106 protein-coding genes and 1 pseudogene (1 of these 107 only partly in view) are annotated in these 111924 nt (G+C 71.5%); 32 read left to right on the plus strand and 75 right to left on the minus strand.

Annotated features, from left to right (window positions below):
- Nucleotides 1-916: AfsR/SARP family transcriptional regulator (locus O3X23_RS28415; RefSeq protein ID WP_269274440.1), on the minus strand; the 916-nt coding region annotated here is incomplete at its 3' end.
- Nucleotides 917-1230: 314 nt separating this feature from the next.
- Nucleotides 1231-2199 carry an NADP-dependent oxidoreductase gene (locus tag O3X23_RS28420; RefSeq protein ID WP_269274441.1) on the minus strand — a complete coding sequence of 323 codons (969 nt, stop codon included), beginning with the start codon at nt 2197-2199 and terminating at the stop codon, nt 1231-1233.
- 200 nt (nt 2200-2399) lie between these two features.
- Here O3X23_RS28420 and O3X23_RS28425 point away from each other — a divergent pair, with 200 nt between their 5' ends.
- A complete protein-coding gene (locus tag O3X23_RS28425) occupies nt 2400-2780 on the plus strand; it encodes a winged helix-turn-helix transcriptional regulator (RefSeq protein ID WP_269274442.1) in 381 nt (126 codons plus the stop codon).
- Here the strand turns inward: O3X23_RS28425 and O3X23_RS28430 are convergent.
- Entirely contained in the window at nt 2749-6018 is a 3270-nt protein-coding gene (locus O3X23_RS28430) for a BTAD domain-containing putative transcriptional regulator (RefSeq protein WP_269274443.1), read from the minus strand. The two genes, O3X23_RS28425 and O3X23_RS28430, sit on opposite strands and share 32 nt — an antisense overlap.
- Before the next feature lie 140 nt (nt 6019-6158).
- Here O3X23_RS28430 and O3X23_RS28435 point away from each other — a divergent pair, with 140 nt between their 5' ends.
- Nucleotides 6159-6923 (plus strand): SDR family oxidoreductase, encoded by a 765-nt coding sequence (locus O3X23_RS28435; protein WP_269274444.1) that lies wholly within the window; start codon nt 6159-6161, stop codon nt 6921-6923.
- A gap of 154 nt (nt 6924-7077) precedes the next feature.
- Nucleotides 7078-7398 (plus strand): hypothetical protein, encoded by a 321-nt coding sequence (locus O3X23_RS28440; protein ID WP_269274445.1) that lies wholly within the window; start codon nt 7078-7080, stop codon nt 7396-7398.
- Nucleotides 7399-7540: 142 nt separating this feature from the next.
- On the opposite strand, the gene O3X23_RS28445 is transcribed toward O3X23_RS28440, so the two are convergent.
- Nucleotides 7541-8191 carry a chain length determinant protein gene (locus O3X23_RS28445; protein WP_269274446.1) on the minus strand — a complete coding sequence of 217 codons (651 nt, stop codon included), beginning with the start codon at nt 8189-8191 and terminating at the stop codon, nt 7541-7543.
- Between the two features lie 64 nt (nt 8192-8255).
- Nucleotides 8256-8801: a class I SAM-dependent methyltransferase gene (locus tag O3X23_RS28450; protein WP_269274447.1), complete on the minus strand. Its 546-nt coding sequence runs from the start codon at nt 8799-8801 to the stop codon at nt 8256-8258.
- A 561-nt stretch (nt 8802-9362) separates the two neighbouring features.
- Here O3X23_RS28450 and O3X23_RS28455 point away from each other — a divergent pair.
- The gene (locus tag O3X23_RS28455; RefSeq protein ID WP_269274448.1) at nt 9363-10556 is read left to right on the plus strand and encodes a hypothetical protein; all 1194 of its coding nucleotides are present in this window, start codon (nt 9363-9365) and stop codon (nt 10554-10556) included.
- A 130-nt stretch (nt 10557-10686) separates the two neighbouring features.
- Here O3X23_RS28455 and O3X23_RS28460 read toward each other — a convergent pair whose 3' ends face one another.
- A complete protein-coding gene (locus tag O3X23_RS28460; protein ID WP_269274449.1) occupies nt 10687-13068 on the minus strand; it encodes a phosphoketolase family protein in 2382 nt (793 codons plus the stop codon).
- 392 nt (nt 13069-13460) lie between these two features.
- On the opposite strand from O3X23_RS28460, the gene O3X23_RS28465 reads away from it, so the two are divergent.
- On the plus strand, nt 13461-14954 hold the full coding sequence (locus O3X23_RS28465; protein WP_269274450.1) for an AEC family transporter: 1494 nt from the start codon (nt 13461-13463) through the stop codon (nt 14952-14954).
- A 44-nt stretch (nt 14955-14998) separates the two neighbouring features.
- Complete coding sequence (locus O3X23_RS28470) at nt 14999-15613, plus strand: DUF4291 domain-containing protein (protein ID WP_269274451.1); 615 nt, start codon at nt 14999-15001, stop codon at nt 15611-15613.
- Nucleotides 15614-15760: 147 nt separating this feature from the next.
- On the opposite strand, the gene O3X23_RS28475 is transcribed toward O3X23_RS28470, so the two are convergent.
- From O3X23_RS28475 to O3X23_RS28485, 3 genes are read right to left on the minus strand one after another with little or no spacing between them, the layout of a single operon-like run.
- A complete protein-coding gene (locus O3X23_RS28475) occupies nt 15761-16291 on the minus strand; it encodes a SixA phosphatase family protein (protein ID WP_269274452.1) in 531 nt (176 codons plus the stop codon).
- Nucleotides 16288-17001, minus strand: a complete 714-nt coding sequence (locus tag O3X23_RS28480; RefSeq protein WP_269274453.1) for a hypothetical protein — start codon at nt 16999-17001, stop codon at nt 16288-16290. The genes O3X23_RS28475 and O3X23_RS28480 overlap by 4 nt, the downstream gene beginning before the upstream one ends.
- 50 nt (nt 17002-17051) lie before the next feature.
- On the minus strand, nt 17052-17396 hold the full coding sequence (locus O3X23_RS28485) for a MerR family transcriptional regulator (protein WP_269274454.1): 345 nt from the start codon (nt 17394-17396) through the stop codon (nt 17052-17054).
- A gap of 253 nt (nt 17397-17649) precedes the next feature.
- On the opposite strand from O3X23_RS28485, the gene O3X23_RS28490 reads away from it, so the two are divergent.
- Nucleotides 17650-18081, plus strand: coding sequence for an STAS domain-containing protein (locus tag O3X23_RS28490; protein WP_269274455.1), 432 nt, complete (start codon nt 17650-17652; stop codon nt 18079-18081).
- A gap of 86 nt (nt 18082-18167) precedes the next feature.
- Here the strand turns inward: O3X23_RS28490 and O3X23_RS28495 are convergent, their stop codons facing one another.
- From O3X23_RS28495 to O3X23_RS28505, 3 genes are all read right to left on the minus strand, one after another.
- Nucleotides 18168-19703 (minus strand): DEAD/DEAH box helicase, encoded by a 1536-nt coding sequence (locus O3X23_RS28495; RefSeq protein WP_269274456.1) that lies wholly within the window; start codon nt 19701-19703, stop codon nt 18168-18170.
- Nucleotides 19704-19986: 283 nt separating this feature from the next.
- A complete protein-coding gene (locus O3X23_RS28500; protein ID WP_037915390.1) occupies nt 19987-20190 on the minus strand; it encodes a cold-shock protein in 204 nt (67 codons plus the stop codon).
- Nucleotides 20191-20451: 261 nt separating this feature from the next.
- Nucleotides 20452-21924: an MFS transporter gene (locus tag O3X23_RS28505; RefSeq protein ID WP_443048000.1), complete on the minus strand. Its 1473-nt coding sequence runs from the start codon at nt 21922-21924 to the stop codon at nt 20452-20454.
- 385 nt (nt 21925-22309) lie between these two features.
- Between O3X23_RS28505 and O3X23_RS28510 the strand changes: the two genes are divergently transcribed.
- The 3 genes from O3X23_RS28510 (at nt 22310) to O3X23_RS28520 (ending at nt 24032) form a co-directional block, all read left to right on the plus strand.
- Nucleotides 22310-22441, plus strand: coding sequence for a hypothetical protein (locus tag O3X23_RS28510; RefSeq protein ID WP_269274457.1), 132 nt, complete (start codon nt 22310-22312; stop codon nt 22439-22441).
- Nucleotides 22442-22764: 323 nt separating this feature from the next.
- Entirely contained in the window at nt 22765-23613 is an 849-nt protein-coding gene (locus O3X23_RS28515) for an MEDS domain-containing protein (protein WP_269274458.1), read from the plus strand.
- Complete coding sequence (locus tag O3X23_RS28520) at nt 23607-24032, plus strand: ATP-binding protein (protein ID WP_269274459.1); 426 nt, start codon at nt 23607-23609, stop codon at nt 24030-24032. Before O3X23_RS28515 ends, O3X23_RS28520 begins: the two co-directional genes overlap by 7 nt.
- Nucleotides 24033-24071: 39 nt before the next feature.
- Here the strand turns inward: O3X23_RS28520 and O3X23_RS28525 are convergent, their stop codons facing one another.
- The 3 genes from O3X23_RS28525 to O3X23_RS28535 all read right to left on the minus strand — a co-directional run bounded on the left by O3X23_RS28525 (nt 24072) and on the right by O3X23_RS28535 (nt 27644).
- Complete coding sequence (locus O3X23_RS28525; RefSeq protein WP_269274460.1) at nt 24072-25562, minus strand: UDP-N-acetylmuramoyl-L-alanyl-D-glutamate--2,6-diaminopimelate ligase; 1491 nt, start codon at nt 25560-25562, stop codon at nt 24072-24074.
- Between the two features lie 577 nt (nt 25563-26139).
- Nucleotides 26140-26682 carry a GNAT family N-acetyltransferase gene (locus O3X23_RS28530; protein WP_269274461.1) on the minus strand — a complete coding sequence of 181 codons (543 nt, stop codon included), beginning with the start codon at nt 26680-26682 and terminating at the stop codon, nt 26140-26142.
- Between the two features lie 29 nt (nt 26683-26711).
- On the minus strand, nt 26712-27644 hold the full coding sequence (locus O3X23_RS28535) for an AraC family transcriptional regulator (protein ID WP_269274462.1): 933 nt from the start codon (nt 27642-27644) through the stop codon (nt 26712-26714).
- Nucleotides 27645-27737: 93 nt separating this feature from the next.
- Between O3X23_RS28535 and O3X23_RS28540 the strand changes: the two genes are divergently transcribed.
- On the plus strand, nt 27738-28292 hold the full coding sequence (locus tag O3X23_RS28540) for an anthrone oxygenase family protein (protein ID WP_443048001.1): 555 nt from the start codon (nt 27738-27740) through the stop codon (nt 28290-28292).
- Between the two features lie 64 nt (nt 28293-28356).
- Here O3X23_RS28540 and O3X23_RS28545 read toward each other — a convergent pair whose 3' ends face one another.
- From O3X23_RS28545 to O3X23_RS28555, 3 genes are all read right to left on the minus strand, one after another.
- Nucleotides 28357-30009 (minus strand): glycosyl hydrolase family 8, encoded by a 1653-nt coding sequence (locus O3X23_RS28545; protein WP_269274463.1) that lies wholly within the window; start codon nt 30007-30009, stop codon nt 28357-28359.
- Between the two features lie 98 nt (nt 30010-30107).
- Nucleotides 30108-31910 (minus strand): discoidin domain-containing protein, encoded by a 1803-nt coding sequence (locus tag O3X23_RS28550; RefSeq protein WP_269274464.1) that lies wholly within the window; start codon nt 31908-31910, stop codon nt 30108-30110.
- 4 nt (nt 31911-31914) lie between these two features.
- Entirely contained in the window at nt 31915-33150 is a 1236-nt protein-coding gene (locus O3X23_RS28555; protein ID WP_269274465.1) for a glycoside hydrolase family 88/105 protein, read from the minus strand.
- Between the two features lie 337 nt (nt 33151-33487).
- Here O3X23_RS28555 and O3X23_RS28560 point away from each other — a divergent pair, with 337 nt between their 5' ends.
- Entirely contained in the window at nt 33488-34288 is an 801-nt protein-coding gene (locus O3X23_RS28560) for a VOC family protein (protein ID WP_269274466.1), read from the plus strand.
- A 143-nt stretch (nt 34289-34431) separates the two neighbouring features.
- Here O3X23_RS28560 and O3X23_RS28565 read toward each other — a convergent pair whose 3' ends face one another.
- The 4 genes from O3X23_RS28565 to O3X23_RS28580 all read right to left on the minus strand — a co-directional run bounded on the left by O3X23_RS28565 (nt 34432) and on the right by O3X23_RS28580 (nt 37088).
- Nucleotides 34432-35637, minus strand: coding sequence for a thiolase family protein (locus O3X23_RS28565; protein ID WP_269274591.1), 1206 nt, complete (start codon nt 35635-35637; stop codon nt 34432-34434).
- Between the two features lie 193 nt (nt 35638-35830).
- Nucleotides 35831-36202, minus strand: coding sequence for a hypothetical protein (locus O3X23_RS28570; RefSeq protein WP_269274467.1), 372 nt, complete (start codon nt 36200-36202; stop codon nt 35831-35833).
- The gene (locus O3X23_RS28575; protein ID WP_269274468.1) at nt 36199-36414 is read right to left on the minus strand and encodes a ribbon-helix-helix protein, CopG family; all 216 of its coding nucleotides are present in this window, start codon (nt 36412-36414) and stop codon (nt 36199-36201) included. The genes O3X23_RS28570 and O3X23_RS28575 overlap by 4 nt, the downstream gene beginning before the upstream one ends.
- A gap of 44 nt (nt 36415-36458) precedes the next feature.
- Nucleotides 36459-37088, minus strand: a complete 630-nt coding sequence (locus tag O3X23_RS28580) for a hypothetical protein (protein WP_269274469.1) — start codon at nt 37086-37088, stop codon at nt 36459-36461.
- A gap of 159 nt (nt 37089-37247) precedes the next feature.
- Between O3X23_RS28580 and O3X23_RS28585 the strand changes: the two genes are divergently transcribed.
- On the plus strand, nt 37248-37499 hold the full coding sequence (locus O3X23_RS28585) for a DUF2277 domain-containing protein (protein ID WP_269274470.1): 252 nt from the start codon (nt 37248-37250) through the stop codon (nt 37497-37499).
- 13 nt (nt 37500-37512) lie between these two features.
- On the opposite strand, the gene O3X23_RS28590 is transcribed toward O3X23_RS28585, so the two are convergent.
- A complete protein-coding gene (locus O3X23_RS28590; protein ID WP_269274471.1) occupies nt 37513-37683 on the minus strand; it encodes a hypothetical protein in 171 nt (56 codons plus the stop codon).
- A 74-nt stretch (nt 37684-37757) separates the two neighbouring features.
- Nucleotides 37758-38057, minus strand: coding sequence for an NPCBM/NEW2 domain-containing protein (locus O3X23_RS28595; RefSeq protein ID WP_269274472.1), 300 nt, complete (start codon nt 38055-38057; stop codon nt 37758-37760).
- Nucleotides 38058-39593: 1536 nt separating this feature from the next.
- Between O3X23_RS28595 and O3X23_RS28600 the strand changes: the two genes are divergently transcribed.
- Nucleotides 39594-40166: a hypothetical protein gene (locus tag O3X23_RS28600; protein WP_269274473.1), complete on the plus strand. Its 573-nt coding sequence runs from the start codon at nt 39594-39596 to the stop codon at nt 40164-40166.
- A gap of 177 nt (nt 40167-40343) precedes the next feature.
- Here the strand turns inward: O3X23_RS28600 and O3X23_RS28605 are convergent, their stop codons facing one another.
- The 6 genes from O3X23_RS28605 to O3X23_RS28630 form a co-directional block, all read right to left on the minus strand.
- Nucleotides 40344-40613: an ATP-binding protein gene (locus tag O3X23_RS28605; RefSeq protein ID WP_269274474.1), complete on the minus strand. Its 270-nt coding sequence runs from the start codon at nt 40611-40613 to the stop codon at nt 40344-40346.
- Nucleotides 40591-41172: a 3'-5' exonuclease gene (locus O3X23_RS28610; protein WP_269274475.1), complete on the minus strand. Its 582-nt coding sequence runs from the start codon at nt 41170-41172 to the stop codon at nt 40591-40593. Before O3X23_RS28610 ends, O3X23_RS28605 begins: the two co-directional genes overlap by 23 nt.
- Nucleotides 41165-42277 carry a radical SAM protein gene (locus O3X23_RS28615; protein WP_269274476.1) on the minus strand — a complete coding sequence of 371 codons (1113 nt, stop codon included), beginning with the start codon at nt 42275-42277 and terminating at the stop codon, nt 41165-41167. Before O3X23_RS28615 ends, O3X23_RS28610 begins: the two co-directional genes overlap by 8 nt.
- 182 nt (nt 42278-42459) lie before the next feature.
- Nucleotides 42460-43377, minus strand: coding sequence for a helix-turn-helix domain-containing protein (locus O3X23_RS28620; RefSeq protein WP_331283959.1), 918 nt, complete (start codon nt 43375-43377; stop codon nt 42460-42462).
- Nucleotides 43310-43846, minus strand: coding sequence for a DUF6879 family protein (locus tag O3X23_RS28625; protein ID WP_331283961.1), 537 nt, complete (start codon nt 43844-43846; stop codon nt 43310-43312). Before O3X23_RS28625 ends, O3X23_RS28620 begins: the two co-directional genes overlap by 68 nt.
- Nucleotides 43843-44079, minus strand: a complete 237-nt coding sequence (locus tag O3X23_RS28630) for a hypothetical protein (protein WP_269274479.1) — start codon at nt 44077-44079, stop codon at nt 43843-43845. Before O3X23_RS28630 ends, O3X23_RS28625 begins: the two co-directional genes overlap by 4 nt.
- Before the next feature lie 271 nt (nt 44080-44350).
- Between O3X23_RS28630 and O3X23_RS28635 the strand changes: the two genes are divergently transcribed.
- Nucleotides 44351-44530 (plus strand): VOC family protein, encoded by a 180-nt coding sequence (locus O3X23_RS28635; protein WP_269274480.1) that lies wholly within the window; start codon nt 44351-44353, stop codon nt 44528-44530.
- 100 nt (nt 44531-44630) lie between these two features.
- On the opposite strand, the gene surE is transcribed toward O3X23_RS28635, so the two are convergent.
- From surE to O3X23_RS28715, 16 genes and pseudogenes are all read right to left on the minus strand, one after another.
- A complete protein-coding gene (gene surE / locus O3X23_RS28640; protein WP_269274481.1) occupies nt 44631-45689 on the minus strand; it encodes a 5'/3'-nucleotidase SurE in 1059 nt (352 codons plus the stop codon).
- Nucleotides 45686-47020 carry an MFS transporter gene (locus O3X23_RS28645; protein WP_269274482.1) on the minus strand — a complete coding sequence of 445 codons (1335 nt, stop codon included), beginning with the start codon at nt 47018-47020 and terminating at the stop codon, nt 45686-45688. Before O3X23_RS28645 ends, surE begins: the two co-directional genes overlap by 4 nt.
- Before the next feature lie 255 nt (nt 47021-47275).
- Entirely contained in the window at nt 47276-47872 is a 597-nt protein-coding gene (locus tag O3X23_RS28650; protein ID WP_269274483.1) for a DUF1990 family protein, read from the minus strand.
- Nucleotides 47873-48057: 185 nt separating this feature from the next.
- Nucleotides 48058-48876: pseudogene (locus O3X23_RS28655) on the minus strand (YndJ family protein); the annotation flags it as partial.
- A gap of 73 nt (nt 48877-48949) precedes the next feature.
- Nucleotides 48950-49366 carry a ribosomal maturation YjgA family protein gene (locus O3X23_RS28660; RefSeq protein WP_269274484.1) on the minus strand — a complete coding sequence of 139 codons (417 nt, stop codon included), beginning with the start codon at nt 49364-49366 and terminating at the stop codon, nt 48950-48952.
- A gap of 94 nt (nt 49367-49460) precedes the next feature.
- On the minus strand, nt 49461-49979 hold the full coding sequence (locus tag O3X23_RS28665; RefSeq protein WP_269274485.1) for a flavin reductase family protein: 519 nt from the start codon (nt 49977-49979) through the stop codon (nt 49461-49463).
- Nucleotides 49976-50830, minus strand: coding sequence for an alpha/beta hydrolase (locus O3X23_RS28670; protein ID WP_269274487.1), 855 nt, complete (start codon nt 50828-50830; stop codon nt 49976-49978). Before O3X23_RS28670 ends, O3X23_RS28665 begins: the two co-directional genes overlap by 4 nt.
- The gene (locus tag O3X23_RS28675; protein WP_269274490.1) at nt 50827-51975 is read right to left on the minus strand and encodes an LLM class flavin-dependent oxidoreductase; all 1149 of its coding nucleotides are present in this window, start codon (nt 51973-51975) and stop codon (nt 50827-50829) included. The genes O3X23_RS28670 and O3X23_RS28675 overlap by 4 nt, the downstream gene beginning before the upstream one ends.
- A gap of 5 nt (nt 51976-51980) precedes the next feature.
- Nucleotides 51981-53204 (minus strand): acyl-CoA dehydrogenase family protein, encoded by a 1224-nt coding sequence (locus tag O3X23_RS28680; protein ID WP_269274492.1) that lies wholly within the window; start codon nt 53202-53204, stop codon nt 51981-51983.
- 55 nt (nt 53205-53259) lie between these two features.
- On the minus strand, nt 53260-54279 hold the full coding sequence (locus O3X23_RS28685; RefSeq protein WP_269274494.1) for an ABC transporter ATP-binding protein: 1020 nt from the start codon (nt 54277-54279) through the stop codon (nt 53260-53262).
- Nucleotides 54276-55373 carry an ABC transporter ATP-binding protein gene (locus O3X23_RS28690; RefSeq protein ID WP_269274496.1) on the minus strand — a complete coding sequence of 366 codons (1098 nt, stop codon included), beginning with the start codon at nt 55371-55373 and terminating at the stop codon, nt 54276-54278. Before O3X23_RS28690 ends, O3X23_RS28685 begins: the two co-directional genes overlap by 4 nt.
- Nucleotides 55351-56298, minus strand: a complete 948-nt coding sequence (locus O3X23_RS28695) for an ABC transporter permease (RefSeq protein ID WP_269274498.1) — start codon at nt 56296-56298, stop codon at nt 55351-55353. Before O3X23_RS28695 ends, O3X23_RS28690 begins: the two co-directional genes overlap by 23 nt.
- Nucleotides 56295-57329 carry an ABC transporter permease gene (locus O3X23_RS28700; RefSeq protein WP_269274500.1) on the minus strand — a complete coding sequence of 345 codons (1035 nt, stop codon included), beginning with the start codon at nt 57327-57329 and terminating at the stop codon, nt 56295-56297. Before O3X23_RS28700 ends, O3X23_RS28695 begins: the two co-directional genes overlap by 4 nt.
- Nucleotides 57326-58915: an ABC transporter substrate-binding protein gene (locus O3X23_RS28705; RefSeq protein WP_269274503.1), complete on the minus strand. Its 1590-nt coding sequence runs from the start codon at nt 58913-58915 to the stop codon at nt 57326-57328. Before O3X23_RS28705 ends, O3X23_RS28700 begins: the two co-directional genes overlap by 4 nt.
- A gap of 525 nt (nt 58916-59440) precedes the next feature.
- Nucleotides 59441-60355, minus strand: coding sequence for a DsbA family protein (locus O3X23_RS28710; RefSeq protein ID WP_269274505.1), 915 nt, complete (start codon nt 60353-60355; stop codon nt 59441-59443).
- Nucleotides 60352-60816 (minus strand): RrF2 family transcriptional regulator, encoded by a 465-nt coding sequence (locus tag O3X23_RS28715; RefSeq protein ID WP_269274507.1) that lies wholly within the window; start codon nt 60814-60816, stop codon nt 60352-60354. Before O3X23_RS28715 ends, O3X23_RS28710 begins: the two co-directional genes overlap by 4 nt.
- A gap of 289 nt (nt 60817-61105) precedes the next feature.
- Here O3X23_RS28715 and O3X23_RS28720 point away from each other — a divergent pair, with 289 nt between their 5' ends.
- A complete protein-coding gene (locus tag O3X23_RS28720) occupies nt 61106-61657 on the plus strand; it encodes a cupin domain-containing protein (RefSeq protein ID WP_269274509.1) in 552 nt (183 codons plus the stop codon).
- Nucleotides 61658-61663: 6 nt separating this feature from the next.
- Here O3X23_RS28720 and O3X23_RS28725 read toward each other — a convergent pair whose 3' ends face one another.
- The 6 genes from O3X23_RS28725 to O3X23_RS28750 all read right to left on the minus strand — a co-directional run bounded on the left by O3X23_RS28725 (nt 61664) and on the right by O3X23_RS28750 (nt 68887).
- A complete protein-coding gene (locus tag O3X23_RS28725; RefSeq protein ID WP_269274511.1) occupies nt 61664-62737 on the minus strand; it encodes a rod shape-determining protein in 1074 nt (357 codons plus the stop codon).
- A 166-nt stretch (nt 62738-62903) separates the two neighbouring features.
- Entirely contained in the window at nt 62904-64202 is a 1299-nt protein-coding gene (locus O3X23_RS28730; RefSeq protein WP_269274513.1) for a transglycosylase family protein, read from the minus strand.
- A gap of 147 nt (nt 64203-64349) precedes the next feature.
- Nucleotides 64350-65216 carry a chitosanase gene (locus O3X23_RS28735; protein WP_269274515.1) on the minus strand — a complete coding sequence of 289 codons (867 nt, stop codon included), beginning with the start codon at nt 65214-65216 and terminating at the stop codon, nt 64350-64352.
- A 393-nt stretch (nt 65217-65609) separates the two neighbouring features.
- Nucleotides 65610-66647 carry a rod shape-determining protein gene (locus O3X23_RS28740; RefSeq protein WP_331283960.1) on the minus strand — a complete coding sequence of 346 codons (1038 nt, stop codon included), beginning with the start codon at nt 66645-66647 and terminating at the stop codon, nt 65610-65612.
- A 67-nt stretch (nt 66648-66714) separates the two neighbouring features.
- Nucleotides 66715-67791 (minus strand): rod shape-determining protein, encoded by a 1077-nt coding sequence (locus tag O3X23_RS28745; RefSeq protein ID WP_269274517.1) that lies wholly within the window; start codon nt 67789-67791, stop codon nt 66715-66717.
- A 280-nt stretch (nt 67792-68071) separates the two neighbouring features.
- On the minus strand, nt 68072-68887 hold the full coding sequence (locus O3X23_RS28750) for an SDR family NAD(P)-dependent oxidoreductase (RefSeq protein ID WP_269274519.1): 816 nt from the start codon (nt 68885-68887) through the stop codon (nt 68072-68074).
- A gap of 210 nt (nt 68888-69097) precedes the next feature.
- On the opposite strand from O3X23_RS28750, the gene O3X23_RS28755 reads away from it, so the two are divergent.
- Together O3X23_RS28755 and O3X23_RS28760 are read left to right on the plus strand one after the other, a co-directional pair.
- Nucleotides 69098-70213, plus strand: coding sequence for a baeRF3 domain-containing protein (locus O3X23_RS28755; protein WP_269274522.1), 1116 nt, complete (start codon nt 69098-69100; stop codon nt 70211-70213).
- Nucleotides 70214-70220: 7 nt separating this feature from the next.
- Nucleotides 70221-71231 (plus strand): tellurite resistance/C4-dicarboxylate transporter family protein, encoded by a 1011-nt coding sequence (locus O3X23_RS28760; RefSeq protein ID WP_269274524.1) that lies wholly within the window; start codon nt 70221-70223, stop codon nt 71229-71231.
- A gap of 24 nt (nt 71232-71255) precedes the next feature.
- Here O3X23_RS28760 and recQ read toward each other — a convergent pair whose 3' ends face one another.
- The 5 genes from recQ to O3X23_RS28785 form a co-directional block, all read right to left on the minus strand.
- Entirely contained in the window at nt 71256-73217 is a 1962-nt protein-coding gene (gene recQ / locus O3X23_RS28765; protein WP_269274526.1) for a DNA helicase RecQ, read from the minus strand.
- An 88-nt stretch (nt 73218-73305) separates the two neighbouring features.
- The gene (locus O3X23_RS28770; RefSeq protein ID WP_269274528.1) at nt 73306-75294 is read right to left on the minus strand and encodes a Xaa-Pro dipeptidyl-peptidase; all 1989 of its coding nucleotides are present in this window, start codon (nt 75292-75294) and stop codon (nt 73306-73308) included.
- Nucleotides 75295-75469: 175 nt separating this feature from the next.
- A complete protein-coding gene (locus O3X23_RS28775; RefSeq protein WP_269274529.1) occupies nt 75470-77884 on the minus strand; it encodes a Tex family protein in 2415 nt (804 codons plus the stop codon).
- Nucleotides 77885-77929: 45 nt separating this feature from the next.
- Nucleotides 77930-78772: an MBL fold metallo-hydrolase gene (locus O3X23_RS28780; protein WP_269274531.1), complete on the minus strand. Its 843-nt coding sequence runs from the start codon at nt 78770-78772 to the stop codon at nt 77930-77932.
- Between the two features lie 3 nt (nt 78773-78775).
- The gene (locus tag O3X23_RS28785; RefSeq protein WP_269274533.1) at nt 78776-79282 is read right to left on the minus strand and encodes a GNAT family N-acetyltransferase; all 507 of its coding nucleotides are present in this window, start codon (nt 79280-79282) and stop codon (nt 78776-78778) included.
- A 154-nt stretch (nt 79283-79436) separates the two neighbouring features.
- On the opposite strand from O3X23_RS28785, the gene O3X23_RS28790 reads away from it, so the two are divergent.
- A complete protein-coding gene (locus tag O3X23_RS28790) occupies nt 79437-80504 on the plus strand; it encodes a fatty acid desaturase family protein (protein WP_269274535.1) in 1068 nt (355 codons plus the stop codon).
- Nucleotides 80505-80507: 3 nt separating this feature from the next.
- Here the strand turns inward: O3X23_RS28790 and O3X23_RS28795 are convergent, their stop codons facing one another.
- Both O3X23_RS28795 and O3X23_RS28800 read right to left on the minus strand, forming a co-directional pair.
- On the minus strand, nt 80508-81914 hold the full coding sequence (locus O3X23_RS28795) for a M1 family metallopeptidase (protein ID WP_269274537.1): 1407 nt from the start codon (nt 81912-81914) through the stop codon (nt 80508-80510).
- A gap of 4 nt (nt 81915-81918) precedes the next feature.
- Nucleotides 81919-83709 carry an AMP-dependent synthetase/ligase gene (locus O3X23_RS28800; RefSeq protein WP_269274594.1) on the minus strand — a complete coding sequence of 597 codons (1791 nt, stop codon included), beginning with the start codon at nt 83707-83709 and terminating at the stop codon, nt 81919-81921.
- Nucleotides 83710-83869: 160 nt separating this feature from the next.
- Between O3X23_RS28800 and O3X23_RS28805 the strand changes: the two genes are divergently transcribed.
- Complete coding sequence (locus O3X23_RS28805) at nt 83870-84637, plus strand: MerR family transcriptional regulator (protein WP_269274539.1); 768 nt, start codon at nt 83870-83872, stop codon at nt 84635-84637.
- Here the strand turns inward: O3X23_RS28805 and O3X23_RS28810 are convergent, their stop codons facing one another.
- From O3X23_RS28810 to O3X23_RS28845, 8 genes are all read right to left on the minus strand, one after another.
- Nucleotides 84638-86812 (minus strand): 3-hydroxyacyl-CoA dehydrogenase NAD-binding domain-containing protein, encoded by a 2175-nt coding sequence (locus tag O3X23_RS28810; RefSeq protein ID WP_269274540.1) that lies wholly within the window; start codon nt 86810-86812, stop codon nt 84638-84640.
- Nucleotides 86813-86846: 34 nt separating this feature from the next.
- The gene (locus tag O3X23_RS28815) at nt 86847-88061 is read right to left on the minus strand and encodes an acetyl-CoA C-acetyltransferase (protein ID WP_269274542.1); all 1215 of its coding nucleotides are present in this window, start codon (nt 88059-88061) and stop codon (nt 86847-86849) included.
- Nucleotides 88062-88106: 45 nt separating this feature from the next.
- On the minus strand, nt 88107-89258 hold the full coding sequence (locus tag O3X23_RS28820; protein ID WP_269274544.1) for an acyl-CoA dehydrogenase family protein: 1152 nt from the start codon (nt 89256-89258) through the stop codon (nt 88107-88109).
- Nucleotides 89255-90424 carry a CaiB/BaiF CoA transferase family protein gene (locus O3X23_RS28825; protein WP_269274547.1) on the minus strand — a complete coding sequence of 390 codons (1170 nt, stop codon included), beginning with the start codon at nt 90422-90424 and terminating at the stop codon, nt 89255-89257. Before O3X23_RS28825 ends, O3X23_RS28820 begins: the two co-directional genes overlap by 4 nt.
- A gap of 147 nt (nt 90425-90571) precedes the next feature.
- The gene (locus tag O3X23_RS28830) at nt 90572-92101 is read right to left on the minus strand and encodes an APC family permease (RefSeq protein ID WP_269274549.1); all 1530 of its coding nucleotides are present in this window, start codon (nt 92099-92101) and stop codon (nt 90572-90574) included.
- 37 nt (nt 92102-92138) lie between these two features.
- A complete protein-coding gene (locus O3X23_RS28835; protein WP_269274551.1) occupies nt 92139-93095 on the minus strand; it encodes a hypothetical protein in 957 nt (318 codons plus the stop codon).
- A gap of 342 nt (nt 93096-93437) precedes the next feature.
- Nucleotides 93438-93872, minus strand: a complete 435-nt coding sequence (locus O3X23_RS28840) for a hypothetical protein (RefSeq protein ID WP_269274553.1) — start codon at nt 93870-93872, stop codon at nt 93438-93440.
- A 153-nt stretch (nt 93873-94025) separates the two neighbouring features.
- The gene (locus O3X23_RS28845; protein WP_269274555.1) at nt 94026-94421 is read right to left on the minus strand and encodes a helix-turn-helix domain-containing protein; all 396 of its coding nucleotides are present in this window, start codon (nt 94419-94421) and stop codon (nt 94026-94028) included.
- A 252-nt stretch (nt 94422-94673) separates the two neighbouring features.
- On the opposite strand from O3X23_RS28845, the gene O3X23_RS28850 reads away from it, so the two are divergent.
- From O3X23_RS28850 to O3X23_RS28885, 8 genes are all read left to right on the plus strand, one after another.
- Nucleotides 94674-94991: a helix-turn-helix domain-containing protein gene (locus O3X23_RS28850; RefSeq protein ID WP_269274557.1), complete on the plus strand. Its 318-nt coding sequence runs from the start codon at nt 94674-94676 to the stop codon at nt 94989-94991.
- A gap of 96 nt (nt 94992-95087) precedes the next feature.
- Nucleotides 95088-95681 carry a sigma-70 family RNA polymerase sigma factor gene (locus O3X23_RS28855; protein ID WP_443048003.1) on the plus strand — a complete coding sequence of 198 codons (594 nt, stop codon included), beginning with the start codon at nt 95088-95090 and terminating at the stop codon, nt 95679-95681.
- Nucleotides 95678-96613, plus strand: coding sequence for a BN159_2729 family protein (locus O3X23_RS28860; protein WP_269274559.1), 936 nt, complete (start codon nt 95678-95680; stop codon nt 96611-96613). Before O3X23_RS28855 ends, O3X23_RS28860 begins: the two co-directional genes overlap by 4 nt.
- Entirely contained in the window at nt 96606-97010 is a 405-nt protein-coding gene (locus O3X23_RS28865) for a hypothetical protein (protein WP_269274561.1), read from the plus strand. Before O3X23_RS28860 ends, O3X23_RS28865 begins: the two co-directional genes overlap by 8 nt.
- Before the next feature lie 73 nt (nt 97011-97083).
- Nucleotides 97084-97686 carry a hypothetical protein gene (locus tag O3X23_RS28870; protein WP_269274563.1) on the plus strand — a complete coding sequence of 201 codons (603 nt, stop codon included), beginning with the start codon at nt 97084-97086 and terminating at the stop codon, nt 97684-97686.
- A gap of 52 nt (nt 97687-97738) precedes the next feature.
- On the plus strand, nt 97739-98374 hold the full coding sequence (locus tag O3X23_RS28875) for a hypothetical protein (RefSeq protein WP_269274565.1): 636 nt from the start codon (nt 97739-97741) through the stop codon (nt 98372-98374).
- 48 nt (nt 98375-98422) lie between these two features.
- Nucleotides 98423-98734 carry a hypothetical protein gene (locus O3X23_RS28880; protein ID WP_269274567.1) on the plus strand — a complete coding sequence of 104 codons (312 nt, stop codon included), beginning with the start codon at nt 98423-98425 and terminating at the stop codon, nt 98732-98734.
- Nucleotides 98731-98928: a hypothetical protein gene (locus tag O3X23_RS28885; protein WP_269274569.1), complete on the plus strand. Its 198-nt coding sequence runs from the start codon at nt 98731-98733 to the stop codon at nt 98926-98928. Before O3X23_RS28880 ends, O3X23_RS28885 begins: the two co-directional genes overlap by 4 nt.
- Before the next feature lie 4 nt (nt 98929-98932).
- Here the strand turns inward: O3X23_RS28885 and O3X23_RS28890 are convergent, their stop codons facing one another.
- The 3 genes from O3X23_RS28890 to O3X23_RS28900 all read right to left on the minus strand — a co-directional run bounded on the left by O3X23_RS28890 (nt 98933) and on the right by O3X23_RS28900 (nt 101182).
- Entirely contained in the window at nt 98933-100297 is a 1365-nt protein-coding gene (locus O3X23_RS28890; RefSeq protein ID WP_269274596.1) for an MFS transporter, read from the minus strand.
- A 93-nt stretch (nt 100298-100390) separates the two neighbouring features.
- Nucleotides 100391-100678 (minus strand): SHOCT domain-containing protein, encoded by a 288-nt coding sequence (locus O3X23_RS28895; RefSeq protein ID WP_269274572.1) that lies wholly within the window; start codon nt 100676-100678, stop codon nt 100391-100393.
- Between the two features lie 60 nt (nt 100679-100738).
- Nucleotides 100739-101182 carry a DUF6325 family protein gene (locus tag O3X23_RS28900; protein ID WP_269274574.1) on the minus strand — a complete coding sequence of 148 codons (444 nt, stop codon included), beginning with the start codon at nt 101180-101182 and terminating at the stop codon, nt 100739-100741.
- A gap of 791 nt (nt 101183-101973) precedes the next feature.
- Here O3X23_RS28900 and O3X23_RS28905 point away from each other — a divergent pair.
- The 3 genes from O3X23_RS28905 to O3X23_RS28915 all read left to right on the plus strand — a co-directional run bounded on the left by O3X23_RS28905 (nt 101974) and on the right by O3X23_RS28915 (nt 105069).
- Entirely contained in the window at nt 101974-102339 is a 366-nt protein-coding gene (locus O3X23_RS28905; protein WP_269274576.1) for a nuclear transport factor 2 family protein, read from the plus strand.
- 80 nt (nt 102340-102419) lie between these two features.
- On the plus strand, nt 102420-103880 hold the full coding sequence (locus O3X23_RS28910; protein WP_269274578.1) for an MFS transporter: 1461 nt from the start codon (nt 102420-102422) through the stop codon (nt 103878-103880).
- Nucleotides 103881-103962: 82 nt separating this feature from the next.
- Entirely contained in the window at nt 103963-105069 is a 1107-nt protein-coding gene (locus O3X23_RS28915) for a WD40/YVTN/BNR-like repeat-containing protein (protein ID WP_443048005.1), read from the plus strand.
- A 60-nt stretch (nt 105070-105129) separates the two neighbouring features.
- Here the strand turns inward: O3X23_RS28915 and O3X23_RS28920 are convergent, their stop codons facing one another.
- From O3X23_RS28920 to O3X23_RS28930, 3 genes are all read right to left on the minus strand, one after another.
- Entirely contained in the window at nt 105130-105996 is an 867-nt protein-coding gene (locus O3X23_RS28920; RefSeq protein WP_269274582.1) for a hypothetical protein, read from the minus strand.
- A complete protein-coding gene (locus O3X23_RS28925) occupies nt 105996-107267 on the minus strand; it encodes a VWA domain-containing protein (RefSeq protein ID WP_269274584.1) in 1272 nt (423 codons plus the stop codon). Before O3X23_RS28925 ends, O3X23_RS28920 begins: the two co-directional genes overlap by 1 nt.
- A 67-nt stretch (nt 107268-107334) precedes the next feature.
- Entirely contained in the window at nt 107335-108849 is a 1515-nt protein-coding gene (locus O3X23_RS28930) for a fatty acyl-CoA synthetase (protein WP_269274585.1), read from the minus strand.
- A 157-nt stretch (nt 108850-109006) separates the two neighbouring features.
- Here O3X23_RS28930 and paaK point away from each other — a divergent pair, with 157 nt between their 5' ends.
- The gene (gene paaK, locus O3X23_RS28935; protein ID WP_269274586.1) at nt 109007-110338 is read left to right on the plus strand and encodes a phenylacetate--CoA ligase PaaK; all 1332 of its coding nucleotides are present in this window, start codon (nt 109007-109009) and stop codon (nt 110336-110338) included.
- Between the two features lie 45 nt (nt 110339-110383).
- On the opposite strand, the gene O3X23_RS28940 is transcribed toward paaK, so the two are convergent.
- Both O3X23_RS28940 and O3X23_RS28945 read right to left on the minus strand, forming a co-directional pair.
- On the minus strand, nt 110384-110620 hold the full coding sequence (locus O3X23_RS28940; RefSeq protein WP_269274587.1) for an acyl-CoA carboxylase subunit epsilon: 237 nt from the start codon (nt 110618-110620) through the stop codon (nt 110384-110386).
- Nucleotides 110617-111924 carry the 3' portion of an acyl-CoA carboxylase subunit beta gene (locus O3X23_RS28945; RefSeq protein ID WP_443048004.1) on the minus strand. Its footprint extends 255 nt past the window's final position, so the window shows 1308 of its 1563 coding nt (coding positions 256-1563); its start codon lies beyond the right edge, outside the window; it ends in the stop codon at nt 110617-110619. The genes O3X23_RS28940 and O3X23_RS28945 overlap by 4 nt, the downstream gene beginning before the upstream one ends.

Here is a 111924-nt window from a genome sequence, read left to right on the forward strand (position 1 = left end):
CGCCCCGGGTGCCCGTGCGGAGCACTGGGTGCATGCGGGAGCGGGCCTCCGGCACTGCCTCCAGCAGACCCGCGCCGACCAGCGTTTCGAGGACTTCCTCGGCGTCCTCGGCGTCCTCGGCGGGAAACGCCTTTCCGGACGCGAACGCCGGGGACAACGCCGGCGGCGGGGAGAGGCCGCGGCCGCGGCCCGCCGGCAGCATCGCGAGGCCGGGGGGGGCGGGCGGGGCGGACAGGTCGTCGCCGCGCAGCACCGCGAGCTCCAGCTGCTGCAGGGCGGGCCCGGGGTCGACGCCCAGCTCGGTCTGCAGGTACTCCTTGACCACCCGGTACTCGCTCAGCGCCTCGGCCCGCCGACCGGTCCGGTGCAGCGCCTCGACGAGCTGCGCCCAGAAGTGCTCGTGCGCCGGGTGGGAACGGGCCTCGGGCCACAGTTCGGCGAGCACCTGGCGACATCGGCCCAGCGCGAGCTCGATGTCGAAGACCCGTTCCAGGGTGCGCAGCCGCTCCTCGGTCAGCCGCGGTACGACCTCGCGCCGCAGGGTGTCGGAGTCGATGTTGACGAGCAGGGGCCCGTGCCACAGGGACAGCGCGGCCCGCAGGGTGCGCAGTTCACCGTCGGGATCCGGGTCCGCCTCCGCGCTCCTGAGCAGCTCGCGGAAGGCGATCAGGTCGAGCGTCATGGCGTCGGCGGCGATCCGGTAGCCGCCGGGGACGGCCTCGATCAGGTTGCCCGCGATGCCGTACTTGGCGAAGAGCTGCCGCAGCCGCTGCACGCACGTGTGCAGGGCCGCCTTCGCGGTGACGGGCCGCTCCTCGCCCCACACGACCCGCTGCAGGAAGTCCACCGACACCACGGAGTTCGGATGCAGGAGCAGCGCGGCCAGGAGATTGGCGGGTTTGGACGGCTGCAGCACGATGACATCCCGGCCGTCGGTTATTCCGACAGGGCCCAGCAAGAGGAATCGCGGATAGGTCTCCCGAGAACTCGTTGCAGGGCTCGTTCCCAGTCTCCAGTCCTGTTCTTCCCCGATGTCGACAGATTGCTCTCTACGCATTTCCGCCCGCTCCCAACTGATGCCCGAGAAAGTATCAGCGCCGAGAACAGGCCACAAGGGAGCAGGGATGCGGGTAGGGGGCCCCTATAAATAATCGGAGCCCCCTACTCACTTACCCTCGGAATTCCTAAGGGTTGACGTGCGACGTGAATGCGTTTCCGGCCGCTTACCCCTTATGCGAGGTGCAGGGTGAGCTTGCCCCGGGTGCGGCCCCGTTCGCCGCGGCGGTGCGCCTCGGCGGCCTCCGCCAGCGGGAGGACGGCCTCGACCTCGACGCCGATCCCGCCCTTGTCGATCAGTTCGGCGATCGTGGCCAGCGACTCCCCGTCGGGCTCGACGAGGTAGGCCGAGGCCCGCACCCCGCGCTCGCGCGCCTCCTCCACCAGTGCGGGCGAGACACCGGACGGGACGGCGACGAGGATGCCGCCGGGGCGCAGCGTGGCCAGCGAGCGGGTGCTCGTACGGTCGTGCTCGTCACCGATCAGGTCGAGGACGACATCGACGTCGCGCACCACGTCCTCGAAGCGGACCGCGGTGTAGTCGACCACTTCGTCGGCCCCCAGTGCGCGCAGCCAGGCGTGCTTGGGGGCCGAGGCGGTGCCGATGACGTGCGCGCCCAGGTGCCGGGCGAACTGCACCGCGAAGTGTCCCACTCCGCCCGCCGCGCCGTGGATCAGCACCCGCTGACCTGCCCTGACGCCGGCGGTGACGGTCAGGGCCTGCCAGGCGGTCAGGGCGGCGAGGGGTACCGCGGCGGCGTGGTCGTGGTCGAGCGTGGCGGGCTTGCGGGCGAAGTGCCGGGCCGGGGCGGTCACGTACTCCGCGTACGCGCCCGCCTCACGGGGGAACAGCGGCATCCCGTACACCTCGTCGCCGACCTCCAGCGTGTGCACGCCGAAGCCCACCTGCTCCACCACGCCCGAGACGTCCCAGCCCAGGACGAACGGCGGCGCGCCGAGCGCGCCGGCCATGCCGCCGCCCTCCCGGGTCTTCCAGTCCACCGGGTTGACCCCGGCGGCGTGCACCCGCACCAGCACCTCGTGCGGCACCGGCTCCGGGCGCGGCAGCTCGGTGAGCCGCAGCACCTCGGGGCCGCCGAAAGCGTCCTGGGTGATCGCGCGCATGGTCGGCTTCTCGTTCATCTGGTGGCTCCTGGCGAGGGTGGTGGGCCGGCGCGCACAAGGCGCCGACCGGTGATCGTTATGCGGTGGACGCTACCCACCAGGTAGTGGTTACCTGCAAGGGCCATTACTATCTTTTGGAAAGCATCACAGGTGGGAGCCGTGCTGGGCAGTGCGCCCGGCGTGTCGCCCACGTCCCGCACCAGGAAAAGGCAGTCACCATGACCATCGCGTGCACGACAGGCAACCACGCACAGCACGACGTCTACGCCGCGCTGTGCCCGTGCCGCGACGTGCTGGACCTGCTGGCCAACAAGTGGACGGCGCTGGCGATCGGCGCGATGGAGGAGGGGCCGCAGCGCTTCGGCGCGCTGCAGCGCCGGCTGCAGGGCATCAGCCCCAAGGTCCTGACGAGCACCCTGCGGCGCCTGGAGGACGGCGGGTTCGTCGACCGCACCGTCTACCCGGCCGTTCCGCTGCACGTGGAGTACGAGCTGACGGAGCTGGGCCGCGGCGTCGCCGTACCGCTCGGCGTGCTGCGCGCGTGGGTGGAGACCCACCTGGACACCGTCAGGCCGGACGCACCGGCCGGCTGTTCCTGAGCGCCGTGGACACCGGGCCTGCTCCCGCCGCCGGCCGCGGGTCCGGATCGGTCCGCAGGGCCGCCTCCGGACCCAGCTCCGCGCCCCGCCGGAACGCGCCGGTGAACGCCTCCTCGCCCAGCGCCGCCCGCGCCGACCTCGTGACGCGGTCCACGTCACCACGCTCGGCGGCGGGCAGCGGCGCACCCGCCGCCGTCCGGGCGGCGTCCGCCGCGCCGAGCAGCCGGGCCGCGTGACCGGGGCGGCCTGCCAGCGCCTCGGTTCCCGCCAGCCCCTCCAGCGCCAGCGCGACCGCCCGCGGATCACCGACGAGCCGGGCGATGGCCAGCCCCTCGGTGTGCAGGGTCCGGGCGGCCGCCTCGTCGCCGCGCAGTTCCGCCACGAAGCCCAGTTCGGCGAGGACGAACGCGTTGCCCGCCTCCGAGGAGACCGCGGAGTACCACTCCCGGATCCGGCGGAACAGGGCCTCTGCGGTGGCCAGATCGCCCTGCCTGCGCGCGCCCAGGGCGAGACCCATCGAGGCGTGGACCTCGCCGAACTTGAAGCCGTGTTCGACGGCGAGCCGCCGCGCCCGCTCGTGCAGGTCCTGCGCCCGGTCCGCGTCACCCGTCAGCAGGGCGATCCTGCCCAGTCCCGACAGCTGGTAGGAGATCTCCGCGGAGAGCCCCAGCTCCTCCGCCATCCGCAGGCCGTCCTCCAGCAGGCGGGCCGCCGCCGCGTAGTCGCCGTGGACCTCGGCGAGGGCGGCGAGCGGGGAGACGCCGCGCAACCGGCCCCACCGGTCGCCGAGTTCGCCGAACAGCGCCGCGCTCCGCTCCCCGTCGCGCCGCAGCCCCGCCATGTCGCCGCGGATCAGCCGGTGCGTCGCCCGCAGTCCGAGCGCCGCGGCGATGCCCCACCGGTCCTGCTCCGCGCGGAATCCGGTCAGCGCCCGGTCGGTGAGTTCCTCGCTGGCGGCCAGGTCCCCGGCGTTGAAGAGGGCGTAGGCGTGGAACCACCGGGCTTCGGCCCGGCGGACCGGGTCGGTGATCCCCTCGTAGCCGGCGAGCGGTGTCCGCTCCCCCGTCAGCAGGGCGAACCCGGCGTGCAGGGCGCTGACTTCGGCCCGCAGCGCGGCCGACCCGGAACCGGGACCCCCGGCCGAGAGCGCCGCGTGCAGCGATCGACGGGCCTCGCCGAGGCGGCCGCGCAGCAGCCAGTACCAGGACAGTGCGGCGGTCAGGCGCAGCGCCTCGTCGGCCGTCCCCTGCCGCAGCGCGGTGGCGAGGGCGGCTCGCAGGTTGCCGGTCTCCGCGTCGAGCCGGCGCAGCCAACGCCCCTGGTCGGGCCCGCGCAGGTGCGGCCGGGCCCGCTCGGCGAGGTCGGTGTGGTACGCCAGGTGCCGGTGCCGTACGGGATCGAGGTCGGCCATCTCTTGGAGGCGCTCGGTGCCGTAGGCGGCGATGGATTCGAGCAGCCGGTAGCGCGGACCGGCCGGTTCCCGCTCCGGAGACATGACGACGAGGGACCGTGCCACCAGCCGTACCAGCAGGTCGAGCACTTCCTCCGCCCGTACCCCGTCGCCGGAGCAGACCGCCTCGGCGGCCTGGAGCGTGCAGCCGTCGGTGTGCGCGGCCAGCCGGCGCAGCACGACGCGCTCGGGGGCGGTCAGCAGCTCCCAGCTCCACTCGATCACGGCCCGCAGCGTGCGCTGGCGCGGCGGGGCACCCCGGTGGCCACCGGTCAGGACGCGGAAGCGGTCGTCCAACCGGTCCGCCAGCTGGTGCACCCCGAGCGCCCGCACGCGGGTCGCCGCCAGCTCCAGGGCGAGCGGAATGCCGTCCAGCCGACGGCAGATGACCTCGACGGCGGCGGCGTTGGAGGCGTCGAGGGCGAAGCCGGGTGCCGCGGCCGCGGCGCGGGCGGTGAAGAGCCGTACCGCCTCGGTGGGACGGAGCGGTTCGACGCTCCGCAGCGTCTCGCCGGCCAGCCCCAGCGGCTCCTGGCTGGTGGCCAGCACGCGCAGGCCGGGCGCGGTGCGCAGCAGTCGTTCCGTCAGCTCGGCGACCGCCTCGATCACCGGCTCGCAGTTGTCCAGCACCAGCAGGACGGTGCGATCGCGCAGGGCCGCCGCGAGCCGGTCGGCGGGGCCGGCGTGCGGGACGGCGGGGCCGGGGCTGCCGGGCGGGGGGCCCGTGGCCGCGTCGTCGCGCAGGCCCAGCGTGGTGGCGATCGACTCGGCGAGCTCCGTGCCGGAAGCACTCCCGGCTCCCGGTGCGTGCCGCCCGGCGAGTTCGACGATCCACACACCGTCGGGAAAAGCGTCGGCGACGCGGGCGGCGGTCTCGACCGCGAGGCGCGTCTTGCCGACTCCGCCGGGCCCGGTGAGCGTCACCAGGCGCCCGGCCGTGAGCAGGGCGGCCGCGCCGGTCACCGACTCCTCCCTGCCGACGAGCTCGGTGAGCGGAGCGGGCAGGTTCGTGCGCGGGCCCGCGCCGAACGCGCTGACGGCCCGCGGCGCCGCGTCCAGCTCCGGGGCGCGGGTGAGGATCGACTGATGGAGCGCGACCAGGCCGGGCTCCGGGTCGAGACCGAGATCCACGGCGAGGCGGTCGCGCAGGTCGCGGTACGAGGCGAGGGCCTCGCCCTGCCGCCCCGCCCGGTACAGGGCCCGCAACTGCACCGCGCGCAGCCGCTCCCGCAGCGGATGCCGTCCGACGAGGGCGCCGAGTTCCGCGACGAGCGGACCGTGCTCGCCCAGGTCCAGCCGTGCCTCGGCCTGTTCCTCCAGCGCGGCCAGCCGCTGCTCCGCCAACTGCCCGGCCGTCGTACGGACGAACTCCTCGTCGGCGAAGTCCGCGTAGGCCGCAGGGCCACGCCACAGCCGCAGTGCCTCGGTCAGCAGGGCGGCCCGCGCCCGCGGATCGCCGGCGGCGGGCACCCGCGCCAGGAGCGCCCGGAACCTGCCCGCGTCCACGTCGCTCTCGTCGACGCGCAGCAGATAGCCGGCCGGCTGGTGCACCACCAGGTCGCGGCCCACGACGCGGCGCAGCTGGGAGACCTTCGCCTGGAGCGCGTTGGCGGGCCGGCCGGGCGGCCGGGCGCCCCACAGATCGTCGATGAGCCGGTCGGCGGAGACCGGCCGCCCCTCGTGCACCAGCAGGTCGGCCAGCAGCGCCCGGACCTTCAGCTCGGGCACCCGGACCGGATTCCCCTGGTCGTCCCATACGGCCAGTGGACCGAGCACCCCGAAACGCATGCCGCGACCCTAGCCCAGCGCCTCCGGGAACCGGCATCAGCGGACCCGCAGCGAACCCTCAGCGGATCATCAGCGGCGCTCCGCACAGTGGTCGTCACCAGCCCGACGGGCACCGGTAACACCCCAAGGAGCAGCACCACATGAGCACGTACGCGGGCAAGAAGGCCGTCATCACCGGTGGCAGCATGGGAATGGGTCTGGCCATCGCCAAGCGCCTCGTCGAGGGCAGCGCGGAGGTCCTGGTGACGGGGCGCAACGAACGCAATCTGGCGCAGGCGCGGACCGAGCTCGGCCCGGGGGCGCACGTGGTGCGCTCCGACACGGCCGATGCCGCGGACATCGCCGCGCTGGCCGCGACCGTCGGGAAGACGCTCGGGCACGTCGACCATCTCTTCGTCAACGCGGGCATCGCGGAGCTGGCGCCGGTCGAGTCCACCACCGAGGAGTCCTACGACCGCCAGTTCGCCGTCAACACCCGGGGCGCGTTCTTCACGGTGCAGCGGCTGATCCCGCTGCTGCGCGAGGGCGGCTCGATCGTCTTCACCACCTCCGTCGCCGACTCCACCGGCTCTGCCGGCATGGCGGCCTACTCGGGTTCGAAGTCCGCCCTGTGGTCCTTCGCCCAGGTGCTCGCCACCGAACTCGTCGGGCGGGGCATCCGGGTCAACGCCGTCAGCCCCGGCTTCATCGACACCCCGACCGCCGGCAGCACCGGCCTGTCCGCCGAGGAGCGGGCGGCGTTCCACGCGCTCGGCGACGCCGTCACGCCGATGCGGCGGCACGGCACCTCCGACGAAGTCGCCCGTGCGGCCCTGTTCCTGGCCGTCGACGCGACGTTCACCACCGGCGTGAAGCTGCCGGTCGACGGCGGTCTCGGCCAGCACGTGGCCGTCCCGCAGGCGTAGCCCCCGCACCGCCGGACACCCGGGAAACCCGGGCGTCCGGCGGTGCGGATTGCGCCATCCGGAATGCCCTCACGGCGCGGGACACATCAGCGGCGTGGAACGGGACATACGTACAGGTATGAGTCTTCCCAACGCAGAGCGACACGAGAAGGAAATGGTAGGCACCAGGTCACTGGCCGACGTCGAGCGGGCCCACCGCGCCCTGGAGCGTGTCGGGGCGGGGCCGGCCCAGCAGACGCAGCTCTCCCGGGGCGCGCTGACGGGCTACGTGTGGGCACTGGGGCGAGGCGACCAGGCCCCGATCACCGGCGCCTCGTGCGAGGGCACGCCGGACCTGCCCCTGCTGACGGCCGAGGTGGACGCCGCGGTGGTGCAGCTGGCGGACGCCGCCCAGCGCACGACCCCGCGCGACTTCATCCAGGGGGTGCACGACGCGCTGGCGTGGATCTGCGGGCAGAGCGACATGCGGCCCTGACCCGGGCCCCTTCGTCCCTCAGGCGCGGGTGACCTCGACGGGCCGTTCCTTGATGCCGCTGACGAAGTCGGAGCGCACCGGTGGGACGTCGCCGGTGCGGCGGACGCTCGCGACACACGGCAGTCCGCGCTCCGCCTGGCGATCAGACCAGCGACCCGGCCGTCTCCGCCGCCCGGACCGGCTCGGGCACCGGCCGCGGGCGGCGCCGGGCATCGACGAACCAGGCGACCGAGACGCTCAGCGCCAGAGCGAGCAGCCCGGTGACGACCACGGGCTTCGTACTCCTCTTGGCCTGGGTCAGCGGGTCGTTGGGTGGCAGGATCGTCGTCATGCGGATCATCGCGTTCGGGGCCACCGCCTGCTCGACCTGGAACTGCTTCAGCCGGTTCGCCGCGTAGGCCGTCAGAGCCTGACTTGACGTCAGGACGTGGCCCGGGTCGGTACCGGTGACGGTGAGCAGCAGCAGCGGCCCCTGTGCGTTGTCCGCCAGCATCGCCTGATAGGGACCGTCCACTCCCTGCGCCGCGAGTTCGGCGGCGGAGCCGTCGGAGTTCAGGCTGCGGGCGAGGCTGTCGGCCACGTTGGTGAGCGAGGCCTGGGTGCTCAGGAACGGATTCCCGTCGAAGTCACGTGCCGCCTGCTGCGAATTGAGCAGGGCCACCATGCTCTGCGACTGGTACGTGACCGGCGACTTCCAATAAGCCCCGGCTGTCAGCGCCAGGGTGAGCAGCAGTCCCGGCAGCGTGATGTACCAGCGCCGGCGCACGACCCGGCAGAGCTCGGCTAAATCCACGGACTTCCTTCCTCGTGTCCCATCCGGCGAGCGCCGCGTGCCGAGTGCCGCGGGTCTGCCGCGGTCATGACGTCTTGACCGCGATCAGGGACTTCACCAATCCCGCCATGTGTTCACTGATCACCCGCGAGTCGGGAAAGTAGAATTTCATCTCCGACCGACTGATCAACTCCGTGCTCAGCACCGAGCGCAGCCCTTCCTCCGTACTCCCGGCCCGGCTGTGCGCCAGCGGCCAGTAACGCGCCAATTGCGCACGGGCGTTCACCGGCAGGATCTGGAATCCCGGGAACAGCCAGTGGGGCTCGATCGGGAAGTACCGGTACGGGGTCTGCACCCAGTGGCGGGGGGCCAGCGCGTGCACCGCGTCGGCGAAACGATTCCGCTGGGCGTGGCCGCCGACGTGCTCGAGCACCGAGTTCGAGTACACCAGGTCGTAGTCGCCGCAGTCGAGAAGGTCCTTCGGCAGGTCGCAGGCATCGCCGTACTCGGCGCGGATCCAGTCCGGGGACTGCGGCGGATGCTCCTCCAGGTTGACCACATGGACGCGGGCGGGCCGCACCGGCGCCCGCAGCCATGTCTCGACCGTACCGCCGAGGTCGATCACGCTCATCGAGCCGATGGTGGGAAAGACGGTCGTGAGCGTCTCCCACCGGCGCGCCCGCATACGTGCGCCCAGTGAATTCGGCGCGTCGACGAATCGATTCCGCAGGCTGTGCGCGTCCAATCGATACGGTTCGAGCATTCCCGCCCCCCAGAGCAGTCCTCATCCGTCTCCGCGGCGGAACTCCCCGGTCCGCCGTTCCGTTCGCTCGCCACCTCGGACATCGCGTCGATGGACGCGGCAGTCGTGACCGCGTCCGGGCGCGCGAACGTCCGGCGGACCGAACATACCTCGGAATGCCTGCCATCGGGGTCACTCGCGGAATATGATCTCGGAATTCCGCGCACCGATCCGCCCGCGGGCCGAAACATCATTTTCGGCCACCCGCTGGTCAGCCCGTCAGAGCGCAACCAGGCCACCTGAGTTCGGCTCTCTGGTTGATCAAATGGAAAGCGTGTATAAGAGGAGCGAAGCGGGGGTCGATCCGCCGGGAGCCACCGGGGGGCCGGAGGGAAGAATTCCGGGTGGTTCTGCTCCCTCGATCATTTCCTCCGGAGGGGCACCATGAAAGTGAAGCGATTACCCGCATTCCTGCTCGCGTCCTTGGGCGCGCTCGCGCTGCTCGCACCGACCGCCGGACAGGCGCTCGCCGCCGGCTCCGGGACGGCGGGTCCGCCGCCGTCGGTGTGGTACTCGGCCGACGACCTCGGCACGCTCGGAGGCACCACCAGCTCCGCGTCCGCGCTCGACGGCGACACGGTCGTCGGGACCTCGCAGTTGGCCGGGGACGCGACCCGTCACGCGTTCGCCTACCAGTTGCACAGCCACACCATGACCGACCTCGGGACCCTCGGCACCTCCAGCCAGGCGGTGGACGTGCAGGGCGCCTACGTCGTCGGCACCTCCGCGCTCTCCGACGGCGGCCCGGTGCACGCGTTCGCGTACAGCCTGCCGAAGCACCGGATGGCCGACATCGGCACGCTGGGCGGCAGCAGCGCCGACGTCGCCGGTATCAGCGGTCGCACCGTCGTGGGCTCGTCATCGCTCCCCGGTGACACCGTGGCGCACGCGTACGCCTATGACCTGAACACGCGCACCATGACCGATCTGGGCAGCCTCGCCGGTCCGGCGGGCAGCAGCTCCGCGACCGCCATCAGCGGGTCCATCGTGGTCGGTACCTCCACAGTTCCCGGCGCACCCGGCGCCGCCAGGCACGGCTACGCCTACGACCTGACCACCCGCACCATGACCGATCTCGGCACTCTCGGCGGCACCTACAGCACCGCTCACGCCGTCAGCGGGCACACCGTCGTGGGCCAGTCACGGACGGCGGGCGACTCCGACGTCCACGGCTACGCGTACGACCTGGGCACCGGCATCCGGACCGACCTCGGGCCCGATCTCAAGATCGGCCAGATCGTGGGCGGGCGGACCGCGGCGGGCTCGGACAGCCTCGTCGCCTTCACCTTCGACCTCGTGACGCACACGATCGTCACGATCCCCGGTCGCGGCGTCACCGAGGTCAACGCGATGACCGGCAATCTGCTGGTCGGCAACATCTTCGCCGTCAACTCCTTCGCGTACATCTACGACGTGCGGACCGCCGTCCGAACCGACCTCCCGTCCCTTGGCGGCCTCAACTCGCACGCGGTACAGCTGAACCGCGCCGGAGTCGTCGTCGGGAGCGCGGCCCTGCCGCCTCCCGACTCCCACACCGCGAACGGGCCCTACCACGCCACCGTCTGGCGCCCGCACACCGGCTGACGTCCGCGCGTCCTCCCCTCGGGATGCCGGTGGCCGTCGCCGGGCCCCGGGCGAGCCGAAGTGCCGCCCGCCCGGGGCCTGGGCGCGGCCGGTGTCCCCGCCGCGGACGACCCCTCGATCCCGCGAGAGCTCACCCCTCCCAGCTCCACTCCTCGACCTCGGGCAGGTCCGTGCCGTGCTCCCGGATCCAGGCGTGGTGCCGGGTCCGGATGTCCTCCAGCAACTGGCGGACCGGCGCCGCGCGTACCGCGAGGCCCGGCACCCGGTCGATGACGTCCATCGCCAGGCGGTAGCGGTCCAGGTCGTTGCGGACCACCATGTCGAAGGGCGTCGTCGTGGTGCCGATCTCCTTGTACCCGCGGACGTGCAGATTCGCGTGTCCGGTGCGGCGGTAGGCGAGCCGGTGGATCAGCCACGGGTAGCCGTGGTAGGCGAAGATGACGGGCTTGTCCTGGGTGAACAGCGCGTCGTAGTCGGGGTCGGACATGCCGTGCGGGTGCTCCTCCTTGGGCAGCAGCCGCGCGAGGTCGACGACGTTGACCACCCGGACGGCGAGGTCCGGCAGGTGACGGCGGAGCAGCGCGGCGGCGGCCAGCACCTCCAGCGTCGGCACGTCGCCCGCGCAGGCCAGCACCACATCGGGGTCCCGTGCACTGTCCTCGGTGCCGGCCCACGACCAGATGCCAGCGCCGCGGGCGCAGTGCTGCCGGGCGTCGTCCAGGCCGAGCCAGTCGAAGGTGGGCTGCTTGCCGGCCACGACGACGTTGACGTAGTCGCGGGAGCGCAGGACGTGGTCGGCCACCGACAGCAGGGTGTTGGTGTCCGGCGGCAGGTAGACCCGCACCACCTCGGGGGCCTTGTTCAGGACGTGGTCGATGAAGCCGGGGTCCTGGTGCGAGAAGCCGTTGTGGTCCTGCCGCCACACATGGGAGGTCAGCAGGTAGTTGAGCGAGGCGATCGGGTGGCGCCAGGGGAGTTTGCGGGTGACGCGCAGCCACTTGATGTGCTGGTTGACCATGGAGTCGACGATGTGGACGAACGCCTCGTAGCAGGAGAACAGTCCGTGCCGTCCGGTCAGCAGGTACCCCTCCAGCCAGCCCTGGCAGGTGTGTTCCGACAGGATCTCCATGACGCGGCCGTGCCGGTCGAGGTTCTCGTCGACATCCAGGGTCTCGGCCTGCCAGGCCTTGCCGGTGGCCCGGTAGAGGTCCTGGAGCCGGTTGGACGCCGTCTCGTCCGGGCCGACGACGCGGAAATCGCGCCGGTCCGCCGTGTCGGCCATGATCTGGGCCAGCATGCCGCCGAGGACATGGGTGGGCTCGTGCTGGGTCGCACCGGGCTTGTCGACGGGGACGGCGTAGTGCTCCAGCGCCGGGACGGGCAGGTCGCGCAGGAGCACACCGCCGTTGGCATGCGGGGTGGCGCCGAGTCGGCGGGTGCCCTCCGGCACACACGCGAGGACCTGCCCGGTGGGGCGGCCCTCGGCGTCGAAGAGTTCTTCCGGCCGGTAGGAGCGCAGCCACGCCTCCAGTTGGCGCAGGTGCTCGGGGTTGTCCCGCACCCCGGACAGCGGCACCTGGTGGGCGCGCCACGTGCCCTCCACCGGCAGCCCGTCGACCTCTGCGGGACCCGTCCACCCCTTGGGGGTGCGCAGCACGATCATCGGCCAGGGCTCGCGCGCGGTGGCGCCGTCCTCGCGGGCGGCGCGCTGGATCGCGCCGATGCGGTCGAGGGCGGTGTCCATCGCCGCGGCCATCGCCCGGTGGACGGTCATCGGGTCGTCGCCGGTGACGTACAGCGGATCGTGACCGTAGCCGCGCAGCAGCTCGTCGAGTTCGGACGCGGGCAGCCGGGCGAGGACCGCCGGATTGGCGATCTTGTAGCCGTTCAGGTGCAGAATGGGCAGCACCGCTCCGTCGTGCACCGGGTCGAGGAACTTGTTGGAGTGCCAGGACGTGGCCAGGGGTCCGGTCTCCGCCTCGCCGTCCCCGATCACGCACGCCACCAGCAGGCCGGGGTTGTCCAGCGCGGCACCGTACGCGTGGGACAGGGAGTAACCCAGCTCGCCGCCCTCGTGGATCGATCCGGGGGTCTCGGGCGCGACATGGCTGGGCACTCCCCCCGGGAAGGAGAACTGACGGAACAGCCGCGCCATGCCGTCGGCGTCCCGCCCGATGTCCGGATACGTCTGCGAGTACGTCCCCTCCAGCCAGGAGTTGGCCAGCACCGCCGGTCCGCCGTGGCCGGGTCCCCACACGCACAGCGCGTCCTGCCCGCGGGCTTTGATCACCCGGTTGAGGTGGGTGTGGACCAGGTTCAGCCCGGGGGAAGTGCCCCAGTGGCCGAGCAGCCGGGGCTTGGTGTCCTCCGGCACCAGGGGCCGTCGCAGCAGGGCGTTGCCCATGAGGTAGATCTGCCCGGCCGCCAGGAAGTTGGCGGCCCGCCAGTGGGCATCCAGCGACTGGAGCTCCGCATCAGCGATATCCGGGGTCGGGGTCGGGACGTCGCGCATGTCGTCCTCCAAAGCTCGTGGTGGTCCCCTTGAACCTTCCCCTGCCCCCTACCCGGCGGGCAGGGCCATACGGGTCGCGTCGGCGCGGGCCGGACTCGGCGGTCAGCTGGCGGGCAGCGTGATGCCCATCGGCGCCGCCTCCTCGGTGGCGGCGGCCAGTTCCAGCCGCGCGGTCGCGGGGTCGTCCGGGCGGCAGCGAAGCGACAGGGCCTGGGCTTACCGCGCCCTGAACGTCCTCGCGGCCGGCCAGTGCGCCATCGCCAGGTTGCCGGAGAGCGCGGCCCGCAGGTCTGCGGTCGGGACGAACTGCCGGCCGCGAGCTGGCCGAGGCACTGTCCCGCCACGCGGACACCGCGCGCGTCGCGGGCACCGCGCACGCACCGGCCGGTACGGTGCCGTACGACGAGCGCAGTACGGAAGCGCTGGTCATGGCGTATGTGGAGGCGGACGGTTCGAGCGACGACCCGGCCGAGGCGACCGCCTACGCGGCGGCCAGTGCCGCGGACCCCGAGCGGGTCCGCGCTCTGCACGACCGGCGCGCCGACCGGCTGGAACGGAACGCAACCTGGGGAACCCGGGCCGGCGCCCTGCCCTATCACCGCGAGCGCGGAGCGGACCCCGGCGGCCGAGGCCGGACGGCGCTCAGCGAGGCGCTGCGACTCTGCACGGAGCAGGCGCAGGCGCAGGCGCAGGTCCACGGTCTCGGTGTCGGCGACGGTGCGGGCCTAACTGCCGTGGTGGCGCACCATCATCGGTTCGCCGGTGTCCAGGAAAGCGCCACCTCCCGACCGGGCGCTCCCGTCCCCCGGCGGCCCCGCCGGAACCGCCCGTACGCGGACGAGGATCATGGACGCCGGCGAACCGCCATCCGGGGCCGCCCCCGGCCGGACCCGTCCGCGAACCCCCGGACCCGAGGACGCATGAACTCCCTGCTCGCCTGCTTCGCCCCGATCTGGATACTCACCGCGGCCGGCTACCTGGTCAGCCGCACGGGTCTGCTGGGCGAGCAGGCGGAACCCGTCCTCGGCCGGTTCGTCTTCCATGTGGCCATGCCCGCCGCGCTGTTCGTCATGATCTCCAAGGCACGCCTCGACACCTTCGCGAACACCTCGATGATCGCCTTCGCCGCCGGCACCGTCGCGGTCTGCGCGCTCGGCCTCCTGACCGCTCGCAGGCTCTTCCACCACCGGCTCGCCGACCAGGCGGTCAGCAGCATGGCGGCCGGGTACGTCAACTCGGCCAACCTCGGGATCCCGGTGGCCCTTCAGGTGCTCGGGGACGCCTCGTTCGTCGCCCAGATCCTGCTGTTCCAGGTGCTGCTGATCTCCCCGGTCATCCTGACCCTGCTCGACGCCGGCACCGGCGCCGGCAACGGCGTCGGCAACGGCGTCGGCGGGAAGAGCGGCGGCCTCACCCGGATGCTGCTGATGCCGGTCCGCAACCCGATCATCATGGCCTCGGCCCTGGGCGCCGTCGTCTCCGCCGCGGGCTGGCGGCTCCCGACAGCCCTCGGCCACTCCTGTGAACTCCTGGGCGCGGCCGCCGTCCCCACCGCCCTGCTCACCCTCGGCATGTCCCTGCACGGCCGCCCGGCGGCCACCGGCCCGGGGCAACGACTCGAGGTCGGGGTGACCGTCGCTCTCAAGACCCTGGTGCAACCGCTCATCGCCCTGGCGGTCGGCGGCCTCCTCCTGCATCTGCCGCGCCACCAGCTGCTCGCCGTGGTGCTCTGCTCCGCGCTGCCCACCGCCCAGAACGCCTTCATCTACGCGCGCCAGTACGACCTGGACACCGGCCTCGCCCGCGACTCGGTGATGGTTTCCACCCTCGTCTCGATGGCCACCCTGTCCATCGTCTACTGGACCCTGGGTCCGTCCCACCCGTAGAAACCGCTGGCGCTCCCCCGGGCGACGGCCGCACCCTGTATCCCGTGGAAGAACCGGAACACCCCCTCGACGAGCCGAAACGCCGGATCCGCGCCCGGCACACGGAGACCACCGTCACCGTCTACCAGGCCTACCCGCCCCACATCGGCCTCCCCGCGGCCGCCACCGGCCGCTTCCCGGCGGCCTGGCAGCGCGACCGCATGACGTGGATCAAGCCTTCGTTCCTGTGGATGATGTACCGCTGCGGCTGGGGCGCGAAGGAGGGGCAGGAGACCGTGCTCGCCGTCGAGATCACGCGGGAGGGGTTCGCGTGGGCGCTGCGGCACGCGTGCCTCTCGCACTACGAGCGCGGGCTCCATCCGGACCAGGCCGCCTGGAAGCGCGAGCTCAAGCGCTCCCCCGCCCGCGTGCAGTGGGACCCCGAACGCGATCTCCGGCTCCAGCCGCTGCCGTACCGCTCCCTCCAGCTCGGCCTGTCGGGCGGCGCGGCCGGCCGGTACGCGGACGAGTGGACGGTCGCCATCACGGACGTGACACCGCTCGCCCAGGAGATCCACGCCCTGGTCAGCGCCGGAGACCTGGACACCGCCGGCGGGCTCCTTCCCGGCGAACCTCCCTATCCGGTCGACCAGAGGCTCCTGGCGGCGCTCCTGCCGTAGGCGGGCAGCGGCCCGGGGGACGCCGTGCTCGGCCGGCGGGGCGTCCAACGTGACGGACCCGATGCCCTCCGGGCCGCAACCGGCCCGAGGGCATCGGGCTGGGAAGAACGGCAGATGGCGGCCGTCGTTCGCGGATCCGTGCGCAGGTCAGTGACGCCCTTCGCGCCGCCCGCGGGGTACCGCGAAGTCGGTCAGCAGGGCGGATCCCGGCAGGAGGGCCGACCATGGGCCGCTCCAGGTGAGCACGGCGGTGCCGGATGTGGGGAATTTGGTGCGGGCGCGGTCCAGGTGGTCGCCGTCCGCCTCTCCCGTGAGGCGCAGGGTCAGTTCCTGGAGACCGGGGTTGTGGCCGACCAGCAGCAACGTCCGGACGGCGGGGGGCGCTTCGCGGACGAAGGCGAGCAGGTCGTCCTCGTGGGCGCCGTAGAGGCGCGGGTCGTGGCGGACCGGTGGGGCCGTCGCCAGTTCGGCGGAGGCCAGTCCCCATGTCTGGCGGGTGCGGCGCGCGGTGGAGCACAGGACGAGGTCGGGCAGCACGCCCGCCGCGGCCAGACCGCGGCCGGCGGCGGGGGCGTCGCGCAGGCCGCGGGCGTTCAGCGGACGGTCGTGGTCGGGGACGCCCTCGGGCCAGGCGGACTTGGCGTGCCGCAGGATCACCAGCCGCCGCGTCCCGCTCACGCCGGCGCCCCGGCGGAGCGGGGGCGGCCGATCTCGCGGACGACTTCCAGGCCGAGGACGCGGTCGAGGTGGGCGAAAGTCTCGAACTTGCCGCCGGCCGGCACGTCCTCGGCGGTCTCCAGCTCGCGCAGCAGCCGGAACACCTGCGGAGTGTCGAGGGAGTCCTCCAGGGCGGCCCGGGCCGTGCGCACCAGGTCGGCGGCCATCGGCTTCGACGGCTCCTCGGCCCAGTCCGCCACCGCGCCCCGCCAGCGGGCCAGCACGCGTCCGGCCTCGGTGATCTCCTCGGACGTGACGACGCGCGGCTCGTGGTGCGGGTGGCCGAGCAGGAGCGCCCGTACGGCGAGCACGTCCTGGTCCAGCGGTCCCGTGCCGCTCGCCTCGCCGACCCGGAGGGTGGCGCCGCCCGCACCCTCAAAGGCGCGCGGGGTGAGGTGCACGACCGGTGGACCGCCCAGCACCTCGGTGATCTCCTCGAGGGTGCCGGTGGCGTCGGCCGGGCGGATGCCCGCGGCGTCGGCCGACGGAACGGGCGGCCCGGTCCGTCCCAGGAGCACGGCCCGGCCGCGCAGCTCGACGACGCGCGCCAGCACGTCCGTGACGAGGAGCACCCGCAGCCCGGTCAGATCGCCGGGTTCGCCGTCCTGCGGCGCATGGGCGCAGATCCGCAGCGGACCGGGGCCGGTCAGTTCATCCACGATGCTCAGCACAGCACCGACCCTAGGCGCTCCGGCCCCGCCATGACACGTCGTCGGGACGGTCAGGCGTCCTGGGCCGGTGCGCCGGCCGTCCGGCGGCGCAGCTCGTCGTTGAGGCGCAGGGCCTCTTCGAGCTGGTCCTCCAGGATGACGATGCGGCAGGCCGTGTCGATGGCGGTGCCCTGGTCGACGAGTTCGCGGGCGCGGGCGGCGATGCGCAGCTGGTAGCGGGAGTAACGGCGGTGGCCGCCCTCCGAACGCAGGGGGGTGATCAGGCGTGCGTCACCCAGCGACCGCAGGAAGGCGGGCGTGGTGCCGATCATCGCCGCGGCACGGCCCATGGTGTAGGCGGGGTAGTCGTCGTCGTCGAACTTGTCGGTCGGATTCGTAGGGCTTCTGGGAGTCATTGCACCTCTGCGGCGTACGGCCCACTCGGGGGAAGCGACAGCCGGAGATCACCGACGTCCATCCTTACGCCAGAAAACCTAACAACCCGATCGCGAAATGTCTATTGCGGCCGAGATAGATTTACGATCGCCAGGAAGCCAGGTACGCTGCCATCGCCCCCCTCGCCGGAGGTCGGCCGACTTCCGGCGAGGGAGGGGCGGGGGGCGGTACCGGCACACCCATATTCCGCGATCTTGATCTTCGGGAGAGACCATGACTCGGCTGCAGGTGCGGCCCGTACGGCACGACCAGGGGGATGCCGACGTGCTCGCTCTGGCCGGCGAGCTCGATCTGGACAGCGAGGCGGTCCTGGCGACCGCCGTGGCCGATATTCTCCGGGACCGGCAGGACGGCCGACCCCGGAACGGCGATCTGCCGGCCCGGGGGAATGGCCCGTCCCGTCTGGTCCTGGACTGCGGCAGGCTCACTTTCTGCGACTCCCGCGGGCTGGGCCTGCTGCTCACCATCCGGCAGAAGCTGCTGGACGTCGGGGATGTCCTGGTCCTGGCCGATGTCAGCCCGCAACTGCTGCGCACCCTGGAACTGACCGGTGCGGACCAGGTCCTGACGCTGGTCGACGGGGTGGACGAGGCACTGCTCCCGGTCGCACCGCGCGGGCCGCTCGCCGGTGGCGCCACCGCCTGACGACGAAAAGCCGGGCCCCACTCGTCAGTGGGACCCGGCGGTCTTTCGGTGCTGCCCCGGCCGTGCTTACGGCTGACCGATGACGGTCAGACGGCGGTCGTACGCGGCCGGGAGGAACGATCCGGCGCACCGGCGCGACGGGCCTGGGCCGTACGACTGCGGCGCCCACGGGTCGAGGCGGCACTGCGCTTCGCGGTCTCGGACACCGGGGCGGTGATGACGACCGGAACGCCGGACGGGGCCTGCGCTCCGGTGATCCGCGTCAGCTCGGCCTCGCCGGAGCGGACCTGGGTCGTCTTCGGCGTGATGCCGGCGTCGGCCATCAGACGCGTCATGTCGCGGCGCTGGTTCGGCAGCACCAGCGTGACGACCACACCGGACTCCCCCGCGCGGGCGGTGCGGCCGCCGCGGTGCAGGTAGTCCTTGGGGTCGCTCGGCGGGTCGACGTTGACGACCAGGTCCAGGTTGTCCACGTGGATGCCGCGGGCGGCGACGTTGGTCGCCACCAGTACGGTCACGTGCCCGGTCTTGAACTGCTCCAGCGTCCGGTTGCGCTGCGGCTGGGACTTGCCGCCGTGCAGCGCGGCCGCCCGCACCCCGCTGGCCAGCAGCTCACGGGTGAGGATGTCCACGGCGTGCTTGGTGTCCAGGAACATCAGGACCCGGCCCTCACGGGCGGCGATCTCCGTGGTGGTGGCGCGCTTGTCGGCGCCGTGCACGTGCAGCACGTGGTGCTCCATCGTGGTGACCGCACCGGCCGAGGGGTCCACGGAGTGGACCACCGGGTCGTGCAGGTACTGGCGCACCAGCTGGTCGACGTTGCGGTCCAGGGTGGCGGAGAACAGCATCCGCTGGCCGTCGGGGCGCACCTGGTCGAGCAGCGCGGTGACCTGCGGCATGAAGCCCATGTCGGCCATCTGGTCGGCCTCGTCGAGGACCGTGATGGCCACCCGGTCCAGCCGGCAGTCGCCCCGGTCGATGAGGTCCTTGAGGCGGCCGGGCGTCGCGACGACGACCTCGGCGCCGCCGCGCAGCACGCTGGCCTGGCGGCCGATCGACATGCCGCCGACGACGGTGGCCAGCCGCAGGTGCAGCGCGCGGGCGTACGGGGTGAGCGCGTCGGTGACCTGCTGCGCCAGCTCACGGGTGGGCACCAGGACCAGCGCGAGCGGCTGGCGGGGCTGGGCGCGCTGTTCGGCGGTGCGGCAGAGCATCGCCAGACCGAACGCGAGGGTCTTGCCGGAGCCGGTGCGGCCGCGGCCGAGGACGTCACGGCCCGCCAGCGAGTTCGGCAGTGTCGCGCCCTGGATGGGGAACGGCTCGTTCATGCCCAGGCTGGTGAGCATCTTGAGCACCTCGACCGGCATGTCCAGCGCGCCGAAGGCGGTGACGGCGGGCAGCGCCGGCGTGATGGTGACGGGCAGGGCGAACTCGCCCTGCAGCGCGGCAGGCCGGCGTCCGGAGCCGCCGGAGCGGTTCGCGGACTGCGAGCGGGAGCGGCCGGTGAACCCGGCGGTGTTCCCGGAGCCGCCGGAGGGCTTGCTGTAGGTGCCACCGTTGCCCGAGCCGCCGGTGCGGCTGCTGCGGGAGTAGGGGCTGTTCGAGCGCGTGGTGCGGTTCATGCGGAACCTTCCTCGATGCGGCGCGTGTCGAGGAAGGCTCGGCGGCCGGCAGCCGCGCAAGGAATCGCAAGAACGAACCGAAGCAAATGGCGAATGCGGAGTCCGGCGCGGAATGCCGCGCGGCGAACTCCGGTGAGAACGGCGCCTACGGTGACGCGGCGGCCGGAATACCGGACCGATGAGGTCCGTGGGGTGCGAAGTGCCCGGCGCGTTTCGACGGCGTCCGGGCAACAGCCAGGGCCCGCACCGTGAGGTGCGGGCCCTGGCTCAGCTCTTGTCAGCGTCAGGCGGGAACGATGTTCTCGGCCTGCGGGCCCTTCTGGCCCTGCGTGACGTCGAAGGAGACCTTCTGGCCCTCCTGGAGCTCACGGAAACCCTGGGTGGCGATGTTCGAGTAGTGGGCGAAGACGTCAGCGCCGCCGCCGTCCTGCTCGATGAAGCCGAAGCCCTTTTCCGCGTTGAACCACTTCACGGTGCCAGTAGCCATGTCAAATCTCCTCTGATAGGGGGCACAGCCGGAATACGCACTTCACGTGTTCCGCGTCGCCGCAATGAGCCCATCCGGAGATGACCGGAAAAACAAAATGCACCTGAGGGATGTAACCGTCAGGTGCACACAAAGTTTCATGGGTACCACAACTGCAACTGAGATCTACGATAGCACGTGACCCGCGTCCGTGTCGGACGCGGGCGTTCCGGCGGCGCGCCCGGGCGTGTGGCGCACCGCCGTGAAGGCCTGAATCCCGGGTCACGCCCGCCGGGCGCCGCGCAGGAACAGGGCCGCCAGGATCGCGCCGACGAGCACGAGGGCCGCGTTCACCAGGACCGCGTTCCCGATGCCGTCCAGTACGGCGCCGGTCCCGGACGAGACGGTGATCCCGGCGGTGGCGATCGCGCTCATGATGGGGGCGCCCATGGTGATGCCGACCTGCTGGGTCATGGTGGCCAGGCCCGTCGCCATGCCCTGCTCGGCGTCGGGGATGCCGGAGGTGGCGGTCACCATGAAGCCGACGATCACCAGCATGTTGCCGATCCCGCCGAGGAAGGTGCCTGCCAGCAGCAGTGCCATCCAGCCGCGGTCGTCGCCCAGGGCGACCAGCGCCACCGTCGCGACGGCCTGGACGGCACCGCCGGTCACCAGGGTGGCCCGGGTGCCGATCCGGCCGATCACCCGGGCCGCGACCAGACCGCCGGCGACGGTGCCCAGACCCAGCACGCCGAAGGACAGGCCTGCCGCCAGCGGGGAGAAGCCGAGCACCTTCTGCAGGTAGAGGGTCAGCAGGAAGACCAGCGAGGTCTCGGTGACGAAGGCGATGAGGCCCGCGACGTTGCCCCAGATCACGGTGGGGCGCCGCAGCATCGCCACCGGCACCAGGGGCGCGGACGCGCTCTTCTCGACGACGTAGAACACGACGAGCAGCGCGGCTCCGGTCACGAGGGACGCCAGGGCCAGCGGATCCCCCCAGCCCTTCTCCCCCGCGGTGGTCAGGCCCAGGACCAGGGCGAGCAGGCCGAGGGTGACCGCGATGGCGCCGGGTACGTCCAGCCGCGGGCGGACCGCGGGCCGGCTCTCCTTGATCACCAGCGGGGCCACGATCAGCACGGCGGCCGCGACCGGCACGTTGACGAAGAACGCCCAGCGCCAGGAGAGCAGGTCGGTCAGCACACCGCCGAGGACCGCCCCGGCGGTGAAGCCGGCCGACATCAGGGCGCCGTTGAGGCCGAGCGCCTTGTCCCGCAGCGGGCCCTCGGGAAAGGACGAGGTCAGCAGCGACAGTCCGGCCGGGGTGACGGCCGCGGTCGCGAGACCCTGGGCGACCCGGGCGGCCAGCAGCATCGCCGGGTCGACCGCGAGCCCGCCCACGAGCGACGAGATCCCCAGCACCGCCAGTCCGGCGAGGAAGAGCCTGCGGCGGCCGACGATGTCGGCGATCCGGCCGAACAGCAGGGTGAACCCCGCGGCGGCCAGCGCGAACGACGTACCGATCCACTGCAGGTCCGCCAGCGGGAATCCGAGCCCCTGGCCGACCACCGGGAGGGCCACATTGAGGATCGAGAAGTCCACGGCCAGCATGAACTGCGCGACCAGCAGCACCACCAGGACCAGCCGCAGCCGGCCCGTCATCCGCTCGGGCGCGGGCTCCCGCACGGACTCCCGCACGGTTGGCCCTTCGACGGCCGGCGCCTCAACGCCGGGCGGCACCCCTTCAACAATCGCCATCGTCCCGTTCCTTCCGGATACCGGACCCGCCGCGCCGATCGCGCCGCGGGCTCCCGGAAGGAATACTTCGCCTCCCTGCGGAGCCGACCCAGCCCCCTGTGCCGCGTACGCACCCGGCTCGTACCAGCGCCGTTCCTCCTACTGGCAGGGTCTGGATCGGCCACCCCGGATCCACCCCGGTCGCAGGATGCGCAAGGCCCGGGCGTGGGGCCTGCTGCGGTGGTAAGGCGTTCCGTGGCTGTACGGCGCGGTCAGCCTTCCCGCAGCGGTACGTCCCCCGAACGGGGGTATACGGCTCGAAGAGAAGCCCGGACCGCACGACCGGCGGTTAACCTGGCGCCTCCTGATGTACAGCGCACCTACGCCGACAGGGAGGACGAAGATCATGCCCGGCACCACCAGCGGCCCGAGCCAGTCCGCCGACAGTCCCCAGCAGAAGCCCGCGCCCGTGCCCGTCCAGCGCTCCGACTCCGCCCAGTCGGCGCACCGCCGCTTCATGCAGCGCTCGAAGTGGTAGTGCGCGACGGCAGGACAGGACGCAGGACTCCGCGCTGACCCGCGCCGTCCACCGGTGACCGCTCACCGCTCGTTCGCCGGCATCTCGATCTCGACCATCTCGACGAACGGTCAGATCTGATCACGCGATGGCCTATCGCGAGCCTTCCTGACCTTGAGAAGGCAACTTTTGCACGCCATTGCCCAGTTCGGTCGGTCCATGCCGCGCCTGGATGCAGACTCGCTAGTTTTGGCACGACTCCGGCCCGCGGGAAGAGAGGATCGGAGCGCAGAAAGCGAGGGCCGATGCCTGCTTGGGATGACATCCATCCCGCCACAATCTCCGTGCAACGCACGAGATCCGGCGACCACTGCTTCGTCAGCTACGACGATGACGAGTCGAACTGGGATGTGCTCACCACCTTCGCCTGGACAGGTCTCGCCCGCGGCGAGAAGGTCATGGTCTTCGCCGCCCCCCAGGTGAGTGAGGACGAGCTGCTGTCCCGACTGGAGGCCGACAGCCCCTTGACGGCCGGCGTCAGTGCCCGCGGCCAGCTGGTGCTGACCAGCATGCGGTCGCTGATCCGCCCCCACCGAGCTTTCACCCCCGAGCGGCAGTGGCAGCGGATCTGCGAGGAGACCGCCCTCGCCGGCCGGCAGGGGTACACCGGGTTGCGCACCTTCATCGACATGCACTGGGTACGGGACCTGGGCGCCGATCTGAACGTGATGATGCAGCGGGAGTGCCACGCCGAGCACCTGTTCACGGGTGGCTCCTACAGCGAGATCTGCGCCTACGACCGGCGTTGGTTCGACGACGACGTGCTGGCGCAGATGTGCCGGGCACACCCCGTCAACCTGCTCACCCGGCTCGGCGAACTGCGGGCGGTGCACGGCGACGGCTCGCTGCGGCTGATCGGCGAGGCGGATCTCGCCACCGGCGCGCAGTTCGGGGCAGCCGTCGGCGGCGCGCTCGCGCGCACCGCGGGCTCCCGGGAACTCGTGCTGGATCTGACGGAGTTGAGCTTCCTCAGCGTCCGGTGCGCCGACGACCTTCTGCGCCTGGTCGGCGCCGCCGACGGCCACGACCGTGTCGAGGTCCGCTGCGAGGCCGGCCAGCTCCGCGTACTGCGCGCCCTGGGCGAGTACGCCCCGGGCCGGCTGGTGCTGACCGGGGCGGGGCGCCGATGCTGACCGACCCGGCCGGCAGCCGCGCCGGCGAACCGGCGGAGTGCCTGCTGCAGGTCGCGTTCACCGGCGAGGACCTGCCGCGGCTGCGGGTCCTCATCGACCAGCGCGCCTCCCTGGCGGGACTGTCGGGACCGCGCCGCGGCGAGTTCGTCCTCGTCATGGACGCGCTCGCCTCGAACGTGGTGGAGCACGCCGGCGGGGACGGGGCCCTGGCGCTGACCAGGGTCGGCGACGAACTGGAGTGCCGCATCAGCGATTCCGGCCCCGGCTTCTCCGCGGACGTCATCCCCGAGCTGGCGCCCGGGATCGACGGCGGCCCGGCCGGACGCGGACTGTGGCTCACCCGCCTGCTCTGCGACCGGCTGGTGATCGCCGCGGCCTCCCCGGGCGCCGTCGTGACCTTCGCGATGCGATTGACCTGAGGAGGACGGCCCGTCGCACCGCGGCACGGCCGACGGGGTCTACAGGGCCACAGCGGCCGGCTCCAGGGCCAGCTCACGGACCACGGCCATGTCACTGAACGGGAGCAGTTCGTCCCCGACGATCTGGAACGGCTCGCTGCCCTTGCCCGCAACGAGCACGACGTCCTCGGGACCCGCGACCGACAGGGCGTAGCGGATCGCGTCCCGGCGGTCGGTGATGCGCTGGAACGGGATCCCGCTGTGCACCAGGCCCGGGGCGATCTGGTCCAGGATCTGTTCGGGGTCCTCGTAGCGGGGGTTGTCCGAGGTGAGGACGCACAGGTCGGAGAGTTCGCCGGCGATGGTGCCCATGGCGACGCGCTTGGTGATGTCCCGGTCTCCGCCGCAGCCGAAGACGGTGATGACCCGGCCGGTGGCGAAGGAGCGGATGGTGCTGAGGACCTTCTCCAGCGAATCCGGGGAGTGTGCGTAGTCCACGATCACGCAGGAGCCCTGCGGGGTGTCGTAGCGCTCGAAGCGGCCGGGGGTCGGCGGCATCCGGTCGAGAGCGTCGACGAGTCCTTGCAGTTCGTGGCCGAGCAGGTGGCACGCTGCCACGGTGGCCAGCGCGTTCGCCACCGAGAAGCGGCCGGGCACCGGGATCGAGGCCGGGTACTCGCGGCCGGCGTGGTGCAGCGTGAAGCGGCTGCCCGCCGCGTCCACGACCAGGTCGGTGGCGCGGTAGTCCGCCGGCACGTCCAGGGCGTACGTCGTCACCGCGTCCGGCATCAGCGCGATGATCTCCGCGCTGACCGGGTCGTCGGCGTTGACGACCGCACGCCGGCACAGGCCGCGGAACAGCCGCATCTTGGCGTTCTTGTAGTGCTCCATCGTCCCGTGGTCGTCCAGGTGGTCCTGGGTCAGGTTGGTGAAGACACCGACGTCGATGAAGACGCCCTCGACCCGGCTCTGCAGCAGACCCATCGAGGTCGCTTCCAGCACGACACTGGGCGTCCCGCGGTCTCGCATGTGGCCGAGCAGGTACTGCAGGTCAGGCGCCTCCGGGGTGCTCAGCACCGACCTCGGCATCGGGATCTTCTCGGCGCCGATGCGGCTGCCCGAGGTGCCGATGACACCGACCTTCACGCCCTCGGCGATCCGCAGGACCGCCTCGACCATGTACGAGACCGACGTCTTGCCGTTGGTTCCGGTGATGGCCACGACGTCCATCCCGCGGCCCGGCTCGCCGTAGTAGCGGGACGCGACGGCCGCGGCCACCGCCCGGATGTCGGTCACCCGGACCACGCTGACCTCTTCGGGCAGGCCCGTGAGGTGCGGGGCGTCCCCCTCGGCCAGTACCGCGACAGCGCCCAGCTCCACGGCCTTCCCGATCAGCTCGGGGCCGCCGTCCTCGTGGCCCGGTACGGCGATGTACAGCGAGCCGGGCACCACGCGGTGGGCGTCGAAGCTCATTCCCGCGGTGATCGGCGTGGCCAGGTCGCCCTGGAGTACGCGGTGGTCGTGCCCGTCGAGCAGTGCACTGAGTTTCACAACTATCCCCTCGGAAGCGGCCGGTGGTGCACTGCGGTGGCCCGGCCTGGCGGCAGGGGTGAGGGCAGACCGGGTACCGCGCTGTTGACCATGGCCCGGCGGCCCGGCACCGGTCGTCCGGTGCCCGGCTGTCGGGGATCGTGCTGTCGGCCGGGTGCGGTCCCGTCGGCGCAGTGCGGTGCACAGGCGACGCGGAGGCCGGGGCACCGGCGGTGGGGCGCGTGAAGGCGGGCGGTCCCCACAGGGGGAGATCTGCGTGCGGACCGAAGGGCCGGATCGGCCGAGGACCGCTACCTGTCACTGCGCAACGACTGCGGCGTGCGTCCGGACCGGCTCAGGACCCGTGCGGGTCGGCCGAGATCCGGGCGGCAGCACTCTCTGGTCCGGCCGCGGACAGTCGGTTACAGGTGATGCGTACAGGTGGTCGGGCGGAGCAGGGACCTGCCCGACACCACTTCAGTGTACGTCCGACCCCGATGTAGACCACCACGGTGCCTAAAGGGGACATTTCACACCAGGTATGGCGCGGCGAAGCGGCCCGGCAGGGCGCCCGAGGGGCGTCACGCGGCGCGGTCCCCTACCGGTCGGCCGCCGTCAGGTCCACCCGCCAGTCGTTGCACCGGATGGGATTCCCGGGCGGGTACTCGAAGTCGCAGGCGGAGACCAGGGTGAAACCGGCCTTGCGGCAGATCGCGTTCGACGCGGGGTGGTCGACGGACGGGTAGGCGTGCAGGGACGCGTGCGTGTGCCGGGCCGCGGCGTCGGCGATGACCGCGGTGGCCGCGGCCACCGCGATCCCCCGGCCCTGGTACCGCGGCAGCACGCCCCAGCCGGCCTCGTACACCGTCCCGCCCTGCCAGACCCGGTCCCAGTACCCGATGGTGCCGACCGTCTCGCCCTCCGGAAGCAGCACGACGCTGAACATCCGCCCGGTTCCGGCGCCTTCGATGTCCAGGTAGCGCCGGTGGCGCGCGAGCAGCTGCTCCTCGGTCTCGGGGCCGCCCAGGTGCGCCATCATCTCCGGGGAGTTCGCCAGCCGCAGCAGCGCCAGGTCCCGCTCCGCCCAGCTCTCGAGGCGCACCCCGTCCGTGGCCGCCGCGTCGCGCTGTTCCGTCGTCATGTCCGTCTCTCTCCTCGGGTTCAGGGCCGTCACACGCCCGCCCGGTGCTCCTGCGGCCGGATGCCGCGGACCCGCTTGAAGGCGGTGCTCAGGGCGAACGCGCTGCCGTAGCCCACCTTTCCTGCCACCGAGCCGACCGTGGCCTCGGGCTCGCGCAGCAGGTCGGCGGCGAGGGACAGCCGCCACCCGGTGAGGTACGCCATCGGCGGCTCACCCACGAGATCGGTGAACCGCCGGGCCAGCGCGGCGCGCGACACCCCGGTCTTCGCCGCGATCGTGGCCACCGACCACGGGTGTGCCGGGTGGTCGTGGAGCAGGCGCAGCGCCTGGCCCACCACGGGATCGGCCAACGCCAGGTACCAGGTGGGCGCTTCTGCCTCCGGCCGGGAGAACCACGCCCTGACGATGGCGATCAGCAGCAGGTCCAGCAGCCGGTCGAGGAAGACCTCCTGGCCCGGCTCGTCCCTGACGATCTCCTCGCTGAGCAGGGCGACGAGTGGGCAGTCCCAGGAGTCGGCGGTGAGCACCAGGAGCGTGGGCAGCGCTTCGAGCAGCCGCCGGCTGACCTCGCCGTCCATCGAGTAGGTGCCGGTGAACATCACCGTCGCGCCGTCCGGCCGGTCGCCCCAGGTGCGCACGCCCAAGTCCATCGTCTCGCACAGCTCTTCGCCGTCCGGGGTGGTGGAGCGCTGTCCGGGGTGGATCACGATCTGCGGCGGTGTGTCCGGCGCGTCGGCGACGAGGTACGGGGCCGGACCGCGGACGACGGCGACGTCCCCGGCGCGCAGGCACACCGCGGCGCCGTCCTGGGGCAGCACCCACGCCTCGCCGCGCACCAGGGAGATCAGCGTCAGCGGGGCCCGGTCCTCGATCCGCAGCGACCACGGCGGGTCGAGGACCGAGCGCAGAAGGAAGGCGCCCCGGGCCCGGGGCCCGTCCAGGAGACCGGCGAGTGCGTCCATGGCGCTCAGCCTAGACGCCGGCGTGGACGCACGCGTATGGAGTTGAGGCTCTGAACCATGGCCCGGCCGGGTGCCGGCGGCTTGACTGTCCCCATGACCGCTCAGCCGCACGGCGGTCCGCCGAGGGAGGTATCGACGATGGACGAGTTCCGCACGGTCGCACTGGTGGCCGCCACACTCACCACCGGGTTGATCGCGGGCCTGTACTACGGCTTCGCCTGCGCCGTCATGCCGGGTCTGCGCCGGGCCGACGACCGGACGTTCGTCGACGCCATGCAGTGGATCAACGTGAAAATCCTGAACGGCTGGTTCGCCCTCGGATTCGGCGGGTCGCTGGTGCTCACCGTCCTGGCGGGCGCGCTGCACCTGGCCGGGGACGCCCCGGACGGGCCGCTGCCCTGGATCGGCGCCGCGGCCGCGCTGTACGTGCTGACGCTGGTCTCCACGTTCGCCGTCAACGTCCCGCTCAACGACGGGCTCGGCGCGCCCGGCGACGCGGGTTCCGCCGGTGCCTCGGCTCTCGCGGCTGTCCGCGAGCGCTTCGAGACGCGGTGGGTCCGCTGGAACCTCTTCCGGGCCGTGGCCGCCACCGGCGCGCTCGGCTGCCTGGTGTGGTGCCTGGTGCTCTACGGGCGGGCCACGGCGTAGCGGCCGAAGCCCCCGGTGGGGGCACCTCCCGACCGGTGGCCGGGAGGTGCCCCCACCGCTTTTGTCAGGGGACCCAGTAGTTGCCGGAGACGACGATCATGGACTGGAGCTGCACGCTGCCGCCGTAGTAGAGCGAGGCGTTGATGGGCGTGCCGGCCAGCTTGTTCCACAGGGCGTCGAGCCAGGCCTGGGAGCCCGGGTCGGTCAGGGCGGCGACGGCGAACGGCGCGGTGAAGGCCATGTCCTGACCGCTGTCGAACGTCGATCCGTTCAGGTGGTAGCCGGTGACGATACCGGCGGGGTTGCCGCCGGTCTTGGTCTTGATCCACGCGTTGAGCTTGCGGGCCGAGGCGAGGGACGCCGGGTCGCCGCTGGTGACGGCGTCGGTGGCCAGCCGCCAGGGGTCGCGGCAGGCGTTCCATCCGAAGTCCCCGTCGTTGGGGCTTTCGAGCACCTCGCCCGCGGCGGGCTTGGGGGTGGTGTTGGTGTTGACCACGAAGTCGGCGAGCAGCCCGGTGGTGGGCGCGTAGCTCGCCTGCTGCTGGGTGATCAGGCTCTGGTGAGCGGTGCGGATGGTGTCCCAGGCGCTGTCACCGGTCGCGGTCCTGAAGGCCCGGAAGTGGTCGATCAGCCAGTCGGAGGACCGGGTGATGAAGTGGTGGGACTCCCCGGAACCGCTCCAGTCGCCGAGCAGCATCAGGTGGGTGGTGGAGTTGACCTCACTGGCCTTGATGGCGTTGATGTGCTGGATCGCGAGGCTCTTGTAGTTGTAGGTGCCGGCGCTGCCCCACTGCCGGTCGGCGAGGAGCAGGCCGTAGGCGACGTCGAGGTCGCCGTCGGTCGCGGAGTCCGAACCGTTGACGCTCTTGCAGGAGGCGTCCTGTTCCGCGGCGAGCAGGTGGGGGTTGTTCACCGACGGGTGGGCGAGCACGAACTTCACCATGCCGTCGAAGGCGGTCTTGGCGTTGGTGTCGGCGCCCGCCATCAGAGCGGTGACGACCATGCCGTAGCCCTGGCCCTCGGCGACGTACGGGTGGTCGGCGTCGGGCGAGATGGTCTCGTACCAGCCGTTGCCGCAGTTGTGCTTGACGAAGGCGGCCTTCCACTGGTTGTAGGCGGTGACGACCGCCTGGTCGATGGTGCTCTGCGCGCCGGAGGGCTTGAGCGTGCCGGCGGCGTACGGGAACTGGTGGCTGCCGAACGGCACGGCGGGACCGCCGCCGCCTCCGCCCGGGGAACCGGCGTCGAGGTAGTCGAGGTTGGGACCGCCGTTGGCGGTGGTCGCGGTGGCACGGACCTTGTTGGTGCCCGCCACGAGCGTGGCGGTGAGGCTCTTGGTCTGCCAGGTGTCCCAGGAGCCGGTGCCCGCGAAGGAGACGCCGGACGCGACGGTGGTGCCGTTCACCGCGATGTCCATGGGGCGGTTTACGGTGGTGCCGTTGGCGAATCCGAGCACGAGCGTGCCGCTTCCCGCGGCCGCCGCGGTCACGGTGAACTCCACGGAGGAGCCGGCGACGTTGGTGTAGTCGACGAAGCCGGTGCCGGAGAACCCGGTGTGGTTGGTGGCGGCAGCCGCCTGCGACAGCGTCGCGTTCTCGGCCTCGTAGCGGGTGGTGGCCGCCTGGGCCTGCGGTGCCAGAGCGGCCAGCGGCAGCAGCAGGCCGAGCGACGCGGTCAGGGTCAGACCGAGGAGTCTTCGGGGGATGGGAATGCGCACGTGGGGGGACCTTCCCTCAGGACGGCGGAACGGGATGGAAGCAATGTTAGGAAAGTTTCCTAACTAGTGATGCATGGGAGCGCCATTCGGGGATCCTGTCAAGACCCGGCGGCCGAGGTGGCATAATTTGACCCGAGCCACGTCTCGTCGATCCGCAGCCGCTTGTAGCGCGCGGTGTCGGTCGGGGCCGCGTAGGTGCTGGTCACTTCGAGGCGCACATGACGGGTGGTGACCGCCGGCAGGTCGATGGTCGCGAACCCGCGCGCACTGGGCAGCGTGCCGGACTTGACCGGGCTCCCCCAAGAGGCGCCGTCGTTGCTGACGTACACCTTGTAGCCCTTGATGCGCGCCGACTGCTCGGTGGCGGAGCGGGCGTAGCTCACCGAGTCCTCCCGCTGGTTGATGCCGAGGTAGCGCACCGGCTTCGAGGACTTGAGGTCGAAGTCGAGCCGGACGGGCAGGGTCCGCGCGCTGTCCCAGTACGTCAGATAGCTGCCGTCGGCGGCCGCCGGGGCGCCGTGACCGCTCGCCGCGGCACTGGCACTCATCGTGTACGAGGAGGCCGGATAGATGCCCGTACGCCCGCTGGTGGTCACCTTGAAGACCGTGTCGTACGGGTCCCAGCCGCCGAGACCGCGCAGGGTGAGACTGCCGCCCGACTGGCTGAAGGACACGGGCGCGCCGGTACGCAGATCGGTGACGGCGGCGACGCGGTACCCGTTGTCGCGCAGGCGCAGGGTGGTCGTCGACGGCGGGGTGACCACGTGGAGGTACTGCCGGTCGGGGTCGGAGGTGCTGACGGTCGTGACACCGCGGGCGCCGTCGTTCCAGGCTCCGGGCTGCAGGCCGCCGTACAGGTAGCCGCCGCCCTCGGTACCCCGCAGCGACTCCCGGATCGCTTGCAGATAGCCGTCCGCGAAGGTGTTGAAGGCCTCCTGGTTGGACGGGAACCTGCCGTTGACCTGAGCGGTCTCGGCCATCAGCGCCTTCACGGACGAGCCGGCGTTGGTGACCAGCCGGCCCAGGGTGAGGGCGCGGTCGACGGAGGGGTTCGAACCGTCGTACCACCAGGCCCCGGTCGAGGGCAGTTTGAAGTCGGCCTCGGTCAGCCGGGGGCCGGCGGTGTAGAGCGCCTGCGGGTAGTCGTACGCCGGGGACATGCCGGTCTTCTGCTCATTGCTGATCATGTCCAGGGCGGGCGTGTCCTCGTTGTTGTTGCTGATCGTGTAGTCGGGGCGCTGCTGGTAGATCTGGGCGTAGAGGTCGTGGCTCTCCCAGTACGCGTTGTCGTTGTCGATCCAGAACCCGCCCAGCGTGGGATAGCGGCGCATGACCTCGAAGAAGTTGTCGTAGGAGAACTCGCCGAAACCATCACGGGTGGTGAGGTCGACGGTCCTGCCCTTGGAGGAGGAGTACGCGCCCGAGTCGAGCCACTCATGGCCGCCCTGGTCGTGCCACTGCGGATCGTCGGTCATGTAGAGGATGACCTTGACGTTCTTCGCGCTCGCGGCGGCGATCAGCTCACCGACGAAATCACGATGGGTGCTGCAGCTGCCGGGGATCGCCGACGGCCACGGCCGGGCGTAGCCGAGCCGGCTGTGGAACGTGGCGAGTACCAGGTACTGCGCGTGCAGCTTCCGGGCCTCGTCGACCCAGTACTGCGGCGTCCAGCCGCCGTTGGTGACGTCGGACTCCCATTGCGCGCAGTCGGTGTGGGCCGGGGCCGTGCGCTCGCCCCAGTGCAGGAACAGCCCGCTGGTGGAGCCGCGCAGGAAGTCCTGGCGCGGGTTCTGCAGATCGGCGCGCGCGGGGGTGCCCGGCAGCAGCAGGGCACCGAGGAGCAGCGCGACGACGGCAAGCAGCCGCAGGGGAAGCCCGGTCACCACGGCGATTCGTCCCATCACGTCACTCCCCTGCCTTCGGCGGACCGCCGTTGACGGTCCGCCGCAGCTGCTCGTTCATGATCAGGAAGGCGCCGAGGCCGTGGAAGTCGTTCACGGCCCGGGTGCGCCCGATGTAGTAGGCGTAGTCGCCGACGTTCGTTCCGATCGAGATGTCGGAGAGTTCGGTCCTGCCGTCGGCGCCGAGTGAGACTCTGGCGAGCACACCCTGGTAGCCGCGTTGGGCCACCGCCGCGTAGTGCGGGTCGACATAGCCCCGCTCGACCGCGCGGGACAGTGTGAAGGTGAACATGCTGGAGCAGGACGTCTCGGTCCAGTCGTCGGAGCGCGAGCCCTTGTCGACGACCTGGAACCAGCGGCCGGTGGCCGGGTCCTGTGCGCGCTCGATACCGGCCGCCAGGTTGCGCAGGATGGTCAGCAGCCGGGCCCGCCGCGGCTGGTTCGCCGGAACGGCGTCGAGTACGCCGACGGCCGCCATGCCGTACCAGCCGACCGCCCGGCACCAGTGCTCCGGGGCCAGGCCGGTGGACGGATCGGCCCAGCTCACGGCCTTCGACTCGTCGTAGGCGTGCTTGAGCAGGCCGTTCGGCCGCTGGAGGTGGGTTCCGTAGACCACCAGCTGCTTGGTCGCCTCGTCGTCGGTGTAGGCGGCGTCGTCGAACTCCCGCCCGTACTCGACGAGGAACGGGTTGACCATGAACACGCCGTCGGACCAGAGCTGGTGTGCGCGGCTGTCCGCGGTGGCGTGCCAGAAGCCGCCGTCGGAGGTCCTGGGGTAGGTGGCCAGCCGGTCGCGGATCCGGGTGGCGGCGGTCCGGTACTTCGCCTGGCCGGTCTCGTGGTGCATGATCACCAGCAGCCGCCCGGCGAGCATGCTGTCCAGGCTGTTGAAGCTCTGGCCGATGGCGCCCTTGCTGTCGACGAACCGGTCGACCCAGCTCTTGATGTACGCCAGGTCCTTCGGGTCGCGGGTGCGCTGATAGACGAGGTACTGGCCGTAGAGGTAGAGGCCGACGGGGTAGGACCAGCCGCCGATCCGGGCGGGAGTGAAGCGCGCCATCGTCGAGTCGGTCATCGCCACCGACCAGTCGGTGGCGGCCGGGTCGTTGGTGGCGGCAGCGGCGGACGCAGGAGCCTGGGCCTGCCCCGCCGGGGGCACGCCCGCCGCCGGTGGACCGTTCGGCGCGGCGAGCGCCGCACAGGCCGCGAGCGCGGCCGTCAGAGCACGTAATCCGTTCATGATCCCCTCACCCGGTATGCGTGCGTTGGGGCCAATCGGACACCAAAGGTTGGACCTTTGAGCGGAATCTAGCAGGGGTGAGATTTCTGTCAAGAACCCTAACAATCATCGATGGACCAAGCCCTGACTGGATCTCTGACCCACGAGGCAAGCTGGAACCCGTCAGCGATCCCGACATGTCAGACATAAGATATCGGATGTATTGGGAAGAACTACAAGTCGCCGGAAATACGTCGTGCGGGGACGATGAGTTCTGCGGCAGCGCGTCGTCTACCCCACAGACAGCCGCGCCCCGCCGTGCCGGGCACGCACCGAGAACAGCTGGAAGGAACCCCTCATGCTCTCCACCGACTACGTCCCGGGCGCCCCGAACTGGCTCGACCTCGCGAGCCGCGACATCCCGGCGTCCGCCGCGTTCTACAACGCGGTCTTCGGCTGGACGTTCCAGTCCGCCGGCCCCGACGCCGGCGGGTACGGGATGTTCGTGCTCGACGAGAAGACCGTCGCCGGCATCGGCCCGATCATGGCCGACGGTGTGCAGCCGTGTTGGACGCCGTACTTCAAGACGCCCGACGCGGAAGCCACCGCCAAGGCCGTGGAGCAGGCCGGCGGCACCGTCGCCTTCCCGCCGATGGACGTCTTCACCATGGGCCGGATGGCCGTCTTCACCGACCCCGCCGGCGCCGGGTTCAACGTCTGGCAGCCCGGCGACAACAAGGGCCTGGACGTGGTGACCGCCGACAACGCGCTGTGCTGGGTCGAACTGCACACCACCGACGCGGCCGCGGCGAAAGCCTTCTACCACCAGGTCTTCGACTGGGAGTACACGGACGCCCCGATGCCCGGCATGACTTACACCCTCATCCGCCCCGCGGGCACCGACGCCGCGGCGGAGGCGGAGCACGGCGGCCTCATGGACCTGCCCCCGGGCGCCACCGGACCGGGCAGCGCCCCGAACTGGCACCCGTACTTCGGGACGGCCGACTGCGACGCCACCTTCGCCACCGCCGTCGCGCACGGAGCCACCGTCATCATGCCGCCGGACGACGCGCCCGGGGTCGGCCGGCTGGCCATGCTCCTGGACCCGGCGGGCGCCCAGTTCGCCCTGCTCACCGGGGTGGCGGCGGACGCCGGCTGACCGCGCGGGGTCGCCGCCCGTCCGTGCGGCGACACGAGCGCTCGCCGGAACCCGCTCTCACGGGGGGAGGGGGTTCCGGCGGGCGTTCGTGCCGCCGCACGGACCTGCCGGGCGTGCCCGCCCTGCCCGTTCCGGGGTGCGCGTCAGCGCTCCAGGACCAGCGCCAGCCCCTGCCCCACGCCGATGCACAGCGCCGCGAGTCCGGTGCCGCCACCGGCGGCCTTCAACTGGTGGGCGACGGCACCGGCGAGACGGGCACCGGACGCGCCGAGCGGGTGGCCGATGGCGATGGCGCCGCCGCGCGGGTTGACGACCGCCGGATCGAGGCCCGGCCATTCCGCGAAGCACCCGAGTGCCTGGGCGGCGAACGCTTCGTTGAGCTCGAAGGTGCGCAGATCCCCGAAGCCCCGGCCGACCCGCGCCAGCGCGCGGTTGACGGCCTCCACCGGGCCGAGCCCGAAGTACTGCGGTTCGATGCCGGACACCGCGCTCGCCCGGATGCGGGCCAGCGGTTCGCGGCCGGTGGCCGCCAGGCCCTCCTCATCGGTGATCAGGAGGGCGGCCGCGCCGTCGTTGAGCGGCGAGGCGTTGCCCGCGGTGACCGTGCCACCCTCACGGAAGACCGTCTTGAGCTTCGCCAGCGACTCCACTGAGGTGTTGTCGCGGATCGTCTCGTCCCGCACCAGGGTGGTGCCCTCGACCGGGACGACCTCGGCGTCGTACAGGCCGTCCTTCCAGGCGCGCGCCGCCTTCTCATGGCTCGCGACGGCGAAGGCGTCCTGCTGCTCGCGGGTGATGCCGTGCTTGTCGGCGATCAGTTCCGCGCCCTCGCCGAGCGGAATCGTCCACGCGGGCTCGTGGCGCCGGTTGACCATGCGCCAGCCGATGGTCGTGGAGAACATCTCCTGATGGCCGGCCGGGAAGGCGCGGTCCGGCTTGGGCAGCACCCAGGGGGCGCGGCTCATCGACTCGACGCCACCGGCGACGGCGATCGACACGTCCCCGAGCGCGACCGCCCGGTACGCCTGGACCACCGCCTCCAGCCCCGACGCGCACAGCCGGTTGACGGTCACACCCGGTACCGAGACCGGCAGGCCCGCCAGCAGGACGGCCATCCGCGCGACGTCCCGGTTCTCCTCCCCCGCGCCATTGGCGTTGCCGAAGAAGACATCGCCGATCCTGGCCGGGTCCAGTTCCGGCGTCCGGTCCACCAGAGCCTTCAGGACGTGCGCGGCCAGGTCGTCGGGGCGTACGGCGGACAGCGCGCCGCCGTACTTCCCCACGGGGGTGCGGACGGCGTCGACGATGTAGACGTCACGGGTGTTCGGCACGTTCGGCGCGCTCGCCATAGGAGTCACCGGTCCCTTCCTGCGGCCTTCGGGGCGCGGCGCGGAGAGTTCGTCGCCGGCGTCGGGGTGCAGGATACCGAGACGGGAGATCACCGCGGCAGGCGCCCGTCCCGGCCGGCCACCGCAGGGCCACCGGCGGGCTCCCCGGCCCGCCCGGACGGGGCCACGGGCCCGCCATCGGTCGTGCGGCGCCTCAGTTCAGCGGGCGGAGCACTTCGGCGACCTGCTGGATTCCGGTCCTGTGGGTCTTGACCTGTTCCACCAGGTCGCCGAGGGCGACCGTGTCCGGCAGGGTCTTCCAGCCCGCCGCTGCGCAGTAGGAGCGGGTCATGGCCATCGCGTAGAACTCGTTCATGGGCGATTCGAGCGGCGGGCACACGGTCAGGGTGTGCAGCAGCGCGGCCGCCCGCCAGGCGGTGTCGTGGCCGGGGCTGTCCGGCGCCATGACCAGGTCGGAGGCATGACGGGCTATGGCGGCCTCGATGCCCGAAGGGTCCCAGACCGTGGGGTCGGAGGGCAGGTGATGGGCGAGGACGTTCCAGGCCCAGGTCAGATCGATCTTCACGAGCGAGGGCCGAACCTCTCCTGGACGTACGCCCAGTTCTCCTCGTTGTTGAAGTCCGCGGCCGCGGCCAGGAACCGGTCACGGTTCTCGTCCAGCTCGCGCTTGGCGGCCTCGGTGATCAGAGCGGTGACCGTGGTCCCCCGCTCAGCAGCGCGGACCTTGAGTCTCTCGAGGAATTCCTCGTCAAGGCGGATCGTCACATGCTTCGACATTCCACCAGCGTACAGCGAGAGCGCTGTACGCGGCGAGTGCGCCGTCACGCGCGACGCGGAGAGGCCAGCAGATAGCGGCCTCGCGCGACATCCGGATGCTCGGTGACCTGCCAGCCGGCCCGTTCCAGAGCGGCCGCGCAATCGGGCATCTCAGCGGCTCCCGCTTCCACGCGCACCGCCTCGGGCTGCGGCGCGGGACCGACCCGGTACCCGTCCGCGGCGTCCCCGCCGGCGACCGCCGGGCGGCAGCCGGCCGCCTCCAGCGCCAGCGCGGCACCGGGGACGAGGTGGGCGCGTTCCCACGGGCAGGGCTGGTCGGTGACCCCCCGGTTGGTGACGCGCCTCAGCTCCAGGAGCCCTTCCCAGGCGACGGCGACCTCACGGACCCGGCGCGGATCGCCGACGGGCGCCGTCTCGTGGCCGGTCCGCGCGGCGAAGGTCTCCACCTCGGGCGGCGGGGCGGCGGGGAGCTCCGGCGGAGGGGCGAGCAGTTCGGCGCGCAGCGCGAGTCCGGCAGGGGTCAGGTAGCAGCGGTGGGGAGGCCGCGGGTGCTTCAGGGCGAGTCCCTGGGCACAGAGTGCGTCCAGCAGCGCCTGCGAGCCGCGGAGCAGACCGGTGTTCGCGTCGGCGGCGAGGACCACTCGGCGCTGGGCCACGGTCGGCTGCTTGCTCATGTCCGCCTCCGTCCGTCGGTGTCGTGCGGCGGCGTGGGTCCGTCGTCTCCGTGCGACGAGTATCCACCGGTTGTCCCGGCCGGCCGCGCCCGCCGGCTGTCCGTCCCCGCCGGCGAACCGTCCCCGCCGACTGTCCGAGGTGCGTAGCACACTGGAGTCATGTGCCGAAGCATCAAGACTCTCCGACCCCCGATGACTCCCGACGTCGATGAGGACGACATCAGGGCCGCGGCGTTGCAGTACGTCCGCAAGGTCTCCGGATTCCGCGCCCCGGCCGCCCACAACCGCGAAGCCTTCGATCAGGCGGTGGACGCGGTGGCCGAGGCCACCCGGCAGCTCCTCGCCGAGCTGACCGTACGCGGCGCCCCGACGCCTGCCGTCACGGTCTCGACTGCTTCCTCACAGGGGTAGTGCAGCTCGAACGTCACCAGGTCGAGGGCGACTTCCTCGACACCGTCAGCTCATCGGCCAGAGCTTCCAGCTCGACGGGGCCACCATCGAGGGGGTGCTCACGCACAACGATGCGGACGAGCTGGCTGTCGTTGTCCACCGTCTTGCCGGTGAGGTCGGAGAAGCGGATGAGTTTCTGCCCCATGAGGTCACCTGTCGTTGCTGAGTGAGCGTCGAAGGTGAATTTCATCAGAGGTCGTGGCGCCGTTACCTGGACAGTCAGTCATTCGTAAGGCGGGCATCCCCCCAGGTTGCCCGCACGAAGGATTCCCTCGGCGTAGTGTTGGCGGTGTACAGCTTGATTTTGCTGGCACCTGATATCGGGACCTTGATGTCCTGGCTTTCGAACATCTTGAGCGTGTATTCAGCGACGGGCGCAGCATCATCATCGAGATATATCTGGAATGACATGCCTGTCACGCTGTACTTACTATTGATGTCAATGCCGATGGTGGCGCGGAAATACTTCCAATCGGCTGGGACTTTGTACGCGAAAGTGTACTCCGTGAACGGGTTCACACTCCGCAGGCTGTGCATATAGGTCGTATGATTCCCCCGAGAGTTCAGCTCTGCGGTTTTGACGCTGTTATCCCCCGTGAGCGCTTGCGAGTTCGAGAGGTACTCACTCGACGCAGTGGCACGTGGGCCTGATCCACCTTTGGGGCCGTTGGTGGCGCTGGTGGGAGGCGGGGAGGTTTCTTCACCGGTACTAGGGGCTGCCGTCGTGGGAAATTCCGTTGTTGGAGTAGGTGAAGTCGATTCCAACCCAGACGGGCTTGAGGATAAAGGCGTTGCGCTTGGGGCAATGGGAGTCGAGATCGATGGCTCAGCAGGTTTCGCGTCAGAAGAACTGTCTGACTTTAGGCCATCTTGCACAAGCCCGCCAATGAGTGTACCCAACGCCCCCAGGACCACCAGAAGGATGGCGAGTTTAGCCTTATTGCTACGGAACCAATGCGGATCGTCTGGACTTACCGTGCTCATAGCTTCCCCCACCTACACCCCGATACGGCACCGGTTCGCGAGACAGTACATGACCCCAGGACTAGCTAGTCCCGGGGTCGAGAATGGTTGCGCTGTTGTTACCCATGACCACAGCAGACGACGAGATGTCTTGGCTGGAGGCCGTCGCAGCTAATTGATCATCGTCGCCTACTGGCCACGACATTCATCACCATGAGACTCATCAGCCCGAACAGGCATCCGAGTGCGTCAGGGAGAGGCCGTTGCGCATCATGTCCGCCAGGGTGCACATAATGCCCGTTACGACCAGTAGAAGGATTGCTAGAAAGCCATCCTCATTCACAACGTTCTCCTTCAAAGTAATCGCTGATGCGTCCCTGCTGTGGGAAGTCCAGCGACACGTACAGATCAGCGCGGACACTGGGCGGCACTTCCGTTCTACCTCTCAGTCCGCGACCGAGAGAACGTCCGATTTCTCGGCTCACCGCAACTCAAAATAGGTCTCGGCCATCAAGCGGGCGTGGTTTTTGACGTTGGAGGAGAGGCGCCCTTCGATGTCCAGGAGCAGCCGCCCTGCGCGTCCGAGTTGGTACACGAACGCCCCTGCCCCGCCCTTACATGGGCAGCAACAACTCGTTCGCGGTGGGCAGACAACCCCACATGAACGTCATCACCCTGGCGGAATTCAGCGACGGCCGGATTACCGCTGACGAACTCCGGCGGCCTCACCTTCAAGCTGCGCGAACCGCAGGGAGACTGCGTGGCCAGTCTGTGGACCTTCGCCACGACGTGCGACGACAAGTACTTGGCCGAGGTGGCCAACGAAGGCGCCGCCATCATCGCCGAGTGTGACGCCGTCCTCAACCGCTGACTCCTGACCGCATTGGTCCACACACCCCGTTCCACAACGAAGAACGCCCCGCGTTCGTTGTGGCTGCGGGGTGTTCTTCGTTTCTCAGGCGTGCATGCGCTGACTCGCTCTTGCTGACCTCTCAGGTCAAGGTTCAGCATCCGATCACTAGATTCACTCCCTCGCTGCCTTCATCCGCAGTAGCGTGCGTAGCGATGAGAGCGACAAAGCAGGGGGTAGTAATGGAGGATTTCGCTGATCAGGTTCGCAAGGCCCAGGAGGCCACAGCTAGGAAGAATCAGGAACGGCAGGCAGCGAACGCTAAATTGCGCGAGGAGCAGGAAGCAACCAGGGCCGAGGTCACCAAGGCGGCCGGTCTGCTTTCCCGGGCACTGCATGGTCGAGTGATTCCCACAGACATCCTCGTAGAACACTATGAGTCGCGCCTCAGAAGGAAGCGGTTCGGGGGGACAGTACGCGAAGCGGCCACACACCATGTGCTCGACGGATGGGTATTCGGCGAAACCCGTCATACCTTTCATGACCTCGACTCTATGTCTGGCCGAACTGAGAGGCGTGTGGTGGGCTTCATCCTGGCCGAAGATGGCAGCGTTCACCAATGCAATGCCAATTACATTGAGGCTTCGGGGAGCGGCCACATCTCCGTGACGGTGAGCGACTCGTGGGGTAGTAGCATCCACAACGGACCGATGGATGCGACCGCGATGCACGTGCACCGTAGCGGCGTTCTGGAGGGGATGGTGCAGCTCGCAGTGAAGCACCACATCAACCCATCCAGCCTGGCACCCTCCTAGCGTTCTTCATATCCAGACCTACCCTCTCCGCCGGCGCGGGCTTGGTCGCCTGGTTCTACCGCGCACGCCTGTTCCGTACAGACCCAGAGCACCCCTGACGCAACTGCACGTCAGGGGTGTCGTGCCGCCCACAGGGGGATCCTGTGTCTACAGGCGGCAGCTCTGGAGGTATGACGCCTACAGCTTCTGGAGCGGGAGGGACGAAACCTTGGCATCAAGCGCCAATTCCGCCCACACCACCTTGCCCCCGACCTTCGGGTAGAAGTGGCCGACCTTGCGCGCCAGGGTGTCCACGATGAACAGCCCTCTTCCGCCTTCGGCCTCATCGTCGGCGCCGGCCGTTGGTTGATCGAGCGGTTCTTCTCCCACATCCCACACCTGGAGGCAGATGCAGTCCTCGCAACCGAAGATGCCTCGGTCGTGGTCAGAAAAGGGACGGAGCTTCATCGACCCTCCCGCCGGGTGGCGTGCCGCGCAGTTCTTCCAGCGAGCCGGCTACGGTGGCGAGCCGGACGAAGAGACGCGCTGCAACCAAGGCGTCGTACGTGGCGCGGTGAGGACGCAAGCCTTCCGGCAGATCAACGTCCAGGTTGAACGCTTGCACCAGCGATCCCAGCCGGAAACTGACCTGCCCCGGCAGGAAGCGGCGCGCGAGCTTGAGCGTGTCGAACACCTCGGGACTCGCCCAATCGGGCAGCTTGCGTCGGAGGACGTTGGTGTCAACGTAGGCGTTGTGCGCCACGAAGGCCGAGACGTCCAACGCCTGCAGTACGTCGTTCTCGATGTCCGCAAACATGGGGGCGTCGGCCACGTCCTTGTTGCTGATGCCATGCAGACGCTGAGCCATCGGGGTGATCGCGTAGTTGGGACGCATCAACCACGACACCGGCTCCCCGATGACACCCCCGACGATCGGGACGACGGCCAGTTCCACCAACTCGGGCGGCTGCTGGCCGTTGCCTTCCACGTCGACGACCGCGTACGTAAGTTCCGTCCAGTCAGCCATTGTCTGTGCCGTCCTTCCATCCGATGTCCGCCCGACCATGTCGTCGGTTGAGGTGGGGGTGGCGAACGTCGTGCACCTGGAAGCCGAGCGCGTGCTGTAGGTAATAGCGCGGCTGCTCCTCGATCAGCCCAGACACGACGGCTGCGCCCTCTGTAATGTCAACGACCACGAGGTCACTGGCGTCAGGCAAAGTGCTCGCCACCTGGTGGATCTGTTGCCGCGTCGGCACGCGGTGAGCGCCCCGGCAGAGATCAAGCTGAGCCAACAGGCAGATGTCGCAGAGATCAGGGATGCCGTAGTGGCCGTTGTAGTCCGGGTCGCCATGCGCGAAGGACACCGCACACGAGGTCTTGCGGAACAACGAGTCGCTGCCGGCAAAGGTTGAAAGGATCCGTCTCTCCAGCGTCTCTGGCACGATCTTGCGCCGGGCGGTTTCGCCGTACGGCTCCGGCAGTCCGTTCGCCTGGTAGTACTCGGCGATCTGGTCGCGGTAGAAGAGGCCGGTAAAGACGGTGGTGTCGGCGTGCTTGCTCAGTTCGTATGCCGCATCAAGGTGCTCGGGCGAGTCGTTGAGACCTGGCACCAGCGGACGCCAGTAGAGAACCGTCCGATAGCGGCGGTTAAGCGGGTTGCTCATGAGCTTGAGCGACTCGGCGGCCACCCTCGACGGGTAGGGCTCGATCTGCCGGTTGTCGATGCCCGAGTAGGTGAACAGCAGCGTCACCTTGATGTGCCGGAGCCGTTCGAGCCGGTCGACGTCCGCAGCCTTCATCTGGTGCCTGGTGATGACGAGCACGTGGTTCGTCAGGTTCCGTGCGTCCAGGTCTTCCAGGACGGCGAAGGTGTGCGGCCGAACCACTGGCAAGAACGGGTCGGTAGCGCGGTTGAACACCTGTACCGGCGTGACATGCGGTTGGAAGTACCGGTGATTGACCAGTGCTTCCACTGCCTCGGCGTCGCTCATGAGGGCGCGTGGCACCCGCTGATCCCACAGGCCGTAGGTGTGGCGGATGCAGTAGGCGCAGTCGAGCGGGCACCCTTGGATGTGGTTGAGGCTGAGTCCGCTCTTGCGGTACTCGACGACTTCGCGGGCGCGTTCCGGCATGCGCTCGATCTGATCGCGCGTTAAAAGCTGCACTGAGAAAGGCGCCTGACGGCCTCCCATGTCCGAAAACGGAGTGCGCAGTCACGCGCTCCTTTTGAGGAGCGTAGGGGCGTCAGTTGTGCCTGAATAGAAAGTTTCTCAGAGTTTCTAGCAATACACTTGGAGGAGTAACGCCCGCGAAATTAGGCGCCATCTTCCGCTGAGTCGGGGGCGAGATCTTCCATGACCCGATTGATGATCGCGCGTGCCGACCGGCCATAGCTGGCGACGGCGGCGAGCTGTTCGAAGGCGCTGCCGTACAGCTCGATTTCCTGCGGCTGGCGGAGGTCGAGTTCGGCCGACAAGGTCTCAATGAGTACCCGGTCGTTGTCGTAGAGCCAGAAGCCGTGCCATGGCGAAGTAGCGTACTGCGTTTCAAAGCCGACGATTCCGAGGCGTACGTTGGGCAGTTGAGAGAGGGAGATCAGCCGGTCAAGTTGGCCGAGCATGACATCTGGTGCACAGAGGCGGAACCGAAGCGCCGCTTCTGTGAGTACGAAGTGGAACCGCTTGTCTGGCCGATACAGAGTATCTTGCCGCTGCACTCGTCCGGCTACGGCCTCGTTGATGTCATTGGGCAACTTGAAACGGCGGATACCTTCGGCGAAGCGGGCGCGGGCGTACTCCGGCGTTTGAAGCAGACCAGGAATCACCGTCGCCTCGAAGGCACGGAAGAGCCGCGTCTTCTGATCCCACGAGACCAGCTCTTGCTGATGGGGTCTCAAGCCGGTTCGCAGGATGCGTTGCCACTCAGCGTGCTGCACTTCAAGCGTGTGCAGCGACGCGAGCAGGGCTTCCGTCTCATCCAAACTGTCTGTTGCTGCCGTCCAACCACGGAGGTCGTCGTCAGTGGGTGTCTGACGGCCGTTTTCTAGCTTGGACACTTTGGAAGGAGGCCACGACAAAGATTCCGCGAGCTGCCTGCCGCTTTGTCCAGACGAAAGGCGAAGCTCACGAAGTCGTTTGCCCAGGATGCTCCTGGCCTCGTGGACGTTAGACGAGCCCGAGGTGTTGTTCGGTGGCAAAGTCATCCCGCCTGTTAGCGCGATGCCACGCGGCATCTCGCCAGTAGTTGTGCTTCACGATCTCGACGGCATCATCGATGATTTCCCCGCCGAGGAAGGCATCGGAATCATCGAAGTGCATCCGTACCAGCTTGCGCGAGTCGAACAGCCAGAAATCGTGATCGGGTAGGTTCTCGGCTTCGGCCTGGTCACGCGTGAGGTAGCGGATATCTTCCCCTGCCCCATTGGTGAACTGAGCACACCACACGCCGAAGCGGCTGTAGTCGGTGAGCGGCAAGCCGACCACCCGCACGCGGGCGAAGCGGCGCCCCTTCGACGTCGCTTCCCGGATCATGGTCAACCAGTCCTGCATCCACGGCAGTTTGTCCTTCGCCTGCGCGAGGAACTTCCGCACCGACTCGTTCTCGTAGTCGGCGTCGTAGCGGTCGCGTACCTCAAGGCGAAAGGCCGTGTGCTCGAACGACTTGAAGAGCTGGCCGAACTCGTCACCGCCCAGAAGTCTCAGCGCCCTTCCTCCTTGTTCAAGTAGCGGAGGGCGTACATCTTGAGGACGTCTTCCGGGATCTCGATGAGAGCTTCGTGGTCAGGTACATCGCCGGCGTCGGCCAGCACCTGGGGGTCTGTCACCTTCCACCCTTGTGCAATGTAGGTGACACGGTCGGTGCGATCGGTAGCGAAGAGAGTGGGCGAGTTGCCCACTCGAGACTCAGGATCCTTGCCGAGGAACTGGGCACGCATAGCGCCTCCATGCTCGAACCATCGAGAAATGTTCTCGTAGCACGGTGGTTGCTGAAGGCGACCCGTGTCAAGACGGTGGCGAGGCGTGCACCTGCTGTCAGAGACACTGCGGCGCATGGATTGGCTGGTCGGCGGCCCATCGTGAGACGTCCGTTATTGCCTCTGGCCAACCTTGACGGCACGGCGGGTCGCCTGGGCGACGTCGAGCTCGCCGACACCTATACGCCGGGACGGTCCGTAGATCACGGCAAAGGCGTCGAAGAACCCGAGGATGCATTGCCACGCAGTCGACTGGGCGACGACTTTCGAGGTCGACGGCACCGACGCCGCGGTGGAGCGGGCCACCGCGGCCGGCGGCACGGCGGGGGTCCCCGAGGACATGGTCTACGGAAGGATCGCGACCATCACCGACCCGTTCGGCACGGAGTTCTCCGTCATCACCAGGGCGTGATGACCGCGCCCTCACGGCGGGTTCGACGCCAGGGCACCGGCGCCGGCACTTCCCCTCCCGGTGCCGGGGCCGGTGTCCTCGTCCGGCCGCTGAGGTCAGGTCAGCGGCCGGTCCTGACGAAGCGTTCGAGCCGCCCGGCCTCGCGGCCCTCGAACGTCCGGTCAGGAGTGATGGGGGTGACGGTGACGTTCCCCTGCTGCAGCAGCCGGTAGTCGGCGTCGCGCTTGGTCTCGGGGCGGCACTTGGGGTTGCCCGCGGCGCAGAGGGCACCGCCCACCGTGAACGTGTCGCTGTTCGGGTCGGCCTGGGCGTAGCCGGGCTGGATCAGCTTCTGGGTGCCCACCGACGACCAGACCGTGCCGCGCGGCTGCCGACCCTCGGCGAGGTGGGGGTAGTTGACGTTGACGACGTAGTCGGTGGTCAGCAGCCGCCGGTCACGCAGGGACGCGATGAAGGCGGCACCGAACGCGGCCGTCTGGCGGTAGGTGCGGTCGGCGACCTCGAACGAGGCGGTGACCGTCGGATCGTAGGAGCTGTTGAGGGCCACCGCCGGTGTGCCCTCCTCGATCGCGGCGAGAGCGGCGCCGACGGTGCCGGAGTCGTTCACGACCGAGGCGACGTTGGGCCCGTAGTTGCTGCCCGTGACCACGAGGTCGGGGCCCTTCGTCCAGCCCGCCTTCGCGGCGAGACCGCCGTTCAGGGCGAGTCGGACGGTGTCGACCGGGGTGGCGCTCACGCTCCCGGCGTCGCAGGCGACCGCGCCCTTGCACACGCCGTAGACGGCGCCGCCGGTGGGCGCGTCCGCGCAGTCCCGGCCGTACTCCGCGGGCAGGACCGTACGGCGTCGCACGGTGAGCGTTCCGCTGCCGGCGGCGCTCGTGCCGGCGCCGCTCTGGTTGGCCCAGGGCGCCATGACGACGACATCGGCTCCGGCGGAGCACAGCGCGCGGCGGACCTCGTAGAGGCCCTTGCCGTCGGAGGCGTTGGGGCGGGCCATCTGCATGGAGTCGTCGTTGCTCAGCAGGATCCGCATCCCGGCGAGCGGCCTGTCCTCGTGGTGGTTCCCGGTTGCGGCGCCGGCGCCGGCGCTCAGTGGCAGGACCAGGGTTCCGGCGGCGAGCAGCGCCGTGACGGTGGCGCGGTGGTGACGAGGTCTCATCGCACACCCCGCACGCGCAGCACGAGGACGGCTCCCGCGAGGGAGACCACGGCGGCCACCGGGAACAGCGCGTCGTATCCGGCGGCGCTGACGATCCAGCCGGCGACGGTCGGGGCGAGGATCTGGGGGCCCGCGTTGGCGATGTTGATCAGGCCCATGTCCTTGCCCGCGTCCGCCGTGGCCGGCAGGACCTTGGTGATGAGTGCCATGTCGACGGCCATGTAGACGCCGAAGGCGACCCCGCCCGCGACGTTGTAGGCGACCATGCCGCCCTCGGTCGGCGAGATCATCGGCAGGGTCAGCGCCAGTGCCGCTCCGATGCCGGACGCCAGCACGAAGGGCTTCATCCTGCCGACGCGGTCGACGATCGGCCCGATCAGCACCACGGCGGCGATCGTGCAGACCGCGTTGACGATCATCAGGAACCCGACTGTCGGAAGCAGGTCCTGCGGCGGGATCTTGATGTAGTCGGCCAGCAGGTACATGTTGTAGGTCAGGACGACGAAATAGCCGAGCATGACCCCCAGTCGGGACAGGAAGGCCCAGATGAAGTCGGGGTGTTCCTTGGGGTTGACCCAGAAGTTGGACAGGAACGCCCGCAGGTCGAACTTCTGCCGGGGCAGGTCACGGGCGGAGGCGTCGGGCGACCCGACGGTGAAGAGCAGTGCGGCGACGACGACACAGGCCGCGATCAGGTAGTAGCCCTGCTCCCCCGCGAACCGGCCGCCGAAGCCGCCGATGACGCCGTCGAGACCGAACTTTCCACCCGGCACACCGCCGATGACCAGGGCCGCGACGATGGTGCCGAGCGGCACGCCGAGCCCGACGAGGGCCGAGAACGTGCCGTACTTGGACTGCGGGACCCGGTCCGGCATACAGGCGGTGAGCGCCGCCTGGTAGCCGTTCATGATGAACTGCACGACGCCCCAGCTCAGGCCGAGCATGGCGATCGAGTTCGCGTGCGCCTGGCCGATCAGCGCCAGCGCGCCCAGTCCCGCGCAGAGCAGGATCCATGGGGCGCGGCGGCCGAAGCGCGAGCGGGTGCGGTCCGAGAGCTGGCCGAATATCGGGTTGCCGACGGTCGCCAGGATGGCGCCGGTGGTGCTCGCCGTGGACAGCGCCCCCGTGTCGTTCGTGCCGGTGATCTGCGCGACCTGGATCGGCAGCAGGAAGCTGCCCACCCCCAGCCACAGCAGGTAGAGGGCGATGTTCGCGAGCGGGAGCGTGACGTACAGGGGGCCCAGGCGGTAGCGGTTGACGGGGAGCATGACCTCGTCAGGGCCTCCGGCTGCGAGGACCGGAGACCTTTCTTCAGGAAGCAGTGTGCTCATCGGTGGACCCTTCGACGGAAGAGACAGCGGAACGGGGGCAGAGCGAGGAGAACGCGCGCCAGTAGTCGAACCGACCGGCTCCGGAGGCCGCGGCGGGGCGTTGTCGGTGAGCGTAGATGACACGTGTCAGCAATGTAAGAGGTCGGTTCACGAAGCAATTGATCCGTGATGCACGACGGTGTGTTCAAGAGGTGAACACACGATGCCGACAGCGCTTCCGCGGCCGGGCTGCCCCGGCTCCCGTTCGGGCCGCGACTACCCGGCCTGGTCCGTCTCAGGATCCGCGTCCGCGGGCGGCTCGGCGGCCAGCCGCCGCAGGGTGCGGCCGCAGTGACGGGCGTAGAGACGCTGGAAGAGAGGGACGAGCGGCCCGGCCAGCCGGGTGTACCAGAGGGACGGGCGACTGAAGGCGGTGACGGTGAAGCGCACGGAGTCGTCGTCGAGGAGCTCCACGACGAACGACTCCTCGCCGCACTCCGGATGGCCGGCCAGGGTGCCGTACGCGAAGCCGATCCGTCGGGGCTCGTAGACGGTCCACATCACGCGGCAGGGGGCGGTGATCCGCAACGGCCCGACGCCGATCGCGCACTCCACCCGGACCCCGGGCTCGGCACGTAGCGCTCCGGCCCGGATCCGGAGACCGGCCGCACGGTGCATCCGCCAGGTGGTGACGGCGGCCCCGGCCGCCTCGAAGACATCCCGGCCCCGTCCGATCCGGGCCTGGTGACGCAGGTGGCGGTAGCCCTCGGGCAGCTCGTCGCGCCGGGTGGCGCAGACCTCGGGATAGCTCGGGACCGGATCGCGGTCGGGGCGGGGGCCGGCGGCGGGCTTGCGTCCGGGGTCCGACGTCATGAGGGGGTACCTGCCGTCAGGATGCGCGGCGCGGCTTCGCCGCAGGCCGGTTCCGGCCGGTGGACGGGGACCGGGTGGCCGCCCGGTTGCTCGCCCCGCGGTTCGTCCCGCTGCCCGTCCGGCTGTTCGTCCCGTTGTCCGTCCCGCTGTTCGTCCAGCCGTACGTCCCGCTGTTCGTCCGGCCGTTCCTCGGCTTGCCGCAGCCGGCGCCAGGCGAGCACCGAGCAGAGCGCGAACCCGAGGGCGTTGCCGAGACCGTGCGTTGCCGCCATCCACGCCAGCGTGGGATGCGGGACACCGGTGGCCTCGCCGAGCGCCCAGCTCAGGGCGAGCAGCATCGTCGCCACCAGGACGGCCGCCGACGTGCCGAGCAGAGCTCGGGTGAGGCGGTCGGGGGCGCCGGGGCGGAGGTCGCGCCAGGTGAGCAGGCCGACCAGCCACATACCCGCGGTGAGGACGACCGCTCCGGCGAGTTCGGCCCAGTCGTCGATGAAGTAGCCGGCCAGGACGAGCAGCGTCCCGACCGGCACGCTCAGCGCGGCGAGCCGTCCCGTGGTCCGGCCGGGAGTGGCGCGGCAGACGAGTCCGGCCATCAGCGCGGCAGCGAAGCCGGCGAAGTGGAAGTGCGGCACGGTGAGTTCCAGGATCCTCAGGTCGAACCCGAGGAGCCGATGGCCGGAACGCTCCGCGACCAGCGCCACGCCGGCCACCGCCGGGGTCACGAGCGCGGTCAGCACGCCGATCTCACGCGGCGCGAGCGACCGTGTGCGAGCCAGCCGCAGCGGAGCGGACGCGGCGAGGACCACGGTGGCGAGGGCGTAGACGGCGGCGAACGCGGCTGCCGGGCCACCGCGCGGCAGCCACAGCGCCACGCTCCCGGGTACGGCGCCGACCAGCCAGAACGTTCGGATCGTGCGGATATCCGGCCCGTCGATCAGTGTGAGTCCGCACGGGACCACGACGAGCATGCCCAGCATGACGATCAGGTTCACCAGAGTCGTCACGACGCCCCATCCCCATGTTGAACGCGTTCAATTTATCGGCACAGAGTGACTGTACGCCGATAACTGAACACGTTCAACGTGGCGTGAGGCCGTCCCGCAGCGAGGTATGGGCGAGCCAGGCGACCAGGGCGCCGACGAGGTACCAGAACAGATCGGGCGCGTTGAAGGTGGAACCGAGGATCAGGCGCGCGAGCGTGCTGCGTGCGGACAGCTCGCCGGGTACCGGGCTGAGCTGCGAGAACTCGACGGCCCAACTCGTGGCGAGGGCGACCCCGGCGGCTACCAGGGGCTTTACCCGGGGCGCGGCGAGGACGACCAGGGTGTGGAGCAGCACGGTGTACAGCGCGTCGCCGGCGTACTTCTCGACCGCTCCGGGCACCCCCGTCGCGCCCGCCCTGACGCCCAGCGCCACGGCGACCGTCAGCGCGGCGGCCCCGGCCGCGAGCAGCCGGGTGCGCAGGGGTTCGCCGGATCTCCAGGTGTCGTTCATGCCGCAGACCTTATGCGGCGGCGGAACGGCGCCGGCCGGCGCCGCCTCAGGGGCGGCGCCGGACCGGGCCGGGCCGGCCGGACGGGCGGACCGGCTACAGCGACGCGGTCGCGGCGAAGACCCCGTCGTGGTGCACCAGGCCCGGGCCGGTGGCCGGCCCGCCGCCGGTCTCGACCTCACCGACGACCTGCAGGTGGTCGCCGATGCGCTGGCGCAGCGTCACCCGGGCGGTCAGCCAGGCCGGGACGCCGTCGAGAATCGGGAGCCTGTCCGGGGACCGCGTCCAGGGAACACCCGCGAACCGGTCCGTACCGCTGCGCGCGAACTGCTGCGCCAGAGCCGCGTTCCCGGGGCCGAGGACATGCACCGCGAAGTGCTCGGCCTCCTGGACGGCACGGGCGGTGGAGGCAGTGAGCCCCAGGTAGAAGGTGACCAGCGCCGGATCCAGCGAGACCGAGGTGAACGAGGTCGCGGTGAATCCGGCGGGCCCCGGGACGGTGATCACCGTGACTCCTGCGGCGTGCCTCCGCAGCGTACGGCGCAGCAGTGCGGAGGCGTCCGTCGCGCCGGCGGTGTCGACGGGCGGGGCGGCGCGTTCACTGGTGACGGTCATTGCGGAATCCTTCCGAGGACATGGTGCGGGTCGGTCTCGACGGTGAGCACGGGGCTCAACTCCACTCCCCCGCGCAGCCGTTCGAGCCATTGGACGACGGTCGCGGCCACGGTGCGGTGCGAGGCGTCGTTCAGTACGTCGTGCAGTCCCCCGTGGACGATCCCGACGACGGCCCGCGGGAATCCCTCGGCCCGCCCCCTGGCCTCGTCGGCGGGGGTGACCGGGTCGGCGTCGCCGTGCAGGACGAGCACCGGCAGGCCGCGGGCCGTCAGCGCTGTGGGTTCGAGCAGCGCCGCGGGGACCGGAGCGGACAGCGAGCCCCGGATGAACTCCGGGTCCGAGCACAGTCGTTGGCGGTGCGCCGGACAGGCCGTCCGGGCGCCGAGTTCGTCCTGCCAGCCGGGGCCGTCGCCCGGCCGGTAGCCGGCGGAGTCCGCGCTGGACACGATGCCGGACACGGCGGCCTCCGCGATCCGGCCGGGGGCGGCGGGCTCGGCGGAGGCGACGCCCGCGAGGACGATCCCGTCGACCGACAGCCGCGGATCGCCTGCCGCCCGCAGTGCCAGCAGCGCCCCGGTGTCGGCGCCGACCAGGACCAGCGGGGTGACGGGATCCGGCCCGGCCGCGTCCAGCAGTGCCCCGCCGATGCTGTCCGGTGCGTCCTCCAGACCCGGGCCCGTCGTGTGGACGGCGTACCCGTCGGCCGCGAGGCGGCGGCCGAAACGCTCGTAGACGCCGCCGTGTTCACCGCGTCCGGGCAGCACCAGGAGGGTGCCGCGGGTGGTGACGCCCCCCGGTGGGTGCCAGCTGTGGGTGAGTGAGGTCGCGGTGTTGGTGAGGACGTCGGTCATCGCGCGCTGCCCGCGAGCGCGGCCGGCCCGGCTTCGGTCGCGGGGGTCCCGGCGGCTTCACGGCGGGCCAGCTCCTGGCGGACCAGCGGGATGAGGTGGCGTCCGTAGTCGATGGCGTCGTCGAGCGGGTCGTAGCCGCGGATGAGGATGGTCGTGACGCCGATGTCGATGTAGTCGAGCAGGGCCTGCGCCACGGTCTCGGGGGTGCCGACCAGCGCGGTGGAGTTGCCGCCCGCGCCGGTGGCCTTGGCCGGGGCCGTCCACAGCGCCCGGTCGTGGCGGTCGGACTTGGCGGCGGCCGCCAGCAGCCGCTGGGAGCCGACGTTCTGCGGTCCCTCGTTGCCGGTGAAGCGCCGGAGCTTGCCCACGAACGAGCCGCCGTTGCCGCCCTTGATGGTGTCGAGGATCCGGTGCGCGCGGTCCCAGGCGAGCTCCTCGGTCGGGCCGAGGATCGGACGGAACGAGACGCTGATGCCGGGGACGTCGGTGCGCCCCGCCGCGACGGCCGCCGCGCGCACGGACGCGATCTGCTCGGCGGTCTCGGCCAGCGGCTCGCCCCACAGCGCGAACGTGTCGGCGTGCCGGCCGCCGACCCGGTACGCCGCCTCGGAGGAGCCGCCGAAGAACAGCGGTATGCCGGACGCGCGGGCCGGAAGGACGTCGCTGCGGTAGTCCTCGAACCGGTAGTGCTCGCCCTCGTGGCTGAAGGCCTCACCGGAGGTCCAGGCGCGGCGCAGGATCCCGAGGTATTCGTCGGTGCGCGCGTAGCGGTCCTCCTTGCCGAGGTAGTCGCCGTCCCGGCGCTGCTCGGTGTCGTGGCCGCCGGTGATGGTGTGGACGGCGACCCGCCCGCCGGAGAAGTGGTCCAGCGTCGCGAAACTGCGGGCTGCGAGGGTCGGCGCGATGAAGCCCGGGCGGTGCGCGATGAGCAGGCCGAGGCGGTCGGTGCGGGCGGCGACGTGCGCGGCGACCTGGGTGCCGTCGGGGCTGCCGGAGCTGTAGCCGATGAGGATGCGGTCGAACCCGGCGTCCTCGTGGGCGCGGGCGAAGCGGACCGTGTAGTCCGGGTCGATGGCCGGGCCGTGCGGGGGCCGGGTCTCGGAGACGTCCTGGGTGCCGATCATGCCGATGAACTCGACGGACATGGTGATCAGTTGCCTTTCGGTGCGGAAGGTGAGTCGGGGGAAGTGGCGGAAGGTGTGGGATCCGGGTGGTGGCGGGCGAGTGCGGTGCGGCCGGCGGCCAGGAGGACGGAGTCGTCCTGAGGGGTGTGCACCCGGCCGCAGAGCACGTCGCGGAGGTGGCGTTGCAGGGGGTTGTCGAGGGTCAGGCCGTGGTTGCCGATCAGGGCGACGGCCTGTTCCACCGCGCCGATCGCGGCCCGGACACCGAGGAGTTTGGCGATCCCCGCCCGGCCGGTCGCCTCGGTGTCGCCCGCGTCGACGCGGGCGGCGAGCGCGTCGACCAGCGTGTCGGCGCCGACGAGCGAGGCCTCGATCTCGCCGACCGCGCTCTGGAAGCGCGGCAGGGTCGCCAGCGGTGCGCCGAGCGCGGTGGGGACCCGTTCGTGGAGGAAGCCGGTCAGCCAGTCGCGGGCGGCGCCCGCGATGCCGAGGTAGAGGGCGGCGAGTCCGAGCGCGCCCCAGGCACCGGCCACCGGATCGGGGGCAGCGGACCCGGGTTCCGACAGCACGACGACGTCGTCGAGCGGGACGCGGACGGAGTCGAGGACGACGTCGTCACTGCGGCTGGCGCGCAGCCCGAGGTGGTTCCAGGTGCGGTCGACGGTCAGGCCGGGGCTTCCCGCGCGGACCAGGAAGGAGCCGACGCGGACCGGGTCCTCGTCCGTGCGCGCCCAGACCAGCATCCGGCTGAGTCCCACCGCCCCGGTGGAGTAGATCTTGTGCCCGGTGAGCAGCCAGTCGGCGCCGTCCCGCCGGGCGGTGGTGGCGGGCAGCCCGCCGCGCACCGGGCTGCCCAGTTCCGGCTCCACCCGCAGGGCGTTGAGCAGGGCGGGTCCGGCGGCGGCCTCGGCCAGCAACTCCCGGTACCGGTCCGCCGGCCAGTTCGCGGAGCGCGCCTCGGCGGCATGGGTGAACAGCGTCATCGCGGTCACCAGGGCGACGGCGGGATCGCCGGCGCCCAGCGCGCGCAGGATCCGCACGGTGTCGGCCAGGCCCGCGCCGGGGCCGCCGTGCCGGGTGGCCACAGTGGCGGTCAGCAGGCCCGCGCCGTGGGCGAGCGCGAAGCCCTCGGTGGGGAAGGAGGCGTCCCGGTCGTGCTCCGCGGCCCGCAGGGCGAGTCGGGCGCGGATGGCGGGCAGCCGGTCGAGGTCCAGGGGCGGCAGGGCGGTCGGTGCTGCGGTGGTGGGCACGGCGTCTCCGGCCGGTCGGGGCGGGTGGAGGTGCGGGGCTGAGCGGGGAGGTGACTCAGCCGAGGTCGCGGCGCCAGGTCGTGGCGTGGTGGCAGGCGACGGAGCGCGCGCCGGGACCGTCGGACAGCACGGTGGCGGGCCGTTCCCGGCACCCCGGTCCGGCGAAGCGGCAGCGCGGCGCGAACGCGCAGCCCACCCCGTCCGGCCACGGCTCCCCGTCCCCCGTGGCACGCAACTGCGCGGGCAGCAGCCGGTGTTCGCGTCGCACGCTGGGGGCCGACGCGGTCAGCAGTGCCGTGTACGGGTGGCGCGGGTGCTCCAGGACCTCGCTGATCGGCCCCTGTTCGACGAGTTGGCCCCGGTACAGGACCGCGACCCGGTCGGCGATCCCGGCGAGTGAGCTGAGGTCGTGCGAGATGACGATGATCGCGAGGTCGAGTTCCCGGCGCAGCCGGTCGAGCAGGTGCAGGACGAGGTTGCGGTTGGAGGCGTCCAGTGCGCTGACGGGCTCGTCGGTGATCAGCAGCCGCGGACGGGTGACGATGGCGCGGGCGACGCAGACCCGCTGCCGCTGGCCGCCGGAGAGCTGTCCCGGGGTGCGCGCTCCCAGCGCGGCGGGGTCGAGTCCGACGCGGGTGAGGGCTTCGGCCACGCGCGCGGCACGCCGGTCGCGCGGGACGCCGGCCACGGCGAGCGGTTCGCCGACGATACGGTCGACGGTCAGCTCGGGATCGAGCGAGCGCAATGAGTCCTGGAAGGTGAACTGGACCTGCCCGGTGCGGCGGAAGGCCCGCAGGGCGTGCCCGCGCAGCGCGGTCAGATCCTGGCCGTCGAAACCGATCCGTCCGGCTTCTGGGCGCACCAGGCCGACGGTGGCGCGGGCCAGTGTGGTCTTGCCGGAGCCGGTCTCACCGATGATGCCGAGGATCTCGCCGGAGCGGGCACCGAGGTCGACGGTGTCCAGGACCCGGGTGTGGGCGCCGCGTCGGCCGTACGACACGCTCAGTCCGCGGATGTCGAGCAGCGGCGCGGCGGCGGGAAGGGCGTGACACGTGCGGTCCGTTGCGGTGGTCATACGGTGGCTCCTTCCTTGTGCGTCGTGACGGTCGCGTTCGGACCGGATCCGGCCTCCGCCACGCGCAGGCAGCGGGACCGGTGGCTGTTGCCCGCGCTGTGCAGGGGCACCGGCGCCGCCGTGCAGGCGGCGGTGGCGTAGTCGCAGCGGTCGGCGAACCGGCAGCCGGGCAGTTCCGCACCGGCCTCGGGCGGCCGACCGGCGATGACGTCGAGTTCACGGCGTCCCCAGGCGCCGAGCGAGGCGACCCGCAGCAGCGCTTCGGTGTACCGGTGTGAGGGCGCGGCGAGGACCTCCGCGGTGGGTCCGTCCTCGACGATCTCGCCCGCGTACATCACCAGGACGCGGTCGCAGACCTCGGCGACGACGGCCAGGTCATGGGTGACCAGGAGCAGGGCGAGTCCGTGCTCGGTGCGCAGCCGCTGCAGGAGTTCCAGGATCTCCGCCTGCACCACGACGTCGAGCGCGGTCGTGGCCTCGTCCGCGATGAGCAGTTCGGGGTCGCAGGAGATCGCGATGGCGATGAGGACGCGCTGCAGCATGCCGCCGGAGAGCTCGTGCGGGTACTGGTGGTAGACGTCCTCGGGTCGGTGCAGCCCGACGTCGGTGAAGAGCGCGACGGCACGTGCGTGCGCGGCGGTACGGGACAGCCGCAGGGTGACCCGCAGTTGCTCGGCGAGCTGGCGGCCGACGGTGAGCGTCGGATTGAGGTACGAGGCCGGGTCCTGGAAGACCGCCCCGAGGCGGCTGCCGCGCACGCCGCCCCACTGGCGGCGGGTCAGCGCGGTGAGTTCGGCGCCTTCGGCGCCTTCCGCACCGTCAGCCGTGGTGCCGGACAGGACGGCCGATCCTGCGGCGACCTCGCAGCCGGGCGGCAGGACGCCCAGCACCGAGCGGCAGGTGAGGCTCTTGCCGCTGCCGGACTCCCCCACCAGCCCGACGGATTCGCCGCGCGCCACCGAGAAGGAGACGTCGCGCACGGCCCGCGCGCGTCCGCCGGCGACCGTGACGGTGAGCCCTTCGACGGACAGGGCGGTCGCGCCCCGCGATACGGCATGCGCAGTGACGTTCTCAGGCGACGGGGACTGCGGCATCGGCCTGCTCCTTCCGGCTGGTGCGGGGCTCCTGGACGGAAGCGCGGGCAACGGACGCCGACTCGTCGCGGTCGGCCGGGGCGCTCGCCAGCACGTCCCGCGGCAGCTCGGTCGAGGCGCCGCTGTCGCGGATCGCGTCCGCGAGGATGTTGAGCGCGCCGACGGTGATCATGATCACCGCGGCGGGGATCAGCGGGGCCCAGGGCTGCTGGGCGAGGAATCCCAGGTCGGCGGCGAGCATGCCGCCCCAGGTCGGGGCGGGCGGCTGGACCCCGAGGCCGAGGAACGTGAGGGACGCGACGACGAGGAGCGCCTGACCGATGGCATGGGCGGTGGTGACGGCGACCGTCGGCAGGATCTTGCCCCAGATGTGCACGCGCAGGATCCACCACCGCGACGCGCCCACGAGTTCGGCGGCCTCGACGTACTGGGCCTGCTTCAGGCCGAGTGCGGCGGCCCGGGTGACCCGGAAGAACAGGGGCGCGAACAGCACGCCCAGCGCCAGCATCGCCTGGTGCATCCCGTTGCCGAGCGCGCCGACGACCGCGATCGCGAAGACCGTGAACGGCAGGGTCATCAGGGCGTCGACCGCCCGCAGCGCCGACCACTCGACCCCGCGGCCGAGCCACACCGACGCCAGGCCGGGCAGGACGCCCAGTGCCATCGCGGCGCCGACCGCCTCCAGCGCCCCCGCGACCGACAGTGCGGTGCCGGACAGCAGCCGGCTCAGCACGTCGCGTCCGAGGTAGTCGGTGCCGAGCCAGTGCGCGGCGCCGGGACCGTGCAGCATGTTCGCGGTGTCCTGGGCCAGCGGGTCGTCGGGGCTCAGTGCCCCGCCCGCGACGGCCAGGACGGCGACGGCGGCCAGGACCAGCAGGGCCGCACGGGCCGCTCGCACCCGCCACACCCGGCGCAGGGACCTCATGACCCGCTCCCTTCGACGGCCGGTGCGGCGCGCCGGGCCGCCGGGTTGAGGGCGGCCAGTGCCGCGTTCACGGCGACGTTGGCGATCAGCACCACGGTGACGGTGACGAGCAGGGTGCCCTGGATGACGGGGATGTCGTGCTGCTGGGCGGATTGCAGGGAGAGTTGTGCGATCCCCGGCAGGTTGAAGATCCGCTCGGTGACCACCGCGCCGCCGAGGATCACCGGCACGCTCATTCCCAGGACGGTGAGCGCCGGGCCGGCCGCGTTGCGCAGGACGTGCCCGAACAGCACCCGCCGTCCGGAGAATCCGCGCATCACCGCGCCGGTCACGTAGTTCTCCTGCAGTGCGCCGACGAGTGAGGTCCGCAACTGGCGGGCGATGGAGGCGGCGGCGTCGACGCTCAGCGCGAACGCGGGCAGGATCGCGTAGCGCAGCCACCCGGCCGGATCTGCCGAGAAGGCGACATAGCCACCGCTGGGCAGCGCGCCCAGTTGGACCGAGAAGACGACGATCAGGGCGATCGCCACCACGAACGCGGGCAGGGTGCCCAGGACCGAGCAGACCAGGGTGACCCAGCGGTCGATCCGGCCGCCGGCGTGGAGCGCGGCGGTGATTCCGGCGGCGCCGCCGAGCAGCACCGCGATCAGCAGGGCGAGCCCGGCGATCGACAGGTCCACCGGCAGCGCCTGTCCGATGCTGTCGGACACCGGGAGGGTGGTGAACCAGGAGCGTCCCAGGTCGCCGGTGAGGGCGTGGCCCAGCCAGCTCAGGTACTGGACGATCAGCGGGCGGTCCAGCCCGAACTGGTGCTGCATGCGGCTGATGTCGGCGGGGGTGGCGGTCTCCCCCAGGACGGCGGCCGCCGGGTTGGCCTCGGACAGCGCGCCCAGCCCGAAGGTGAGGAACGAGGAGAGCAGGAAGACGGTGCCGCTGACGGCCAGCAGCCGGCCGAGCGGCCGTGGGGCGGCGGCGGCCCGGCGCGCGAGCCGTGGCAGCGATGCCCGGAAGGCAGGCGCGGAGGCGCTCATGACGCGGTGACCCCCTCGAAGCGCTGCACGACGGTGAACGCGGGGATCTCGGAGACTTTCGGGCTGCGGGCCAGGATGCGCGGAACGGTGTAGAGGAACACGTTGGGCATCGACCGGACGGCGATCGACGTGGCCTCCTGCAGCAGCTTCGGGTAGTCCGGGGACTCCAGCGGGGTGCGCCGCACGACGTCGAGGGCCGCGGTGAGTTGCGGGTCGACGGTGCGGCCGGGGTTCATCAGCCCCTGCTCGCCGAAGAGCACCTGGAAGGCCTGGACGGCGGAGTCACGTCCGGCGAACTGGTCGGTGAACAGTGCCCGGGAGTGCTGGATGTAGATGATCTGAGTGGCCTGGGCCGCCGGGATGACCTCGATCTTCGCGGTGACGCCGACCTTCTTCAGCTGCGCCTGGATGAGTTCGGGCACCCCTTGCGCGGCCGAGGTGGTGAGGGTGAGTTCGAGGCCGTCGGCGTGCCCCGCCTTGGCAAGGAGTTCCCTGGCCTTCTGCGGGTTGTACGGGTACAGGTCGTCCAGGGCGTCGTTGTGGCCGACGTATCCCTTGGGGAAGGGCTGGTAGCTGACCTCCCCGTGGCCGAACGCGGCCGCCTTGAGGAGTTCCTGCCGGTCGATGGCGTACTTCAGCGCGAGGGCGACGTCCGGGTCGGTGAAGGGCGCCTTCTTGATGTTGACGTCGAGGGTCGCCACCACCAGCGACGGAATGACCTGCACCTGCAGTCCGGCGGCCTTGGCCGCCTCGACCTGGCTGCCGGGGATCTGCGCGACGTTGTACTGCCCGGACTGCAGGGCCGCCACGACGGTGGAGGCTTCGGGAAGCGGATAGACCTCGAAGTTCTCGGTCTTGATCCGGGCGGCGTCCCAGTACGCCGGGTTGCGGCGCAGCACGGCACGGGAGTTCTGCACGTACGAGGTCAGGGTGAACGGTCCGGCGCCGGCCGGCTTGGTGGCGAGCGCGGTGGCGTCGGCCCCAGCTTCGAAGGCCTTGGGGTTGACGACCATGCCGGTCTTGCCCGCGAACAGGGCGGGGAGTTGGAAGTCGGGCTTCGCCAAGGCGATGGTGACGGTTCCCGCGTCTGGTGCGGTGACCGTCTTGACGTTGCTGAGTTGGGCGGCGATGAGCGACTTGGGGTGGTCCCGGCCGCGTTCGATGCTCTTCTTGACGGCGGTGGCGTCGAGCGGGGTGCCGTCGCTGAACGTCGCCCCCTTGCGCAGCGTGAAGGTGACCGAGGTGCCGTCCGTGGCGTACTTCCACGACTCGGCGAGCGCGGGAACGGGGTCGCCCTTCTCGTTCTCCTTGGTGAGGCCCGCGTAGACGAGCGACAGGACGTGCACGTCCCAGCCCGCCGAGGACGTCACCGGGTCCCACGAAGTGGGCAGCGCCCAGCCCCACTTGAGGGTTCCTCCGGTACCGCCGGCGGTGGCCGGGGCGGCGTCCGAGCCGCAGGCGGCCAGGGTGAGGGCGGCGCCCGCGCCGAGCGCGAGGCCGAGGAAGGAACGTCTGCCGAGGCCCGCGGGAAGCGCGGCGGGCCGGTCGGCGTCAGCGGTGGTGGAGGGGGTGCGGAAGGTCTGCATGGGCGTGCGCCACCTTTCTCGGCCGTGCGTGGTCATGCCGGGCGGCGGCATGGGTGCAGGGCCGTACGGCGCCTCGTCGGGAACCGAGGGCGCGGAGGGATTCGGAGATGAGTCAGGTGCGGGACGTGACGAGGTGCGGGACGCGCGGTGTCGGCGGAGGACGCGCGGGAGCACGTGCGGCGGTACGGCGACGCGGGAGTGGGCCTGCGAAAGGCGGCAGCGGCGGCGCCGTCGACAGGGGGAACGGGACGCCACGGAACTCGCACGGACGGCCGTCCGGCGGCCGGTGGGCGACCGGACCGCGTCAGCGGGTCAGGTGCCTGTCGGGTGTCGCCGGGGCTGGTGGCCGGGTGGAGAGGGCGGGGTCAGCGACAGAGTGCGCTGGAGGTACGCCGGTAGTCCACGTATCGGCACACCACACCGGGGTGCGTCGGGTTCATGCGCACATACTGGCGGCGGGGCCGACGCGCTGTCAATGGACACCTATCGGTGTCTCATGGGCCGAGATCTCGCCAACCGCCCACGTCACGCGACGTGCGACAGCGCCGGGTGCGTACGCGCCTCGTCCGGGTGCAGCCACAGCGGCCCGTTGCCCGTCTCGATCCGCACGGCGTCCCCGGGCGCCTCCTGACCACCGGTGAGCAGGCGCAACTCCACGCCGGTCAGGGTGCGGTAGCGCTCCAGCGCCTCGTCTGCGGGCAGCAGGTCCGAGGAGGGCGACACCCCGGGCGCGGCCCGCAGAACCGCCTCCGCGTACTCCTCGTACGGCCGCCACCCGGGCACGTGGACGGTGCCGCCGGGACCGGTCAGCCGCAGGGTCGGAAGGGCGTAGCGGTGCCGGCCGTTGACGAACTTCGCCCGGCCGCCGTGCGGCCCCGGGCCGTCGGCCTCCAGCACGCAGCGCGCCGGGGTCCGGGTCTCGCGCCAGTCCCGGCGCACCGCCCGCTCGGTGGCCGGATCCCGCAGGTCGCGCACCAGTTGCTCCCGGTCGAGCCCGGGGACGCCGGAGACGGTGTCCCGCACACCGCGCTCACTGTCGGCGGGTGTCCCGACCACGAAGGTGGACTCGCGCAGACGTCGCAGCACCCGCTCCGCGACCAGCGCGCCCTGCGCCTCGGCGGCCTTCGCCGCGAGCGACGCCGGCCAACTGCTGACGGCGACGCGCTCCAGCCGGTGCGCGAAGGGCGCGGCGGTGTGCTCGGCGATCCCCGCGACGAACTCCTGGTACCAGAGCGCCTCCGCCGCGGGGTCGGGGGCCGGGTCGTCGTCCTCGTCGAAGAGGATTCCGCAGACCCTGCGCCAGGAGACATCCCCGGCCTGCTCAGCGCCGCGCAGCGCGTGCCGCAGCTTGCGGAAGGTGGGCTCGGAGCCCCACGCCCAGGGGCAGGCCGGATCGGTGAACTCCACGATCTCCAGGGTCGTTCCGGTCCCCCGCGTCACGCCCGTGCCACCGCACCCGCCCGCGGCGTGAACAGGTCCACCGGGCCCGGCCCCGCCGCCACTCCCCCGTCCGCCAGCTCGGCGACGGTGATCCGCCCGAGCAGTTCCTCCGCCGCCGCCTGCACGGCGCGCCACACCGAGGGCAGCTGCCGGGCCGCGCCCGGATAGTCCAGTTCGTCCAGGCGTTCGCCGCGCAGGGTCATGAAGTCGCCGTCGACCGCGACCATCACTTCGGCGAGGGTGATCAGCCCCGCGTCGCGGCCGAGCCAGTAACCGCCCTCGCAGCCGCGCTGGCTGCGGACGAGTCCGGCCCGGCGGAGATCGCCGAAGACGGACTTGAGGAAGCGGAACGGAATCTCCTGCGAGGAGGCGATGCCCTCACAGGTCAGCGGCCTTCCGCCGTCGGCGGCGAGTTCCACGAGCGCCCGCACCGCGTAGTCCGTCTTGGCCGAGATGTGCATGGCTACCGTCTTCCTCGTGAGGGTGCGTCCCTGAGATCAAAGGGGCCCTGGCGAACGGCGGACAGCCGGGCCGACACTAATGGACACATCTTGACATCCATTCAACCCGCTCTCTACGGTCTGGGCCAGGGCCGCAGTGGCCCCGTGCCGCCGGCTCCACTGTTCGCCCACCGCTGCCGCCTCGTGGAATGTCGGCAACACCGGTCGCGGCGCCCGCATTCCTGGACGGCGGCGCGACCGCGCGGCACCGTCCGCATCCGAGCCGTCGAGCCCCCGGGCAGGAACCGCCATGACCTCGCACACGCACCACGCTCCGCAGCCGGACCCGTCCGCACGCGACGGCTTCCACCCCGATCTGCCCGACCCCGCTCCCGGTGCGGAAACCGCCGGCTCGCTGCCGCTGCACGCCCGGCTGCACCACATCCGCGCGGACTCCCTCGACGGCGACACCGCGCAGACCGGCGGCATGCGCCGCTTCGCCGCCATCAGCGGGCGCACGGTCGGCTCGGAACGCATCTGGATGGGGCAGACGCATGTCGCGCCGGCCACCGCGTCCTCCGACCACCACCACGGTGCCTCGGAGACCGCGATCCATGTCGTCAGCGGTCACCCGGAGTTCGTCTTCCTGGACGAGTCGAACGGCGTCAGGGAAGAGGTCAGGCTGCGCACCTCGCCCGGCGACTACATCTTCGTGCCGCCCTTCGTCCCGCACCGCGAGGAGAACCCGAGTGAGGACGAGGAGGCCGTCGTCGTGATCGCGCGCAGTACCCAGGAGGCGGTCGTCGTCAATCTCCCGGGACTGTACGTCCTGGGTGACGCCGGTACCGACGCGGCGGAGTAGACGGAATCAGACCGGGAGCATCTGCTGCGGAAGGAACCTCGCCTCGGTGAGGTACCTGCGGGCACCGAGGATCGCCGAGGACATCGGATCGGCCGCCCGGTGGACGGGCATGTCGGTCAGTTCGGCGAGCAGTTCGCGCAGCCCGCCCATGAGCGAACCGCCGCCGGTCAGCACCAGACCCCGCCGCGTGATGTCGTCGGCGACGCTGGCCGGGCTCCCCTCGAGCACCGCTTCGACCGTCTCGGCGATGACCCTGACATACGGCGCCACGACGTCGGCGAGCTCGGCCAGGGTCACCGGCACCGTGCGGGGCCGGCCGGTGGCGGCGTCGCGGCCGGTCACCGACAGCGCGGCCGGTCCCGGGGCGCCGGGCGTACCACTCAGCCCGGTCTTGACGTCCTGCCCCCACCGGACCCCGAGTGCCAGCCCGTACCGGCTCTCCAAGTACGCGGTGATCACCTCGTCGAAGGTGTCACCGGCGGCCGCCGTGGACGCGGACGCGACCATGCTGCCGAACGCGAACCCGGCCACGTCGGTGGTGCCCGCCCCGACGTCGACGATCATGCACCCGTCGCCGTCCCGCACCGGCAGGCCCGCGCCGATCGCGGCGGCCAGCGGCTTGGGCAGCATCCGCACCTGGCGGGCGCCGGCGGCGTGCAACGCGTCCTGCAGGGCCCGGCGCTCCACCGAGGTGGCCAGGACCGGGACGGTGACCATCACCCGGGGCGGCGCGAACGCCGTCCACTGCCGCCGCCGTCCCAGGGCGTGCCACAGCAGCCGCGAGGCCGGTTCGAACTCGGTGATCGCGCCGTGCCGCAGCGGGGCGGTGGCCACGATGTCGGGCGGAGTGCGGCCGAGCATCCGCCGGGCGTCCTCGCCGATCGCCAGCACCTTGTTGGTCCCGGTGCGCACGGCCACCACCGAGGCGCCCTCACTCACCGGGCCGGTCCTGCCGTGCACCCGGGTGTTCGCCGTTCCCAGGTCCACCACCAGGTCGAGGGCGCCGGACGCCCCGCCCGGGTCGGGCGAGTCGGTCCGCTGCCGGCCGGTGAAGGTGTTCAGCAGCTGAGGGAGCGTCATGGTGACTCCTGGGAGGGGTGCCTGGGCCGGGGACGGCCTGTCGTCAAGAAGGCATGCCCGTCCCCGGGCACGCGGCGGTGCCCGCCGCGTGTTGTCCCTCGAAAGAGTGAAGTCCATCGTTCCGGGCGGCCGATGGCCGCGTTGAGGCGCCGGCCACCGGCCGGTGTCAGATGTTGACGCCGTGTGCCCGCAGGTAGGCGAGCGGGTTGATGTCCGAGCCGTACCCGGGCCCGGTGCGGATCTCGAAGTGCAGGTGCGGTCCGGTGGCGTTGCCGGTGGATCCGGAACGGCCGATCTGCTGGCCCCGGTTGACGGGCTGCCCGGACCGTACGGACAGTTGCGACAGGTGCCCGTACTGGCTGTACCTGCCATCGGGGTGGCGGATGACGACCTGGTAGCCGTAGGCGCCGCCCCATCCGGCGGAGACGACCGTCCCGTTGCCGACGGACTTCACCGAGGTGCCCGTGGAGACCGGAAAGTCGACACCGGTGTGGTAGCCGCTCGACCAGCTGGCGCCGGAGGCGTGGTACGCGGTGCTGGGGCTGACGCCGCTGACCGGCGCCATGAAGGACGATCCGGACGCTGCCGGCTTGTGCACGACCTGCTGGGCCGGCTTCTGGGCCGGCTTCTGGGCCGGCTTCTGTACTGGCTTCTGGGCCGGTTTCTGCACGGCGGCCTTGTGGACCGCCGCCGGTTTGGCGGGCGCCGCCTTCTCGCGCGGCTGCGGCTTCGCGGCGGGCGGCTGCGTCCTGGCGGCGGGCGCGGTACCGGTGAGGCTGAGGTGCTGGCCGGGGAAGATCAGGTCCGGGTCACCGCCGACGGTCTGCCGGTTGGCCGCGTAGAGCTGGGGCCATCCGCCCCTGGTGTGGTGGTCCGACGCGATACCGGACAGCGTGTCGCCGCTGACGACGACGTACGCGTCGGCGGTGGTCCTGCCCGGCGTCGCGGGCGAGGAGGGCTTGGCGGCCGGTGCGGCCTGGGCGGGCGCGGCCTTCGCGGCGACCTTCACCGGTGCCCGCTGTGCTTGGGGTTGCTGTGCGGGGACGGCCTTCTTCGCGTGGGCCGGAGCCTGCTTCGGGGCCGCGCTGTCGCGGCTGAGCCCCGCTTTGGGCCCGCACACCGGCCAGGCCTGCGGACCTTGGCCGCGCAGTACCTTCTCCGCGATGGCGATCTGCTGGGACTTCGTCGCGAGGTCGGCGCGGGAGGCGTACACCGTGCCGCCGTAGGCCTTCCAGGTGCTCGCGGCGAACTGCAGTCCGCCGTAGTACCCGTTACCGGTGTTGATGCCCCAGTCCTGGGTACTCTCGCACTGAGCGACCTTGTCCCAGGTGCTGAGCGACGCCGCCGAGGCCCCGCTGACGCTGATCAGGGGAAGCGCGAGACCCGCTCCGCCCGCGGTGACGGTCAATGAGGCCTGCGAGACCCGGCTGGGCCGGTAGCGGCGGTGGCGACCACGTAATGGCATAGACCTCGTCCTCTTCCACGACCGGGGGCCGGACTGGCGCCCCACAGGTTAGACGCAAGGTTTTGGCCACCACAAGGGGCGCACGCGGAGCGGCTGTTGGGGCGGACGGTGCCTTCGACTCGTGGCACCGCCCGCCCCCGGGGTCGATCAGTTGGCGATGTTGTAGCTGTCGCCGTAGACCTTCCAGCTCAGCGGCGGGTTGAGGTCGAAGTTGCCCTTCTGCAGGAAGACACGCTGCTCGGTGTCGACCCGGCTGGTGTCGCTGTGCGCCTCCTCCGTCTTCATCGCCGCCTTGCGGGCGTCGAGGAAGGCGTTGAGGTACGTTGTCTCGTTTCCGCCCTGCGCGGGCGTTTTGGCCTTCTTCAGGGCGGCCTTGCGGATACCGCCGAAGCTGGTGCTGTCCGTACCGGGACCGTGCATCACGATCGCGTCGTAGTAGGCGAACTGGCCGAGCGCGCGCAGACCGTCGGACTTTGCCTGGCTGACGGCCGGGTTGAAGTAGACGCGGTCGCGCTCGTCGTTCTGCGCGGTCTGGAACGCCGCGTCCTTGGCGGCGGTCTTCCAGGCGCTCTCGAAGCCCGAGCCGAGGCCCGAGTGAGATTCGGTGCCGTTGACCTTGCGCAGCGCGGGAAGGTACTTGGCGAGGGCGTTGCCGGGCTTGCGGTCGGTGTACAGCTCGACGAGGTCCAGCATGTCGCCGGTACCGGAACAGAAGCCGATGATGCCGGCGGTGTAACCGCGGCCGTCGCCGATGTCCTCGATGTACTTGTACTGCGACTTCCAGTCCAGCGAGGAGTTCTCGGCGCTGGACACCAGCTGCATCGCGATGTCCTTCTTGTGCGCGTCGTCGAGACCGACGCCCGCTGCCTTGACCGCGGCACTGTGCGCGGCCACGGGCGTCGCGGCGTTGCCGTTGGCCGCGATCACCAGGGGGGTGGCACCTGCGGCCAGCAGTCCGGTGGCTATGAGAAGGGTCAGGCGCTTGCGGGATCGTCCTGCGCGGTGGTCGTTCACGTGCTCTCCGCTTCCGGCCGGGGGGCGGCCACTTCGGGGCTCGGGAGGTTATCCACGCCTTAGTTAGGAAACTTTCCTAACCGGGCGGGTGTATTCAAGCACCGCAACGAACTCACGCCAAGGGGCAGTTCGGGGTTCCGTTCCGGATCCGCGCGGTTCGGCCGGAAACCGGCTGCGCGGCGGCCCGTCGGACGACTGGGGCCGTCCCTGGTCCCGCCCCTGGTCAGGGGCGGAGCGGGTTCGGTACGGACCACTACCGGGACGTGCCGCGGCCGGTCCGGATCAGTCCCGGATCAGTTCCGGAACGGCCCCCGGTTAAGCCCTGGATAAGTCGCCCCTAAGCTCAGGATCACCCCCGCCCCCGGCCCGCACCGGGGGCAATCCGCAGTGCCGCTACCTGACCGGCACGCTCTCCCGCGCGGGGAGGATCTTGCCTTCGATCATCGCGCCCAGTCCCCGTGCCACACACCCGTCCGGGTGCTCCGCGATCTGCACGCGCAGCCCGGTGGCCGTCCGGAGCAGCGAGTCCAGGCCCGGCAGCCGGGAGATCGAGCCGCCGAGTGTCAGTCCGCTGTCCGCGATGTCGACCACCAGGTCCGGCGGGCAGCGCCGCAGGACCATGCTGACCCCGTCGAGGATCGGGCGCAGCGGCCCCGCCATCGCGTCGCGTGCCACCCGGGCGTCGGCCGTCACCGACCGGGCCAGACCGCTGACGATGTCCCGGCCGTTGAGCTCGACGTCCGCCTCGTCGGCGGGCACGGATCTGCCGATCGCCTCGCGCAGCGACTGCACGGTCTGGTAGGAGGGCGTCAGTTCGTGGTGGCCCCGGAAGTACTCCACGACGGCCCGGTCGATGGTGTCGCTCCCCACCGGCACGGTCTCTGAGGCCACCACCGTGCCCATGGAGAGCACCGCCACCTGTGTGCTGTCGGAGTTCGCCAGCACGATCATGGTCGCTTCCGGGTACTCCACGGGCAGTCCGCAGCCGACCGCCGCCGCGAGCAGCGAGTCCACGAGCTCGACGCGGCGCAGGCCGAGTCCCGCCAGCGTCTCGAACGCGGTACGCCGCGCCACCGGCGGGGCGTCGTGCGGAAGGCTCAGGGCCGCCCTGAGTACCGGGGTGCGCAGCCTCGCCCGGCGCAGCTTGGACCCGGCCACATGCCGGAGCAGGCGCCGTGCCATCTCGACGTCGACCACCATCCCGCCCGCCACCGGCTTGATAAAGATGACGTGCTCCGGGGAACGGCCGGTCAGCTGTTCGGCCGTGGTGCCGATCGCGACCACTTCACCGCGCTCGGTGTCGAACGCGACGAGGCTGGGCTCGTCGGCGACCAGGCCGTGCCCCCGGAGGTAAACGCGGGTCCTGTCGGCTCCCAGGTCCACGGCGACGGTGCAGCGACGTGCGCGCTCCAGAACCGGCACCAGGGTCATCACTCTCTCCCGACCCCGGGGAGTTCCCCGGAAGATATGAACGTGGCCGACCCGTACGACCGGGCGGTCATGCGAGTTCCTGGCTCGCCGCCCGTACAGCGCTCTCCGGCCGGGGCTCCGGCGCTTCGGCGACGGGTTCGGTCGCCTCGGCGGATTCGATCATCATGCCCAGACCCAGCACGGTGGAGAGCGCGGGTTCCTTCGTGATGTGGACCGGCATACCGGTCACGGCCATCAGCATGTTGTCGAGGCCGGGCAGGACGGCGCTGCCGCCGGTGAGGATGATCCCGCGGTCGGCGATGTCGACCACCAGGTCGGGCGGGCAGCGGCGCAGCACCCGGCCGATGCCGCTCACCAGCGCGGAGAGCGGGTCGCGCATCGCGTCCCGCACCCCGGCGGTCTCCAGGCTCAGCGAGCGGGCGAGTCCGCTGGACACGTCCTTGCCGTGCACGTCGGTGTTGGCCTGGGGTTCCGCCACCGACTCGGAGAGCACCTGGTGCAGGGGAAGCAGGCCCTGGTGCGGCAGTATCAGATCGTGGTGGATCCGCAGGTGCTCGAGCACCGCGTCGTCCATGGCGTTCCCCCCGACGGGGAGGACCTCGCCCGCGATGATCCCTCCGAAGGAGAGCACCGCGACCTGGGTCTCGGAGGCCCCGCAGATCACGATCATGCTGCCTTCGGGCTGTCCGACCGGGATCAGGGAGCCCACCGCGGCGGCGAGCGGCGCGTGGACGAGCTCCACCTGCCGGGCGCCGAGTTCCGTCAGCGTCTCCGACAATATCCGGCGCGCCTGCGGCCCGACGCCGAAGGGGACGGCCGCGGCGATCCGCGGTTTGGACTGGCGCAGCCAGGCCCTGCGTGCCTTGTCGCCGAGGAGCTGGCGCAGCATCAGGGTGCCCATGTCCACGTCGGTGACGGTTCCTCCGGAGAACGGACGGACCACGCGCACGTATTCAGCGGTACGGCCGGCCATACGCTCGGCCAGGCCGCCGACCGCGACAAGCCGCCCGTTGCGGATGTCGACCGCCACCAGGCTCGGTTCGTCGACGATCAGTCCGGCGCGCTTCGCGTAGATGCGGGTCCGTGCAGCCCCCAGATCGATCGCCAAGGTGCAGCGGCGCAGATCTTGCAAGCTGTCGGTCACGGTGGTGCCTCTCGAACGGTGGATCCGGCCGCTCGTGCGGCGGCCTTCCCTTCACCATGAGGGGCTGCCGGAGGGATCGCCTGCTGGGCTGCGCCGACTGGGGAGGCGTGGACCACCGGCGCTCCGGCCCCGCCCCGGCGGCCCGGCGCGCCACCCCTACCGGGCAGGCGCGCTGACGCCTCCCCGATGGCTCGCCCCGCGCGTTTCACACGTTCGGGTGAAACGCCGCGCGCGGAGGATTACCGCTGCGGCCACCGCCGCGCGGATGGCTCCCGGGCCGTCAAGTGCGCAGGTACGAGGCGCCGTTGACGTCCAGAACGGTTCCGGAGGCCCATAGGGCGGCGGGCGACGCGAGCCACAGGGCCGCGGCCGCGATCTCGGCGGGCGCGGCGACCCGGCCGAACGGGCTCTGCGCCCGGATCGCCTCGCCGCCGGCGCCGGCCAGCCGGTGGGCGACCCGGTCGGTCTCGATGAATCCGGGTGCCACGGACGCCACCGCGATGCCGTGCGGCGCGAGCGCGACGGCCAGGGACTGGCCCAGCGCGTGGACCGCCGCCTTCGTCGCGCCGTAGGCGGGATGGTCCGGCTCGCCGCGGAACGCGCCGCGCGAGCCGATGTTGACGATGCGGCCACCGGTGCCCGCGGCGATCATCAGGTTCGCGGCGAGATGGCTGAGGTTGGCCGTGCCGAGCAGGTTGACGGCGACATGCCGCTGCCAGGCGTCGGTCCACTGTTCGTACCCGGTGGTCGCGGGCGGGTGCGGGGTGTTGACGGCCGCGTTGTTCACCAGAACGTCGATGCCGCCCAGAGCGTCGGCCGCCGCGGCCGCCAGCCCGGCCGTCGCCGCCGGGTCCGCGAGATCGGCGCCCAGCAGGACGTGGCCCGTACCGGACAACTCCGCCAGGGTTTCCTCGGCCTCCGCGCGGCGCGATCCGTAGTGCACCGCGACCCGGTCCCCGTTGGCCGCGAACGCCTGGGCGAGTGCCCTGCCGAGGCCGCGGGAGGCGCCGCTGACCAGGACGCGGCGACCGGTCGCGGGAAACGGCGGAGCATCGGCGGGATCGCTGGACCCGGTGGCCGGACCGGACTGGGGCATCGGGCGCTGCTTTCTGCAGGAGGGATCGAACCGGAGTGATCGAACTCCAAGCCTAGGCGCGCCCGAGGGCGCGGACGCCGGCCGTCGACGCGCGCACCGGGGCGGCCGTGGCCCGTCCGGCGCTCCGCGAGTCGCGCTCCGCCCGTAAGCCTGTTCCCCTGGTAGGACGGATCCGCGCGCTCCCGCGGCGGGCAGGTGGAGAGGTCGAGCATGCACACCAGTGAACTGACCCCCGCGATTCTCGAAGGTCTGCGCCGGCCGCGGCCCTATCCGGCGGTCTCGCTGCTGATGCCCACTCACAGGCAGCGGCGGGAGAACGCGCAGGACCCCATTCGGCTGCGCAATCTCCTCGAGGAGGCCCGCAAGCGCCTCACGGAGGATTCGCAGGTCGGGCGAGCGGACCGGATCGACCTGGAGGGCCAGCTGGACGCGGTCGCCCAGGACGTCGACTTCCGGAACGCGGAGGACGGGCTGCTGGTCCTGCTCGCCCCCGGAGAACGGCACATCTGGCAGCTGTCCTCCCCCGTGGAGGTCCCGGAACGCCTCGTCTTCGCCAACACCTTCCTGACCCGCAACCTCGTTGCCGCGCGGCTGTACACCCGCCCGTACTGGGTGCTCGTGGTGTCCGAGGAGGCGACACGGCTCTGGGAGGGGTCCGGCGACCGGCTGGTGCCCGTCGAGCGCCACGGCTTCCCGCTGGAGCCCGGCATCCCGGACCCCGAGGACGCCGTCCCCGGGCCGAACATCGGCTCCGTCCCCGGCCACCAGCGCACGGAACGGATGCGCCAGTACCTGCGCTCCGTCGACGCGGCCCTGGACAAGGCACTGGACCAGGAGCGCCGACCGGTCTTCCTGGTCGGTACGACCAGCACCGTCGCCCTCCTGACGGAGCTGTCCCAGCACCCGCAGGACCTGGTGGGCCGTCTCGAGCGCGCCGGGCTCGACAAGGCCCCCGCCCACGAACTCGCGGATCGGCTGCGGCCGGTGATCGCCGAGTACACCACCCGGCGCACCGCGGAAGCGCTGGAGGAACTCGGCACCGCGCGCGGCAAGCACCGCTTCGCCGGCGGCCTCGACGAGGCCTGGCAGGCGGTCACCGAAGGCCGCGGCTCGCTGCTGCTGGTCGAGGAGCACTTCCAGGCCGCGGCCCGGATCGAGGACGGCCACCTGGTGCCGGTCGAGGGCGGCACCGCGGCCGACGGCGTCGAGGAGGACGTCGTCGACCAGCTCATCGAGGCCGCGCTGGACAAGGAGACCGAGGTCCGCTTCGTCCCGGACGACGCGCTCAGCGACGACGGGCGGGTCGCCCTCGTCCTGCGCTACTGACCGTCCGGTGACCTCCCCGGCGGCGGCGCGACGCTGGTGGTCCGGCCGCACCCCCGCCGCCGGAGGGGCCGCGATGGCCACCGCGATCATCTCGGTCGCCCTGCGGCTGGCGGGCCAGGACGCCGCCTCCGCGGTCTTCCTCGTGGCGGCGATCGTGGTGTGGCTGCTGCTCGCGGCGCTCTTCGCCGACCGGCTGCTGCTGGACCGCCGCACCTGGAAGGCGCAGGCCGAGACCCCCGCCGCCCTGACCGCGATCGCCGCGACGACCGTGCTGGGCACCCGGCTGTCGCTCCAGGGCCGGCAGGGGACGGCGGCGGCCCTGCTGATCCTTTCCGCCGTGCTGTGGCCGGTGCTGCTGCCGTCCGTCGTGCGGCACTGGGCTGCCCGGCTGCCGGGAGCCGGGTTCCTGGTCTGCGTCGCCACCCAGGGGCTGGCCGTACTGGCCGGGACCCTCGCCCTCGCCCAGAGACAGAGCTGGCTGCTCTGGGTGGCGCTGGCGTGCTTCGTGCCGGGCCTGCTGCTCTACGCCGCGGTGCTGGCGCGCTTCGACCTCCGCCAGCTGCGGACGGGCAGCGGCGATCAGTGGGTGGCCGGCGGCGCCCTGGCCATCTCCGCGCTCGCCGGCACCAAACTCGTCACCGCGTCGGCCGCGCACGGACCCCTGCGCTGGGCCGTTCCGGCGCACGGGACCCTGCGCACGCTCACCCTCGTGCTGCTGGTGCTGGACCTGTGCTGGTTCGCCGTCCTGCTGGCGTGCGAGGTGCGGTGGCCCCGCCCGCACTACGACGTCCGCCGCTGGTCGACGGTCTTCCCGGTCGGGATGACGGTCGCGGCCTGCCTCGCCGTCGCCGCCGCGGCCGAGGTCCCGGCGGCGGGGACCGCCGGGCGCGTCCTGCTGTGGCCGGCGGTCGCGCTGTGGGCGTTCGTCCTGGTCGGAGCGGTCCGCTCGGCGCGCGCCGAGCGGGGACCTGGCCAGAACGCCGGGGCCGGAACGCCGGGACGAGAACCCCGGGACTAGAACCCCGGGACGAGAACTCCGGGACTAGAACTCCGGCTCGGGCTCCCCCGCCGGGTCCTCCGACTCCTCGGGCTCGGCCACGTCGGCGAAGTCCTCGTCCGGTGCGTCCGGCGCGCGTCCGGGTGCCTCCGGCGCGCTCTCCGCACCCACGAGCGTGTCCAGGATCTGCTGACCGTACTTGGCCAGCTTGTTCTCACCGACCCCGCTGATGGTGCCCAGCGCCGCCAGGTCCGTGGGAGCCGCCGTGGCGATCTCGCGCAGGGTCGCGTCGTGGAAGATCACGTACGCGGGGACGCCCTGCTCCTTCGCGCTCGCCGCACGCCAGGCGCGCAACCGCTCGAACACCGGCAGCAGTGCCTCGGGCAGATCGACGGGGGCGGACTTGCGGGACGACCGGGCCGTTTTCTCGGCACGGGCGGCCTTCTCCGGCTCCCGCCGCAGCAGCACCTCACGCTTGCGGCCCAGCACCTCACCGCTCGCCTCGGTGAGCACCAGCGTGCCGTAGTCGCCCTCGACGGCCAGCAGCCCCTGCGCCAGCAGCTGGCGGACCACACCACGCCAGCCGGACACCCCCAGCTCGGTGCCGATGCCGAACACGGACAGCGTGTCGTGGTCGAACTGGATGACCTTGGCGGTCTTCTTGCCGAGCAGGATGTCGATGATCTGGCCGGCGCCGAACTTCTGGCGGCGCTCGCGCTCCAGCCGCAGCACCGTCGAGAGCAGCTTCTGCGCGGGGACGGTGCCGTCCCACGCCTCCGGCGGGTTCAGGCAGGTGTCGCAGTTCCCGCACGCGGTGCTCTGCTGACCGAAGTAGTCCAGCAGTTGCACCCGGCGGCACTCGACCGTCTCGCACAGCGCCAGCATCGCCTCGAGGTGGGTGCCCAGCCGGCGGCGGTGCGCCTCGTCCCCCTCGGACGTCTCGATCATCTTGCGCTGCTGCACGACGTCCTGGAGCCCGTAGGCCAGCCACGCCGTGGACGGCAGGCCGTCGCGCCCGGCCCTGCCGGTCTCCTGGTAGTAGCCCTCGACGGACTTGGGCAGGTCCAGGTGCGCGACGAAGCGCACGTCCGGCTTGTCGATGCCCATGCCGAACGCGATGGTCGCCACGACGACCACCCCGTCCTCGCGCAGGAACCGCGACTGGTTCGCGGCCCGCACCCGCGCGTCGAGACCCGCGTGGTACGGCACCGCGTCGATGCCCTTGCCCACCAGGAACTCGGCGGTCTTCTCCACCGAGGCCCTCGACAGGCAGTACACGACGCCCGCGTCGCCGGGGTGCTCGGTGCGCAGCAGCTCCAGCAGCTGCTTCTTGGGGTCGTCCTTGGGAGCGATCCGGTACTGGATGTTCGGCCGGTCGAAGCTCGCCACGAAGTGCCGGGCGTCCTTGAGGTTCAGCCGGGACGCGATCTCGCCGTGGGTGGCCTCCGTGGCCGTCGCCGTCAGCGCGATGCGGGGCACCTTCGGCCAGCGCTCGTGCAGCGCCGACAGCATGAGGTAATCGGGCCGGAAGTCGTGGCCCCACTGGGCGACGCAGTGCGCCTCGTCGATCGCGAACAGCGAGATCGTGCCGCGGTCCAGCAGCCGCAGCGTCGCCTCGGAGCGCAGCCGCTCGGGCGCCAGGTAGAGCAGGTCCAGCTCCCCGGCGACGAAGGCCGCCTCGACCGAGCGGCGCTCGTCCATGTCCTGCGTGGAGTTGAGGAAGCCCGCGCGCACGCCGAGCGCGGTGAGCGCGTCGACCTGGTCCTGCATGAGGGCGATCAGCGGTGAGATGACGACCCCGACCCCGTCGCGCACCAGGGCGGGGATCTGGTAGCAGAGCGACTTGCCGCCACCGGTCGGCATGAGGACGAGCGCGTCACCGCCGTCCACCACATGATCGATGATCTCCTGCTGCGCCCCTCTGAACGACCCGTAGCCGAACACACGGTGCAGGACGCGCAGCGCGTCGCTCGTCTCGGACGTCTCGTCGAGGGCAGCAGCAGTCATCCGGGCAGTCTACGAGGAGCCCGGTGCCCGCCATGCCACGATTCCCGTCCCGGCCGATCCGGGCCGGGACGGGGAGCGCCGTTCGGCGTCAGCGCAGCCGAGACGCCGCCGGGAGGCTGACGAAGGCCGGGCGCGGGGCGGCCGGCGCCCGCAGGCCCCGGGCCTGCGGGACGACCGCGGTGGCGGAGGTGCGCAGCGCGGCGTAGCCGCCGACGAGCGGCAGGTTCACCCCCGAGCGGGCCAGGTCGACGGTGATCTTCGGGGTGGTGTCGGCGGGCAGGATCAGCCCGCCGTCGGTACCCGCGACGATGACGGCGAGGCGGTGGCCGGCCGGGATCACGTGGTCGGTGGCGGCCAGCTTCAGGGTGATCGTGTACGGCTTGCCGGGCGTCAGCGGCACCCCGTGGTTCAGGGACGCGTAGTGGCCGAGGTCGGCCCAGGCACGGCTGAACACGGTGTGGTCCACCGCGGTGGTGTCCGCGGCCGTGTCGAGGAAGCAGGCGCTGTCACCGGCCGTGCTGTCCCCGAAGCAGGAACGGGTGGCCAGGGTCTTGATGCCGGAGCCCGACCCCAGGAAGTCGCGGATGGTCGCCGGGCCGAGGTCGACCAGCACCGCCGACAGGTGCGCGCTGGTGGTGGAGGAGGTCGCGGTGACGGTGACCGTGCCGTTGCCGGACAGCCGCAGGTCCTTGGTGAGGACCCCGGTGGTGAAGGACGTCCTGGCGGGGCTGGCGGCGTCGGGCTGGGCGGCCCAGTCCTCCTCCCACAGGGCCGGGTCGTCGGTGAACGACGCGGTGCTGCCGGGGGCGGCGGGCTTCGTCCCGAGGGTGCCGACGCCGGGGGTGGTGCCGGCGCGCAGGTTCAGCCGGGTGGTGGCGGTGGCGGCCGGCGGCCAGACGCGGTCGGTGGTCCAGTGGTCGGGGGTGCGCTCGATGTCGGCCATCGGCTCGCGCTCGATGCCGTTGCGGACGCCCAGCAGGTAGTGGTCGAACCAGCGCTGCAGGGTGGGCACCCACGTGGTGCGGCGGGTGTCGAACGGGTCGACGTGCCCGGTCTGCGTCAGCCAGACCTTGCGCTCGACGCCGTTGGTGGCGAGGGCGTCCCACCACTGGCCGAAGTGCTTCGTGCGGACGTTGAGGTCCTGCATGCCGTGGACGGCGAAGACGCTGGCGCGGACGTTGTCCGCGTCCTTGACATAGTCGCGCTCGGTCCAGAACGGGGTCCAGTCACCGGTACGCGGGGAGCCGGCGATGATCTTCTGCTGCTGGGCGGCGCAGTGTGCCTGGGCGTCCGGGCTCTCGACGGCGTCCGAGAGCCACTCGGGGCCGTCCTGGAGCGGGGCGCCCTGGTGGAAGTAGTAGTCGTACCAGGAGCTGATCGCGCTGATCGGCACGATCGTCTTCAAGCCCCGCACGCCGGTGGCGGCGACCCCGTTGGCGATGGTGCCGTCCCAGCTCTTGCCGATCATGCCGACGGCGCCGGTGGTCCAGCTCGCCTTGACCGACTGGCCCCCGGCGCGGGCGCTGTACCCCTTGGCGCGGCCGTTCAGCCAGTCCACGACCGCCTTGGCGGACTGGATGTCGGAGCGGCCGCCGACGTCGACGCAGCCGTCGGAGCGGTTGGTGCCCGCCAGGTCGACCAGGACGGCGGCGTAGCCGCGCGGGACGAAGTAGTTGTCGTAGAAGAGCGGCGCCTGGACGATGTCGCCCTTGGCGTCGTACGTCTTCAACTGGCCCTCGTTGCCGCGTCCGCAGCAGGAGTAATAGGGACTGGCATCCATGATCACCGGGATCTTCCGGCCGGCCTTGGCGGGTTCGCTGGGCCGCACGATGTCGACCGCGACGCGGTCGGCCCTACCGTCCTCGTCACCGTCGAGTCCGGTGTCCACCCATACCGATTCGCGGATGGCGTCGGCGTAGGAGTAGTCAGGTTGGCTCAGTCCTTGCCGTACGGTCCCCGCGTCCCGGCCGTCCGCGTGCGCGGCGGTGGGTGCGGTGAGTACGGCGGCCAGGGCGGCGAGTACTGCCACCACGGCGGATATCCATTGGGTGCGGGTTCCCCGCGCATGTATGAGCACGGGCGGACCGTAGCGGTTGCACCCGCCCTGGCAGAAGGGGGATACGAGACAACTTCTGGTTCAGCCGGGGTGGTTGTGCCCTGCCCGGTACCAGGAGGCCATCACGGTTCCCGGCCCCGGCGGGAGCCCACTCCACGGCCGGCGCGCCCGCGCCGGCCGTGGAAGTGACGATATGTCAGCGGCCGCTCTTGCCCTGGTCCAGGCCCGCGCGGCGCAGCGCGTCGGCCATGGCGCCGCCGGGAGCCGGGGCCGCGGAGGCGCCGCGGCGGTCGTCGCGGGCGCCCTTCCGGCCGCCCTGGCCGCTACCAGCCTGACCGCCCCGGGCCTGGCGGGGCGGCCCGCCGCGGCGGTCACCGCCACCGCCGCCGGCCGGACGCTGGTCGTCACGGGGGCCGCGCGGGGTGGCCTCGTCCTCCAGCCGCAGCGTCAGCGAGATGCGCTTGCGCGGGATGTCGACCTCGAGGACCTTCACCCGCACGATGTCACCGGGCTTGACGACCTCGCGCGGGTCCGAGACGAACTTCTGCGACATCGCCGAGACGTGCACCAGGCCGTCCTGGTGGACGCCGACGTCGACGAAGGCACCGAAGGCCGCGACGTTGGTGACCACGCCCTCCAGCAGCATGCCGGGCCGCAGGTCCTTCATCTCCTCGACGCCGTCCTTGAAAGTGGCGGTCTTGAAGGCGGGACGCGGGTCGCGGCCGGGCTTCTCCAGCTCGGCGAGGATGTCGGTGACGGTCGGCAGCCCGAAGGAGTCGTCGACGAAGTCCTGCGGCTTCAGAGCCCGCAGCACGGTGCCGTTGCCGATCAGCGACGGGATGTCGGTCCTGGCGGTGGAGCTGATCCGCCGCACCACCGGGTACGCCTCGGGGTGCACGCTGGAGGAGTCCAGCGGGTCGTCGCCACCGGGGATGCGCAGGAACCCCGCGCACTGCTCGTATGCCTTCGGACCGAGCCGCGCGACGTCCTTGAGGGCCTTGCGGGACCGGAAGGGCCCGTTGGCGTCGCGGTGGGCGACGATGTTGCCCGCCAGTCCTTCGGTGATGCCCGAGACCCGGCGCAGCAGCGGCGCGGAGGCCGTGTTGACGTCGACGCCGACGCCGTTGACGCAGTCCTCGACGACCGCGTCCAGCGAGCGCGACAGCTTCAGCTCGGACAGGTCGTGCTGGTACTGGCCGACGCCGATGGACTTGGGGTCGATCTTGACGAGTTCGGCCAGCGGGTCTTGCAGGCGGCGGGCGATGGAGACGGCGCCGCGGATGGAGACGTCAAGGTCCGGCAGCTCGGCGGAGGCGTACGCGGAGGCGGAGTAGACCGACGCGCCGGCCTCGGAGACCACGGCCTTGGTCAGTTCCAGGTCCGGGTGCAGGCGGATCAGATCGGCGGCGAGCTTGTCGGTCTCGCGGGACGCCGTGCCGTTGCCGATCGCGATCAGGTCCACGGAGTGCTCGCGGGCGAGTTTGGCGAGGGTGGCGATCGACTCGTCCCACTTGTTGCGCGGCACGTGCGGGTAGATCGTCTCGAAGGCGGTGACCTTGCCGGTGGCGTCGACGACGGCGACCTTCACCCCGGTACGGAAGCCGGGGTCGAGGCCCATGGTGGCCCGGGTGCCGGCCGGTGCGGCGAGCAGCAGGTCGCGCAGGTTGGAGGCGAAGACCCGGACCGCCTCGTCCTCGGCGCCCTGGCGCAGCTGTCCGCGCAGGTCGATGCCGAGCCGGACCAGGAAGCGGGTGCGCCAGGCCCAGCGGACCGTGTCCGCCAGCCAGCGGTCGCCGGGCCGGCCCCGGTCGGCGATGCCGAAGTGGTGCGAGATGCTGCGCTCGTAGCTGCTGGGGCCCTCACTCGGCTCCTCGGGCTCCAGGGTGAGGTCGAGGACGTCCTCCTTCTCACCGCGCAGCATGGCCAGCACCCGGTGCGAGGGGAGCTTGGCGAACGGCTCGGTGAAGTCGAAGTAGTCGGAGAACTTGGCTCCGGCCTCCTCCCGCCCCTCGCGCACCTTCGCCACCAGGCGGCCCCTGGACCACATCCGGGTGCGCAATTCGCCGACCAGGTCGGCGTCCTCGGAGAATCGTTCGGTGAGGATGGCGCGGGCGCCCTCCAGCGCGGCTGCCGCGTCCTCGACGCCCTTGTCCGGGTCGGTGTAACCGGCGGCCACCGCTTGCGGGTCGAGCCCGGGGTCGGCCAGCAGCGCGTCCGCCAGCGGCTCCAGGCCGGCCTCGCGGGCGATCTGCGCCTTGGTGCGCCGCTTGGTCTTGAAGGGCAGGTAGATGTCCTCCAGCCGCGCCTTGGAGTCGGCGGCGAGGATCTGCGCCTTCAGCGCGTCGTCCAGCTTGCCCTGCGACTCGACGGATTCCAGGATCGCGGCCCGCCGCTCGTCCAGCTCCCGCAGGTAGCGCAGCCGCTCCTCCAGGGTGCGCAGTTGCGCGTCGTCGAGCGTACCGGTGGCTTCCTTGCGGTACCGGGCGATGAACGGCACGGTGGCGCCGCCGTCGAGCAGGTCGACGGCGGCCTGCACCTGTGCCTGCCGTACCCCGAGTTCCTCGGCGATCCTGCGCTCCACCGACGGCCCGACCGACCCTGCAACAGACATCGTCACGATGCTGAACCTGCTCTCTCCGCTGGACTTCTGCGTGCATTATGCCCGCGCGGCCGGGTCTTCCGCGTGCGCTCGGAGTGTGGTGAAGGGCTCGGGGAAGTGCGCGGTGGCCAAGGTGCCGCGGGCGGCGCGCACTTCGTCCAGCAGCCGGGCGCGGGTCGCGGTCGCCGCCGCCGGGTCGTCGTCGTAGAGGTAGGCGGCGGTCGGATCGGTGAGCTGCACGGGGTGGTGCAGCACGTCGCCGGACAGGACCAGGGCGCCGTCGCCCACAGTCACGCACTGGTGGCCCGGGGTGTGGCCGGGGGCCGGGACCGCCCGGATCCCGGGTGCGAGGAGGCGGCCGCCGTCGATGACGTCCAGCCGCCCCGCCGCGCGCAGCGGCGCAACGACGCGGCTGTGCACGGGGGCGGCGCCCTTGGCCGCCTGCGCGTCCAGCTGCTCCAGCTCGGCCCGCTGGACGACGTAGCGGGCGGCCGGGAAGGCGGGGGTGACGCCGTCCGGGGCGAGGCTGCCGCTGACGTGGTCGCTGTGCAGATGGGTCAGGACGACGGTGTCCACGTCCTCGGGCGCGGCGCCGGCGGCCGCCAGCTCCTCCAGCAGCCGTCCCGGCACCGGGGCCCAGGCCGCCGCCGGGGAGTCGCTGCCGCCGAGGCCGGTGTCGACCAGGACGGTGCGGCCGCCGGGTCCGAGCAGCAGGTAGCAGTGGAAGTGCAGCAGCCACGCTCCCGCCGGGTCCGGGGCGCCGGGCCGCGACCACACCGGGTGGCCGGGGCCGCCGAACAGCTCCCCCAGCGGGCGGGCCAGCGCCGGGCCCATCGGGCCGATCGCGTCGCACAGCGGGACGACCTCGACGCCGGCGAAGGTGCGGGACGGGTGCGGCATCGTTCAGACCAGCTTCTTCTCGAACCAGTGGTCGGCGTACTGGCTGTCGTTGTAGGCGGGGATCTCGCGGTATCCGTGCTTGGCGTACAGCGCGCGGGCCTCCACCAGGTCCTTGCGCGTGTCCAGCCGCAGCGCGGAAGCGTCCAGGACTTCGCGGGCGGCGCGTTCCCCCGCGGCGATCAGCCGGCCCGCGACACCCTGGCCCCTGGCGTCGGCGCGCACGAACATCCGGGTCAGTTCCGCGGTGTCACGGTCCAGCGCCCGCACGCCCAGGCAGCCCACCGGCGCACCGTCACGGCGTGCGACGAGGAAGTGACCGGTGGGCGCGACGAGGTCGTCGCTGGGCTCTTCCAGCAGGACCTGGTCCACCTCGGACGCGGTCGCCGGCCGGGCGTAGTACCGGGCGACCAGCTCCGTGTAGTACTCCCGCAGCAGCGCGTAGGCCTCGGGATGGCCCGGTGCCAGGGCAACGGTCTCCCAACGGGCGGTGTGGTCGGCGTTTACGTTCACGCGGCCCATACTTGCAGGACCGTGCGGGGGTTAGCCCCCGAATATCCGGGGGCTTGGCACCCCAGCGGTTGGGGTGATGCCGCCATGGCTGCTCCAGGCCGCTGATCCGTAGGTTCGAAGGACGGATTCCGCACGCCAGTACCGAGGAGCACCCATGCCCCCCGTCAGCACTCTCCAAGCCCCCGAGACGGACGCCCCCGAGGGCGCCGACTGTCCGGCGGGCAGCGATTTCGCCCCTCTGCTGCGGGAAGTCAAGGAGCACGGACTCTTCAAGCGCCGTCCCGGCTACTACGCCGCCGCGATCACTCTGAACCTGGCCGCGCTGGGCGCCGTCTGGAGTGGGGTGCTGATGCTCGGCGGCTCCTGGCTGGTGCTGCTGCTCGCTCTGCCGGCCGCGGTCTTCGGCGCCCGGACGGCCTTCTTCGGTCATGACGCCGGACACCAGCAGATCGCCCGCAGCCGGGACCGCAACCGGCTCATCGGCCTGGTGCACGCGGATCTGCTGCTCGGGATGAGCTACGGCTGGTGGAACGACAAGCACAACCGCCACCACGCCAACCCCAACCACATAGAGAAGGACCCGGACGTCGAGGTGGGCGCCCTGGTCTGGACGCGGGCCCAGGCCGTCGAGCGGCAGGGCTTCGCCCGGTTCCTCACCCGGCACCAGGCGCGGCTGTTCTTCCCGATGCTGCTGCTGGAGGGCATCGCCCTGAAGGTGTCCAGCTTCCAGAGCCTGAAGAGCCGTCCCGCCCGTGAGCGCGGCGTCGAGGGCGCCCTGCTCACCGCCCATCTCGTCGGCTACGTCTCCCTGTTGCTGATCGCGATGCCCGTCGGTCAGGCCATCGCCTTCGCGCTGCTGCACCACGCGCTGTTCGGCCTGCACCTGGGTTCCGCCTTCGCCCCGAACCACAAGGGCATGGAGATGCCGGAGCCGGGATCGCGCTGGGGCCACCTGCGCCGCCAGGTCCTCACCTCCCGCAACGTACGCGGCGGGCTGGTCACCGACTGGTTCCTCGGCGGGCTCAACTACCAGATAGAGCACCACCTGTTCCCGAACCTGCCCCGCCCGCACCTGCGCCTGACGCAGCCGCTGGTGCGCGAGCACTGCGCCCGGCTGGGCGTCCGCTACACCGAGACCGGGCTGCTCGACTCGTACGCGCAGGCGCTGAGCCACATGCACGCGGTCGGCGCCCCGCTGCGCGACGCGGCTCCCGTCTCCTAGCCTCTACGGGGCCGGCGGGCGGCCGTCGCCGTACAGCCAGACGGCGAACAGGCCGCTGAGGTCCACGCCCGACCGCTGCTCGCACCAGGCCGTGAACCGGGCGGAGTCGACGCTCCCGCCCCGGTGTTCGGCGGCCCAGCCGCGCAGCAGGGCGAAGAACCGCGCGTCCCCCACCGCCTGCCGCACCTTGTGCAGGACCATCGCACCGCGCCCGTAGACCGGGGCCTCGGAGACGTTCTGCGGCGTGCCGGGGTCGGCCGGCGGGAACGCCCAGGAGGCGTCGTCCTGGAAGGTGGCGTCGAAGTGCTTCTGGGCGCTGTCGCCGCCGTGCTGTTCGTCCCACAGCCACTCCGCGTAGGTGGCGAACCCCTCGTTGAGCCACATGTCCTGCCAGGTGCGGGGCGTGACGGAGTCGCCGAACCACTGGTGCGCCAGCTCGTGCACCAGGGTCGGTCCGTCCAGGGTGGTGCCCTTCCGGTCGACGGGGAACACCGGTTTCGTCTGGGTCTCCAGCGCGTAGCCGACGGTGTCGTCGTCGACGCGGTCCACGATGGCGCCGGTGGACGAGAAGGGGTACGGACCGAAGAGCCCGCTCTCCCACTCCAGGATTCGCGGGAGGTCGCGCAGCTCACCGGCGTCGGCCGCCTCGCGGGCGTCGACGGCGACGTAGACCGGCAGTCCCGAGGGGGTGGTCGACCGGGTCACCCGGAACTTCCCGATGGCGACGGTCGCCAGGTAGCTCGCCATGGGTTCGGCGCTGTGCCATTGGAAAGTGGATCTGCCGCCCGCGGTGCGGGTGCCGGTCAGCTCCCCGTTGGAGACCGCGGTCAGGCCTTCGGGCACGGTCACCGCGATGTCGTAGGCGGCCTTGTCGGAGGGGTGGTTGTTGCCGGGGAACCAGGTCATCGAACCGACCGGTTCGCCCAGGGCGACGGCGCCGTCGTCCGTGCGGATCCACCCCTCGTGCGAGCCGTCGGCGTCCTCGATGGTCCCCGGGACCCCGGAGTACTCGACGACGGTGGTGAACACCGCACCGGCGGTGACCGCCCGGGCGGGCCGCACGGTCAGTTCGGTCCCGGCACGGGAGCTCGCCGCCCCGGCCCCGTCGACGGTGACCCGGCCGACCTTCAGGCCCGACAGGTCGAGATTGAAGGCCGGCAGTGCCCGCGCGGCGCGCGCGGTGACCCGCGCGGTGCCGCGCAGCAGCCGGGTCGCCGGGTCGTACGCCAGGTCGAGCCCGTAGTGCGAGACGTCGTACCCGCCGTTGCCCGCCAGCGGGAAGAGCGGGTCGCCGACCCCCGAGGTGCTGTCCGCGACCGGTGGCGGTGGTGGCCCGGAGGGGCTGCCGGTGGCGCACCCGGTCAGGAGGAGCAGCCCGCACAGCGTCGTGCGGAGGAGTCGGTGGTGCACGGGCCTACTCCTCGTACAGGGAATCGATCTCCTCAGCGTACGTACTGCGGATCACCCGGCGCTTCAGTTTCAGCAACGGGGTGAGCTCTCCGGTGTCCGGTCCCCACTCGTCGGTGAGCAGGTGGTAGCGCTTGACCTGCTCGGGCCGGCTCAGTCGCGCGTTGGCGGTGGCGACCGCGCGGGCGATCTCGGCGCGCAGCGCCTGCGGGCCCTCCCGTTCGGCCCAGGCGGGAGCCAGCTCGGGGTCGAGGACGAGCAGGGCGACGAGGTAGGGGCGGCCGTCGCCGTGCACCAGGGCCTGGCCGATCAGCGGGTGCTCCTTCAGCGTGTTCTCCACCGCGGCGGGGGCGACGTTCTTGCCCGAGGAGAGCACGATGATCTCCTTCTTGCGGTCGGTGATCCACAGGTAGCCGTCCTCGTCGATCCGGCCGACGTCACCGGTGGGGAACCAGCCGTCGGCGTCGGTGGCGGGGAGCACCGTGCCGTCCGGCCGCAGGTAGCCGGAGCACACGATCGGTCCGCGCACGAGGATCTCGCCGTCCCGCTCGGTCCGAATCTCCACGCCGTCCAGCGGGCGTCCGACGGAGCCGAACCGGAAGCCGCCGAGGCTGTTGGTGGTGACCACGCCGGTCGTCTCCGTCAGGCCCCACGCGTCGACGATGACGAGCCCGAAGCCGGCCCAGAACTCCAGGACGTCGACGGGCATCGGGGCGGCCGCGCTCCCCGTCCAGACCAGCCGCTCGAAGCCGGCCAGGGCCAGCACCGGGTCGAGCACCCGGGCCTTCGCCTCGGCGTAGGCCGCGGCCAGGGTGGGTGCGGGCTCCTCACCGCGTTCGCGGCACTTCACTACGGCACGCGCGGTCTCCGCGGCCGCCTCGACGACCGCGCGCCGCTCCGCGGGCAGCCGGTCGAGGGCGGCCCGTACGGAGGCGGTGAGCTTCTCCCAGACCCGGGGCACCCCGAAGAAACCCACGGGGTGCAGTTCCCTGGCGGTCGCGGCGACGGTCTGCGGGTCGGCGCACAGGTGGACGTGCGCGGCCCGGAAGACCGGCAGGTAGATGCCGAGCATGCGCTCGGCGATGTGGGCGAAGGGCAGGTAGCAGATGTGCGCGGCGTGGCCGGGGAAGTCCGCGACGCGGTCCAGCGCGATGCCGTTGAGCAGCACGTTGCGGTGCGAGATCACGACGCCCTTGGGGTCGCCGGTGGTCCCGGAGGTGTAGACGACGGTGAGCGGGTCGGCCGGGTCCACCGCGCGCCAGCCCTTGTCGAAGGCGTCGGCGTCGTACAGCCGGACGCCCTGCGCCGCGATGGAGGAGTACGCGATGTGCGGGCCCGCCTGCCCCGGCTCCACCACGACCAGTTGCCGCAGCCGGTGCTGCGGGTCGTCCAGGAGGGGCTCCCATCGGACGCTCTCGCGCGCCGACTCCACGACGGCGAGCCGGGCCCTGCTGTGGCGGGCGATGTGGCGGATCTGCTCGGGCGCGGCGGTGCCGTAGACGGAGACGGGCACGGCGCCCAGGTGTACGAGGGCGAGGTCGGAGAGCCAGTGCTCGGGACGGTTGCCCATCATCAGCAGGACGTGCTCCCCGCGCTCCACGCCGATGGCGGCGTAGCCGGAGGCGAGAACGGCGATCTTGCGGCGGACATCGGACCACGTGAGGGTGGTCCAGCCGGAGCCGTCGGCGGTGCGCCAGGACAGCGCGGGGAGGTCTCCGTGGTCCTCGGCGTTGCGCAGCAGCAGCGCGGGGAGGGTGAGCTCGGACGGTTCGGCGGGGAGTCGCAGGATCGTGGGCATGACGACCTCCTGGCCGGCCTCGCGGCCGGTCTCCTGGAACCTGGCGGGGTGCGGCCACCGCAAGCTTTCACACCATCGCTGAGACAGCAATACTGTTGAGCACGATCCGCCGCATCGACTGGGGCGGCATCGGGACACCGACGGAAGCGAGGCGCAGCGCATGACGCAGTCCCTGATCCAGCCGGCAGGCCTCACCGTCGACGAACTGGCGGCGCGGGCCGGAGTGACCGTCCGTACGCTTCGTTTCTACAGCAGCAAGGGCTTGCTGCCGCCGCCCGTGCTGGGCCCGCGGCGGGTGGGGCTCTACGGACCCGAGCACCTGGCACGGCTGTCGCTGATCGAGGAACTGCAGCACCAGGGGCTGACGTTGGCGGCGATCGAGCGCTACCTCCTGCAGTTGCCCGCGGACATCACCGCCGAGGATCTGGCGATGCACCGGGCGCTGGTCGCCGCCTGGGTGCCGGACTCCGCCGAGGAGACGCCGCGTACGCGGCTGGAGCGGCGGGCGGGCCGGGCGCTGACCGAGCACGACGTGGACCGGCTGTCGGCGATGGGCGTGCTGGACCGCACCGACCGCCCGGAGGTCTTCCTGGTCAATCCGGCGATGCTGCACCTGGGGGTGCGGCTGCTGGACGTGCCGATCCCGCTGGAGACGGTGCTCGCCACCCGCGAGATCGTGCTGAAGCACACCCGGGCGGTCGCCCATGAGCTGCAGAAGCTCTTCCGCGAGCAGGTCTGGCAGCCCTATCTGGACGGCGACCCGAGCCCGGAGGAGACCGCCCGGATGCGCTCGCTCACGGAGTACATCCAGCCGGCCCTGGTGCAGGCCCTGGTGACCGCGTTCCAGCGGTCGCTGGCGGAGGAGTTGCGGGCTTCGGCCTCGTCCGGGAGGGACGGAGACCGAAGCCCGTACGCCACCGGTGAGTGATCAGCCGTCCGTGAAGGTCTCGCCCCGCTCCGCCTTGGCAACCAGCAGCGCGGGCGGGGTGAAGCGCTCGCCGTACGCGGCCGTCAGCTCGCCGGCGCGGGCCACGAAGCCGGGCAGCCCGCCCTCGTAGCCGTTGATGTACTGCAGGACGCCGCCGGTCCAGGCGGGGAAGCCGATGCCCATGATCGAGCCGATGTTGGCGTCGGCGACGGAGGTCAGCACGCCCTCCTCCAGCAGCCGGACCGTGTCCAGGGCCTCGGAGAACAGCATCCGCTCCTGCATGTCCCGGAACGGGATCCGCGCGTCGGGCTTGCTGAAGTGCTCGCGCAGACCGGGCCACAGCCGGGTCCGCTTGCCGTCCTCGTAGTCGTAGAAGCCGGCGCCGCCGCTGCGGCCGGTGCGGCCGAACTCGTCGATCAGCCGGTCCAGGACCACTTCGGCGGGGTGGGTCTGCCAGCTGCCGCCCTCGGCCTCGATGGCGCGCTGCGACTCCGCGCGGATCTTGCGCGGCAGGGTGAGCGTCAGCTCGTCCAGGAGCGAGAGAACCTTGGCCGGGTAGCCGGCCTGGGCGGCGGCCTGCTCGACGGAGGACGGATCGAGACCCTCGCCGATCATCGCGACGCCCTCGTTGATGAAGTGGCCGATGACGCGCGAGGTGAAGAAGCCGCGGGAGTCGTTGACGACGATCGGGGTCTTGCGGATCTGCCGCACCAGGTCGAAGGCGCGGGCCAGTGTCTCCTGGCTGGTGTGCTCGCCCTTGATGATCTCCACCAGCGGCATCTTGTCGACCGGCGAGAAGAAGTGCAGGCCGATGAAGTCCTGCTGCCGCTTGACGCCTTCGGCGAGCAGCGAGATCGGCAGCGTCGAGGTGTTGGAGCAGAGCAGGGCGTCGGGGGCGATGACGTCCTCGATCTCCTGGAAGACCTTGTGCTTGAGCGACGGGTCCTCGAAGACCGCCTCGATGACGGCGTCGCAGCCCGCGAGGTCCTGCGGGTCGCCGGTCGCGGTGATGCGGCCCAGCAGCTCGTCCCGCTGGGCCTGGGTGGTCCGGCCGCGGGCGAGGGCCTTGTCCAGGAGGGCGGCGGAGTACGCCTTGCCGCGCTCGGCGGCCTCGGCGGACACGTCCTTCAGGACGACCTCGATGCCCGCCCTGGCGCAGGAGTAGGCGATCCCGGCACCCATCATCCCGGCGCCGAGGACGGCGACCCTGGTGACCGGGCGCGGGTCGATCCCCTGCGGGCGGTTGGCACCGGAGTTGACGGCCTGCAGGTCGAAGAAGAACGCCTGGATCATGTTCTTCGAGATGGGGCCGCAGGCGAGTTCGGTGAAGTACCGGCCCTCGATCGCCAGCGCGGTGTCCATGTCGACCTGGGAGCCCTCGACGGCCGCGGCCAGGATGTTGCGCGGCGCCGGGTAGGGGGCGCCGGCCAACTGCTTGCGCAGGTTGGACGGGAACGCCGGCAGGTTCGCCGCGAACGCCGGGCTCTTGGGGGTGCCGCCGGGGATCTTGTACCCCTTGACGTCCCAGGGCTGCTGGACCTGCGGGTTCGCGTCGATGAACGCGCGGGCCCGTGCCAGCATCTCCTCGCGGGTGGCGGCGACCTCGTGGATCAGACCCGCCTCCAGCGCCTGCTGCGGGGCGTACTGCCGGCCCTGCAGCAGCACCTTGAGCAGCGCGTCGGCGATGCCGAGCAGCCGCACGGTGCGCACCACGCCGCCACCACCGGGCAGCAGCCCCAGGGTGACCTCGGGCAGGCCGATCTTGGAGCCGGGGGCGTCCAGGGCGATCCGGTGGTGGCAGGCCAGCGCGATCTCGTAGCCGCCGCCCAGCGCGGCGCCGTTGATCGCGGCGACGACGGGCTTGCCGAGGGTCTCCAGGCGGCGCAGCCGGCCCTTGATCCGCATCGAGCCCGCGAAGACGTCGGCGGCGTTCTCCGGGGTGGCGCGGATCAGGTCGCGCAGGTCGCCGCCGGCGAAGAAGGTCTTCTTCGCGGAGGTGATGATGACGCCGCGCACGGAGTCGGCCTCGGCCTCCAGCCGGTCCAGGACGGCGTCCAGGGAGTCGGCGAAGGCCCCGTTCATGGTGTTGGCGGACTGGTTGGGGTCATCGAGGATCAGGGTGACGATGCCGTCGGTCCCGTCCTGCTCCCAGCGGATGGTGGTGGACTCGCTCATCTCAAGGTCTCCGTAAGGGGGGTTGGACGGAACGTCAGACGCGCTCGATGACCGTGGCGATGCCCATGCCACCGCCGACGCACAGCGTCAGCAGGCCGTAGCGCAGATCACGGCGTTCCAGTTCGTCGATGAGGGTGCCGAGGATCATCGCGCCGGTCGCGCCGAGCGGGTGGCCCATCGCGATCGCGCCGCCGTTGACGTTGACCTTGTCCAGGTTCAGGCCCATCTCGCGGACGAAGCGCAGCACGACGGCGGCGAACGCCTCGTTGATCTCCACCAGGTCGATGTCGCCGATGGTCAGGCCCGCCTTGGCCAGCGCCTTGCGGGCGGCGGGGGCGGGGCCGGTCAGCATGATGGTCGGGTCGGCGCCGGAGACTGCGGCCGAGACGATCCGGGCCCGCGGGGTGAGGCCGTAGCGCTCGCCGGTCTCGCGGTTGCCGATCGCGACGAGCGCGGCGCCGTCGACGATGCCCGAGGAGTTGCCCGCGTGGTGGACGTGGTCGATCTTCTCGACCCAGTGGTACTTCTGCAGCGCCACGGCGTCGAACCCGCCGGCCTCGCCGATCATCGCGAAGGACGGCTTGAGCGCGGCGAGGGATTCGGCGGTGGTGCCGGGGCGGATGAACTCGTCGTGGTCCAGGACGGTCAGGCCGTTGCGGTCCACGACCGGGACGACGGAACGGGCGAAGCGGCCGTCCTTCCACGCCTCGGCCGCCCGTTCCTGCGACAGGGCCGCGAAGGAGTCGACGTCATGGCGGGAGAAGCCCTCGATGGTGGCGATGAGGTCGGCGCCGACGCCCTGCGGGACGAAGCCGGTCTCGAAGTTGGTCATCGGGTCCATCGCCCAGGCGCCGCCGTCGGTGCCGAGCGGGACGCGCGACATGGACTCCACACCGCCGGCCAGCACCAGGTCCTCCCAGCCGGAGCGCACCTTGGCCGCCGCCAGGTTGACCGCTTCCAGGCCCGAGGCACAGAAGCGGTTCTCCTGCAGGCCCGCGACGGTGTCGGGCAGCCCGGCGGCGATCGCCGCAATCTTGGCGATGTCGGAGCCCTGGTCCCCGATGGGGCCGACGACGCCGAGCACGATGTCGTCGATGGCGGCCGGGTCCAGGTCGGGGAACCGGCGGCGGATCTCGTGGATCAGGCCGACGACCAGGTCGATCGGCTTGGTGCCGTGCAGTGCGCCATTGGCCTTGCCGCGGCCGCGCGGGGTGCGGATGGCGTCGAATACGTACGCTTCGGGACTCACGTCGGGTGCCTTTCGGAATGAGGGGTCCGGAGATCGGTCGGTGGATCAGGAGAGCAGGGAACGGCCGATGATCTCCTTCATGATCTCCGTGGTGCCGCCGTAGATGGTCTGGATCCGGCCGTCGGTGAACGCCTTCGCGACCCGGTACTCGGCCATGTAGCCGTATCCGCCGTGCAGTTGCAGGCAGCGGTCGGCGACGCGCTTCTGCAGTTCGGTCGCCCACCACTTGGCCATCGAGGCGTGGACGGGGTCGAGGCCTCCGGCTCCGTGCTCGGTGATGCAGCGGTCGATGAAGGACCGGGTGACGGCGCACTCGGTGGCCATCTCCGCGATCTCGAAGCGGATGTGCTGGAGCTTGGACAGCGGACGGCCGAACGCCTCGCGCTGCTTGACGTACTCGGTGGTCAGCTCCAGGACCGACTCGGCGGCGGCGATCCCGGACACCGCGATGGCCAGCCGTTCCTGCGCCAGGTTGGTCATCAGGTGCAGGAACGCCTGGTTCTCCCCGCCCAGCAGGTTGTTCTTGGGCACCCGCACGTCGCTGAACGACAACTCCGCGGTGTCCTGCGCGTGCTGGCCGATCTTGTCCAGGTTCCGGCCGCGCTCGAAGCCTGGCATGCCGCGTTCGACGACCAGCAGGCTGAGGCCCTTGGCGCCCTCCTGGCCCGGCTCGTGGCCGGTGCGGGCCACGACGACGACGAGGTCGGCGAGGATACCGTTGGAGATGAAGGTCTTGGAGCCGTTCAGGATCCAGTGGTCGCCGTGGTCGGCGGCGGTGGTGCGGATGCCCTGCAGGTCCGAGCCCGCGCCCGGTTCGGTCATGGCGATCGCGGTGATGATCTCGCCGGAGCAGAAGCCCGGCAGCCAGCGGCGCTTCTGCTCGTCGGTGGCCAGCGAGGTCAGGTACGGGCCGATGATGTCGTTGTGCAGGCCGATGGCCAGCCCCGATACGCCCGCCCGGGTGAACTCCTCGCCCAGCACGACCCCATAGCGGAAGTCCGGCTCTCCCCCGCCGCCGAACTCCTCGGGCACGGCGACCCCGAGCAGCCCCTGGCGGCCCGCGGCGAGCCACGCCTCCCGGTCGACGATGCCCGCCTTCTCCCAGCGCTCGTGGTGCGGCAGCGCCTCCTTGGCCAGGAAGGTCCGCACGGTCTCACGGAAGGCGTCGTGGTCGGAGGTGAAGATCTGACGCTTCATACGGATCGGTCTCCTCGGGGGCTTGCGGGCGCGTCGGGCTCGGGAGCGGCGTGGAGCGCGGGGATCCGCCAGTCGCGGGCGACCTCGGCCGTGTGTGCGCCGGGCTGGGCGGGCGGCAGGCGTACCGAGCCGGGGGTGGCGGAGAAGCGGGGCGCGGGGGCGGGCTGGACCAGGCCGCCGTCCTCGGTGAACGTCCCGCGGGCGGCGAGGTGCGGGTGGGCGGGGGCCTCGCGCAGCGACAGGACCGGCGCGACACAGGCGTCGGAGTGCTCGAAGACGGCCGTCCACTCGTCGCGGGTGCGGGTCTTGAAGCGGGCGGCGACGGCGGCCCGCAGATCGCCCCAGCGGGCGAGGTCGCCACGGTCCGGGGCGTCCTCACCGAGCTCCAGCAGGGCGGTGAACGCGGCGTAGAAGCGCTGCTCCAGGGCGCCGACCGCCATGTAGCCGCCGTCCGCCGTCTCGTAGACGCCATAGAACGGGCAGCCGCCGTCGAGCAGGTTGGCGCCGCGCCGGTCCTGCCAGCCGCCGGCGGCGACCATGCCGTGGATCATCGAGGTCAGATGCGCGGTGCCGTCCACGATCGCGGCGTCGACGACCTGCCCGGCGCCCGTGGTGCGGGCGTGCTGCAGGGCCGCGAGGACGCCGATGACGAGGTAGAGCGAGCCGCCCGCGTAGTCGCCGACGAGGTTGGCGGGGATCGCTGGCGGGCCGTCCGCCGGGCCGATCATGCCGAGCGCGCCGGTGATGGCGATGTAGCCGATGTCATGGCCCGCGGTCTGTGCCAGCGGCCCCTCCTGCCCCCACCCGGTCATCCGCCCGTACACCAGCCGGGGGTTGCGGGCGAGCGCCTGCTCGGGGCCGACGCCCAGCCGCTCCGCGACGCCCGGCCGGTACCCCTCGATGAGGATGTCGGCGCGTTCGACCAGGTCCAGGAGCGCGGCGGGGCCCTGCGGGGCCTTCAGGTCCAGGAGCACGGACCTCTTGTTGCGGTTGGTGAGGTCGTACGACGGATTGATGCCCAGCCCGGAACCGCCCGGCCGGTCGACCCGCACGACATCGGCCCCCAGGTCGGCCAGCACCATGGCGGCGAACGGGCCGGGGCCGATGCCGGCCAGCTCCACGACCCTGACGCCGGCCAGCGGGCCCGGACCTGCCTGCACGTCCATCGGCTCCCCGATCACTTTGACAGTAGTGATGTCACATCAATGATGTTAGGAACACGTTCCAGTCCTGGCAAGGGCCGGAAGAACAGGGCCCGGAAACGACACCGGCCCGCCGCGCCACGAGGGCGGGGCGGGCCGGGGGCCGACCGGTCAGGCGGAGGTCTCGGAGACCGCGGCCTTCTCCAGCTGGAACGCCTCGTTGCCCAGGCCGACGCGGGCGTGCACCTCGGGCTTCCGGGCCTTCAGCACCAGTCCCAGCACGATGCCGACGACGGCGGAGAGCCCCACGATCCCCGGCAGGATCCAGGCCAGCGCCGCGTCCTGGTCCGGACCGATCAGCACGTCGAAGTCCTTGACCGCGTAGACGAGCACGAAGAGCAGGGCGGCCCCGGCCACACCCGCGCTCAGCAGCCGCCAGATCTGGGCACGCCCGGCCCCGCGGCGGACGAAGAAGGCGATGACGGAGGCCGAGGCGACCGCCATGAGGAGGATGACGCCGACGGCGCCGACGTTGCCGCCCCAGGTGAACAGCCGCAGCACCGGCACCGTCGGGTCACCGGCCTGCTTGTCGTCGGTGACCGCGAAGGCGACCACCACGACGAGGGAGATCACGGTCTGCAGCATCGAGCCGATCGCCGGAGCACCGCTCGACTTGGAGGTGCGGCCCACGGCCGAGGGCAGCAGTCCCTCACGGCCCATCGCGAAGGCGTAGCGGGCCACGACGTTGTGGAAGCTGAGCATCGAGGCGAAGATTCCGGTCAGGAAGAACACGTGCAGCAGATCCGTGAAGGTACCGCCGAGCCGGGACTCGGTGAGGCCGAACAGCAGGCCCGCGCTCTGCTCCTGGGCGGCTCCCACGACCTGGGCGGGACCGGCGGCCACACCCATCAGCCACGAGGTGAGGGCGAAGAAGACACTCGCGAAGGCGACGGCGAGAAACATGGCGCGCGCCACGGCGCGCCCCGGGCGGCTGGTCTCCTCCGCGTACACGGGGGCCTGCTCGAACCCGACGAAGCCGACGACCGCGAAGCAGAGCGCGATGCCCAGGCCCGCACCCGTCACCGTGCTGGGGTCGAACCCGTCCAGGGACAGGCCCTGTCTCTTGTCCGGATCGGCGGCGAACGCGATGTCGCACACGATGACCAGGGCGCACTCGACGACCAGCAGCACGCCGAGCACCTTGGCGTTCAGGTCGATCTTCAGGGCGCCCAGCGCACCGGTGAGCAGCACCGCGAGGAGCGCCGGTATCCACCAGTCGACGGATATGTCGAAGTGCTGGTCGAGCTGGCCGACGACCTCGAAGCCGAAGATGCCGTAGATGCCGACCTGCATGAGGCTGTACGAGACGAGGGCGACGAAGGACGCGCCGACGCCGGCCGTGGCACCGAGGCCGCGGGCGATGTAGGCGTAGAACGCGCCCGCGTTGTGCACGTGCCGGCTCATCTCCGCGTAGCCGACGCTGAAGAGCGCCATCACCACACCGAGCATCACGAACAGCAGCGGCTGCCCGACGATGCCGGTCGCACCGTACGTCGTGGGCATGACGCCCGCGACGACCATGAGCGGCGCACTGGCCGCCAGCACCGACAGCAGGAGCCCGGTCGTACCGATCCGGTCGGCGCGCAGCGCCCTTTCCTGGCCCTTGAAGGTGCTGATCTCGGTCTTACTGCCCGTCAGCATGGCTGCGGTGTCCTTCCGATGAGGTGAGCGTCGGGTCCTACGGAGAACCGAAACCGAGCGCGGAGTCGCGCGCGGCCCGGAATGCCTTCTTCGGATCGCGGCCGAAGTACGACCACGGGCGCCGGGTCGCGCACGGGCCGATCCGGTTGAACAGCGCGGCGGCCTCCACCGGACGACCGCTGTGCACCATGGCGAAGGCGAGCAGGTTGAGATCCAGCTCCAGCCGGGGATGGTCGCCGCCGTGCCACTCGAGCCACCAGTCGAACGCCGTGCGCAGGCTCTGCCGGCCGCGGCCGCTGGTCCAGTGCGGCAGCCCGGCCGGATCCTTCGGCTCGGCTCCGGTCCCGGCGAGCACCCGGTACCGCTCGATATGGGCGACCAGCGGCAGCCCGGCGAGCGGTGAGCCCTCCGGCGCCTCCCCCGCGGCCCACTCGGCGAATTCGTACACCTCATGGAACGGGTCGTTCCGGTCGGTCTTCTGACGCTCGGCCAGGCACGCCGTCATCAGATGGTGCGCGTGGTGGTGGCTACGGTGCCGGCCGCGCACCTGGTCGAACGCGCGCACCTGGTCCTCGTCGGTGCCGGTGCGGCGGGCCAGGATCAGCAGCGCCAGCCACGGTGAGGGGTCCGCGGGCGCCAGCCGGGCCACCTCGAGGCAGGCCTCCCGCGCGGCCTCGGGGCTGCCCTTGCCGGCCGCGGCACGGAAGACCATGGAGCATGCCAGCAGCATCGCGGCGTCCCTGCTGTCGGGTTCCGCGAGCTGCCATTCGCGTGTCCACGCGGCGGTGGCCGGGCCCTCGGCGAGCACGACCAGGCGATGGCCTCGACGGTCCCACTGGTCGCCGGTCTCGGCCAGCAACGTGCGGACCTCGGACCAGTGGCCCTGTCCCAGGGCATTGCGAGCCGCGACCAACTCGACGTCGTCGAGGGCCGGGTCGAAGCCGAAGTCGTCCTTGGACCGGGAGAAGCCGAAGGGGGGCGGAGGTGGGCTCATCCGCGGGCTGCCTCCACGGGCGGGTTACGAACAGTGATCGTCCACAGCCAACCGGTAGGCGTAGGTCCGCTTCAAGACCACGCCTGTTGTCTCCCTGTAGTCCGCCACGGAATTCCGGCCGGAAAGCGGTTGCGCGCCCCTTCACGGCAGGTCCGCCCGGCTCTCGGCGGCGGCCTGCGAGCACGCCTGCGATCCACGGCTTACGACACAGCCGTGCGGCTGCCGTGATCGCTGCGGGGCAGCCGCATGGCCGTGCAGCCGGGTCTGGCCATAAGTCGATCGTGACGGCCTCCACATCGCTACGGGCACCTCCTGAGCGGGCTGGAGGCTGACGGTCCGGGGCTATTGAGGGGGTCTTGGCGGGCCGGAAGCGGGCTCCGCGTAGCCCGAGCTGACCGCGCCTTCGAGGTTCGCGGTGGCATCGCAGCGCTCGACGACCGCGCCGTCCGACAGGATTTCGGCAAGCTGCTCCGCGCCGGCCTCCGACATCTCGCCCCGCGCTACCAGGAGCCGCACCGCGTCCGGGCGGTTGAGCCACAGGAAGGGCCGGCCTCCCGGGAGGCTGTCGACAATCTCGACGGTGGCGTCGCGTAACGCCGCCCCGCCGGTCTCCGCGCCCCTCAGGTCCATGCCGAGTTCCACGATTGCCGCCAGGAGCTGCATTCCACCTGCGCGCAGTTCGCCCGGCGTGGCCATGATCAGGAGCTCGTCATGCGTCCGCTCAGCGGTGAAGCGACGGCATCTCCCCGTATCGCTCTCCGCAATCCGTACGGCCACAGTGGGTGGTTCTGTAGTCATATGATCCCCAAGCCTGTCTGCCCCCGTCGACTATTCGCTCACAAGTTCGCATGTGAGATCGAGGCAGAGCTACCGCTAGTCGTCCCCAGGCGGAAGTTACCTGTGGGAACGGTGAGGTCTCAGGGATTCCGTTCAGCCGTCCGAGTCCGACGGCGAACCGGGCCTGCTGCGGGCGAAGGCGTCGACGATCGCCCGCACCTGGAGCAACTCGGCCTCGGTGAACTCGGGCAGCCGGTCGACGATCGCCTGCGCCGCGCCGTCCTCGCTGTTGATCGTGGTGAGGCCGAGGAACTGGGCGGCGCATGCCGTCGCGACGAGCCTGAAGGGCAGCTGAAGGCCCCGCGCGAGAGCGGCCAGCCGTTCGCGTCCCGGGATCTCGCGGACTTGGCCGTGTTCCAGGCGTGAGAGCCAGCTGACGTTCAATTCGGGGTCGCCGCATGCCGCAACCACGCGAGCGAGGCTGAGGCCCAGCTCAGCGCGTCGCTCCTTCACCAGACGGGACAGATCGTCCCGTGTCTCAGTCGCCATGACGGCCATCATGCCTTCTCTCCGCGGCCCCGCATCCCTCGCGGATCGGCAGGGGGGTGCAAATCGTCGATCCGGCCCGGGGCAGGCGTCACCCCCGCCCCGGGACGGATTGTCCCAGGGGTGAGACGTCGCACGGAAGGTCGAATCACGAGAGAGCTGAACGGGATTTCCCAGAGCGATAGACAAAACATCCCGCTCCTGCAATGCTCTGGGCATCCCCGCACGGGGATGAATTGTCCCATGGAGGAAGGCGTGACGACCAACTCAACCGCTACTCCAGAAGAGTTGACTGCAACGCGTTATCGGCTCTTCCAGCCGGAACGGCTCCGGATGCTGATGGAACGCACCGGAGACGGGAGCGAGATCACCATCCGCGTGCTCGCCAAGGCCGCGGGTGTCCACTCCAGCCGCATCGGCGAGCTCCTCAGCGGCAAGCAGCACACGACCAGCGCCCGGGTCGCCGAGAGAGTCGCGGCCCGATGCGGTGTCGATCTGCTCGTCCTGTGGGTCCCGGACGGTCGGACGACATCGTCCGTGGCCGGACCGGCGGCGCGCGACGCGCGCTCGTAGCCCAGCAGCTGAACCACCACACGACGAGAGGCCGCCCGGATGCGACCCCAGGGCGACCTCTCCGACCAACCCACCCCACAGAGAAGGGCGGCAGCCGTGCACCAGGCTAGCCCCGAGAACACAAAGCCGGGAGAGGGCGGCGAGCCCGAGCTCATCACCCTCGCCAGGGCGGGAGACCGCGAAGCGTTCGGCGCTCTGTACAACGAGTACCGGCCCTCCGTGTTCTGCTTCATCCGCCGCCGGGTCGGCGGGGACCTCCGTCTCGCCGAGGACCTCACCAGCGAGACCTTCCTCCGCGCACTGCGCCGGATCGACACGTTCACCTGGCAGGGCCACGACTTCCGCGCCTGGCTCGTCACCATCGCCCGCAACCTCGTGGCCGACCACTTCAAGTGCGGCCGCTTCCGTCACGAGGTCAGCACCGCCGAAATCCTCGCCGGGGATGAGCTCGTGCCCAGCACCGAGGACACCGTCCTGGAGGCGCTCTCCGGTCGCGCCGTCCGCGTCGCGCTGGTCCGGCTCAACGCCCAGCAGCGGCGGGTCGTGACCCTGCGGTTCCTCGACGAGCTGACCGTCGCCGAGACCAGCGTGGTCATGGGGAGGTCCGTCGGCTCCGTGAAGTCCATGCAGCACCGCGCGGTGCGGCGGCTCCTCTCCTTCGTGCCCGCCGAGATGGCGGTGGCGGCATGACGAATCCGAACCTCTCCCGCGCCGCGCGCGTCATCCACGAAGGAATGGCGCGGTTCACGACCGGCCGGACCGGTGACGCGGCGACGCGGATCGCGGCAGCCATGGACGCGGCCGGTCTGATCACGACCGCCGAGGGCCCTGGCCGCCCGGCGTGGGCGCTGCCAGCGGGGCCCCCGCCGCTGGTGCGGCGCAGCACGGGACGGCCTGCGGAACCTCCGGCGGTGGAGGCTCCCGCGCCCTCGGTCAAGGCCAGGGCCGACGTCACCGAGCTCGAGATCGCCGCCACGGAGTGGGACGAACAGTGCGACCGGGCCCTGCAGGTCACCGGTTTGCTCCTCTCGCGCTACGCCTCGCACCCCGACGTCATCGAGATCGTCACCGACTACGACCGCGCTGTCGTCGCCGTCCGGGTCAAGTCCCTGGAGGACTGGGACCACTGGATGGCCGAGACCGGCGTCGCCCGGCTCGACTCCGGGCAGTCCGCGGGCACCACCCGGATCACGTACGGGCGGCTGCGGGACGTCGAGGTGCGGCTGGTCGCCCACGGTGTGCCCGAGCTGCTCGACGCTCTCACCGCCGCCGCGATCGACCCGTACCGGCTGTACGGCCGCGTCTACGACCTCGGCCGCCCGATGGTCGACCGGGACGGCAACCGCTGGAAGTACCTGGGGCAGCGGGGCCCGGACGAGATGCCGCTCCTCGTCGCCGCAGGCCAGGACGTCCCGTGCTCGCTGGCGAACGTGGTCCACCAGGCCGGCCCGCTCCGGCCCGCCGTGCCCTACCTGCCGGCACCCGTACCCGCGGCCGCCACTCCCCCGGGCGCCACTTCCCCGGCCGGCGCTGTCACCGTCACGTCGCTGACCAAGGCGCTCGCCGCCTCCGTGCCCACCACGCCTGCCGATGGCACGGAGGCGGTGAGCGCCGATGCCTGAGCCCATGACGCTGGAGCAGTTGCTCGCCCTGTGGAACCAGGACTCCCGCCTGGCCCGGCTCGCGTCCGTTCACGCGCTCGCCATCGCGTCGGGCGACCACGACCGGGCGGACCGGGCGGCCTTGGAGTTGGCCGTGCCGCACGTCACCCCGCTGCAGTCGCTGGCGGCGAACGTCGAACTCGGCCGCCGGTTGCTGGACGACCGGTGGAGGGCAGTGCGTGACGCCCTCGAGGGCGATGCCACCTGGGACGAGATCGCCGAGGCCCAGGAGCTGACCCGCGACGAGGCCGTCGCGTACTACGTCCACGCCATCGGCCGCCAGGAGCGCTACGCGGGAGAGCCCTTCGACCCCTGCCGCGCCCGTGCCGTCCTCCCCGCCCTGGAAGGCAGCGCGTAATGCCCCACAGCGCGTATGCCGAGAAGGGCCGGGCGGGGACCGGGCGTTCCGGGCCGGACGGCGGTGACGCCCGATGACCAGCGCTCAGGACGCCTACCTGGGGTGGACCGAGCTCGAGCACGCGGACGGCTGCGGCAAGCCGTCCTGGGTGGTCGACTCGCGTACCGAGTACCACCTGTACCGGCCCCACCACGGTGGGCCCGGCCACCGGTGCCCGGCCGAGGAGTGCGAGCACGGCGGCCGGCACTCCGAGACCACGATCCGCGTCGTGTGCCGGTCCTGCGGCACCGCGCGGCTCCTCGTCTCCGAGGCCGAGCAGCTGACCCGGTCGACCGCGCGGGACCTCGTGTCCGGACAGCCACCCCGTGAGGTGGCCGGTCTGTACCTCTGGCCGAGCTCGCCCGTCTTCTACAACCGGGGCCCCGGTCCCTACGAGTTCCTCGTGAGCCGCACGCGCGTCGAGCGGCTCCGCGAGGAGGACGTGATCGGCTGGATCGGTCGCCGTCACGGGCCGCGGGGAGGGGACCTCTACGACGCCGTGGCCGGACCCCACCCGTGCGGCCCTTACGGAAGCGAACGGCTGCGCTGGACGAGGGTCGAGACCGACCTGCGGTCCGTAGCGGCCGCGGCGGAGTGGATCGCGGCGCGGACGCCGGCCGCGGACGGTGACGCCTGATGGGCGCGTCCACCGTTCGGCCGCGCCGGAACCACGGTCTGCGAGGCGCCTCATGAGGTACCCCCTGACCGCGGCCTTCCTGGACTCGGTCCGCGCCGCACGGTTCGTGCGCCCGACGTCGCCGGACGGCTTACCGTGGCAGCCGACGACGACGGCCGAGAGCGACCTGCTCCGTCAGGCCGAGGCGCTCGACGCCGAGCGGGAGTTGCTCCTGGCGGAGTGCGAGCGGTACCGCGCGGTCCTGGCCACCGAGCTGTGCCGGTGCCCGCGCGATCAGCGCCTCGACTGTGCCGACTGCCCGAGCTGCACCTTCTGCCACCCCGCCGCCCCCGGTACGGACCCGCTGTCCCGGCTCCGCCGGGAGATCAACGGGCGCCCCTCTTCCGTGCAGTGGACGAGCCGTCGCGTGGGGAGGGCCTACCGCAAGCTCGGCATCCCGCGCCCGCCGCACCAGTGGCGAAAGGACCTGACTCACCTCGCTGACGTCGGATTCCTGATGCGGCGCGAGGACCGCGGGAGCCGCTGGTACGTGCTCAACACGGCGCGGATCGGGTGCGGCTTCTGTCACGCCGGCGAGTGGGAGCGGTTCGCCCGCGAGCGCGGCTGGACGTACCTCGCCCCCTTCTGGCGCTGTCCCGGCCACTCCCTCACACCCGCCGCCACGAACGCCGGACGCGACCGGTCATGACCGGCCCCCGCGTCCGCCAGTTCCCCGACCGATCCCAGGGGGGATCCAGTGCTCGGACTCACCACCACCCGCCGGCGGGACGCCCGCCTCGCGCGGACGCTCGCCGACCTGACGGCCACGAAGCGGCAGCTGGCCGAGGCGAACGTCGCCCTGGTCATGGCCGCCGGCGACGCCCTGACCGCCGCCGCGCGGCACGAGCGCGAGCGACAGGCGCTCCTGCGTCGCCTCGGCGTCGCCCTCAACGGCTGCCGGCGCTACCGCCGAGAGGCCCGCGCCGACGCCCGCATCATCCACCTGCTCTCCGGCTACCTTCTCGATGCCTTGAGCCACTCCCAGACCGACCCCGGAGCCACCACATGATCGAAGGCGAGTACCCGAACGCATCACCGCGGGTCGTGAGAACGCGGATCATCAACGTCACGCCCGGCATCGACGGCTACCGCTGGCGGTGCGGGCGCTGCCCCTCCCAGGCCGACCGGCCCTTCCCCTACGAGTTCGCCGCCTACCAGGACGCCGAGCGGGACCACCCGTACTGCGCTGCCGTCCCGACGTGAGCGCTCAGGCCCGGGTCTGCGCGGAACGCGGAAGCAGGGCGGCGATCACCAGGCCGATCAGACCGGCGGCGGCGAGGACGGCCATCGCCGTCGCATACGCGTGGTCGTTGAGGCCGGACACCAGGATGGTGCCGGCGATCGCGGTCCCGAAGGACGAGCCGAGGTTCGACACACTGCGCGACAGCCCCGAGATCTCCCCCTGACGCTCCTCCGGGAAGGCCGACTGCACCACGTTGACCGAGGGGGTGAGCATCACCCCCAGGCCGAGCCCGATCATGAGCAACCCTGGGGCGAAGGCCCAGGGACTCGGCGAACCCGCCACGAGAGCGAGGAGGACACCGACCCCGGCGACGCACAGCACGAACCCGGCCATGATCAGCGTCCGCTGCGGCCTGCGTTTGGCCAGCCGTTCGGCCGCCAGGGACGAGGACAGCACGCCGAGGGTCGCGGCGGTGAAGATCACCCCGGTCTGTACGGCGTCGTAGCCGCGGACGACCTGCAAGAACGTGGCCACCGTGAACGAGGTGCCCATGAGCACCAGCCACTGGAGGTTCTGGGTGACCAGCCCGAGGTTCGAGGCACGGTCGTGGAACAGCGCGGTGGACAGCAGGGGTTCGCGGCCCGAGCGCTCCTGGGTGCGCACCCAGTGCAGGAACCACAGCAGCACGAGGACGCCGGCCGCGATCAGTGCGGCCATCAGCCACAGGTTGTTGTCGGCAGCGAGGATGCCCATGACCACCAGGACCAGGCCTGCCGCGGACAGCACGGCGCCGCGGACGTCGAAGGACCGCGTGGGGTCCGGCGGGAGGGGATCGGGGATCGAGCGGCTCAGCAGCAGGATCACCCCGATCACCAGGGCCTGGAACACGAATGCCGCCCGCCAGCCGATCCCGGAGGTGATCAGCCCGCCGATCAGCGGCCCGGCCGCGGCGCCCACCCCGCCCGCCGCCATGATCATGCCGAACGCGCGGGCGCGGGCGGCGAGGTCGTGGAACAGCAGCGTGGTGAGGATGTAGACCGGCGGGATCAACAGGGCCGTACCGACACCCTCCAGGATGGAGTTCCCGAGGATCAGCACACCCAGCCCCGGCGCCGCGGCGCTCAGCAACGCGCCCACTCCGTAGATCGCCAGGCCTGCCAGGAAGCACCGCTTGCGGCCGAACCGGTCGGTCGCCTTGCCGCCGGGAATCATCAGGGCGGCCATGACCAGCAGGAACGTGGTGATGGCGACCTGGACGCCCTGCACGGTGGTATCCAGGTCCTGACTGATGTCGTTGATCATCACGTTCATGTTCGAACCGGCGAAGCTGCAGATGAACTGCGCCAGCGCGAGCGGAGCGAGCACGCGCCGCCCCGCCACCGAGGGCATGTTCGTCGCGGTCACCACGTGTCCTTCCCGAGGGGAACCGGACTTCCGGCCGCAGCGCCCACCGCCCGGGACCCGGCCGGTCCCATCCGGTGTTCAGGAGTTGAGGATCCGGCTCTTCTGGGTCTCGAATTCGGCATCGGTGAGCAGACCCTGGGTCCTCAGCTCGCCGAGCTCCTTGAGCTGCGCGATTTTGGTGTCCATGGTCATGACCGGGGCCGCGGGGGCCGCGGGGGCCGGTGCGGCCGCCGCGGGCTGGTCGAGGGCATGCTGGTGTTCCTCCTGGGCCCATCGGCCGCCCTGCCGTCGCGAGACACGGTTCGACACGGCGGTGGCGGTGCCCGCGACCACAGCGGTTCGGGCGACTCCTCGAAGCAGACCCATGACCTTGTCCTTCCAGTGGGGTGGTGTTCGCTCACGCTGCCTGGTGCTGCCCGCCCGGGGTCAGACGGCTGGTTCGGCGGCCTCCAGTGCCGCCAGGAGGGCTTGCACGGGGATCCGGCCGCTGGCCACCAACTGGGCGCCGCCACGGCGCAGGGCGGTCGCGAACGGCGCCGCCCAGACGTTCTCGTACACCAGGATTCCGGCGGCGGAACCGGGTTCCAGCACCCCGCTCGCCTCGCGCAGGTCGTCCTCGTTCATCAGACCCGAGGAAGCGCCTTCGAAGACCTCCAGTTCGGCGACACCGTCTCCGTCCAGGTCGCCGGCCCGGATCCCGACGACCGAACCGTCCAGCTCCTTCCTGACGAACGTCAGGTCCAGGATCCGGATGATGTCGCGGTCCACCAGGTCCAGGAGCAGCGGCAGACCCTCGCCGGTCATCCGGTTCCCAGGGAACTCGATCACGATGTAGTCGATGGGTCCCATCTCGTTGAATGCGTCACTCACGTCGACTCCTCATGTACTGCGTCGCACTCCGACCTGCCGGCCGCCGCGCTTTCAGCGGCTCAGCGGGTCCTTCCACCGGTCGGCCCAGGGGGCGCCGGCGCCGGGTCGGACGCTCGCCGGGTTCAGCGCTGCTCCGATGATGCCGAGGTGGCTGAATCCCTGGGCGTGGTCGGAGATCGGGGGGAGCCTGTCTCGGTCATGGTCGACTCCTTCACGCCATGGTCAGGTGTACGCCTGGCTGAGCGCCCGGGCGGCCGGGAGGTGGTGACGGCGGTACGTGTGCAGAGCCGGAGCGGGCGGAATGACGCAGAACGGCCGCGGTGGCGAGCCGCTTCCCATCCCGCCGACGAAGGCCGGTCAGCGAGCCGGGACCGGCCAGACACACAGTCCCGTCGAAGCGGGCTCCCGCAGTAACCCCGATGGCCCCATATTGTTAAAGAAACCGCAGCACGGGGCGGTCACGGCACTGCTGCGGAGTGCCGCTCCCGCGTTCACTGACCACGCTACGCCTCGTGAAACCCCTTGTCGCGCTGTCAGGACCGCCGCTGGATCGGGCGGCCTCCGCCCTGCGGTTCCAGGCGGCCGCCCGACGAGTCCGTCCTCGCGCCCTAGGCGGGCGCCGGTGAGCACGCCACCCCGGGAGAGCGCGTCGTTGCCGGACGGCGCCTGACGCCCAAGTACCTAACGATGACTGATTCCCCGTACGTCCGATCTCCGTACCGTTTTGACCTGCAGGAACGCAGCGCGGCGAAGAGCACCGCAGCGCACATCGACCGCAGGGAGAACCGGATATGAGCGACACCCACTACATCATCGAGCGCTACCTCGCCACCTGGAACGAGACCGACCCGGCCGCCCGCCGCGCGGCGATCGACGAGCTGTGGGCCGACGACGCCAACTACACCGACCCGCTGGTGGTCGCCGAGGGGCGCGACGCGATCGACGCGACCATCGGCGCCGTGCAGGCCCAGTTCCCGGGACTCGTCTTCACGCTGGGCGGGCCGGTGGACGCCCACCACGGCATCGCCCGCTTCACCTGGGAACTGGGCCCGGCCGGCGGCGAGTCGCTGGTGATCGGATTCGACGTCGCGGTGCTGACGGAGGACGGCCGGCTGCGCAGCGTCCTCGGCTTCCTCGACAAGGTCCCGGCCGCCTGAGCAGCCGCCGCCCCGGGGGCGGGCCCGTCCGGCCCGCCCCCGCAGCACCCCGACCCCTTCTTGCCCACAGGAGTTCCGCCATGGCATCGCCCCTCACCGACGAACGCACCGTCCCCTCCACCGTCGCCCCTCAGCGGCCGCCCGGCCGCCGGCCGTGGCTCGGTCTGGCGGTTCTCCTGATCGCGACCTTCATGACCGCGCTCGACTTCTTCATCGTCAATGTCGCGATCCCCTCCGTGCAGGTGGACCTGCACGCCGGCACCGCGTCGATCCAGTGGGTCGTCGCGGGCTTCGGACTCGCCCTGGCCACCGGGCTGATCACCGCCGGAAGGCTGGGTGACATGTTCGGCCGCAGACGGATCTTCGCCGTCGGACTGGCGCTGTTCACCCTGACCTCGGTGGCCTGCGGACTCGCCCCGACCGCCGGAACCCTCGTGGCCTCGCGCGTACTGCAGGGCCTGGCGGCCGCGCTGATGGGCCCGCAGGTGCTCTCCATCATCCAGACCGACTACGCCGGCAAGGCACAGGCCCGCGCGTTCAGCATGTACGGGCTGACCATGGGCGTCGGCGCGGTGTTCGGCCAGCTGATCGGCGGCCTGCTCATCAAGGCGGACCTCCTCGGACTCGACTGGCGAGCCTGCTTCCTCATCAACCTGCCGGTCGGCGCGGTGACGCTGCTCCTCGTCCCGCGGGCCCTGACCGAGTCCCGCGCGCCGCAGCGCCCCCGACTCGACGTCACCGGCGTCCTGCTGTCGACCGTCGCGGTCGTCGCCCTCGTGCTGCCGCTCATCCAGGGCCGTGAGCAGGGCTGGCCGCTGTGGACCTGGCTGAGCCTGGCGCTGTCCGCCGTGCTCTTCGCGGAGTTCGGCGTGCACCAGTACCGGCTGGGCCGCCGCGGCGGCGACCCGCTGCTCAGCACCGCGCTGTTCAAGGAGCGGACGTTCACCGTCGGCGCCCTCGCCCAGCTGGTGTTCTGGATCGGCCAGGCGTCCTTCTTCCTCGTACTCGCCCTGTACCTGCAGCAGGGCCGCGGTCTGGACGCGCTCTCCTCCGGCGTGGTCTTCACCGCGATCGGAGCCGGCTACATGATCACGTCGACCACGGCCCACCACCTGTCCGCCCGGCTCGGCCGGCACACCATCTCGGTCGGCGCCCTCGCCATGGTCCTCGGCCTGGGGCTGCTGTGGGAGGCCTCGCAGAGCATCGGCACCACCGGCGGCACCGGGTGGCTGGTCCCCGGACTGTTCTTCGACGGCCTGGGGATGGGCATGGTCATCGCGCCTCTCACCACCACCGTGCTGCGGGGTGTCACGCCCCAACTGGTCGGCTCCGCCTCCGGGGCCGTCGCCACCCTCCAGCAGGTCGGCGGAGCACTGGGGGTCGCGCTGATCGGGATCATCTTCTACGACGCGGTCGGCAGCGGACCGGCGGAGTCGTTCCCGCACGCCTTCGGCCTCAGCCTCGTCTTCCTCATGGGCGTCGAACTCGCCCTCGCCGCACTCGTCCTGCTGCTGCCCCGCAGGGCGGCCACCGCCGGATGACCCCCGCGTGGCGTCCGCCGACCCCCGGGGTGCCGTCTGGACGGCACCGAGGGGGTCGGCTACGTTCCGCGGCATGAGTGCCATGGGGATACTGAGACGTACGGTGACCATCGGGTTGTGCGGGGCGGCACTGGTCGCGGTGGCCGCGCTGCCCGCGCAGGCCGGCCCGCGGGCGGCCGGAGCGGACGGGGCGAAGGTGAGCGTGCCCCAACCGGGCTGGGAACTCAAGGCGACCGGCAGGACCTCCCGGTTCCGCGGCCTGTCGGCGGTGAACGGCAGGACCGCCTGGGCGGCGGGGTCCGCCGGAACCATCCTCCGGACCACGGACGGCGGCGCCAGTTGGGGCGACGTGTCCCCGCCGGGCGCGGCGGAACTGGAGTTCCGCGACATCGAGGCGTTCGACGCGCGGCACGCGGTCGCCCTGGCGATCGGCGAGGGCGACGCCTCCCGCGTCTACCGGACGCAGGACGGCGGCGCCAGCTGGACCGAGGCGTTCCGCAACCCCGACCCGAAGGCGTTCTACGACTGCCTGGCCTTCTTCGACGCGAGGAACGGACTGGCTGTCAGCGACCCGGTGGACGGCAAGTACCGGATCCTGTCGACGGGTGACGGCGGCCGCAGCTGGCACGTACTGCCCTCCACCGGCATGCCCGCCGCGCAGGACGGCGAGGCCTCCTTCGCGGCGAGCGGCCAGTGCCTGGTCACGTCCGGCGGCCACGACGTGTGGCTGGCCACCGGCGGTGGTGCGGCCTCCCGCGTGCTGCACTCCGAGGACCGGGGCCTGACGTGGACGGCGGCGCCGACGGTGATTCCGGCCGGCGACCCCGCCAAGGGCGTCTTCGCCCTCGCCTTCCGTGACGCCCGGCACGGCCTGGCCGTCGGCGGGGACTACCGCGCCGACCAGGCCTCGCCCCAGGCCGGAGCGGTCAGCCGGGACGGCGGCGCCACCTGGACGGCGTCCGCGACGCCGCCACAGGCGTACCGCTCGGGTGTCGCGTGGCTGCCGTACCTGGGCTTCGCCGCGATCGCGGTCGGGCCGACCGGCAGCGATCTGACGCTCGACTCGGGGCGCCGCTGGCGGCGGTTCGACTCCGGGTCCTTCGACACGGTCGACTGCGCGCCCGACCTGAGCTGCTGGGCGTCGGGTGAGAAGGGCCGGATCGCCCGCCTCACCCTGACCGCCTCCTGAGCGCACTGTCCGGGCCGTCGGGAGGAGGCGGCCTCCTACCGGCCGCCTCCTCCTCGCCGCTCAGCGCCTCGAGTACGCCTCGGCGTCCCGGGACCCGCTGTGCGGACCCGACTGGGCCGGTACCCGACCGGACGACGACCGGCGCGGTCCCCGGCTGAGGGTGTAGCCGCCGATCGCGGCGAGCGCGCCGAGCACACCTCCGCCCGCGGTCCACAGCCAGCGGTCGGACCACCAGCCGGACGTCCAACCGCCCTCCGGGGCGGCAAGCGCGTCCGGCTGGCCCGCGGGGGTCAGCGGGGCGGCCAGCTCGCCGCCCTCGGAGTGCGCTCCCCCGGCGTCCTTCGTCGTCGCCAGGATCTCCGCCTTGAACGGCTGGCCGAGATCGTCGGCGGGCAGATCGACGACGGTCAGCCGTACGTAGTACGCGCCGGGCAGCGGGTCGTTGGACCGGGTGTCGGCGATCGGCCGCACCGTGCGCAGTGTGCAGGTGAGGGTGACGGACGGACCCGACTCCGGGCTCCGCACCGTCCGGTCGCCGGAGACGCACGGCTGGCGGCGGCGCAGGCCGTCGTAGACGTCGATCTGCCAGGTCTGCGCGCCGTGCCGGCCGGCCTGGTCGGGCAGGGTCACCGTCGCCTTGGCGGTCGGGGTCTGCCCGGCGGCGGCCGGGAACATCCAGTACAGGTAGTCACCGGTCGAGGCGGAGGCCGTGGCCGCCTGACTCTGCCGGATCGCGGTGGCGGTGCGGAAGGCGGTGCCGGCCTCGGTGGGCGCGGCCTCGTCCTCGGTGCCGGGGCTCGCGCTGCTGTCCGTGCCGCCGCCCGTGCTGGGAGTGGCACCGGGGGTGTCGGCCAGCGCGGTCGCGGCGGGCCCGAGCAGGGCTGCCCCGGTGAGCAGTGCGGCGGTCACCAGACGTGTCGTACGCATCAGTTGCTCCTCCATACGGCGACGCGCCAGCGGGCCAGCCAGCCCCAGATCAATCCGGCGAGCAGGCCGGTGACCGCGAGGACACCGAGCAGCACCCAGCCGCGGCCCAGACCGAACGCGGCGACGTCACCGGCTTCGTCGGGGGCGTCGACCAGGTCGAGCGTCAGCTCGACGGGCAGACCAGGGGTGCGCTTGACGGCGTCCGGCGCCGAGAAGGAGTTGCTGACCTCCAGGCACACGGTGTGCGCCGCCGCGTCATCCGCGTCGTCGTCCTTCTCGGGGTAGACGTAGCGCAGCCCTGAGGACATCACGTCGGTCCGGCCGCTGCCGGCGTCCGAGCCCCGCACCAGTTCCTGGCCCTCGCCGCTGACCGCGCGCAGCAGTACGCCGTAGTCCGCGTTGACCGCCCGGTCGGAGCCGACGCTGACCGTGGCCCGCAGCTCCTGGCCGTCGGTCACCGCGACCTTGTAGTAGCGGTGCTGCCCGAACTCCTCACGGTCGGTGTAGACGCCGGGGGTGATGCCCGCCGCGTTGCCGCACTGGGCCGAGCCCTGGATCGCCTTCGGGACGACCGGCGGGGTCTGCGCCGAGCGCCGCACCAGCTGCTTGATGCGTGAGGAGAGCTGGTCGGTGTGCTGTACGGAGGTGTACGTGCCGCCGGTGGCCTCGGCGATGCAGCTCAGTTGCTTGCGGATCTTGTCGTTGGCCACCAGGCCGAGGGTGTCCACCACCAGGTGGGTTCCCTGGGCGGCGAGTTCGCGGGCGACGTCGCACGGGTCCGGCTGGCCGCAGGAGTCCTCGCCGTCGGTGATGAGCACGATCCTGCGGGTGGCGTCACCGCCCGCCAGGTCCTGGGCCGCGCCGCGCAGCGCCAGCCCGATGGGCGTCCAGCCGGTGGGGCGCAGCGTCGCGACGGCCGCTTTCGCCTCGGTCCTGTTGACCGGTCCCACCGGGTACAGCTGCTTGCTGTCCTGGCAGCCGGTCTTCATGTCCTTACCGGGATAGGTGGCCCCCAACGTCCTTATGCCGAGCCGGACATCGTCCGGCACCGCGTCCAGCACGTCGTTGAAGGCCTGCTGCGCCGCGGACATCCGCGACTTGCCGTCCACGTCGCGCGCGCTCATCGACCCGCTGACGTCCAGGACCAGGTCGATCTTGGGTGGTTCCTGCGCTGTGGGCTCGTCCGCGGCGGCGGACGCCGGGAACAGTCCGGCGGCGAGAGTCGCGGCAAGGCCGCACAGGCCGGCCGCCAGCCGTCTTTTGGTGATCATTCGGGGAGCTTAGTGACCGCCAACTCCACGGGGAAATCGAGGGCCTTGAACGGCCGTTCGCCCTGCCTCAGGCGGTCCCGGGGCCCGGCGCGAAGCGGTCGCGCAGCTCGCGCTTGAGGATCTTGCCGCTCGCGTTGCGCGGCAGTTCATCGACGAGCAGCACGCGCTTGGGCGCCTTGAAATGGACGAGTTCCGCGCGGGCGTACACCATCAGTTCGTCCTCGGTGACCTCACCGCGCGCCACGACCACCGCGGTGACCGCCTCGATCCAGCGTTCGTCGGGCAGTCCCACGACGGCGACCTCGGCGACGGCCGGATGCCCGTAGAGCACGTCCTCGACCTGCCGGGACGCGACCAGCACGCCACCGGAGTTGATGACGTCCTTCACCCGGTCGACGACGGTCAGATAGCCCTCGGCGTCGCGCACGGCGAGGTCACCGGAGTGGAACCAGCCGTCGCGGAAGGCCTCCGCCGTCTCCTGCGGCTTGTCCCAGTAGCCCTCGCAGAGCTGCGGTGAGCGGTAGACGACCTCGCCCGGTGTGCCGTCCGGTACGTCCTTGCCGTCCTCGTCGACGACCCGGGCCTCGACGAACAGCACCGGGCGGCCGCAGGAGTCCATCCGGCCCTCGTGCTCGTCCGGTCCGAGGACGGTGGCGAGCGGGCCGATCTCGCTCTGGCCGAAGCAGTTGTAGAAGGCGAGGTGCGGCAGCCGGGCGCGCAGCCGTTCCAGGATCGGAACGGGCATGATGGAGGCGCCGTAGAAGGCCTTGCGCAGCCCGCTCAGGTCGCGGTCGGCGAACTGCGGGTGGTTGGCGAGGGCGATCCAGACGGTGGGCGGCGCGAAGAGGCTGTCCGCCCGGCCTTCCTCGACGAGGCCGAAGACCGTCTGCGGGTCGGGACCCGCGATGATCGTGTTCTCCGCGCCGACCATCAGGTACGGCAGCAGGAAGACGTGCATCTGCGCCGAGTGGTACAGCGGCAGCGAGTGCACGGGCCGGTCGCCCTCCGCCAGGCCGAGTGCGGTGACGGCGCTGACGTACTCGTGGACGAGCGCGCGGTGCGTCATCATCGCGCCCTTGGGCAGGGCCGTGGTCCCCGAGGTGTACAGCAGTTGCGCGAGGTCCTCGGCCCCGACCTCCGGCGCGTCCGCCGCCGGACCGGCGGTCGGCAGCAGGGCGAGCAGCGACTCCGCGTCGTCGCGGAGCGGCAGGACGGGTACGCCGCCGGGGAGCCGGTCGCGCAGCAGCGGGTCGCTGAGCACCAGCGCGCTGCCGGACTGTCCGATCTGGTAGGCGAGGTCCGTGCCCTCCAGGTGGTGGTTGACGGGCACGTGCACCAGTCCGGCGCGCGCGCAGCCCAGGAAGCCGATCAGGTAGGCGTCGGAGTTGTGCCCGTACGCCGCGACGCGTTCGCCCGGCCGCAGGCCGCGCTCCAGGAGAACGGCCGCCGCCGCGGACACCGCTTCGTCGAGCTCCCGGTAGGTCCACGTCCGGTCCTCGAACCGCACCGCCACCCGGTCCGGCCCCCGCCGGGCGCTGCGCCGCAGCACCCCGTCGACCGTACTGCCGTGCACCGCGACCATGACGCCTCCCCGCTGGTGGACCTGCCCGGGCCACCTTCGGTCGGCACGGGTGCCCGGGTCAAGCACTGCCGCACGGTGACGCGGGTCCGGCCCCGCGCGGTCGGTGAATCGGTGCGCGCCCCTTGACCTGCGGTGCGGATCCTGATTTCTTGAAACCGTGACAGAACCGAACGATCGGTCGGGAGCGGATGGCGCCCTCCTCGACGCCGGGGAGCAGCTGAGCGGCACGGAGCTGCGGGATCTGCAGTTGCGGCGCTTGCGGGCGACCCTGCGGCACGCGTACGACAACGTCGCCTACTACCGGAAGTCGTTCGACTCGGCCGGGGTGGCGCCCGAGGACTGCCGCACGCTCGCCGACCTCGCCCGGTTCCCCTTCACCACCAAGGCCGATCTGCGCGACAACTACCCGTTCGGGATGTTCGCCGTGCCCGAGGCGGACATCCGCCGCATCCACGCCTCCAGCGGCACCACCGGCGCGCCGACCGTCGTGGGCTACACCCGCAACGACCTGGACATGTGGGCGGACATGGTCGCCCGGTCCATCCGCGCCGCGGGCGGCCGGCCCGGACAGAAGATCCACATCGCCTACGGCTACGGCCTGTTCACCGGCGGCCTCGGCGCCCACTACGGCGCCGAGCGGCTGGGCTGCACGGTCATCCCGGCCTCGGGCGGTATGACGGCCCGCCAGGTGCGGATCATCCAGGACTTCCGGCCGGACATCATCATGGTCACCCCCTCGTACCTGCTCACCCTGCTGGACGAGTTCGAGCGGCAGGGCATCGACCCGCGCTCGACGTCCTTGAAGACCGGCATCTTCGGGGCCGAGCCGTGGACCGAGGAGATGCGGCGGGAGATCGAGGACCGGATGGGCATCGACGCGGTCGACATCTACGGGCTCAGCGAGGTCATCGGCCCCGGGGTGGCGCAGGAGTGCGTCGAGACCAAGGACGGGCTGCACATCTGGGAGGACCACTTCTTCCCCGAGGTCGTCGACCCGCTCACCGACCGGGTGATGGCGCCGGGCGAGAGCGGTGAGCTGGTCTTCACCTCCCTCACGAAGGAGGCGATGCCGGTCATCCGCTACCGGACCCGTGATCTGACCCGCCTGCTGCCCGGCACGGCGCGGCGCCCCTTCCGCCGGATGGAGAAGGTGACCGGCCGCTGCGACGACATGATCATCCTGCGCGGGGTCAACCTCTTCCCCACCGCGATCGAGGAGATCGTGCTCCGCACCCCCGGCGTGGCCCCCCACTTCCAGCTGCGGCTCACCCGCGAGGGCCGGCTCGACCGGCTCACCGTGCGCGCCGAGGCCCGGCCCGGTGCGAGCCCCGAGCAGCGGGCCGCGGCGGCGGCGGCCATCGCGCAGGGCGTCAAGGACGGGGTGGGGGTGACGGTGGAGGTGGCCGTCGTCGATCCGGAGACCCTGGAACGCTCGGTCGGGAAGATCAAGCGCGTCATCGACGAACGGGAGCCGCGACCGGGCGCGTGAGCGGTCCCGGCGGCCGACGCCTCCCCCGGGCCCGCCGCGCCGGGGTCATGGCCGCCGTACCCGCCATGAGGTCGGCGGGAAGCTCCTGGCGTCGAGGCGGTCCCAGCCGGCCGGGCTCTCACCGTCCGGCACCTGTCCGGGCCCGCCCGCACGCGATACCGACAACGTGGTGAGCACCGCGGTGACCGCCGCGAGCTCCTCGGGCGTCGGGCGCCCCTTGACGACCCTGAACAGGGCCGGCGCCGTCGGGCCGTCCAGCGACGGGGCCACGGCCGCGCTCACAGCGGCGGGTTTCCGTGCTTGCGGGCGGGCAGCGTCGCGTTCTTCGCCTTCAGCATGGCCAGGGAACTGATGAGGACCCTGCGGGTGTCGGCGGGATCGATCACATCGTCGACGAGACCGCGCTCGGCCGCGTAGTAGGGGTGCATCAACTCGGCCTTGTACTCCTTGACCAGTTGGACGCGCGTCTCGTCCGGATCGTCGGCGGCCGCGATCTGCCGCCGGAACACGACGTTCGCCGCGCCCTCCGCACCCATGACGGCGATCTCGTTGGTGGGCCAGGCGAAGGAGAGGTCGGAGCCGATGGAGCGGGAGTCCATGACGATGTAGGCGCCGCCGTAGGCCTTGCGGAGGATGACCTGGATCCGCGGCACCGTCGCGTTGCAGTACGCGTAGAGCAGCTTGGCGCCGTGCCGGATGATCCCGCCGTGCTCCTGGCTGACACCCGGCAGGAAGCCCGGGACGTCCACCAGGGTGACCAGCGGGACGTTGAAGGAGTCGCACATCTGCACGAAGCGGGCGGCCTTCTCCGAGGAGTGGATGTCCAGCACTCCGGCGGAGGACAGCGGCTGGTTGGCGACGATGCCCACGACCTGCCCGCCGAGCCGGGCGAAGGTGCAGATGATGCTCTTGGCCCACCCTCCGTGGATCTCCATGAGTTCCCCGTCGTCGACGATCTCCTCGATGACCGCGCGCATGTCGTACGGGCGGCTCCCGTCGACCGGCACCAGGCTCAGCAACTCCTCACACCTCCGGTCGGCCGGATCGGCGCCCAGGGCCGCGGGCGGCGTCTCGCGGTTGTTGGCCGGGAGGAGCGAGAGCAGGTAGCGGACCTCCTCCAGGCACGTCTGCTCGTCGTCGTAGGCGAAGTGGGCCACGCCGGACGTCTCGGCGTGGACGTCGGCGCCGCCGAGGCCGTTCTGGGTGATCTCCTCACCGGTCACCGCCCGCACCACGTCGGGTCCGGTGATGAACATCTGGGAGGTCTCGCGGACCATGAAGACGAAATCCGTCAGCGCCGGCGAATAGGCGGCGCCCCCCGCACACGGGCCGAGCATCACGCTGATCTGCGGGATGACCCCGGAGGCACGGGTGTTGCGTTCGAAGATCCCGCCGTATCCGGCGAGAGCGGACACGCCCTCCTGGATCCGGGCGCCCGCACCGTCGTTCAGCGACACCAGCGGCGCACCGGCGGCAAGGGCCAGGTCCATGATCTTGTGGATCTTCGTCGCGTGGGCTTCGCCCAGCGCCCCGCCGAAGATGCGGAAGTCATGGGCGAACGAGAAGACGGTGCGCCCGTTCACCAG

The sequence above is a fragment of the Streptomyces sp. H39-S7 genome (assembly GCF_027158205.1).
Lineage (GTDB): Bacteria > Actinomycetota > Actinomycetes > Streptomycetales > Streptomycetaceae > Actinacidiphila.

Bases quoted from the DNA above. Each gene is read 5' to 3' on its own strand.
- O3X23_RS28420 (WP_269274441.1), bottom strand. From the start codon at position 2,199: ATGAACGAGAAGCCGACCATGCGCGCGATCACCCAGGACGCTTTCGGC.
- O3X23_RS28425 (WP_269274442.1), top strand. From the start codon at position 2,400: ATGACCATCGCGTGCACGACAGGCAACCACGCACAGCACGACGTCTAC.
- O3X23_RS28430 (WP_269274443.1), bottom strand. From the start codon at position 6,018: ATGCGTTTCGGGGTGCTCGGTCCACTGGCCGTATGGGACGACCAGGGG.
- O3X23_RS28435 (WP_269274444.1), top strand. From the start codon at position 6,159: ATGAGCACGTACGCGGGCAAGAAGGCCGTCATCACCGGTGGCAGCATG.
- O3X23_RS28440 (WP_269274445.1), top strand. From the start codon at position 7,078: ATGGTAGGCACCAGGTCACTGGCCGACGTCGAGCGGGCCCACCGCGCC.
- O3X23_RS28450 (WP_269274447.1), bottom strand. From the start codon at position 8,801: ATGAGCGTGATCGACCTCGGCGGTACGGTCGAGACATGGCTGCGGGCG.
- O3X23_RS28460 (WP_269274449.1), bottom strand. From the start codon at position 13,068: ATGCGCGACGTCCCGACCCCGACCCCGGATATCGCTGATGCGGAGCTC.
- O3X23_RS28485 (WP_269274454.1), bottom strand. From the start codon at position 17,396: ATGACTCCCAGAAGCCCTACGAATCCGACCGACAAGTTCGACGACGAC.
- O3X23_RS28490 (WP_269274455.1), top strand. From the start codon at position 17,650: ATGACTCGGCTGCAGGTGCGGCCCGTACGGCACGACCAGGGGGATGCC.
- O3X23_RS28495 (WP_269274456.1), bottom strand. From the start codon at position 19,703: ATGAACCGCACCACGCGCTCGAACAGCCCCTACTCCCGCAGCAGCCGC.
- O3X23_RS28500 (WP_037915390.1), bottom strand. From the start codon at position 20,190: ATGGCTACTGGCACCGTGAAGTGGTTCAACGCGGAAAAGGGCTTCGGC.
- O3X23_RS28505 (WP_443048000.1), bottom strand. From the start codon at position 21,924: ATGGCGATTGTTGAAGGGGTGCCGCCCGGCGTTGAGGCGCCGGCCGTC.
- O3X23_RS28510 (WP_269274457.1), top strand. From the start codon at position 22,310: ATGCCCGGCACCACCAGCGGCCCGAGCCAGTCCGCCGACAGTCCCCAG.
- O3X23_RS28520 (WP_269274459.1), top strand. From the start codon at position 23,607: ATGCTGACCGACCCGGCCGGCAGCCGCGCCGGCGAACCGGCGGAGTGC.
- O3X23_RS28530 (WP_269274461.1), bottom strand. From the start codon at position 26,682: ATGACGACGGAACAGCGCGACGCGGCGGCCACGGACGGGGTGCGCCTC.
- O3X23_RS28535 (WP_269274462.1), bottom strand. From the start codon at position 27,644: ATGGACGCACTCGCCGGTCTCCTGGACGGGCCCCGGGCCCGGGGCGCC.
- O3X23_RS28540 (WP_443048001.1), top strand. From the start codon at position 27,738: ATGACCGCTCAGCCGCACGGCGGTCCGCCGAGGGAGGTATCGACGATG.
- O3X23_RS28550 (WP_269274464.1), bottom strand. From the start codon at position 31,910: ATGGGACGAATCGCCGTGGTGACCGGGCTTCCCCTGCGGCTGCTTGCC.
- O3X23_RS28555 (WP_269274465.1), bottom strand. From the start codon at position 33,150: ATGAACGGATTACGTGCTCTGACGGCCGCGCTCGCGGCCTGTGCGGCG.
- O3X23_RS28560 (WP_269274466.1), top strand. From the start codon at position 33,488: ATGCTCTCCACCGACTACGTCCCGGGCGCCCCGAACTGGCTCGACCTC.
- O3X23_RS28565 (WP_269274591.1), bottom strand. From the start codon at position 35,637: ATGGCGAGCGCGCCGAACGTGCCGAACACCCGTGACGTCTACATCGTC.
- O3X23_RS28575 (WP_269274468.1), bottom strand. From the start codon at position 36,414: ATGTCGAAGCATGTGACGATCCGCCTTGACGAGGAATTCCTCGAGAGA.
- O3X23_RS28580 (WP_269274469.1), bottom strand. From the start codon at position 37,088: ATGAGCAAGCAGCCGACCGTGGCCCAGCGCCGAGTGGTCCTCGCCGCC.
- O3X23_RS28585 (WP_269274470.1), top strand. From the start codon at position 37,248: ATGTGCCGAAGCATCAAGACTCTCCGACCCCCGATGACTCCCGACGTC.
- O3X23_RS28590 (WP_269274471.1), bottom strand. From the start codon at position 37,683: ATGGGGCAGAAACTCATCCGCTTCTCCGACCTCACCGGCAAGACGGTG.
- O3X23_RS28600 (WP_269274473.1), top strand. From the start codon at position 39,594: ATGGAGGATTTCGCTGATCAGGTTCGCAAGGCCCAGGAGGCCACAGCT.
- O3X23_RS28605 (WP_269274474.1), bottom strand. From the start codon at position 40,613: ATGAAGCTCCGTCCCTTTTCTGACCACGACCGAGGCATCTTCGGTTGC.
- O3X23_RS28610 (WP_269274475.1), bottom strand. From the start codon at position 41,172: ATGGCTGACTGGACGGAACTTACGTACGCGGTCGTCGACGTGGAAGGC.
- O3X23_RS28615 (WP_269274476.1), bottom strand. From the start codon at position 42,277: ATGCCGGAACGCGCCCGCGAAGTCGTCGAGTACCGCAAGAGCGGACTC.
- O3X23_RS28620 (WP_331283959.1), bottom strand. From the start codon at position 43,377: ATGCCGCGTGGCATCGCGCTAACAGGCGGGATGACTTTGCCACCGAAC.
- O3X23_RS28630 (WP_269274479.1), bottom strand. From the start codon at position 44,079: ATGCGTGCCCAGTTCCTCGGCAAGGATCCTGAGTCTCGAGTGGGCAAC.
- O3X23_RS28635 (WP_269274480.1), top strand. From the start codon at position 44,351: ATGCATTGCCACGCAGTCGACTGGGCGACGACTTTCGAGGTCGACGGC.
- surE (WP_269274481.1), bottom strand. From the start codon at position 45,689: ATGAGACCTCGTCACCACCGCGCCACCGTCACGGCGCTGCTCGCCGCC.
- O3X23_RS28645 (WP_269274482.1), bottom strand. From the start codon at position 47,020: ATGAGCACACTGCTTCCTGAAGAAAGGTCTCCGGTCCTCGCAGCCGGA.
- O3X23_RS28650 (WP_269274483.1), bottom strand. From the start codon at position 47,872: ATGACGTCGGACCCCGGACGCAAGCCCGCCGCCGGCCCCCGCCCCGAC.
- O3X23_RS28660 (WP_269274484.1), bottom strand. From the start codon at position 49,366: ATGAACGACACCTGGAGATCCGGCGAACCCCTGCGCACCCGGCTGCTC.
- O3X23_RS28665 (WP_269274485.1), bottom strand. From the start codon at position 49,979: ATGACCGTCACCAGTGAACGCGCCGCCCCGCCCGTCGACACCGCCGGC.
- O3X23_RS28670 (WP_269274487.1), bottom strand. From the start codon at position 50,830: ATGACCGACGTCCTCACCAACACCGCGACCTCACTCACCCACAGCTGG.
- O3X23_RS28675 (WP_269274490.1), bottom strand. From the start codon at position 51,975: ATGTCCGTCGAGTTCATCGGCATGATCGGCACCCAGGACGTCTCCGAG.
- O3X23_RS28685 (WP_269274494.1), bottom strand. From the start codon at position 54,279: ATGACCACCGCAACGGACCGCACGTGTCACGCCCTTCCCGCCGCCGCG.
- O3X23_RS28690 (WP_269274496.1), bottom strand. From the start codon at position 55,373: ATGCCGCAGTCCCCGTCGCCTGAGAACGTCACTGCGCATGCCGTATCG.
- O3X23_RS28695 (WP_269274498.1), bottom strand. From the start codon at position 56,298: ATGAGGTCCCTGCGCCGGGTGTGGCGGGTGCGAGCGGCCCGTGCGGCC.
- O3X23_RS28700 (WP_269274500.1), bottom strand. From the start codon at position 57,329: ATGAGCGCCTCCGCGCCTGCCTTCCGGGCATCGCTGCCACGGCTCGCG.
- O3X23_RS28705 (WP_269274503.1), bottom strand. From the start codon at position 58,915: ATGCAGACCTTCCGCACCCCCTCCACCACCGCTGACGCCGACCGGCCC.
- O3X23_RS28715 (WP_269274507.1), bottom strand. From the start codon at position 60,816: ATGCACATCTCGGCCAAGACGGACTACGCGGTGCGGGCGCTCGTGGAA.
- O3X23_RS28720 (WP_269274509.1), top strand. From the start codon at position 61,106: ATGACCTCGCACACGCACCACGCTCCGCAGCCGGACCCGTCCGCACGC.
- O3X23_RS28725 (WP_269274511.1), bottom strand. From the start codon at position 62,737: ATGACGCTCCCTCAGCTGCTGAACACCTTCACCGGCCGGCAGCGGACC.
- O3X23_RS28730 (WP_269274513.1), bottom strand. From the start codon at position 64,202: ATGCCATTACGTGGTCGCCACCGCCGCTACCGGCCCAGCCGGGTCTCG.
- O3X23_RS28740 (WP_331283960.1), bottom strand. From the start codon at position 66,647: ATGACCCTGGTGCCGGTTCTGGAGCGCGCACGTCGCTGCACCGTCGCC.
- O3X23_RS28750 (WP_269274519.1), bottom strand. From the start codon at position 68,887: ATGCCCCAGTCCGGTCCGGCCACCGGGTCCAGCGATCCCGCCGATGCT.
- O3X23_RS28755 (WP_269274522.1), top strand. From the start codon at position 69,098: ATGCACACCAGTGAACTGACCCCCGCGATTCTCGAAGGTCTGCGCCGG.
- recQ (WP_269274526.1), bottom strand. From the start codon at position 73,217: ATGACTGCTGCTGCCCTCGACGAGACGTCCGAGACGAGCGACGCGCTG.
- O3X23_RS28775 (WP_269274529.1), bottom strand. From the start codon at position 77,884: ATGTCTGTTGCAGGGTCGGTCGGGCCGTCGGTGGAGCGCAGGATCGCC.
- O3X23_RS28780 (WP_269274531.1), bottom strand. From the start codon at position 78,772: ATGCCGCACCCGTCCCGCACCTTCGCCGGCGTCGAGGTCGTCCCGCTG.
- O3X23_RS28790 (WP_269274535.1), top strand. From the start codon at position 79,437: ATGCCCCCCGTCAGCACTCTCCAAGCCCCCGAGACGGACGCCCCCGAG.
- O3X23_RS28800 (WP_269274594.1), bottom strand. From the start codon at position 83,709: ATGCCCACGATCCTGCGACTCCCCGCCGAACCGTCCGAGCTCACCCTC.
- O3X23_RS28805 (WP_269274539.1), top strand. From the start codon at position 83,870: ATGACGCAGTCCCTGATCCAGCCGGCAGGCCTCACCGTCGACGAACTG.
- O3X23_RS28810 (WP_269274540.1), bottom strand. From the start codon at position 86,812: ATGAGCGAGTCCACCACCATCCGCTGGGAGCAGGACGGGACCGACGGC.
- O3X23_RS28820 (WP_269274544.1), bottom strand. From the start codon at position 89,258: ATGAAGCGTCAGATCTTCACCTCCGACCACGACGCCTTCCGTGAGACC.
- O3X23_RS28825 (WP_269274547.1), bottom strand. From the start codon at position 90,424: ATGGACGTGCAGGCAGGTCCGGGCCCGCTGGCCGGCGTCAGGGTCGTG.
- O3X23_RS28830 (WP_269274549.1), bottom strand. From the start codon at position 92,101: ATGCTGACGGGCAGTAAGACCGAGATCAGCACCTTCAAGGGCCAGGAA.
- O3X23_RS28835 (WP_269274551.1), bottom strand. From the start codon at position 93,095: ATGAGCCCACCTCCGCCCCCCTTCGGCTTCTCCCGGTCCAAGGACGAC.
- O3X23_RS28845 (WP_269274555.1), bottom strand. From the start codon at position 94,421: ATGGCGACTGAGACACGGGACGATCTGTCCCGTCTGGTGAAGGAGCGA.
- O3X23_RS28860 (WP_269274559.1), top strand. From the start codon at position 95,678: ATGACGAATCCGAACCTCTCCCGCGCCGCGCGCGTCATCCACGAAGGA.
- O3X23_RS28865 (WP_269274561.1), top strand. From the start codon at position 96,606: ATGCCTGAGCCCATGACGCTGGAGCAGTTGCTCGCCCTGTGGAACCAG.
- O3X23_RS28870 (WP_269274563.1), top strand. From the start codon at position 97,084: ATGACCAGCGCTCAGGACGCCTACCTGGGGTGGACCGAGCTCGAGCAC.
- O3X23_RS28875 (WP_269274565.1), top strand. From the start codon at position 97,739: ATGAGGTACCCCCTGACCGCGGCCTTCCTGGACTCGGTCCGCGCCGCA.
- O3X23_RS28885 (WP_269274569.1), top strand. From the start codon at position 98,731: ATGATCGAAGGCGAGTACCCGAACGCATCACCGCGGGTCGTGAGAACG.
- O3X23_RS28890 (WP_269274596.1), bottom strand. From the start codon at position 100,297: ATGCCCTCGGTGGCGGGGCGGCGCGTGCTCGCTCCGCTCGCGCTGGCG.
- O3X23_RS28895 (WP_269274572.1), bottom strand. From the start codon at position 100,678: ATGGGTCTGCTTCGAGGAGTCGCCCGAACCGCTGTGGTCGCGGGCACC.
- O3X23_RS28905 (WP_269274576.1), top strand. From the start codon at position 101,974: ATGAGCGACACCCACTACATCATCGAGCGCTACCTCGCCACCTGGAAC.
- O3X23_RS28910 (WP_269274578.1), top strand. From the start codon at position 102,420: ATGGCATCGCCCCTCACCGACGAACGCACCGTCCCCTCCACCGTCGCC.
- O3X23_RS28915 (WP_443048005.1), top strand. From the start codon at position 103,963: ATGGGGATACTGAGACGTACGGTGACCATCGGGTTGTGCGGGGCGGCA.
- O3X23_RS28920 (WP_269274582.1), bottom strand. From the start codon at position 105,996: ATGCGTACGACACGTCTGGTGACCGCCGCACTGCTCACCGGGGCAGCC.
- O3X23_RS28925 (WP_269274584.1), bottom strand. From the start codon at position 107,267: ATGATCACCAAAAGACGGCTGGCGGCCGGCCTGTGCGGCCTTGCCGCG.
- O3X23_RS28930 (WP_269274585.1), bottom strand. From the start codon at position 108,849: ATGGTCGCGGTGCACGGCAGTACGGTCGACGGGGTGCTGCGGCGCAGC.